General features: G+C 72.2%; 66 protein-coding genes, 1 other RNA gene and 1 pseudogene (1 of these 68 only partly in view). 26 read left to right on the top strand and 42 right to left on the bottom strand.

What is annotated here, in order from left to right; all coding sequences use genetic code 11:
- From ACFY30_RS35525 to ACFY30_RS35555, 7 genes and pseudogenes are all read right to left on the bottom strand, one after another.
- On the bottom strand, window positions 1–2,216 hold the 5' portion of the coding sequence (locus tag ACFY30_RS35525; protein WP_390849258.1) for a xanthine dehydrogenase family protein molybdopterin-binding subunit. The gene continues 94 nt to the left of window position 1, outside the view; only the first 2,216 of its 2,310 coding nucleotides appear in the window; the start codon lies at window positions 2,214–2,216; its stop codon lies off the left edge, out of view.
- Window positions 2,213–4,123, bottom strand: coding sequence for a 2Fe-2S iron-sulfur cluster-binding protein (locus ACFY30_RS35530; protein WP_390849259.1), 1,911 nt, complete (start codon window positions 4,121–4,123; stop codon window positions 2,213–2,215). The genes ACFY30_RS35525 and ACFY30_RS35530 overlap by 4 nt, the downstream gene beginning before the upstream one ends.
- Window positions 4,120–5,013, bottom strand: coding sequence for an FAD binding domain-containing protein (locus ACFY30_RS35535; RefSeq protein ID WP_390849261.1), 894 nt, complete (start codon window positions 5,011–5,013; stop codon window positions 4,120–4,122). The genes ACFY30_RS35530 and ACFY30_RS35535 overlap by 4 nt, the downstream gene beginning before the upstream one ends.
- Before the next feature lie 310 nt (window positions 5,014–5,323).
- Entirely contained in the window at window positions 5,324–6,955 is a 1,632-nt protein-coding gene (locus ACFY30_RS35540) for a beta-N-acetylhexosaminidase (RefSeq protein WP_390849262.1), read from the bottom strand.
- A gap of 4 nt (window positions 6,956–6,959) precedes the next feature.
- Window positions 6,960–7,468, bottom strand: a pseudogene (locus ACFY30_RS35545) (hypothetical protein).
- Between the two features lie 186 nt (window positions 7,469–7,654).
- Window positions 7,655–7,942, bottom strand: a complete 288-nt coding sequence (locus tag ACFY30_RS35550) for a DUF3039 domain-containing protein (RefSeq protein ID WP_390821655.1) — start codon at window positions 7,940–7,942, stop codon at window positions 7,655–7,657.
- Window positions 7,943–7,971: 29 nt separating this feature from the next.
- Entirely contained in the window at window positions 7,972–8,544 is a 573-nt protein-coding gene (locus tag ACFY30_RS35555) for a YqgE/AlgH family protein (protein ID WP_133914983.1), read from the bottom strand.
- A gap of 287 nt (window positions 8,545–8,831) precedes the next feature.
- On the opposite strand from ACFY30_RS35555, the gene murA reads away from it, so the two are divergent.
- On the top strand, window positions 8,832–10,178 hold the full coding sequence (murA, locus tag ACFY30_RS35560; RefSeq protein ID WP_352343798.1) for a UDP-N-acetylglucosamine 1-carboxyvinyltransferase: 1,347 nt from the start codon (window positions 8,832–8,834) through the stop codon (window positions 10,176–10,178).
- Window positions 10,179–10,342: 164 nt separating this feature from the next.
- On the opposite strand, the gene ACFY30_RS35565 is transcribed toward murA, so the two are convergent.
- The 16 genes from ACFY30_RS35565 to ftsE form a co-directional block, all read right to left on the bottom strand.
- Window positions 10,343–10,624, bottom strand: coding sequence for an HU family DNA-binding protein (locus tag ACFY30_RS35565; protein WP_004000874.1), 282 nt, complete (start codon window positions 10,622–10,624; stop codon window positions 10,343–10,345).
- Between the two features lie 292 nt (window positions 10,625–10,916).
- The gene (locus ACFY30_RS35570; protein ID WP_390849263.1) at window positions 10,917–12,335 is read right to left on the bottom strand and encodes an NAD-dependent malic enzyme; all 1,419 of its coding nucleotides are present in this window, start codon (window positions 12,333–12,335) and stop codon (window positions 10,917–10,919) included.
- Window positions 12,336–12,646: 311 nt separating this feature from the next.
- Window positions 12,647–15,073, bottom strand: a complete 2,427-nt coding sequence (locus ACFY30_RS35575) for a HelD family protein (RefSeq protein ID WP_390849264.1) — start codon at window positions 15,071–15,073, stop codon at window positions 12,647–12,649.
- Between the two features lie 116 nt (window positions 15,074–15,189).
- Window positions 15,190–15,972, bottom strand: coding sequence for an anti-sigma factor family protein (locus ACFY30_RS35580; RefSeq protein ID WP_390849265.1), 783 nt, complete (start codon window positions 15,970–15,972; stop codon window positions 15,190–15,192).
- A gap of 50 nt (window positions 15,973–16,022) precedes the next feature.
- Entirely contained in the window at window positions 16,023–16,544 is a 522-nt protein-coding gene (locus ACFY30_RS35585) for a sigma-70 family RNA polymerase sigma factor (protein ID WP_010039908.1), read from the bottom strand.
- Window positions 16,545–16,870: 326 nt separating this feature from the next.
- Entirely contained in the window at window positions 16,871–17,491 is a 621-nt protein-coding gene (locus ACFY30_RS35590) for a CGNR zinc finger domain-containing protein (protein WP_390849266.1), read from the bottom strand.
- A gap of 107 nt (window positions 17,492–17,598) precedes the next feature.
- Complete coding sequence (locus ACFY30_RS35595) at window positions 17,599–18,774, bottom strand: uroporphyrinogen-III synthase (RefSeq protein WP_390849267.1); 1,176 nt, start codon at window positions 18,772–18,774, stop codon at window positions 17,599–17,601.
- Between the two features lie 185 nt (window positions 18,775–18,959).
- Window positions 18,960–20,354, bottom strand: a complete 1,395-nt coding sequence (locus ACFY30_RS35600) for a nitrate/nitrite transporter (RefSeq protein ID WP_390849268.1) — start codon at window positions 20,352–20,354, stop codon at window positions 18,960–18,962.
- 120 nt (window positions 20,355–20,474) lie between these two features.
- The gene (locus ACFY30_RS35605; protein WP_390849269.1) at window positions 20,475–20,909 is read right to left on the bottom strand and encodes a hypothetical protein; all 435 of its coding nucleotides are present in this window, start codon (window positions 20,907–20,909) and stop codon (window positions 20,475–20,477) included.
- Between the two features lie 76 nt (window positions 20,910–20,985).
- Complete coding sequence (locus tag ACFY30_RS35610; protein ID WP_390849270.1) at window positions 20,986–21,588, bottom strand: contact-dependent growth inhibition system immunity protein; 603 nt, start codon at window positions 21,586–21,588, stop codon at window positions 20,986–20,988.
- 14 nt (window positions 21,589–21,602) lie between these two features.
- Window positions 21,603–26,600: a ricin-type beta-trefoil lectin domain protein gene (locus tag ACFY30_RS35615; RefSeq protein WP_390849271.1), complete on the bottom strand. Its 4,998-nt coding sequence runs from the start codon at window positions 26,598–26,600 to the stop codon at window positions 21,603–21,605.
- 266 nt (window positions 26,601–26,866) lie between these two features.
- Window positions 26,867–27,261: a transfer-messenger RNA gene (ssrA, locus tag ACFY30_RS35620) on the bottom strand.
- Window positions 27,262–27,379: 118 nt separating this feature from the next.
- Window positions 27,380–27,922, bottom strand: a complete 543-nt coding sequence (gene smpB / locus ACFY30_RS35625) for an SsrA-binding protein SmpB (RefSeq protein ID WP_390849315.1) — start codon at window positions 27,920–27,922, stop codon at window positions 27,380–27,382.
- Window positions 27,923–28,001: 79 nt separating this feature from the next.
- On the bottom strand, window positions 28,002–29,168 hold the full coding sequence (locus ACFY30_RS35630) for a S41 family peptidase (protein WP_390849272.1): 1,167 nt from the start codon (window positions 29,166–29,168) through the stop codon (window positions 28,002–28,004).
- 68 nt (window positions 29,169–29,236) lie between these two features.
- Entirely contained in the window at window positions 29,237–30,154 is a 918-nt protein-coding gene (ftsX, locus tag ACFY30_RS35635; protein ID WP_390660233.1) for a permease-like cell division protein FtsX, read from the bottom strand.
- Window positions 30,155–30,194: 40 nt separating this feature from the next.
- Window positions 30,195–30,884 (bottom strand): cell division ATP-binding protein FtsE, encoded by a 690-nt coding sequence (ftsE, locus tag ACFY30_RS35640; protein WP_030943440.1) that lies wholly within the window; start codon window positions 30,882–30,884, stop codon window positions 30,195–30,197.
- Between the two features lie 246 nt (window positions 30,885–31,130).
- On the opposite strand from ftsE, the gene ACFY30_RS35645 reads away from it, so the two are divergent.
- The gene (locus ACFY30_RS35645) at window positions 31,131–31,322 is read left to right on the top strand and encodes a hypothetical protein (protein WP_390849273.1); all 192 of its coding nucleotides are present in this window, start codon (window positions 31,131–31,133) and stop codon (window positions 31,320–31,322) included.
- A 96-nt stretch (window positions 31,323–31,418) separates the two neighbouring features.
- Here ACFY30_RS35645 and ACFY30_RS35650 read toward each other — a convergent pair whose 3' ends face one another.
- The 4 genes from ACFY30_RS35650 to ACFY30_RS35665 form a co-directional block, all read right to left on the bottom strand.
- Window positions 31,419–32,198 carry a hypothetical protein gene (locus tag ACFY30_RS35650; protein WP_390849274.1) on the bottom strand — a complete coding sequence of 260 codons (780 nt, stop codon included), beginning with the start codon at window positions 32,196–32,198 and terminating at the stop codon, window positions 31,419–31,421.
- A gap of 304 nt (window positions 32,199–32,502) precedes the next feature.
- Complete coding sequence (prfB, locus tag ACFY30_RS35655; protein ID WP_390849275.1) at window positions 32,503–33,609, bottom strand: peptide chain release factor 2; 1,107 nt, start codon at window positions 33,607–33,609, stop codon at window positions 32,503–32,505.
- A gap of 186 nt (window positions 33,610–33,795) precedes the next feature.
- Window positions 33,796–35,052, bottom strand: a complete 1,257-nt coding sequence (locus ACFY30_RS35660) for a serine/threonine-protein kinase (RefSeq protein ID WP_390849276.1) — start codon at window positions 35,050–35,052, stop codon at window positions 33,796–33,798.
- Window positions 35,053–35,180: 128 nt separating this feature from the next.
- Entirely contained in the window at window positions 35,181–36,869 is a 1,689-nt protein-coding gene (locus ACFY30_RS35665) for a serine/threonine-protein kinase (protein WP_390849277.1), read from the bottom strand.
- A gap of 399 nt (window positions 36,870–37,268) precedes the next feature.
- Here ACFY30_RS35665 and ACFY30_RS35670 point away from each other — a divergent pair, with 399 nt between their 5' ends.
- The 9 genes from ACFY30_RS35670 to ACFY30_RS35710 all read left to right on the top strand — a co-directional run bounded on the left by ACFY30_RS35670 (window position 37,269) and on the right by ACFY30_RS35710 (window position 54,721).
- Window positions 37,269–40,913 carry an FHA domain-containing protein gene (locus ACFY30_RS35670; protein ID WP_390849316.1) on the top strand — a complete coding sequence of 1,215 codons (3,645 nt, stop codon included), beginning with the start codon at window positions 37,269–37,271 and terminating at the stop codon, window positions 40,911–40,913.
- Between the two features lie 209 nt (window positions 40,914–41,122).
- Window positions 41,123–42,502, top strand: a complete 1,380-nt coding sequence (locus ACFY30_RS35675; RefSeq protein ID WP_390849278.1) for an ABC transporter substrate-binding protein — start codon at window positions 41,123–41,125, stop codon at window positions 42,500–42,502.
- Between the two features lie 7 nt (window positions 42,503–42,509).
- On the top strand, window positions 42,510–43,853 hold the full coding sequence (locus tag ACFY30_RS35680) for a carbohydrate ABC transporter permease (protein ID WP_390849279.1): 1,344 nt from the start codon (window positions 42,510–42,512) through the stop codon (window positions 43,851–43,853).
- Window positions 43,850–44,701 (top strand): carbohydrate ABC transporter permease, encoded by an 852-nt coding sequence (locus tag ACFY30_RS35685; RefSeq protein ID WP_390849280.1) that lies wholly within the window; start codon window positions 43,850–43,852, stop codon window positions 44,699–44,701. The genes ACFY30_RS35680 and ACFY30_RS35685 overlap by 4 nt, the downstream gene beginning before the upstream one ends.
- Window positions 44,702–44,854: 153 nt before the next feature.
- On the top strand, window positions 44,855–47,119 hold the full coding sequence (locus tag ACFY30_RS35690; protein ID WP_390849281.1) for a CDP-glycerol glycerophosphotransferase family protein: 2,265 nt from the start codon (window positions 44,855–44,857) through the stop codon (window positions 47,117–47,119).
- 111 nt (window positions 47,120–47,230) lie between these two features.
- Entirely contained in the window at window positions 47,231–49,435 is a 2,205-nt protein-coding gene (locus tag ACFY30_RS35695) for a CDP-glycerol glycerophosphotransferase family protein (RefSeq protein ID WP_390849282.1), read from the top strand.
- 8 nt (window positions 49,436–49,443) lie between these two features.
- On the top strand, window positions 49,444–51,660 hold the full coding sequence (locus tag ACFY30_RS35700) for a CDP-glycerol glycerophosphotransferase family protein (protein ID WP_390849283.1): 2,217 nt from the start codon (window positions 49,444–49,446) through the stop codon (window positions 51,658–51,660).
- 96 nt (window positions 51,661–51,756) lie between these two features.
- The gene (locus tag ACFY30_RS35705) at window positions 51,757–53,034 is read left to right on the top strand and encodes a hypothetical protein (protein WP_390849317.1); all 1,278 of its coding nucleotides are present in this window, start codon (window positions 51,757–51,759) and stop codon (window positions 53,032–53,034) included.
- A 94-nt stretch (window positions 53,035–53,128) separates the two neighbouring features.
- Window positions 53,129–54,721 carry a hypothetical protein gene (locus ACFY30_RS35710; RefSeq protein WP_390849284.1) on the top strand — a complete coding sequence of 531 codons (1,593 nt, stop codon included), beginning with the start codon at window positions 53,129–53,131 and terminating at the stop codon, window positions 54,719–54,721.
- 29 nt (window positions 54,722–54,750) lie between these two features.
- Here ACFY30_RS35710 and ACFY30_RS35715 read toward each other — a convergent pair whose 3' ends face one another.
- Window positions 54,751–55,164, bottom strand: a complete 414-nt coding sequence (locus ACFY30_RS35715) for an organic hydroperoxide resistance protein (RefSeq protein ID WP_390849285.1) — start codon at window positions 55,162–55,164, stop codon at window positions 54,751–54,753.
- Between the two features lie 141 nt (window positions 55,165–55,305).
- Here ACFY30_RS35715 and ACFY30_RS35720 point away from each other — a divergent pair, with 141 nt between their 5' ends.
- A complete protein-coding gene (locus tag ACFY30_RS35720; RefSeq protein ID WP_390849286.1) occupies window positions 55,306–55,803 on the top strand; it encodes a MarR family winged helix-turn-helix transcriptional regulator in 498 nt (165 codons plus the stop codon).
- On the opposite strand, the gene ACFY30_RS35725 is transcribed toward ACFY30_RS35720, so the two are convergent.
- On the bottom strand, window positions 55,751–57,355 hold the full coding sequence (locus tag ACFY30_RS35725) for a glycosyltransferase family 39 protein (protein ID WP_390849287.1): 1,605 nt from the start codon (window positions 57,353–57,355) through the stop codon (window positions 55,751–55,753). The genes ACFY30_RS35720 and ACFY30_RS35725 overlap by 53 nt on opposite strands.
- 91 nt (window positions 57,356–57,446) lie before the next feature.
- Between ACFY30_RS35725 and ACFY30_RS35730 the strand changes: the two genes are divergently transcribed.
- The 3 genes from ACFY30_RS35730 to ACFY30_RS35740 all read left to right on the top strand — a co-directional run bounded on the left by ACFY30_RS35730 (window position 57,447) and on the right by ACFY30_RS35740 (window position 60,734).
- Window positions 57,447–58,691, top strand: a complete 1,245-nt coding sequence (locus ACFY30_RS35730) for a glycosyltransferase 87 family protein (protein ID WP_390849288.1) — start codon at window positions 57,447–57,449, stop codon at window positions 58,689–58,691.
- Window positions 58,692–58,756: 65 nt separating this feature from the next.
- Window positions 58,757–59,737, top strand: coding sequence for a UDP-glucose 4-epimerase GalE (gene galE / locus ACFY30_RS35735; RefSeq protein ID WP_390849289.1), 981 nt, complete (start codon window positions 58,757–58,759; stop codon window positions 59,735–59,737).
- A 67-nt stretch (window positions 59,738–59,804) separates the two neighbouring features.
- Window positions 59,805–60,734 (top strand): ADP-ribosylglycohydrolase family protein, encoded by a 930-nt coding sequence (locus ACFY30_RS35740; RefSeq protein WP_390849290.1) that lies wholly within the window; start codon window positions 59,805–59,807, stop codon window positions 60,732–60,734.
- Window positions 60,735–60,752: 18 nt separating this feature from the next.
- Here ACFY30_RS35740 and ACFY30_RS35745 read toward each other — a convergent pair whose 3' ends face one another.
- Together ACFY30_RS35745 and ACFY30_RS35750 are read right to left on the bottom strand one after the other, a co-directional pair.
- Window positions 60,753–61,397 carry a LuxR C-terminal-related transcriptional regulator gene (locus tag ACFY30_RS35745; protein ID WP_390849291.1) on the bottom strand — a complete coding sequence of 215 codons (645 nt, stop codon included), beginning with the start codon at window positions 61,395–61,397 and terminating at the stop codon, window positions 60,753–60,755.
- A 48-nt stretch (window positions 61,398–61,445) separates the two neighbouring features.
- The gene (locus tag ACFY30_RS35750) at window positions 61,446–62,093 is read right to left on the bottom strand and encodes a TetR/AcrR family transcriptional regulator (RefSeq protein ID WP_390849292.1); all 648 of its coding nucleotides are present in this window, start codon (window positions 62,091–62,093) and stop codon (window positions 61,446–61,448) included.
- A gap of 177 nt (window positions 62,094–62,270) precedes the next feature.
- Between ACFY30_RS35750 and ACFY30_RS35755 the strand changes: the two genes are divergently transcribed.
- Together ACFY30_RS35755 and ACFY30_RS35760 are read left to right on the top strand one after the other, a co-directional pair.
- Window positions 62,271–63,191 carry an ABC transporter permease gene (locus ACFY30_RS35755; protein WP_390849293.1) on the top strand — a complete coding sequence of 307 codons (921 nt, stop codon included), beginning with the start codon at window positions 62,271–62,273 and terminating at the stop codon, window positions 63,189–63,191.
- Window positions 63,184–64,035, top strand: a complete 852-nt coding sequence (locus ACFY30_RS35760; RefSeq protein WP_390849294.1) for an ABC transporter ATP-binding protein — start codon at window positions 63,184–63,186, stop codon at window positions 64,033–64,035. Before ACFY30_RS35755 ends, ACFY30_RS35760 begins: the two co-directional genes overlap by 8 nt.
- Before the next feature lie 84 nt (window positions 64,036–64,119).
- Here the strand turns inward: ACFY30_RS35760 and ACFY30_RS35765 are convergent, their stop codons facing one another.
- Window positions 64,120–69,069: an NAD-glutamate dehydrogenase gene (locus tag ACFY30_RS35765; RefSeq protein ID WP_390849295.1), complete on the bottom strand. Its 4,950-nt coding sequence runs from the start codon at window positions 69,067–69,069 to the stop codon at window positions 64,120–64,122.
- Between the two features lie 1,161 nt (window positions 69,070–70,230).
- Here ACFY30_RS35765 and ACFY30_RS35770 point away from each other — a divergent pair.
- Window positions 70,231–70,797, top strand: a complete 567-nt coding sequence (locus ACFY30_RS35770) for a DJ-1/PfpI family protein (RefSeq protein ID WP_390849296.1) — start codon at window positions 70,231–70,233, stop codon at window positions 70,795–70,797.
- A gap of 171 nt (window positions 70,798–70,968) precedes the next feature.
- Here ACFY30_RS35770 and ACFY30_RS35775 read toward each other — a convergent pair whose 3' ends face one another.
- Together ACFY30_RS35775 and ACFY30_RS35780 are read right to left on the bottom strand one after the other, a co-directional pair.
- Window positions 70,969–71,637, bottom strand: coding sequence for an HAD family hydrolase (locus ACFY30_RS35775; RefSeq protein WP_390660256.1), 669 nt, complete (start codon window positions 71,635–71,637; stop codon window positions 70,969–70,971).
- 73 nt (window positions 71,638–71,710) lie between these two features.
- On the bottom strand, window positions 71,711–72,226 hold the full coding sequence (locus ACFY30_RS35780; RefSeq protein WP_390849297.1) for a DUF6912 family protein: 516 nt from the start codon (window positions 72,224–72,226) through the stop codon (window positions 71,711–71,713).
- A gap of 327 nt (window positions 72,227–72,553) precedes the next feature.
- On the opposite strand from ACFY30_RS35780, the gene ACFY30_RS35785 reads away from it, so the two are divergent.
- Window positions 72,554–73,222, top strand: coding sequence for an Rv3235 family protein (locus tag ACFY30_RS35785; RefSeq protein ID WP_390849298.1), 669 nt, complete (start codon window positions 72,554–72,556; stop codon window positions 73,220–73,222).
- A gap of 121 nt (window positions 73,223–73,343) precedes the next feature.
- On the opposite strand, the gene secA is transcribed toward ACFY30_RS35785, so the two are convergent.
- Window positions 73,344–76,157, bottom strand: coding sequence for a preprotein translocase subunit SecA (gene secA, locus ACFY30_RS35790; RefSeq protein WP_390849299.1), 2,814 nt, complete (start codon window positions 76,155–76,157; stop codon window positions 73,344–73,346).
- A 280-nt stretch (window positions 76,158–76,437) separates the two neighbouring features.
- On the opposite strand from secA, the gene ACFY30_RS35795 reads away from it, so the two are divergent.
- Both ACFY30_RS35795 and ACFY30_RS35800 read left to right on the top strand, forming a co-directional pair.
- Window positions 76,438–77,022, top strand: coding sequence for a GNAT family N-acetyltransferase (locus ACFY30_RS35795; protein WP_390849300.1), 585 nt, complete (start codon window positions 76,438–76,440; stop codon window positions 77,020–77,022).
- 94 nt (window positions 77,023–77,116) lie between these two features.
- A complete protein-coding gene (locus ACFY30_RS35800; RefSeq protein WP_390849301.1) occupies window positions 77,117–78,328 on the top strand; it encodes a winged helix-turn-helix domain-containing protein in 1,212 nt (403 codons plus the stop codon).
- A 49-nt stretch (window positions 78,329–78,377) separates the two neighbouring features.
- Here ACFY30_RS35800 and ACFY30_RS35805 read toward each other — a convergent pair whose 3' ends face one another.
- From ACFY30_RS35805 to mtnA, 7 genes are all read right to left on the bottom strand, one after another.
- A complete protein-coding gene (locus tag ACFY30_RS35805) occupies window positions 78,378–79,124 on the bottom strand; it encodes a response regulator (RefSeq protein WP_390660262.1) in 747 nt (248 codons plus the stop codon).
- A 206-nt stretch (window positions 79,125–79,330) separates the two neighbouring features.
- On the bottom strand, window positions 79,331–80,023 hold the full coding sequence (hpf, locus tag ACFY30_RS35810; protein WP_390660263.1) for a ribosome hibernation-promoting factor, HPF/YfiA family: 693 nt from the start codon (window positions 80,021–80,023) through the stop codon (window positions 79,331–79,333).
- Window positions 80,024–80,336: 313 nt separating this feature from the next.
- The gene (locus ACFY30_RS35815; RefSeq protein WP_390849303.1) at window positions 80,337–81,314 is read right to left on the bottom strand and encodes a ComF family protein; all 978 of its coding nucleotides are present in this window, start codon (window positions 81,312–81,314) and stop codon (window positions 80,337–80,339) included.
- A 172-nt stretch (window positions 81,315–81,486) separates the two neighbouring features.
- Window positions 81,487–83,322 (bottom strand): LpqB family beta-propeller domain-containing protein, encoded by a 1,836-nt coding sequence (locus tag ACFY30_RS35820; protein WP_390849304.1) that lies wholly within the window; start codon window positions 83,320–83,322, stop codon window positions 81,487–81,489.
- Window positions 83,312–85,432: an MtrAB system histidine kinase MtrB gene (gene mtrB, locus ACFY30_RS35825; protein WP_390849305.1), complete on the bottom strand. Its 2,121-nt coding sequence runs from the start codon at window positions 85,430–85,432 to the stop codon at window positions 83,312–83,314. The genes ACFY30_RS35820 and mtrB overlap by 11 nt, the downstream gene beginning before the upstream one ends.
- A 1-nt stretch (window position 85,433) precedes the next feature.
- Window positions 85,434–86,123 carry a two-component system response regulator MtrA gene (gene mtrA, locus ACFY30_RS35830; RefSeq protein ID WP_187283109.1) on the bottom strand — a complete coding sequence of 230 codons (690 nt, stop codon included), beginning with the start codon at window positions 86,121–86,123 and terminating at the stop codon, window positions 85,434–85,436.
- Window positions 86,124–86,237: 114 nt separating this feature from the next.
- Complete coding sequence (gene mtnA, locus ACFY30_RS35835; RefSeq protein WP_390849306.1) at window positions 86,238–87,380, bottom strand: S-methyl-5-thioribose-1-phosphate isomerase; 1,143 nt, start codon at window positions 87,378–87,380, stop codon at window positions 86,238–86,240.
- Between the two features lie 140 nt (window positions 87,381–87,520).
- On the opposite strand from mtnA, the gene ACFY30_RS35840 reads away from it, so the two are divergent.
- The 5 genes from ACFY30_RS35840 (at window position 87,521) to ACFY30_RS35860 (ending at window position 93,284) form a co-directional block, all read left to right on the top strand.
- Window positions 87,521–88,912, top strand: coding sequence for a glycerophosphoryl diester phosphodiesterase membrane domain-containing protein (locus tag ACFY30_RS35840; RefSeq protein ID WP_390849307.1), 1,392 nt, complete (start codon window positions 87,521–87,523; stop codon window positions 88,910–88,912).
- A 94-nt stretch (window positions 88,913–89,006) separates the two neighbouring features.
- Window positions 89,007–89,792, top strand: coding sequence for a DUF4129 domain-containing protein (locus ACFY30_RS35845; RefSeq protein ID WP_390849308.1), 786 nt, complete (start codon window positions 89,007–89,009; stop codon window positions 89,790–89,792).
- Complete coding sequence (locus tag ACFY30_RS35850; protein WP_390849309.1) at window positions 89,789–90,985, top strand: DUF4350 domain-containing protein; 1,197 nt, start codon at window positions 89,789–89,791, stop codon at window positions 90,983–90,985. The genes ACFY30_RS35845 and ACFY30_RS35850 overlap by 4 nt, the downstream gene beginning before the upstream one ends.
- Window positions 90,985–91,974: an AAA family ATPase gene (locus ACFY30_RS35855; protein WP_390849318.1), complete on the top strand. Its 990-nt coding sequence runs from the start codon at window positions 90,985–90,987 to the stop codon at window positions 91,972–91,974. Before ACFY30_RS35850 ends, ACFY30_RS35855 begins: the two co-directional genes overlap by 1 nt.
- Window positions 91,974–93,284, top strand: coding sequence for a DUF58 domain-containing protein (locus ACFY30_RS35860; protein ID WP_390849310.1), 1,311 nt, complete (start codon window positions 91,974–91,976; stop codon window positions 93,282–93,284). The genes ACFY30_RS35855 and ACFY30_RS35860 overlap by 1 nt, the downstream gene beginning before the upstream one ends.
- Window positions 93,285–93,414: the final 130 nt, after the last annotated feature.

The following is a 93,414-nucleotide window of genomic DNA, read 5'->3' on the forward strand; positions in this document are numbered from 1 at the left end:
GGGGACGTCACCACCGGGACCGCGCTGGCCGCCTTCGCCCCGAAGGGGGCGACCACGTCGCGTTCCTCGACCAGTTTGACGATCCGGATGTCCGGGGCGTCGAGGGCCGTGGGGAGGGCGTAGCCGGTGAGGTCGGGGTGGCGGATCAGGCCGCGCGGGGTGCGCAGGTTCTCGGTGAGCGCGATGCCCACGCCCTGCGTCACGCCCGCCTCGATACGGGCGGCGAGCTGCGCCGGGTTGAGGACGCGGCCGACGTCCTGGGCGACCGCCAGCTCCACGACCCGCACCGAACCGATCTCGATGTCGACGTCCACGACCGCGCGGACCGCGCAGAAGGCGAGACCGACGAACGCGTCGCCCTGGCCGGAGCCGTCCAGCGGTTCGGTGGGGTGCGGGCGGCACTGGGCCGTCGCCCACAGCTCCTTGCCGTGCAGCTCCTCGGTGACCGTGGTCGACAGGACGCCGTCGTACGAGGTGATCTTGCCGTCGGTGATCTGGAGCAGCTCGGTGGACATGCCGAACTTGTGCGCGAGGGGCTGCAGCAGCTGGGTGCGGACCATCTTCGCCGCGCGTTCCACCGCGCCGCCCGAGACCCAGGTGTGGCGGCCGCGGCAGCCCGCGCCGGCCGGGGGCTGGTCGGTGTCCACGGGGGCCACGTGCACCTCGTCGACGCCCAGGGTCTCCTGGACGATCTGGCGGGCCAGCGTGGTGAAGCCCTGGCCGGTCTCCACCGCCGCGCACAGGACGGTCGCGACGCCGTCCTGGACCTTCACGGTCGCCGTGGAGACCTCGTCGGCACCCTCCGCGCCGAGCATGTGCACCATGCCGAGGCCGTAGCCGACGCCCCGGCGCACCGCGCCCGGTTCGCCGGCGCCCTCGGGTCCGCCGGGGAGGAGCCACTCCTCCTCGGGGGTGTCCTTGGGCAGCGGGGGCAGGGGGAACTCCTGGACGGCCTGGAGGAGTTCGGCGACCGGCGCCGGGCAGGTCACGCTCTGGCCGGTGGGCAGGACGTCGCCGGTGGCCATGACGTTGCGCATGCGCAGTTCGGCCGGGTCCAGGCCGAGCTTCTTGGCGAGCTTGTCCATCTGCGCCTCGTAGGCGGCGCAGACCTGCATGGCGCCCTCGCCGCGCACATGGCCGGACGGGGGGTTGTTGGTGCGTACGGCCCAGCCCTCGATGAAGGCGTTGGGGACGACGTAGGGGCCGCAGGCGAAGGAGACGGCGGCGGCGAGGGCCTCGGAGGAGGTGTCGGCGTACGCGCCCGCGTCCAGCAGGATCTGGGCCTCGACCTTGACCAGCCGGCCCTCGGCGTCGGCGTGGTGGCGGTAGCGCAGCAGGGTCGGGTGGCGGTGGGCGTGGCCGAGGAAGGACTCCTCGCGGGTCGCCGTGAGCTTCACCGGGCAGCCGGTCTTCAGGGCGAGCAGGCCGAGCGGGAGCTGGAAGCCCTGGTCCTCGCGGTCGGCCGTCGCGCCGGGCACACCGGTGACGACGATCTTCACCCGATCGGGGGACAGGCCGTAGACGGCGGCGGCCGTGTCGCGGTCGGCGTGCGGGTCGGTGGAGGCCAGGTAGAGCTCCACGCCGCCGTCGGGCCGGGGCACGGCGAGCCCGGCCTCGGCGCCGATGGGGGCCGGGTCGGCGCGGCCGATGCGGTACTGGCCCTCGACGACGATCTCGCCGGCGGCCGACGGGTCGCCGTGGTGCAGCGGGATGTGCCGGATCAGGTTGCCGTCGGGGTGCAGGGCGTTCGCCTCGAACGCCTGCTCGGGGTCGATCACCGGGTCGAGCACCTCGTACTCGACGATCACCGCCGCGGCGGCCATCCGCGCGGTGTCGGGGTGGTCGGCGGCGACGGCCGCGATGGGCTCGCCGTGGTGGCGGACCACCTCGGAGGCGAAGACGGGGCGGTCGGCCTTGCCGCGGCCGTGCACCGGGCTGCCGGGGACGTCCTCGTGGGTGACGACGGCGCGGACGCCGGGCATGTCGCGCGCGTGGGACGTGTCGATCGACACGATGCGCGCGTGCGGGTGCGGTGAGCGCAGCACGGCCGCCCACAGCAGGCCCTCGGCCCACAGGTCGGCCGCGTACGGGAAGGTGCCCTCGGTCTTCGCGCGGGCGTCGGCGGGCTGCAGCGAGGCGCCGAGGCCGTGCGGGATCGGCTCGGGGGCCGGGGCGGCCTCCGCGGTGGTCGTCGCGGTGGCTGCTTCGTTGGTCACGCCTGGCCTCCGTCCTGGCCCTGTCCGTACACCGGGTCGTGCGGGTGGGGCTGTGCCGGGTTCTCGAACGCCGACGGGTGGACGCCGCCGGCGCCCGGGCCCGCCTGGTGCGGGATACGTGCTTCGTCCCCGTCCGTCTCGGCCTCGGCGGCGGCCTGGGCCTCGCGCTCGGCCACGACGTCCTCGACGGCCCGCAGGACGCCCCGGTAGCCGGAGCAGCGGCACAGGTTGCCGCACAGGGCCTGACGGGCCTCCAGCTCGGTGGGCGCGGGGTTGCCCTCCAGCAGGTCGTGCAGGGTCATCGCCATGCCGGGCACGCAGAAGCCGCACTGCACCGCGCCGCACCGGGCGAGCGCCCGCTGCACGTCCGAGGGCTGTCCGTCGACGGCCAGGCCCTCGACGGTGCGGATCTCGCTGCCGGCGGTGGTGACGGAGGGGACCAGGCAGGAGGCGACGAGCCGCCCGTCGACCTGGACGTTGCAGGCCCCGCACTCACCCTGCGAGCAGCCGTCCTTGGCGCCGGCGAGGCCGAGGCGCTCGCGCAGGACGTAGAGCAGCGACTCGCCGATCCAGGCGTCGGTGACGGGCCGGTCGGAGCCGTTGACGCGCAGGACGTAGGAGGCGAGGGGGTGTTCCTCCGCGGGGGGCGGGGGGATCTCCTCGGGAGCCTGTGCGGTTCCCTCGGTGGCCGCCTCGGACTCCGCGCGTGCGGCGGCCGGGTCGTCGCCGTCCGCCTGCGCGGCGTCCGGCTCGTGTCCGGCAGGGGGCTCGGCGGGCCCGTGGGCGGCCTCAGCGGGCCCGTGGGCGTCTCCGGCTTCCCCGAGGGCCTCGACGGCCCCCACGGCCTCAGAGGCGTCTCCCACGGCCTCCGGGACGTCCGACGCCCCGGGCGGCGGGCCGGAGTGGTCGGAGGGGCCGGAGCGGTCTGAGGGGTCGGAGTGGTCCGACGGATCGTGCAGGTTCCCGGGGCGGGTCTCGGCGGGCGCCCCGCCGTGCGCGGGCGCGTGGCCGGTGCCGTGCGCCGAGGTGTGATCGACGCCGTACGGGGGCGTGTGGTCGTCACCGTGCCGGAGCGTGTGGTCGACGCCGTGCGGGGGCGTGTGGTCGACCCCGTGCCGGGGCGTGTGGCCGACGCCGTGCGCCGTCTCGTTCGCCATCCCGTACGCGGTCTCGTGCGCCGTGTCGTGCGCCGCGCCGGGCTCCGGCCGGTGCCCGAACGCGGGCCCCTCCGGCGCCGGCCGTCCGGCCGTGGGTGCGGGGTCCGCCGGGTGGCCGGTCTCCTGGACACCGGCGTGCGCGGCCTCGGCCGCGCCGGACTGCTCCGCCGACTGCGCCCAGGGCCGGCCCGCGCCGTTCGTGGCGCCGGGCGCCCAGGGCGCGGGCGCGCCGCCCGGCAGGGTGGCCGGCGGGGTGCCGCCCCACTGCTCGACCAGTGCCGACGTGGTGAACTCCCCGGACTCGTCGGGCAGGTCGCCGCCGGCGACCGGGATCGACCACTGGCCGGTCACGTCATGGCCCGGGGCGGGGGCGGACGGGCCGGCCGGATGGACCGTGCCGTCCGCGTTGTCGGTGAAGGCCCACTGGCCGGTCGAGCCCGGGTTGTACGTGAACCGGTCACCGCCGGAGGTCTCCGGCGGCAGCTGCGGGGCGGGCCACTCGGTGCCGCCCGCCGGAGCCGCCCAGGTGCCGGTGCCGTCCGCCGCGGGGGGCACCGCCGTTATCTGCGGCGGCACATAGCCGTGGCCCGGCGCGGCGAGCGGGGTGTCACCGGCCAGGAGGGCGTCGATGCCGCCCTCGGGGAGCTTGACGAAGGCGGTGGCGCCGTCGTCGTAGTCGCCCTGGGGCAGCGGGTCCCAGCGGCCGCCGCTCTGCGGCGGCGTGCCCTCTCCGTGCTGGTCGTCGGTCACGACAGCGCCCTCCCCAGTGCTCGTCGGGCCAGCGCGGCGACGGTGCGCCGCAGGTGCAGTACGGCGGGCGGAAGCTCGGGTACGGAACCGTCCACGCCCGGCGTCGGGTCCGGGATGCAGGCCGCGGCGACGTACTCGCCGAACGCGTTCAGCGCCTCGGGGACGATCGTACGGTTGTTGTCCCAGTCGATGAGCCGCGCGACCCACTGCTCGGCGTCGAGGGGCCGCAGCGGCATCGGCGCTATGGCGCCGACGGCGCACCGGACCCCGCGCCGGGCCGGGTCCAGGACCAGCGCGACCGAGGCGACGGCGCGGCCGGGTCCGGTGCGTCCGGTCGCCTTCAGGAAGACCTGCGGGGCGTGCAGCAGCGGCACGCGCACGTACCCGATGAGTTCACCGCCGCGCAGCATCTCCATGCCCGCCAGCAGGTGCGACACCGGGACCTCGCGGCGGGCTCCGCCCGGGCCCGCGACGATCAGGGTCGCCTCCAGCGCGGCCAGCACGGGCAGCGCGTCACCGGTGGGGGCCGCCGTGGCGATGTTGCCGCCCAGGGTGCCCGCGTTGCGGATGTGCGGCGGACCGGCGGCGCGCGAGGCGGCGGCGAGCGCCGGGATCAGGGCGGCGAAGTCGGGGCGGCCCATGCGCGCGTGCGTGAGCCCGGCGCCGAGCAGGGCGTGACCGTCCTGGTACTGCCAGCCGCGGATCTCACTGATCCGGCCGAGGCCGACCAGTCCGGCGGGCCGCAGCTGTCCCGAGTTGACGGCGGCCATCAGATCGGTGCCGCCGGCCACGGGCACGGCGGCGGGCATGGCCGCCAGGGCCGCCACCGCCTCGTCCAGCGTCGTGGGCAGCGTGACGGCCTGCGCCGCCTGCGGTGCGTGCGTGCTCAAAACCGGCTGCCCCTTCCCGCTGCCCCACCTGGTCCCACCTGTGTTGCCGTACGGTACGTGCTGACAGGGCGGACGTGGCAACTCTGGCACATGTTCGCCGCACCCGAAGACGGGGGTCCGACAGGAGGCATTCGCCCACCTCACCGAAGAGATGGTCCGTTTTCGTACGGCATCACCTGTGCGTGCGAATTGCCACTCTTCGGTGACGCTGCCGGGGTTTTCCCTGACGCGCCGCAGCCGTGACCCGCGACACCCGTGACGTGACCCGCGACACCCGTGACGTGCCGCGCGGCACACCGCGCCGGGACGCCTACCGGCTCGGGGGCGGGCCGTCGACCGGGCGCCCGAGGACACCGGGCCGCCGCTGCCACGGACGGGGTCCCCCCGGCGGGCGGTAGCCGACACCCAGGGCGTCGAGCCGCCCGTAGTGGGCCTCCATCCGCCGCTCGAAGCCGGCGAAGTCCCGCTCCGCGGGGACGGGCAGCGCACTCCAGGCGACCTCGGCGAAGGCGGCGAGCCGGGGGAAGGCCTGGTAGTCCACGCGCGCCTGGTCCTCCGTCACCTCGGTCCACAGGTTGGCCTGCGTGCCGAGCACGTGTGCCGTCTCCCCGGGCGTGAACTCCGCCGGAACGGGCTCGAACCGGTAGACGTCCTCCAGGGTGCGCACATAGCCGATGGGCACCGGCTCGTCGGGGCCGTCGTGCTGCCGGTGGTCGAGGTACACCTGCTGCTCGGGGCACATGACGACGTCGTGCCCCGCGCGCGCGGCGGCGATCCCGCCCGCGTAACCGCGCCAGGACGACACGGCCGCGCCCTCGGCGAGCCCGCCCTCCAGGATCTCGTCCCAGCCGATCAGCCGGCGCCCGCGCGCGGAGAGCCAGGTGTCGAAGTGCCGGACGAACCAGGACTGCAGGGCGTCCTCGTCCGCGAGCCCGAGTTCCCTGATCCGGGCCTGCGCGGCGGGCGACCGCCGCCACTGGTCCTTGGGACATTCGTCACCCCCGACGTGAATGAACGCCGAGAACTGAGCGGCGTCCGCGGGGAACAGGCCGAGGACTTCCTCGAACACCCCCTCGTAGAAGCGCAGGGTGTCGTCAGTGGGGGCGAGTACGTTCGGGTTGACGCCCCAGGTGTCCCAGACGGAGAGGCGGGTGGTGTCGACGACGTCGGTGTTGCCGAGTTCCGGATACGCGGCGATCGCGGCCTGCGAGTGGCCCGGTACGTCGATTTCGGGGACGACGGTGATATGCCGCTCGGCGGCGTACGCCACGATCTCCCGGATGTCGTCCTGGGTGTAGTGGCCACCGTGCGGCTTCTCGTCCCACAGCGGTGAGGTGCGATGGCCGAATTTCGTGCGGGCCCGCCAGGAGCCGACCTCGGTCAGCCGGGGGTGCCTCTTGATCTCGATCCGCCAGCCCTGGTCGTCCGTCAGATGAAAGTGGAAGACGTTCAGTTTGTGCGCGGCCATCAGGTCCAGATGGCGCAGGACCCCGTCCTTGGGCGTGAAGTGCCGGGCGACGTCGAGCATGAGGCCGCGCCAGCGGAACCGGGGACGGTCCTCGACGGTGACCTCCGGGAGGTCCCAGACGCGGCCGGGGCGCAGCGGGGCCCGCCGGAAGGCGTCCGGGCCGAGCAGTTGCCGGAAGGTCTGGGCGCCCCAGAAGACGCCGGCCGCGCTGCCGCCCTCGATCAGGCGGCCGGGGCCGTGGAGGGACAGGCGGTAGCCCTCCGGGGGCAGGCCGGGGTCGACGGCCAGCCGGAGGGGCCCCTCGCTGTCGCCGTGCTCCGGGAAGGGGAGGCCGGTCGCCGCGCCGACGGTGGTGCGCAGCCAGCGCGCGACGCCCTCGGTGCCGGGCCCCGCCTCCAGCCGGGTCCGGTCGTCCAGGCGGACCCGGCCGCCTTCGTTCCCGCCGATGCGCCATGGCGCCGGGATGAGATCCATCACGTCAGTCCTTCACCGCTCCGCCGAGGCCGACGGAGTCAAGTCGTCGCTGTGGGAGTACGAAGAACACGAGCACCGGAATCGTCGTCACCGTGGAGCGGGCGAGGTGTCGCTGAATGAGGAACGGCTCGGCGAACAGGAAGCCGTTGGGGGAGACGAAGGAAATGCACGCTCATGGTCACGAGACCCGGCAGGCCGAGCGGGAAAGGCTCCCCAAGGCCTCGGGACGCCTTTCCCGAAGGGGATCGTCAGTGCCTCCACGGGGACCGTCCGGGCCGCCGGGAACATGATCGGCAAAGGGGTCCGGAAGCGGAACCGGAATCGGGTCACGGCGGTCGCGGCGGGAAACGCGAACAGTTCTGAGGCGATCACCACCGCGCCCGCGACGACAAGGCCGTCGAGGAAGTGACGGCCGAATTCCTGCCGCCCGGACACGCGCCGTCGCCGGTCGCCGCACCGAGGCCGTACCGCGGGACGGGGAGCTTCATGGGCGAGCCTCCACCGGCGCGTCATTGCACCATGCGCAATGACGGTTTCGCTGTGCACAACACGGGGAGGAGGCTAGGGACTTCATGGACACGGCCACAAGAGGTCTCCACCACTTCGTGACCCCGGGACGCACTCCGGGCGACGCCGGGACACGGCAAAGGCCCCCGGGCGCGTGACACCGCGCGCCGGGGGCCTCGGAAGGCCTGCGGGCTACTTGCCGCCCTTGCCGCCCTTGTCGTCTCCGCCGCCCACGCCCATCGACTCGAAGATCTCCTTGCACATCGGGCACACGGGATACTTCTTCGGGTCGCGGCCGGGCACCCACACCTTGCCGCACAGCGCCACGACGGGCGTCCCGTCGAGGGCGCTCGCCATGATCTTGTCCTTCTGGACGTAGTGCGCGAAGCGCTCGTGGTCGCCGTCGCCGTGCGACACCTGCGGTGTCGGCTCTACGAGGGTCCCCGTACCGGTGCCGCGCTCGGGCTCAAGAGTGCTCATGCGCACAAGGGTACTGAAACGCACACGGATCAGTTGAGCGATGGGTCGTCCGGGTACGTCGCCACCATCGCGAGCTCGTTGCGCTGGCGGCGCAGCACCTCGCGCCAGAGTCTTTCCGGGGACGGGGACGACACGTCACCGGGTTCGGACTCCACGACGTACCAGGCGCCCTCCACCAGTTCGTCCTCCAGCTGGCCGGGGCCCCAGCCGGCGTATCCGGCGAAGATGCGCAGCGAGCCGAGGGCCGAGGCCAGCAGTTCCGGCGGCGCCTCGAGGTCCACCAGGCCGATCGCGCCGTGCACCCGGCGCCAGCCGAGCGGGCCGCGGTCGCCGGAGGAGTCGCCGGGGATCACCGCGACGCCCAGCGCGGAGTCGAGGGACACGGGACCGCCCTGGAAGACCACGCCCGGCTCCCCGGTGAGGTCGGCCCAGCCCTCCAGGATGTCGCCCACGCCGACGGGCGTCGGACGGTTGAGGACGACACCGAGGGAACCCTCCTCGTCGTGGTCGAGAAGGAGCACCACCGCGCGGTCGAAGTTCGGGTCCGCCAGGGCGGGAGTGGCCACGAGCAGCCGCCCTGTGAGCGAGGACACCTCGGTCATGCCAGACATGATCCCGCATCTTCCCGTGAAGTGGGGAGGCAATGCGGGCACCTGGGCGAGGGGCAGGTCGGGCGCACGGATGCGGTCCGGGCGCACGAACGGGGAAGCCGCCGCACGGTGACCCCATGTGCCCGCCGGGGAACCGTTCGTGTTGTGACACAGCTATGACCTTCCTGGGCGGCCCTCGGGCTTACGGGAGGGGCCCCGGTGGCGATTACCCTGTCTCCTCTGGCCCTTGCACCGATTGAGGCCCTGCCCCAGTCCACCACCCATGGAACGCGAGATACATGACCGTCAACGGCTCTGACGACGTACTGCTTGTCCACGGCGGAACCCCGCTCGAGGGCGAGATCCGTGTCCGCGGCGCGAAGAACCTCGTACCGAAGGCCATGGTCGCCGCCCTGCTGGGCAGTGAGCCGAGCCGGCTGCGCAACGTTCCGGACATCCGTGACGTGCGGGTCGTACGCGGTCTGCTGCAACTGCACGGGGTGACGGTCCGTCCGGGTGAGGAGCCGGGCGAGCTGGTGCTCGACCCGACCTACGTCGAAAGCGCGAACGTCGCCGACATCGACGCCCACGCGGGCTCCAGCCGTATCCCGATCCTGTTCTGCGGTCCGCTGCTGCACCGGCTCGGGCACGCGTTCATCCCGGGACTGGGCGGCTGCGACATCGGCGGCCGGCCGATCGACTTCCACTTCGACGTGCTGCGGCAGTTCGGCGCGAAGATCGAGAAGCGGGCGGACGGCCAGTACCTGGAGGCGCCGCAGCGGCTGCGCGGCACCAAGATCCGGCTGCCGTACCCGTCGGTCGGCGCGACCGAGCAGGTGCTGCTGACGGCCGTCCTCGCCGAGGGCGTCACCGAGCTGTCCAACGCGGCCGTCGAGCCGGAGATCGAGGACCTCATCTGCGTTCTGCAGAAGATGGGCGCGATCATCGCCATGGACACCGACCGCACCATCCGGATCACCGGTGTGGACAAGCTCGGCGGCTACAACCACCGCGCCCTGGCGGACCGTCTGGAGGCCGCCTCCTGGGCGTCCGCGGCGCTGGCGACCGAGGGCAACATCTACGTCCACGGCGCCCAGCAGCGGTCGATGATGACGTTCCTGAACACCTACCGGAAGGTGGGCGGTGCCTTCGAGATCGACGACGAGGGCATACGTTTCTGGCACCCCGGCGGCCAGCTGAAGTCCATCGCGCTGGAGACGGACGTGCACCCCGGCTTCCAGACCGACTGGCAGCAGCCGCTCGTGGTGGCGCTGACGCAGGCCACGGGCCTGTCCATCGTCCACGAGACGGTCTACGAGTCCCGGCTGGGCTTCACCTCGGCGCTGAACCAGATGGGCGCCCACATCCAGCTCTACCGCGAGTGCCTGGGCGGCTCCGACTGCCGCTTCGGCCAGCGCAACTTCCTGCACTCCGCGGTCGTCTCCGGCCCCACCAAGCTCCAGGGCGCCGACCTGGTCATCCCCGACCTGCGCGGCGGCTTCTCGTACCTGATCGCGGCTCTCGCGGCCCAGGGCACGTCCCGGGTCCACGGCATCGACCTGATCAACCGCGGCTACGAGAACTTCATGGAGAAGCTGATGGAGCTGGGCGCGAAGGTCGAGCTGCCGGGCAAGGCGCTCGGCTAGGACGCGTCGATCCGCCGGGCCGGTGAGCACCGGCCCGGCGGGCGGGCGGGCGAGGCCGTTCGCACCCCGCGACCACGAGGGGGCGGCACCCGGAAAGACCGGGTGCCGCCCCCTTCGCACTGCCCGAGCGTCCTACACCCTCGCACGAGGTGTGGACGGCGGGGTCACTTGCCCTTGGCCGCTTCCTTGAGCTTCGAGCCCGCGGAGACCTTCACGCTGTAGCCGGCCGGGATCTGGATCGGGTCGCCGGTCTGCGGGTTGCGCGCGGTGCGAGCGGCACGGTGGGTGCGCTCGAAGGTCAGGAAGCCGGGGATGGTGACCTTCTCGTCGCCCTTGGAGACGATGTCGCCGACGACCTCGGCGAACGCGGCCAGCACGGCGTCGGCGTCCTTGCGAGTCACCTCGGCGCGGTCGGCCAGCGCGGCCACCAGCTCACTGCGGTTCATGTTGTTACTCCCGTGTTCTTCTTGCCGTTGCGGCGTGCCACGCGGCGGAGCCGCATGTTCGGCACAGCGAAAAAGTCGATGTGCACGCGCCCAGAGACGCATCCTGCCCCCACCTGCGGCGGGAAAGCCAATCCGGCACCCGCAGGAGTCGTGAGAACACCCTTGGGAGTCACACGAAGAGAGCCTGAGCCCGGCGGACACGATAGGACGCACCACTGACAGCGGGTTTCGCGACGCGCCGATACGGGAACCGTGGCGGTTCTCACAGTCCCCGCACAGTGCGCCTCACAGGTTACGACGCCGACGCGCCGGCCGCCTTCGCCGCGTCCCGCACCGCGCCCGCCACGGCGCCGGCGACCTTGTCGTTGAAGACGCTCGGGATGATGTAGTTCGCGTTCAGCTCGTCCTCGCTCACGACGTCCGCCAGCGCCTTCGCGGCCGCGAGCATCATGTCGGTGTTGACCGTGCGGGACTGGGCGTCCAGCAGGCCGCGGAAGACACCCGGGAAGACCAGCACGTTGTTGATCTGGTTCGGGAAGTCGGAGCGGCCGGTGGCCACCACGGCGGCCGTCTGGCGGGCGACCGCCGGGTCCACCTCGGGGTCCGGGTTCGCGAGCGCGAACACGATCGCGCCCTCGGCCATGGCGGCCACGTCGTCGCCGTCGAGGACGTTCGGGGCGGAGACGCCGATGAAGACGTCCGCGCCGCGCACGGCCTCCTTCAGGGTGCCGGTGAGGCCCTCGGGGTTGGTGTTGTCGGCGATCCAGCGCAGCGCGGAGTCGGGAGCGGCGTCGACCAGGTCCTCGCGGCCGGCGTGCACGACGCCGTGGATGTCGGCGACGACGGCGTTCTTCACGCCCGCCGCGAGCAGCAGCTTGAGGATGGCCGTACCGGCGGCGCCGGCGCCGGACATGACCACGCGGACGTTCTCCATGCCCTTGCCGACGACGCGCAGCGCGTTGGTCAGGGAGGCCAGCACCACGATGGCGGTGCCGTGCTGGTCGTCGTGGAAGACGGGGATGTCGAGGGCCTCGCGCAGCCGCGCCTCGATCTCGAAGCAGCGCGGGGCGGAGATGTCCTCGAGGTTGATGCCGGCGAAGCCCGGGGCGATGGCCTTGACGATCTCGACGATCGCGTCGGTGTCCTGGGTGTCCAGGCAGATCGGCCAGGCGTCGATGCCGGCGAACCGCTTGAAGAGGGCCGCCTTGCCCTCCATGACCGGCAGGGCGGCCTTGGGGCCGATGTTGCCGAGGCCCAGCACGGCGGAGCCGTCCGTCACGACCGCAACGGAGTTGCGCTTGATGGTGAGGCGGCGGGCGTCCTCGGGGTTCTCGGCGATCGCCATGCAGACCCGGGCCACGCCGGGCGTGTAGACCATGGAGAGGTCGTCACGGTTGCGGATGGGGTGCTTGGACTGCATCTCGATCTTGCCGCCGAGGTGCATCAGGAACGTACGGTCGGAGACCTTGCCGAGCGTGACGCCCTCGATCTGGCGGAGCTGCTCGACGATCTCGTCGGCGTGCGCGGTCGAGGTGGCCGCGATGGTGACGTCGATGCGGAGCTTCTCGTGGCCCGAGGCGGTGACGTCGAGGCCGGTCACCGAGCCTCCGTGGGACTCGACGGCCGTGGTGAGCTGGGAGACCGCGGTTCCGCTCGCGGGCACCTCCAGCCGGACCGTCATCGAGTAGGAGACGCTGGGCGCCGTTGCCATGGCCGACTTCCTCTGCACTGCTGGGTCGCGGGTTTGCCGTCCGATCGTCGCACCTACCGACGAGTACGTGAAAGCCGCACCGGATTGCGATCGTTTTGTTCTCCGGGACCGCGAACGCGAAGAGACCCACGTCACAACGGACGTGGGTCTCTTCGTACGTTCATGACACCGGCCCGCCATGCTCGCCTCGCGGCAAGTGGTCGCTCGTAGCGACGAAGGTTGGGCCCGGGGGCTTGGATCGAGCCGGTGTCACACCCAGGCTAACAAACGGAAGCCCGAAGACCATTCCCGTCCGGAACAGTTCACAGGAATCAGTCCCGCAGCAGGTCCGGAACCCCGTGCGCGTCCGGCTCGTCCCGGTCCCCCGAGACCACCGTGAGCTGCTGCGTGGCCCGGGTCAGGGCCACGTACAGCACGCGCAGACCGGCCGGGGACTCGTCGGCGATCTCCGCGGGCGAGACGACGACCGTGGCGTCGTACTCCAGGCCCTTGGCCTCCAGGCTGCCGAGCGCGACGACACGGTCGCCCAGCCCGGCGAGCCAGCGGCGGGCCTCCTCGCGGCGCTGCATCGCGACGACGACGCCGACGGTGCCGTCGACCCGCTCCAGGAGGCGGTCGGCCTCGGCGCGGACGGTGGCGGCCAGGCCGTCCTCCGCGGCCGCGCCGCGTCTGGTGTCCGCCGCCACGAAACGCGGTACGACCCCGGTGGAGCGGACCGCCGAGGGGGACTCGGCGCCGGGCATGGCGAGGGCCAGCACCTTGGCCGCCAGCTCCGCGATCTCGGCCGGGTTGCGGTAGTTCACGGTGAGCTGGAAGCGGCGGCGCGGGCGGGTGCCGAGGGCCTCGTCGCGGGCCTCGGCCGCCTCGTCGGGGTCGGACCAGGAGGACTGGGCCGGGTCGCCGACGACCGTCCAGGTGGCGTGCCGGCCGCGGCGGCCGACCATGCGCCACTGCATCGGCGTGAGGTCCTGGGCCTCGTCGACGATGACGTGCGCGTACTCGACCCGTTCGGCGGCCAGCCGCTCGGCGCGCTCGCGCTGCGACTCCTCGCGCACCGGCATCAGCTCCTCCAGGCCGGTGAGCTGGTCCAGCGGGTCGAGTTCGCGCTTCTTCCGGGGGCGGGCCGGGGTGCCGAGGATCGCCTGGAGCTCGTCGAGCAGGGCGATGTCGTGCACCGAGTGGCCGTCCCGCTTCAGTGAGCGGGCGACCTTGCGGACCTCGCCGGGGTTCAGGATCCGGCGGGCCCAGCGGCCCAGCCGCCGCTCGTCGGCCATCGCCGCGAGGACGGCCCGCGGTGTCAGCTCGGGCCACCAGGCGTCGAGGAACGCGATGAAGCTGTCCTCGCCGGTGACGTCCTCGTCGAAGGAGGAGCGCAGTTCGGCGGCGAGCTCGGGGTCGGTGTGCCGGCCCGCGGCGCCGGAGCGCTCCCACAGGGCGTCCAGCAGCAGCTTGCGGGCGCGGGGGCGCAGCAGGTTGACGGGGGCGGTGCCGCCGAGGGCGCTCTGGCGGATCCGCTCCAGGTCCGGGGGCTCCAGCTCCAGGCGCCGCCCGAAGGCGACGACCCGCAGCCGGCCGGGCGGTCCGGCGGGGGCGGTCTCCCCGGTGTCGGTGTCCTCGTCGCCGAGGGTGAGCTGTCCGGCAGGGGCGGCGCGGCGCCGCCCGGCGGTGTCCCGGGCCGCGCCGCCCGGTCCCAGCTCAAGGGCCCCGCGAGCGGCCTTGCGCAGCACCTTCAGCATCCGGTACGACCCCTTGGCGCGGGCCACCGACGGGGAGTCGTAGAGGGTGGCCTCCACGCCGTCGACGAGGGAGCCGATGGCGCGGATGGCGACCTGGCCCTCCTCGCCGAGGGAGGGGAGCACGCCCTCGGTGTACGCGACCAGCAGCGGGGTGGGCGAGACGATGAGGATGCCGCCCGCGTAGCGCCGCCGGTCCTGGTAGAGGAGGTAGGCGGCCCGGTGCAGGGCGACGGCGGTCTTGCCGGTGCCGGGTCCGCCCTCGACGTACGTCACGGAGGCGGCGGGAGCGCGGATGACCAGGTCCTGCTCGGCCTGGATGGAGGCGACGATGTCCCGCATGGTGTGGCTGCGGGCCTGGCCGAGTGCGGCCATCAGGGCGCCGTCGCCGATGACGGGCAGCTTTTCGCCGTCCAGGTACGCCTTCAGCTCGGGACGCATCAGGTCGTCCTCGACGCCGAGGACGCGCCGTCCCTTGGAGCGGATGACCCGGCGCCGGACGACCCGGCCGGGGTCGACCGGGGTCGAGCGGTAGAACGGAGCGGCGGCGGGCGCCCGCCAGTCGATGACCAGCGGCGCGTAGTCGGAGTCCAGCACGCCGATCCGGCCGATGTGGAGGGTCTCGGCGATGTCGGCCGTGTTGTCCCCGCGCACGGCGCCCTCGGCGGGCTCGACGGCGGTGTAGGCGCCGTCGGGGCCCTTCTTGCCGTCCTTGCCGAGCAGCAGGTCGATGCGGCCGAACAGGAAGTCCTCGAACTCGTTGTTGAGCCGGTTGAGGTGGACGCCGGCCCGGAAGACCTGGGCGTCTCGCTCGGCGAGGGCGCCGGGTGTGCCGACCTGGCCTCGCTTGGCGGCGTCGTTCATGAGGAACTCCGCCTCGTGGATCTTCTCCTCCAGGCGCCGGTAGACCCGGTCGAGGTGTTCCTGTTCGACGCTGATCTCGCGGTCCCGGACCGAGTCCGTTGCGGCGCTGACCGCGGATTCCTGCTGAGCCTGAGCGGCCACCGGGCCCCCTTCTGACGTGCTGGGCAGCCGTCAACCGTACGCGAAGGGGACCCCGGGAAGCGAGGGGCCTGCCCGGACGAGCCGGGCAGGCCCTGAGCGAGTGCGCGGGAGGGTGCCTACGCGTCGACCTGGACGAGCTTCTTGCCGTCGAAGGTCATGACCTCGAAGTGGTCGATCTCGTTCGGCTTGAAGGCCGCGCCGCCCACCACGTAGAGGGGGTTCTTGGCCTGCTCGGTCTTGGCGTCGGGGAGGCCGTAGCCCCACTCGGGGACGGACCAGGAGGAGACCGTCTCGCGCTTGCCGTCCTTGCCGACGGCGATGAGCGAGCACTTCTCCGGACCGGCCACGTTCTTCAGCTCGACGCCGACCTCGGTGCCCCACGCCTTCTCGCCCATGGCGACGGTCGCGGTGACCTTGCTCGAGGAGTCGGTGGCGGAGACCTTGTCGGAGAGCGTCTCGAAGGTGCTCTTGGCGGGGTTGGTGGTGCTGGTGCTGCTCGCCACCGGTGCCTTGCCGCCGTCGTCGCCGCCGGTCGCGGCCATGACGCCCACGGGGCCGCCGATGATCAGCGCCGCCGCGGCCGCCACGAGGTAGAAGGAGCGGCGGCGCTTCTGGGCGCGGCGCTCGGACACCTCGTCGACCAGCCGTTCCACGAGGCGCGGGCTGGGACGGGCGGAGAGGGAGTCGCCGATCGCGGGTGTCCCGGAGCCCGGCAGGTCCGCGAGCGCGGCCAGCATCGGCTCCATCCCGGCGAGTTCGTCGAGTTGCTGGGCGCACCACTCGCACCCGGCGAGGTGCGCCTCGAAGGCGGTCGCCTCGGCGTCGTCGAGGATGCCGAGGGCGTAGGCGCCGACGGTCTCGTGTTCGCTCGGGCTCGGAGATCCCACAGATCCCTGCATGGGGCCAGACATACCCGGCCCACCCGCTCCGAACCCCCCGTAAATGCTCATCACGCCGTCACCCCCCGCTCCTCCAGAGCCAGCTTCATCGACCGCAGGGCATAGAAGACCCGTGAGCGGACGGTGCCGCTGGGTATACCCAGCGTCTCGGCCGCCTCATTGACGGTACGCCCCTTGAAGTACGTCTCGACGAGCACCTCCCGGTGGGCCGGGGTCAGGTCGTCGAGCGCATCGGACAGCGTCATCAGCCACAGCGCCTTGTCGATCTCGTCCTCCGCGGGGATGACCTCCAGCGGCGACGGGTCGACCTCCTGCGGCCGGGCCTGCCGGCTGCGGTGGCCGTCGATGACGATGCGACGCGCGACCGTCACCAGCCAGGGGCGTACCGAACCGGTCGCTCGATTGAGCTGGCCGGCGTTCTTCCAGGCACGGATGAGTGTCTCCTGCACTACGTCCTCGGCACGCTGCCGGTCTCCGGCAACCAGGCGCAGGACATACGCAAGCAGGGGTCCGGCATGCTCCCGATACAGAGCACGCATCAGCTCCTCGTCAGGTTCCGAGGGCTGGGACATGCGATGTCGGGCCCTCGATCCACGTTCATTGGCCACGGCCGCATCCTTGCGCACGCCCACCTCCGGTGTCCGGGGGTTCCCCCAGTCGGTCGCTCGACGAGGGGTACGGACCACGGGTGTTGCGTGTTCAAACCGGGGAGACAGATTTCTTCGGGGTGTCATGACGAGGGGGACATGGCGGCACATTCCCACCGCTTCTTCTTCACATTTTCGCCACACTGACAAGAAGGCGCGGGCTGCCCTTGCTCAGGCATGAGCAAACATGATGTTGTCGAAATCACTTCGACAATTTCCCGACGGGCCGCTGTGCAATTCCTGTCAGCTCATCAGAGATGACGTATACCGGGCAGTTGGGCCCGGGCGAGCGCGGCGCGCCGGCGGTGCCGTGCGACCCGTTCCCGGTTCCCGCAGACCTCGCTCGAACACCAACGCCTGCGCCGGCCCCGGGAGGTGTCGACGTACACGATCGGGCAGTTGTCCCCCTCACACTGCCTCAGCCCCGACCGCGCCCCGGGATCCGTGAGCAGCTCCACGGCGTCCCGCGCGACGACGGCCAGCAGCGCGGCGCACTCCGGCGGACCGTCCAACTCCCTTACGAGGGTGCCGTCCTCCTCGCGTCCGGCGCGGGGGACGGGCGGCGCGGCGCGCGCGGCCTCGTTGAGCCGGGCGAGGTCGACGTCGTACGGACCGGGGTGGCTGCGGGCCAGCCAGCCCCGCACCAACCGGTCGACGACGGACCGCAGTTCGCGGAAGGCCGCCGGCCACGAGGGGTCGGCGTGGGTCAGCGCGGTGCCCGGCGGGACGAGTCCGGCACCGCGGATCCACGCGCACAACGGCGCGACACCGACGAGGTGTTCGTGGGGATGACTGGTCGCGAGGAGGTCGAGACAACTGCGTCCGGCGTCGAACCGCAGCTCGTAGGGGTCCGTGGCCGTGCCCAGTGCCATGCGCCACCGCCTGCGTCGGAGCGTTCCTGAGGAAACCGTCGCTCTCACAGTGCCCCGGGAGCCGCCCCGACCGGAACCCCTCCTTCGTCAGGCGGCCCCGGCCCGGCTCACGCGTCCGCGTACTTGGTGTCGGCGGCGGGGTCCAGCGCCAGCCGGTAACCGCGCTTGACCACCGTCTGGATCAGTTTCGGGGCGCCCAGGGCGGTGCGCAGACGGGCCATCGCCGTCTCGACGGCGTGCTCGTCGCGGCCCGAACCGGGAAGCGCGCGCAGCAGGTCGGCCCGGGGGACGACCCAGCCCGGCCGCCGCGACAGCGCCCGCAGCAGCGACATCCCCGCCGGCGGAACCGGCTTCAGACACCCGTCCACCAGCACCGCGTGCCCCCGGATCTCCACCCGGTGCCCCGCGATCGGCAGCGCCCGCGCCCGCCCCGGCAGCTCCTGGCACAGCAACTGCACCAGCGGCCCGAGCCGGAAGCGCTCCGGCTGGACGGTGTCCACGCCCCGCGCCTGCAGGGGCAGCGCGGTGACCGGGCCGACACAGGCCGGCAGCACGTCGTGGTGGAGCGCGGCGAGCAGCTCGGGCAGCAGGCCCCGCTCCTCCGCGCGGGAGAACAGCGACGCGGCGGCCGGCGCGCTGGTGAAGGTGATCGCGTCGAGGCCGCGTGAGACGGCCGCGTCGAGGAGCCGGTCGAGCGGCGCGATGTCCTCGGGCGGCATCCACCGGTACACCGGCACGCCCACGACCTCCGCTCCCGCGGCCCGCAGCGCCTCCACGAACCCGGGCAGCGGCTCACCGTGCAGCTGGACGGCGATCCGGCGCCCGTCGACACCCTCCTCCAGGAGCCGGTCGAGCACCTCGGCCATGGACTCGGACGACGGCGACCAGTCCTCCGTCAGACCGGCGGCACGGATGGAGCCCTTGACCTTGGGGCCGCGGGCGAGCAGTTCCACCTCACCGAGCCGGGCGAGCAGCGTCTCGCCGAGCCCCCACCCCTCGGCCGCCTCGACCCAGCCCCGGAAACCGATCGCGGTCGTCGCGACGACCACGTCCGGGGCCCGGTCGATGAGGTCCTCGGTCGCGGCGAGCAGTTCGCCGTCGTCGGCGAGCGGCACGATCCGCAGGGCGGGCGCGTGCAGCACCGTCGCGCCGCGCCGCTGGAGCAGCGCGCCGAGCTCCTCGGCCCGGCGCGCGGCCGTCACGCCCACGGTGAAGCCCGCCAGGGGCCCGTGTTCCACGGAACCCGGGCTGGTGGCGTCCGGTCGCTGCTGTTCCTCGTACATAACTCTCGTCCCGCACTCGAGTCGCCCTGCTCTTACATGCCGCCGAGCCTGTCAACGGTGCGTGACAGGCTCGGTTCGGCTTCATGTCCGTGGTGTTACCGATGGCCGGGTCCTGGCCGGGCGCCGGGGGCGACCAGCGGTTTCCGGCCGAGGGTCCGGGGGTCGCCCCCCGGATCGGCACAGCGTCACACCTCGGCGTAGCTGAGCTGCGGCTTCGCCTCGGAGGACGGGCTGGACGCGGTGACCCGGCCCGCCGGGCGGCGAAGGTATACGGCCCAGGTGACCGCGAAGCAGACCGCGTAGAAGGCGAGGAAGGCGACGAACGCGCCGGTGCCGGAGCCGTAGGAGAGGAAGGACTGACGGAAGGCCAGGTTGATGCCGACGCCGCCGAGCGCGCCGACCGCGCCGATGAGTCCCATGGAGGCACCGGACAGGCGGCGGCCGTAGGCGGCGGCCTCCTCGCCCTGAAGACCCTTCGCGACGGCCTTGGCCTGGAAGATGCCGGGGATCATCTTGTACGTCGACCCGTTGCCGAGGCCGGTGAGGACGAACAGCACCACGAAGACGGCGACGAAGAGCGGCAGCGACTTCTGCATGCTGGCGAAGACCAGGACGGCGGTGGCGGCGGCCATGCCCACGTAGTTGTAGAGGGTGATCCGCGCGCCGCCGTACTTGTCGGCCAGCCAGCCGCCCAGCGGACGGATCAGCGAGCCGAGCAGCGGGCCGATGAAGGTGAGGTAGGCCGCCTGCAGGGGCGTACGGCCGAACTGGTTCGTCAGCACCTGGCCGAAGGCGAAGCTGTAGCCGATGAACGAGCCGAAGGTGCCGACGTAGAGGAAGGACATGATCCAGGTGTGGGCGTCCTTCGCGGAGTCGATCGCGGCGCCGGTGTCGTTCTTCACGGACGACAGGTTGTCCATGTACAGGGCGGCGAGGGTCGCGGCGATCACGATCAGCGGGATGTAGATCCCGAGCAGGACGCGCGGGCCGCCGCTGGCGCCGATGACGGCGAGGCCGACCAGCTGCAGGACCGGCACACCGATGTTGCCGCCGCCCGCGTTCAGACCGAGCGCCCACCCCTTCTTGCGGAGCGGGAAGAAGGCGTTGATGTTGGTCATGGAGGAGGCGAAGTTGCCGCCGCCGATGCCCGCGATCAGGCCGACGAGCAGGAAGGTGCCGAAGGAGGTCCCCGGCTCCATCACCATGAACGCGGCGACCGTGGGGATCAGCAGCAGGCCGGCGGAGACGATCGTCCAGTTCCGGCCGCCGAAGATCGCGACGGCGAAGGTGTACGGCACCCGGACGACCGCGCCGACCAGCGTCACCATGGACGTCAGCAGGAACTTGTCGGCCGGGGTGAGGCCGTACTCCGGGCCCATGAAGAGCACCAGCACGGACCACATCGTCCAGATCGAGAAGCCGATGTGCTCGGAGAGGACGGAGAAGAGGAGGTTCCGGCGGGCGATCTTCTCGCCCTTCTCGTTCCAGAACGTCTCGTTCTCCGGGTCCCACTCCTCGATCCAGCGGCTCCCCTTCTTCGCGGGGGACGGGGGTGCGGGGGCTGTACTCGGGGCTGTCATGACGCCTCCACGTGCTCCGGGCTCGGGTGGTTCGGGGTGATGAGCGGTGATGAGTCCCGAAGGTAGGGAGGGCGCGTTTCCGGTCCTGTGGCTGTCGGTGACCGGAAGGGAACGTTGCTCTCACCTCCGGCGGAGGCCGGGTGAGAGGTTTTGGGCAGAGGTGTGCGGGCCGTCCGGCCGGCCCGAGGGGTCCGGCCGGGGCGTTGCGGCCCGGGGGCCGCCGGTCCGTCCGTCCGGCCACAGCCGGGGCCGGCGCCCGGCGGCCAGGTCCTCCGCCCAGCCGAGACACAGGACGCAGAGCGCGGTGAGGAGCCAGACGCCGGGCAGCTGCGGCCAGGGGCTCTCCAGCAGCCAGGGGGCGTTCTCCTCCAGCCACACGAGATTCCACAGGTGGTCCCACAGCGCCTCCACCAACGCGATGCACACGTTGTGCCAGAGGTAGACCGTCACGGCACGGGAGTTGAGGAGGGTGACCACCCGGTCCCAGCGGCGCAGCGGGCGGGGCCATGCGGACCAGGACGGTGGAGGCGACGCTGCTGCGGCCGGGGCTGACACGGCGGGCGAGTACGGCGCCGAGGACGGCCGTATGAGAAAGGGCCCGCACCCGGGTGGGTGCGGGCCCTTCTCGCGGTCAGGGCTGTTCGACCAGGTACCGGACCCTGTCCACGACGAACTCGCCGTAGTGCAGGGCCGCTCCGATGGCTTCCATCCTCTGGTACCGGCCAGGAGACAGCGTCGCGCCCGGGGCGTTCTCCACGGCCCTCAGCAGCACCCGGAACGCCAGGTCCGGGGTGCCGCCGCGGGCGCAGTCGACGAGTGCCTCGCGCACCTCGGCGGCCAGGAACTCCGCCCGCTCGATCTCGGAGACGACCGCGTCCCGCTGGGACCAGCCGTCCTCCGTGTCGGCGCCGGTGAGCGGGCGGACGTCCGCCCGCGCGGACAGCCTGGCGTCACACAGCCCGACGACCGTGCGGGTCCACTCGGCTCCCGTGGTCTCGGTGAAACCCGGCATGTACTGCGCTCCGGCGGTCCACAGCACCTCGAGCGTCTCCGAGGGCAGTTGGCCGGCGAGGGTCCGGGCGTCCCGGAGGACCGCCAGGACCTCCTCGTCGCTCTCCTCCGCCAGGTGTTTCGCCACGACGTCGGCGGCCGTGGGCCCGTCGTGGGTCCAGTCCTGGTGGAAGAACCCCATCACCCACGGGACTCCGAAACCGAACTCGGTGAATCGCCGCACCGCGCGTCTCCTCCTTACTTCGGGTAGCAGGTCTGCACGTAGTAGCCCCGGGGGTGCTTCGGTATCCCCGGCCCCTTCGGTGCCCTGACCAGCTTGATGTAGAAGCCGTTGCCCGCGGCCGTGGGCGCCCGGTTCAGCCTGGTCCCGTCGGCGTAGTACACCGTGCCGAGGGACTGGTCCTTCGGCCCGTAGTACCCCGTCCAGTCCAGCTCGTTCTTGTTGCCCCTGAGCCACCTGCTGATCATGCCCGCCTTGTCGGCCAGGGCGGCGTCGACGACGGCCTGGGCCGTGGCCTGGTCCTTGAACACGCTGTTCGGGGTGTCCCGGCCGTTGTTCTTGCGTGTCTTGTCGACGGCCTTGGCCTCGGCCGCCGCCCGGTCGGGCCGCACATGGTCCTCGAGGGTGTGCGCCTGGCCGGGGAACTTGGCCTCGTCGAACACGATGTCGTTGCAGTTGTGGACCAGGACCGGAGTGCTCCCCGCCACCGCGTAGAACGTGTGGAGGCCGGACACCGTCAGGTCGTACACCGTCCGGGGCGCCCGGGCGTCTCGGTCGAGCACCGCCGCCACCGTACGGACCGTTCCGTCGGAGGTGCGCAGGCTGTCACCGGCGCGCAGGTCGGACGCGAGGGTCCAGTCCCGGCCGGTGACGTAGAAGCGGTGGCCCGGTGTGCTCGTCAGACGCCCGCCGTCGGCCAGGGTGATGTCCAGCAGATCCTCGGTCGGGTGCGAGAACGTGCGGGTGACCGGCTCGGCCTGGGTGCGGCCGGTGAGCGGGTCGGTGGCCAGGAGCAGGTCGCCGAGGCGCACCTCGCGGATCGTCTTGCGGCTGCCGTCGGCCAGGACCACTTCGGTCGTGCCGGGGAAGCTGTTGATCCTGCACGCCGTACGCGCGTCCTCGTACGCCTTCACGCTGCGTTCGATCTGGGCCAGCGTCTGCGGGTCCACGTCCAGGGCCTTCAGGGCCTTGAAGGCGTCGGCCACGCCGACCCCGGTCTTCATGGCGGCGTCCAGGGCACGGATCGCCTCGGCGGCCTTTTCGAACACCTTGCCCGGGATGAAGTTGGACGCGAACCAGGCGCAGCCGACCTTGTCGCCGTGGTAGCAGCGGACGGCGTCGCCCAGCACGATCTCGTACAGGACCGCGCCGACGGTGTCGCCGAAGAGGGCCTGCCAGCCGATCCGGGTGATGTCACCGGCGCTGAAGTGGTGGGTCCACTCGCTCTTCTGGTTCTTGAGGACCTCCGTCTTGAGGAAGACCGTGTCCTCCGCCGGGCAGCCGGAGGCCGTTGCGGGGACATCCGGGTTGGAGCAGAAGTAGTAGCTGACCGTGATGTCGACGTGCAGCTCGTACGTCACCGTGCAGCCCTGCAGCGTGTAGTCGCACTTGTTGAGCTGCTTGGCCGGGGCGGCGTCGGTCATCTTCTCGATGACGTAGAAGACACCGCCGACACCGGTTCCGGCGCCCGCCTGGACCTGCCCGTTCGCCTCCTTGCGCTCGGCCGAGTCGGCCGCCTGCTGTGCGGAGTCCGCGTACTTCTGCGCGTCCTTCGCGGCCTGCTCGGCCAGGGTGGCCTCGGCGTCGGCGCGGTCGGCCGCCGCGCGGGCGTCCTTGGCCGCCTGCTCGGCCTCGGAGGCCGCGGTACGGGCGGCTTCCGCGTCCAGGGCTGCCTGGTCGGCGGAGGAACGGGCCTCGGCCGCGTAGCCCTCGGCCCGGCCGGCCGCCTGGTCGGCCGCCGCCGCGTCGGCGGTGGCCTGCCGGTCGTAGTCGATGGTGCGGGCCAGTGAGGCCTGTGCGTCCGCCGCGTACTTGGCCGCCTCGGCGGCGTAACCCAGGGCCTCCTTGGCCGACTTGCGGGCGTTCGCCGCGAACCCGGCGGCCTCCGCGGCCAGCGTGTAGGCAGCCTTCGCGTCGCCGGTCGCGGCCGCGGCGAGGCTCGCCGCCTGGTCGGCGTTCTTCTGCGCGTTGGCGGCGTGCGCCTCGGCAACGGCCTGCTGCTGTTCGGCGATCGACTTCGCCGACTGGCCCGTCAGGACGACGAGACCCGCGGCGGCGTCGGTGTCGACGTACGGCGAACCGAGCTGGACCGCGTCGTTGGCCGGCGCGGCGACCTGCTGCGCCGAGGCGCCGGCGTCCGCCGCGGCCTGCGCGGTGGTGTAGGCGTGCCCGGCCGCGTCGGCCGCTCCCGCGACCGCCTTGGCGGCCTCGGCCTTCGCCGCGTCGGCGTGGGCCTTGGCGTTCGCCGCGTCCTTCTCCGCGTCGTCGGCCAGCTTGACCGCGGTACGCGCGGCGGTGGCGGCGGTCTGGGACGCCTTGATGGCGTCCGCCGCCGCGCTGGTCGCCGTGCGCACCGCCGCGTCCGCCTTCAGCTTGGCGGCCTGCGCCTCGTCCGCGGCGGACCGGGCCCGCTTGGCGGCGGCCTCCGCCCGGGTGGCGGCGGCGTCCGCGTCGGCCGCGGCCTGGGTCGCCGCGTTCGCCTCGGCGCGCGCCGACGTGGCCGCCGACTCCGCGTCGTCGGCCGCCTGGTCCGCCTGGTCCGCCGCGGCGCGGGACTCCTTGGCGTCGGAGTCCGAGTCGTGCGCCTCGGCGTAGGCGTCCTTGGCGTCGGCCTTGGCGCGGGCGGCCTCGGCCTTGCTCTCGGCGTCCCACGCGTCGTCGCGCTTGCCCTTGGCCCGGTCCCGGGCGGCCTCGGCGTCCTGGCGCTTGGCACGGGCGGTGGACTCGGCGGTCTCCGCCCGGCCCTTGGCCTCGGTGGCGGCCGTCGCGTAGCCCTGGGCGTTCTTCTTGTGCTGGGCTGCCTCGGCCTGCTTGGCGGCGGCGGTCTCCTTCTCCGCCTTCGCGGTGGCCTCCTCGGCCTCCGCCGCGAGCCGCTTGGCGTGCGCGGTGGCGGCCGCGGCCTTCGCGTCGGCCTCCGCCTTCTGCGTCTCGAGGAGCTTGGACTTCGCCAGGTCGCGGGCGGCCTTGGCGTTCTGCGCCTGGACGGCGGCGGCGTCGGCGGCGGCCTTCGCCTGGGCGCGGGCCTCGTTGGCGGCGGCCGTGCGGAACGCCGCCTTCGACTGGGCGGCCTGCGTCAGGGCGCGGGCGGCGATGGTCTCACTGTCACCGGCGGCGGCCTTGGTCGCGGCGTACGCCGTGTCACCGGCCTTGGCCAGCGCCTCCAGCGCGGCGGACGACGCCTTGGTGACCTGCGCCTTCTGCTGTCCGACGAGCAGGCCGCGGCCGCGCGGAGCGCCCGCCTTGTCGGCCGTGGCGTAGGCGGCCTGGGTCGCGGTGTCCGTGTCGGCCGCGGCCTTCTTCGCCACGGCGGCCTGGGCCTTGATCAGGTCGAGCTGCTTCTTCGAGGCGGCCTGGGCGTCCGTGACGCCCTTCTTCGCCTTGTCGAACTGGGCCTTCGTCGGGTAGTCGAGGTCGTCGGTGCCGTTGTGACCGGAGGGGACGACGTCGAACTTCTGCGGGTCCTTGCCGGTGCAGTCCCACATCCGGCCGTCCCGGCTGTTGGTGTAGTCCGCCAGGTCGAGGCAGTTGCCGGTCGCCGGGTGGTACAGCCGGGTGGTCCCGTGCGTGCCGTACTCCCAGTTCTGGGACGTGCTGCTGCCGCAGGTGGAGATCTGCACGGCCGTGCCGTTGGCGTTCGCGCCGCCCTTGACGGTCAGGCACTTGCCCGAGTTGGGGTTGACCAGGTGGTCGCCGGAGATCTGCCACTTCTGCCCGGCGCTGCCGTTGCAGGTGTAGATCTGCACGGGCGTGCCGTTGTCCTTCTTGCCGCCCGCCACGTCCAGGCACTTGTCGGTCGCGCCGTGGGCGTGCACCACGAACGGGCTGTCGCCGATCCAGCCGGGACCTCCCGCGGACCAGTAGTCCTGCCAGCGCGTCAGATGGTCGGCGATCCAGGACTGGCCGAGCATCTCGCCCAGCGCGGAGGCGCCGGCGGCCAGGGACTTGGTGGCGTCACGGCTCGCGTCGAGTATCTGGTTGCGCTGGGTCGCCTGGGCGGCGATCTCCTGCTGCCACTCGGCGGAAGCGGCCGCGACCTCCTTGCCGAGGACCTTGTTCGGGTCGGCCGGGCTGTGCCAGTCGCAGGACGCGAACCGGGTCTTCAGGTCCTCCACCGCGACGCGGTACTCCACGCTGCCCGGTTCGGGCGCGGTACGCGGGAAGCCGCCGGAGGAGAGGAAGATACGGGCGTCGTCGGCCCACTGCTTGTGCATGAAGACGCGGTCTTCCCACGCCCGCTGCTCGGCCAGCGCCCGGTTCCACTCGTCACGCGGCAGGCTCGGGTCCGGGTCCTTGCCGTAGAGCGGGGTGCCGAGGTCGGTGACCGCCTTGGCCGTCACCTCGTCCGCCTCGGGCGTCGGGTCCTCGTAGTAGTCGCCCTCGCTCTTCCACCACTGGGCTCCGAGCCAGGGAGTGATGCCGACCTGCTCGAAGTAGTCCTTGCCGCCTCCGGGCAGGCCCGGAGGGTCCGTGAAGTCGGCGACGCTCTTGAAACCGCCGGGGTAGGAGAGCCCGGACAGGGGCTTCTTCCATTCCTGGAGGCGTCCGTAGAGGTTGATCTTGTCGATGTCGTCGCGGTCCTTCTGGAACGCGCCGCTCAGCGGAGTGGAGTTCCAGTACTGCCGGTCCGCCGCGGTGTGCAGCCTGTCCGGCGTCTGGTTCAGCCCGTCCTGGGCGATCGCGTACATGGCCGGGCCGCCCATCCGCAGTACCTCGGTCATGAGGCACTGATCCTGGCGCAGCTGCTCGGCGGCCTTGGCGTCGAAGCCGTCGTAACTGTCTCCCCCGTCGGCGACGGTGGCCATGTCGTCGGCCGCGTACCGGCCCAGCAGGTCCGGCTGGACGGCGAGACCGCCGATCAGGGCCACGGCCACGGCCGAGGTCACGGCCGTCGTCAGGGCGGAGGCGAGTGGTCCGGATCGTGCTGATCCGGGCCTGATGAACCCTCGTCTGGGGCGCAAGGAAGCATCCCTTTCATCGCATGTGGGCAACCGGGGGTCGCCCGTGCGGCAGGGCATGCGTGAAGAGCCGGCTCGCGGCATGACGAACGGTCTGTCTCTCCCCGTGGCGACGGTGTCCCCCCGGTCGCCTGTCGTCGCGCACGATGACGGAGTGGTCGGCTCCGCCGGGCGCGGCGATCACCATAGGCAGATGTGACGGGTTCCGGACAAGAGTGTTCGGCGAGATGTGCGGAAAACGTGATGAGGGAACGGGGTCCGGGCGGCCCCGAGCAGCACGAAGGCCCCGCCGCTGTACGCGACGGGGCCTTCGCCCACATGGGATGTCGTGGAGATGGCGGGAATCGAACCCGCGTCCAACGGTGCGGAACCAGGGCTTCTCCGTGTGCAGTTCGCTGTGATTTTCTCGGCCCCGGCGATCACGCGAACAAGTCGCCGACGGGCCCAGTCACTGTTTGATTTCCCTCTTCACCCCGTGACCGGGATCAAGGTTTAGTCCCCTAGCTGATGCCAGGATCCGGGTCGGGAACGAGCCCGGGCTGACACTCCCATGAAGGAGCTAAACGATCACTACCTGATCAGGCAGCGAGAGCGTAGAGCTCGGGAGAATCGCTCTTGGAATTGGCGATTATTTTTTTCGGCCTGTGGTTTACGAGATCATGGCCGCTTTCTCGACACGCTTCCCCTGCTTCGACAGCCGCTGTCGAAACCGATCATCCCCATGTTGATTTTTCAATCGCTGCACCCTCGGTGGGGTGCGATCCCATCGTACGTGACCAACGCACGCGGATGCCACCGTATTCCCGCCGACCGTGCGACAGGGAGGAGGCGGGCGGCGGCTACCCGTCCCGCTGCTGCCGCTTAGCCGCCGCGATCGCCCGGTCCGTCTCCCGGCGGTCCTGCTTCTCCCGCAGGGTCTGCCGCTTGTCGTACTCCTTCTTGCCTCGCGCCAGCGCGATCTCGGCCTTCGCCCGGCCGTCCTTGAAGTAGAGGGCGAGGGGCACGATCGTGTGACCCGTCTCCTCCGACTTGACCGCCAGCTTGTCGATCTCCTCGCGGTGCAGCAGCAGCTTGCGCTTGCGGCGCGCGGAGTGGTTCGTCCAGCTGCCCTGGCTGTACTCGGGGATGTGGGCGTTGAACAGCCACGCCTCGCCGTCGTCGATCTGGACGAAGCCGTCGGTCAGCGAGGTCCGGCCCTGACGCAGCGACTTCACCTCGGTGCCCGTGAGCACGAGCCCGGCCTCGTAGGTGTCGATGATCGCGTAGTCGTGCCGGGCCTTCTTGTTCTGGGCGACGATCTTGCGCTTGCCGCCCTTCTCGCCGTCCTTGGACTTGCCGGCCGCCCCGCCCTGCTTGGGCTGGGACTCCTTCGGTACGTACATTCCCTTGCTCATAGTGCCGCCATTTTCGCACCCCGAGGGGGTCGGAGGGAAAGCCGATTACGCGAGGTCCGGGACGGGCTCAGGACGGGTCCCCGAGACCGCCGAGCACGGTCTCGGCCCGCTCCAGCGCCCCGTCCGTCACGTCCAGGTCGGGTGTGATGCCCGTACCGTCGACGGCACGGCCGGAGGGAGTGCGGTAGTGGCCGACGGTGAGCTCGGCGACCGAGCCGTCGGGGAGTCTGCTCGGCATCTGCACCGAGCCCTTGCCGAAGGTGCGCGAGCCCACGACGACCGCCCGGCCCCGGTCCTGGAGGGCACCGGTGAGCAGCTCGGCCGCGCTCATGGTGCCGCCGTCGACGAGCGCGACGAGGGGGCGGTCGGTGTCGCCGCCGGGCGCGGCGTGCAGGGCGCGCTGGTCGCCGTCCACGTCGTACGTGGCGACCAGGCCGCCGTCGAGGAAGGCGGAGGCGGTGGCGGTGGCCTCGGAGACCAGGCCGCCGGAGTTGCCGCGCAGGTCCAGGACGATCCCGGTGCCGGCGGGGGCCCGCCGCACGGCGCTGCGGACGGCGTTGCCGACCCCCCTGGTGAACGCGGAGATCTTGATGACGCTCGCGCCGTCGGAGAGCCTGCGGACGGTGACGGAGTCCGTGGACAGCAGGGCCCGGCGCAGGGTCTCGGTCCACGCGCGGGTGCCGCGCTCCAGGCCGAGGGTGACGGTCGTCCCCGCGGGCGCCTCCATGGCGTCACCGCGCAGTAAGGAGACGACCTCGGTGACGGGACGGCCGTCGACCCGGTGGCCGTCGATGCTGCGCAGCCGGTCGCCGGCGCGGATCCCGGCCCCCGCCGCGGGCGAACCGGGCCGCACCTCGGTCACCTCGATGCGCCCGTCCCGCTCGCGCCGCGCCCACAGGCCCACGCCGGTGTAACGGCCGTCGAGGGAGTCCTCGAACTCCTCGTACTCACCGGCGGAGTAGACGGCGGCCCAGCGGTCCCCGCTGCGGCTCACCGCGCGTTCCGCCGCGTCAAGGGGGGACTTGCCGACCGCGGCGGCCTCCTCGGCCGCCCGTGTCACGTCCGAGGAGCGCCCGGTGGACGCCTCCCGCGTCTCACCGGAGGCGGCGCGGCGGCCGTCCCCCGGCAGCGAGCCGGTCGCCGCACCGGCAACGAGCACACTCGCGAACACCAAGGTCAGGGCGGCCCCGCGGCCGAAACGGCGGGGCTGACAGAACAGGTCACGGCCTGACATGGCGGTGAGTCTAGGGGAACGGGGAGGGGCCGCACGGTCGCTCGACCGTACGGCCCGGGGGGTGTGCGTCACACCTTCAGGTACTTGCGCAGCGCGAAGAACGCCGCCAGGGCCGGCATCAGCAGGCTGGTGGCCAGGATCAGCGGAAGCTTCGTCAGGACCGCGTCCCAGCCGATGAAGTTGATCAGGTTGAGCTTCTCGGAGAGCGCCAGGCCGTTGTCGATGATGAAGTAGCGGGCGAGCACCAGGAAGCCGCAGGCGACCGTGCCGCCGATGAGCCCGGCGACGGCGGCCTCCGCGATGAACGGCGCCTGGATGTAGAAGCCGGAGGCGCCGACCAGCCGCATGATCCCGGTCTCACGCCGACGGCTGAACGCCGAGACGCGCACGGTGTTGACGATCAGCATCAGCGCGACGACGAGCATCAGCGCCATCACCGCCCGCGCCGCCCAGTTCATGCCGTTGAGCAGCCCGAACAGGTTGTCCAGAATGCCCTTCTGGTCCTGCACCGACTGCACCCCGTCCCGCCCGTCGAAGGCGGTCGCGATGACCTGGTACTTCTCCGGGTCCTTCAGCTTGATCCGGTACGACTCCTGCATCTGGTCCGGGGTGAGCGAGGCGGCCAGCGGCGAGTCGCCGAACTGCTCCTTGTAGTGCTTGTACGCGTCGTCCTGCGACTCGTACGTCACCGTCTGGACCACCGACATCTTGCCGAGGTCGGACTTGATCTGCTTCTTCTGGTCGTCGGTGACCGCACCCTTGGCGCAGTTGGGGTCCGACTCGGCGTCGCTCTTGTTGCAGAGGAAGATCGAGACGTTGACCTTGTCGTACCAGTAGCCCTTCATGGTGCTGACCTGGTCGCTCATCAGGAGCGAGCCACCGAAGAGCGCCAGCGACAGGGCGACGGAGACGATGACGGCGAAGGTCATCGTGAGGTTGCGGCGGAGACCGACACCGATCTCGGAGAGTACGAACTGGGCACGCATGGCGTGTACTTGAGGCCTTTCCGGGAACGTCTGCGGGCGGTCAGTGCTGGTAGCCGTAGACGCCGCGCGCCTGGTCGCGGACGAGGCGGCCCTTCTCCAGCTCGATGACGCGCTTGCGCATCTGGTCCACGATGTTCTGGTCGTGCGTGGCCATCACGACGGTCGTGCCGGTCCGGTTGATCCGGTCGAGCAGCTTCATGATGCCGACGGAGGTCTGCGGGTCGAGGTTGCCGGTGGGCTCGTCGGCGATGAGCAGCTTGGGCCGGTTGACGAAGGCGCGCGCGATGGCGACGCGCTGCTGCTCACCACCGGACAGCTCGCCCGGCATCCGGTCCTCCTTGCCGCCCAGCCCGACGAGGTCGAGCACCTGCGGCACGGACTTGCGGATCTCGCCCTTCGACTTGCCGATGACCTCCTGCGCGAAGGCGACGTTCTCCGCCACCGTCTTGTTGGGCAGCAGCCGGAAGTCCTGGAAGACGGTCCCCAGCTGGCGGCGCATCTGCGGCACCTTCCAGTTGGAGAGGCGCGCGAGGTCCTTGCCCAGCACGTGCACCTGACCGTGGCTGCACCGCTCCTCGCGGAGGATCAGCCGCAGGAAGGTGGACTTGCCGGAGCCGGAGGACCCCACGAGGAACACGAACTCGCCCTTCTCCACCTCGAGGGAGACATCCCTGAGTGCGGGGCGGGTCTGCTTGGGGTAGACCTTGGAGACGTTGTCGAATCGGATCACGGGTGCACCACGGGTCGCCGGGGGTAGATGAGCGTGACCATACGCGAACCGGGTGTGCGAGCGCAGGCGCCGGGAGCCGTTGCGGGAGGCTTGTGCCTTTTTGTACGGGACTTTGTACGGGAGTTTGTGCGGGCCCCTCTTCGAACGGGCCGCGCGGGCTTGCCGCGAACCTGGCAGAGTGGAGGGGGAACGTTCTCGGCTTCGTGAGCGTTGTGTACGTGGAACCGGCGCAAGGAGGGCGAGCGCATGACGTACGACCGGCTGGTGTGCGCTAACTGCGCGGCGCCCGTGAGCGAGGGCCGGTGCCCTGTGTGCCGTGCGAACCGCGAGCGGCTGCAGCAGGAGAGCTTCTTCGCGGGGCTGAACCCGATGGCGCTGATCGCGCTGCTGGCGGTCCTGGTGGCGGCGGTGGCGCTGCTGGCCCACCAGACCGCGTAGACCGCGGGCCTACGACGCCGAAGGGGCCCGGAGCCGATGAGCTCCGGGCCCCTTCGCGTTCACGTCATGTGACGTCCCGCACGGGAGTGGCTACCGTCAGGCAGCGGCCCCGCCGCGGCCCGCGACGAGACGCGGCAGCACACGGAAGCCGACGCCGCCGGCGATCATCGTGGCAGCGCCGATGATGAGGATCGTGGTCTCGCCGGCACCCGTCTCGGCGAGCTCCCCGCCGCCGCCCTGGGCGGTGGTGTCGGAGGCGGTGTCCGAGGTGTCGGTCAGCGCGGAGCTGCCCTCCTCCTGAGTGGAGGTGCCGTCGGTGTCGGTGCCACCGGTGGCGGAACCACCCGTGGTGGAGCTGCCGCCGTTGTCACCGGAACCGCCGTTGTCGCCCGAGCCACCGTTGTCACCGGAGCCACCGTTGTCGCCCGAGCCACCGTTGTCACCGGAGCCACCGTTGTCACCGGAGCCACCGTTGTCGCCCGAGCCACCGTTGTCGCCCGAGCCACCGTTGTCGCCCGAGCCACCGTTGTCACCGGAGCCACCGTTGTCGCCCGAGCCACCGTTGTCGCCCGAGCCACCGTTGTCACCGGAGCCACCGTTGTCGCCCGAGCCACCGTTGTCACCGGAGCCACCGTTGTCACCGGTACCACCGTTGTCACCAGTGCCGCCGTTGTCACCGGGGCAGACAGCGATCGGGCACGGGTCGTCGCCGTCCTGCGTGGTGACTTCGATGTCGCCGGACGTCGAGACAAGCCCGCTGAGGCCACCCTCTTCACCGGCGGCCGAAGCGACGCCGGCGACCGTCAGCGAGGCACCCGCGGCGATCACGGCGCCGGCGGCGATGCGCGCGACCCGGATCCGCGTCTTCTTGGTCATATGGTTGCTACCCCCAGTAGCTGATCGTCGATGAGGCCGCGCTCGGGACAGTGATCGACGGAGGTAGCAAAGATGTAGCTGAAGCCCCCCGGTTCACATGCGCCCCAGAGATACGCATGCCACACTGCACCTTCCCGATTTTTCAAAGCAACGTCAAGGCCGTTGCGCACGCAATGTCCAAGTCAGGGCGCTTTGCGTGATGTCAGAGCTGTGAGTGTGATGTAAAACCCAGACATCGGGGGGAGTTGGGCCACGCAAAAAGGCAACCGCCCCTGACGCAGGGGCGGTTGCCTTATCGACAAACCTACTTCTCTTGCTGCTTGCGCCAGCGAATTCCGGCTTCCAGGAATCCGTCGAGCTCACCGTTGAACACGGCCTCGGGGTTGCCGACCTCGAACTCCGTACGGAGGTCCTTGACCATCTGGTACGGGTGCAGGACGTAGGACCGCATCTGGTTGCCCCAGGAGTTGCCGCCTTCGCCCTTGAGCGCGTCCATCTTGGCCTGCTCCTCCTGCCGGCGGCGCTCGAGGAGCTTCGCCTGGAGGACGTTCATCGCGGTCGCCTTGTTCTGGATCTGCGAGCGCTCGTTCTGGCAGGAGACGACGATGCCGGTCGGGAGGTGAGTGAGCCGCACCGCGGAGTCGGTGGTGTTCACGCCCTGGCCGCCGGGCCCGGACGACCGGTAGACGTCCACCCGCAGCTCGGACTCGTCGATCTCGATGTGGTCGGTCTGCTCGACCACGGGAAGCACCTCGACCCCCGCGAAGGACGTCTGGCGGCGTCCCTGGTTGTCGAAGGGCGAGATGCGCACGAGACGGTGCGTGCCCTGCTCGACGGAGAGGGTGCCGTAGGCGTAGGGCACCTGCACGGCGAAGGTGGTGGACTTGATGCCCGCCTCTTCGGCGTACGACGTCTCGTAGATCTCGGTCTTGTAGCCGTGCTGCTCGGCCCACCGCAGGTACATGCGCTGGAGCTTCTCGGCGAAGTCGGCGGCGTCGACGCCACCGGCCTCCGCGCGGATGTTCACGAGCGCTTCCCGGGAGTCGTACTCCCCGCTGAGAAGCGTGCGGACCTCCATCTCGTCCAGCGCCTTCTTGACGGCGGCGAGTTCGGTCTCGGCCTCGGCCCGGGTGTCCGGGTCGTCCTCCTCCTCGGCCATCTCGAACAGCACCGAGAGGTCGTCGATCCGGCCGCGCAGAGCGTCGGCCTTCCTGACCTCGGCCTGGAGGTGGGAGAGCTTGCTGGTGATTTTCTGCGCCTCGTCCGGGTTGTCCCACAGGGACGGCGCGGCCGCCTGCTCCTCGAGCACGGCGATGTCTGCCCTCAGCTTGTCGAGGTCCAGAACGGCCTCGATCGACTCCATGGTCGAGGAGAGGGACTTGAGCTCTTCGGATACATCGACGACTGCCACGCCTCCAGCGTAACGGACCCTCCCTCCCGGCCCGCCCGCGCGCACGGTCAGGTACCGGCCCAGGTGATCCAGTGGGTGATCCGGCCCGTCCGCCGTGCGCGGACGAGGCCCGTTCCGGGCCCGAGCGGGGGACCGGGGGCGGCAGCCCCCCTCGGGGCGAAGGGGCGGAGCCTCCGGCCGGCCCCCTCACGGCGATGCCGGCGCCGAGCTCCCCTTGTCCTGCGGCGAAGCCCCCGCGTCGTCTCCCGAGGTCGCCGCCCACGTCCCGACCCCCACCGCCGCGGCCAGGACCACCGCGGCCGCGCCCAGCGTGATCCGCCGGCGCCGGGTGGCGGCCCGGTTGCGTGCGGAGCCCGGACGGGGCGCGCCCGCCGCCCGCGGAACCCGCGCCGTTCCGTGCGCGCCGCCCGCCAGCTCGTCCGGCGCCGGCACCCGCATCGACGTGTGCGTGTCCCGGTTGGAGTCCGGCTTCGCCCCGGGGACCAGGGGCACCGCGCCCCGCCGTACCCGCCCCCCGGAGGGCGCGGGAGGGGACGCCGCCGATCCCGTCTCCGCGGTCTCCGCGCCCCCTTCCTGCGCCGCCTCCGTGTCCGGCTCGTCCACGTCCAGCGGCGGCATCCCGGCCAGTGTCGGCAACTGCTCCCGCAGCCGCGACGCCAGCTCGGACGCCCGCAGCCGCGAGGCCGGCCCCTTCGCCAGGCACTGCACGATCAGCTGCCACAGCTCGTCGGGGATGCCGGGCAGCGGGGCGACCGTCTCCGTGACGTGCCGGCGCAGCACCGCGCCGGGGTGACCACCGCCGAACGGGGTGAAGCCGGCCAGCAGCTCGTACAGCACGGTCGCCAGCGCGTAGATGTCGACCGAGGCCCGCGGCGGCAGCCCCTCCACGATCTCCGGGGCGAGGTAGTCCGGGGTCCCGATGATCTTCGTGGCGCGGGTCCGCTTGGGGGTGTCGATGAGTTTCGCGACCCCGAAGTCGGTCAGCAGCGCCCGGTGCGAGCCGCCGGGGCCGAGCGGTCCCTGCATGTCCAGCAGCACGTTCTCCGGCTTGACGTCCCGGTGGACGACCCCGGCCGCGTGCGCCGCGGCCAGCCCCTCCGCGACGTCGGCGACGATCGCCACCGCGGCCTCGGGCGCGAGCCTGCGGTCCCGGTCGAGCCGGGTGCGCAGGTCGGTGCCCCGGACCAGGTCCATGACCAGTGCCAGGTCGTTGCCGTCGACCACCAGGTCCCGTACGGAGACCACGTGGGGGTGCTCCAGCCCGAGCAGGGCGGTGCGCTCCTGCACGAAGCGGCCCACGAGCTCCTCGTCGGAGGCGAGGTCCTCGCGCAGCAGCTTGATGGCGACCGGCCCGTCCGGTCCCTCGCCCAGCCACACCGTGCCGGCGCTGCCCCGTCCCAGGATCTGGTGGGCGGTGTACCGGCTGCCGATCTTCCGTGCCAAGACTGCTCCTACCGACGCGTGTTGCCGACAAAAGTACGCGTCCGAAGAGCCAACCTTCACCGCGGAGACGGAAATCACCCGCCAGAAGTCGACAAGTCCACAGACTCACGGCCGGGGACCGGCGGCGGTCAGGATTTGCTGCCGCCCGCTCCGTCCACGGCACTGGCCAGGTCGCCCACCCAGCTCGTGAACTCGCCGAACCAGTGGCTGAGCTCCCCCCACCAGCTGCGGCCCGTGCCGATCCAGCCCTGCAGCGGGCTGAACTCCCAGATCAGCCAGCCGGCCACGAAGAAGATGACGATCGTGAACAGACAGCCCTTGAGGCAGCCGAGCCCGGGGATCTTCATCGGGTTGGCGCTGCGCTGCCTCGGCTCGCGCGGCTCCCGGGGCTGCCGCGGCTCCGGAGCGGGCCGCTGCGGCTGGGGCTGGTGGCGCTGGGGCTGCTGCCGCTGGGGCTGCGGCGGGGCGTACTGCTGGGGCTGCTGCTGCGGGGGCGCGTACTGCTGCTGCGGCTGCTGCTGATAGCCGTATCCGCCCTGCTGCGGGCGCTGCGGCGGCTGCTGCGGCCGGGCGACCTGCCGCTGGGGGCGGCGGCGCAGCGGGTCCTCCCCGGGGTCGAGGTACTGCTGGACCTGCGTCTGCTCGTTGCGGTCGCGGGCCGCCCGCAGCTGGGTCTGCCAGGGATGCGGCTGCTCGGGCTGCTGCTGTCCGGGCTGGTGCGGCGGCACGGGCGGCATCACGGCCGTCGGGTCGGCCGCGCCCGCCGGGGCGCCGGTGTGCGGCAGGACCGCGGTGGGGTCGGCCGCGCCCGCGGGTGCGCCGGTGTGCGGAAGCACGCTGGTCGCCGCGTTCGGGTCGTACGCCCCCGCGGGCGCCCCCGATCCGGCGCCCGGCACCTGCGCGGGCGCCGGGTCCGGGGCGAGCAGGTGGACGACGCCCTCGGCGGCGGCGATCTGCATCGAGTTGGCGTGCACGCCGATGCCCTCGGCGACGATCCGCAGACCGCGCGCGAGGTTCTCGGCGCCGGGCCGGTGCTCGGGGTTCTTGCTCAGGCAGCGCTCGATGACCGTCCACAGCGGGTCGGGGACGGTGGAGGGGCGGCGCGGCTCGGCGCTGAGGTGCTGGTGGAGCACTTCGAGGGCGGAGCCGCCGGAGAACGGCGGACGGCCGGTGACCAGCTCGTACAGCAGGATGCCGGCGCCGTAGATGTCGACGGCGGAGGTCTGCGGGCGGCCCTCGGCGGACTCCGGCGCCACGTACGCGGGCGTGCCGACGAACTCGCTGGTCCGGGTCAGGCCCGGGGAGTCGGCCAGTCGGGCGATGCCGAAGTCGGTGAGCATCGGGTGCATCTGGCCGCCCTCCTGCTTGAGCAGGACGTTGGCCGGCTTCAGGTCGCGGTGCACCACGCCGTCGGCGTGGCTCGCGGCGAGCGCGTCGGCGACCTGGGCGGTGAGCAGGGCGGCGGCGACGGGCGTCAGGGGCCCGCTCTCGCGCAGGTAGCGGTGCAGGTCGGGGCCGTCGACGAGGTCCATCACGAGGGCCAGCAGATCGCCCTCGACGACCAGGTCGCGGACCCGGACGATGTTGGGGTGGGTCAGGCGCAGCAGCACGGACCGCTCGCGCAGGAACCGCATCACGACGTCGGGGTCGCTCGCGAGCTCCTCCTTGAGGACCTTGATCGCGACGGTCTCCCCGGGCTGGCCGGGCACGGCTGCCTCGGCGCCCGCTGTCTCGCGCTGGCGGGCTCGCCAGACGGTGCCCGTGGCGCCGCGTCCGAGCGGCTCCTCGAGCAGGTACTTGCTGCCGACTGGCCGCACGTCACGCGCTCCCTGCTGCTTGCTTGGCTGCTTGCTTGCCTGTTCTGGCTGTGTTCCGACCCACTGTAGTGCCGTGCTCCCCGTACTGGGCTGTCCTCTTCCTATGGGCCTTACGTACGGTTACGTGCCCTCTCCCTCGCCTGTTCGAAGGAAAGACGCGCACCCCGGTCCGCGGGTTGCCGGAGCCGGGCGTGACCGATCTCAACTGATCGTCGGATGATCGCCGACGGTGCCATGGTCAGGCACTTTTGCGGGCAGAGCCGACCAATCAAGATCACTTGTCCTCGGGTGGTGGGCGGATTGTCAGTGACAGGTGCGAGGATGCCTGCAGTACTGGCCGATGTGCTCGTGTGGGGTGGGGGGTTGTCCGCGCCCGCGCAGAAGGGACCGCTGACGGCGATGCAGATCCGGCTGACCGTCGTAGACCCGCTGGGCCCGCATGCGGACGCACGCGGCCGCGCCGCGAGCTGCGACGTACTGGTCACGGCGCCCGCCGGCACGGCCCTGGCCGCGGTGGCGTCCGCCCTGGCCGCGGCGGTCTCCGGCGAGGGCGCCGGGGGCGCCTCCGTCGTCCTGTACGCGGGCGCGGAGCGGCTCGACACCCAGCGCTGCACGCTGGGTGAGCCCCCGCTGATCGACGGCGCCGTGCTGTCCGTGGGCGCCCCGGCCGATCCCGAGCCGCATCCCGAGGTCGACGACGCCCCGGCCCGGCTGCACGTGGTCGCGGGCCCGGACGCGGGCGGGGTCCATCTGCTGCACGGCGGCCAGGTCCGCGTGGGCCGCTCCGCCGACGCCGAGGTCCCGCTCGACGACCCGGACGTCTCCCGCCTCCACTGCGCGGTGACGCTCTCGCCCGACGGCCGCGCCACGGTCACCGACCTCGGCTCCACCAACGGCACCACCCTGGACGGCATCCGCGTCCAGACCCGCCCCGTCCGCCTCGTCCCGGGCGCGCTGCTGCGGATCGGCGAGTCGGCCCTGCGGCTCGCTCCCCCCGGCGGCCCGGGGGCGCGGGTGGCGACGACCCCGGACGGCGAGGGGCACGTACGGGTGCCGTGCGGCGGCACGGCGACCGAGGGCGCGGTGCCCCCGGGTCCCGCCGCCGCGGGCGGCGAGCACACACGCGAAGCGGGTCCCGGCCTCAGGGGGACGGGCACCCCGGGCGCGTCCCCCGCGCGCGAGGCGGACGCCCGGCCGGGCACGAACACCGGCGGGACGGACCCGCGGGACGCCGTCCGCCCGCGCGTGACCGGCACCGGCCCGGACGCGGGCGCCGGCGGCGCGGCCGTCCGGGGCTCCGCCCGCGTGCCGGGCGCCCGCGCCGCCGACGCGCGCGAGAGCGGCGACGGGAGCGGCACCGGCGATCCCGCCCCGCCCCACGGCCGGACCGGCCACGCCTACGGCACCGCGGACTGGAGCGGCTCCACGGCCGCCCGGTCCGAGCGCGCCCACACCGTTGGCGAGGGCCCCCTGGTCCCCGGCCAGGCGGGCGCACCGCACATCGAGAGCCACCGGGACACCGGCGGGACGCGGCCGTCGGCGGACCGCCGCACCCCGCCGCCGTCGCCCCCCTCCGGCAGCACCTCCGCACCGGGCACCGGCCCCTCCCAGGACACCCACGCCGCCCTGGGTCCCTTCGCACCGCCGTACGCCGACGGGCCGTACGACGACGTGCGGGGCCCGCACACCCCGGACGCCGGCCCCGACGCGGTGTTCCCCGCCGCCTCCCGCCGCAAGGGCACCCCGCTGCGCGGCACCGACGTCCCGCCCGGTGTGCGCCGGCGCGGCGGTCTCTCCGCGTGGGCGCGGCGGCTGGCGGGCGGGCGCGGCGGCGCGCAGGACGACCCCGGCGCCGACGCCTACGACGACGACCTGCCCGGAACGCGGGCGCAGCCCTCGGCGCTGCCCGCGCCGGCGCCGGAGACCTGGCCGGACCCCGCGGCGCTGCTGCTGACGGCCCTGGCCCCGGGCCCCCGGCTCTGGGAGCGCGGCCCGGGTCACCCCGAGGCGCTCACGGTCCGGCTCGGCACGGCGGACCGGGCGGCGCCCGACGGCTCGGGCCTGCTGCCCGCCGTACCGGTGACCGCGGGCCTGCGCGAGGCGGGGGCGCTGGGCCTGGCCGGTCCGCGCCCGCGCCTGTCGGGGCTGGCCCGCGCCGTGCTGGCCCAGCTCGCCGCGCTGCACTCCCCGGACGCCCTGGAGATCGTCCTGATCAGCACGGACCGCGCGCGGGGGGAGCAGGAGCGGGCCGCCGAGTGGTCCTGGCTCGGCTGGCTGCCCCATCTGCGCCCGGGCCACGGCCAGGACTGCCGCCTGCTGCTCGCCTACGACCACGACCAGGCCGCCGCCCGCACCGACGAGCTGCTGCGCCGCCTGGAGGACCACCCGCCGGCCGGCGGCCCGGCGCCCCGCACGGCCCACCGCCCGTCCTGGGCCCGGGCCGACGACGCGGGTGCCGGCTTCCCGGGCCCCTTCACGGTGGTCGTCGTGGACGGCGATCCGGGCGGCGCCGATCTGCGGGAGGCGGTCACCCGGCTGGCGGTGGCGGGACCACGGGCCGGCATCCATGTGCTGTGCCTGGCCGAGACGCCCGCCGCGTCCCCGGCCTCGCCGGTGACCGAGACGTACGAGGCGGCCTGCGCGTCGGCGCCCGCGTTCCGCGCGTGCGGGGCGGTCGCGCTGCTCAGCGGGGACGTGGCGACGGCGCTGCGGCTCTTCCGGGTCGCGCCGGAGGGCGACGGCAGGTCCGGTCCGGTGGGAGCGGGCACGCTCGCCGCCGTGGACGCGGTCTCGCTCGCCTGGGCCGAGCGCTTCGCACGCGCCCTGGCGCCGCTGCGCCCCGACGGCGGCGGCGAGCGGCACACGCGGGTGTCGGCGCCGCTGCCCCCCTCGGCCCGTCTCCTCGACGAGCTGGGCCTCGCCCGTGCCACGCCCGCGTCCCTGATGGCCCGCTGGGCGGACGCGGCCGACGATCCCGAGGCGCTCGGCGGCCGGGCCTGGGCCGTGCTGGGCGCCGGACCGCGCGGCCCGGTCGCCGTGGACCTCGCCGCCGAGGGCCCCCATCTGCTGATCGAGGGCCCGTCCGGCAGCGGCCGTACGGAGCTGCTGCGGGCGGTCGTCGCCTCGCTGGCCGCCGCCGAGCGGCCGGACCGGCTCAGCGTGCTCCTGCTGGACGGCCGCGACACCGTCGGCAAGGGCACCGGCGGCCACGGCGACGGTCTGCGCGTCTGTACGGACGTACCGCATGTCACCGGCCATCTGACCGCCAACGACCCGGTCCGGATGCGGGAGTTCGCCCAGTCGCTGAGCGCCGAGCTGAAGCGGCGGGCCGAACTGCTGGGCCTCTCCGACTTCGCCGAGTGGCACACGCACCGCGCGGTCTCCGGCCGGATCGTCCCGCAGCGGACCCCGAAGATCCCGCCGTCCCCGGGGGCCGGCGCCGCCGACCTCGACACCCCGCCCAGCTCCACCCTCCGGCTGCGGCCCTCGGCCGCCGCCCGCCGGGAGACCGAGGTGCCGCCTCCGCTGCCCCGTCTCGTGGTGGTCGTCGACGACCTCGACGCGCTCGTCTCCCCCGCCCTCGGCTCCCCCGGCCGGCCCGCCGCGGGGTCCGTCATGCGCGCGCTGGAGGCGGTGGCCCGGGAGGGTGACCGGCTCGGTGTGCACCTGGTGGCGGCGACCGGGCCCTGCGGCCGTACGGCGGAGTCGGAACCGGCCCGCCGTTCCACCGTTCGGATCAGTCTCGACGCGCCGGGTCCGGGCGCCGACGAACCGGCGCCCGGCCGGGGCCGCCTCAAGGGCGCGGACGGCCGCCTCACCCCGTTCCAGGGCGGCCGCGTCACGGGCCGTATCCCCCGGACGGCGACCCTGCGCCCCACGGTGGTGCCCCTGGAGTGGCAGCGCATGGGCGACCCGCCCACGCGCAGGCCGGTCCGCGAACTGGGCAACGGCCCGACGGACTTGGCCCTGCTGGCCAGCGCGTTGGAACGCGCGGCGGCCACCGGCAGGCCCCGGTCGGGGCAGCCCAGCGCGTCCGGCGCCTGAGGAGCGGGGCCCGTTGCGGGCCGAAGGGGTCCGGGGCGGCGCTCCCCGGACCACGCCCGCGCGAGGAAACCCCCGCCCCGCAGTCACGACGCGGTCACGATCCCCCGCTTGACACGCTTCGCGCCCTTGCCGACCTCTGGCACCCGGCGTAGACCAGTGCCACGGGACAGCGCTCGAACGTTCGACGAGGAACGAAGAACGGGGCAGTGATGCGCAGGACGAGCAGCACCATCCGGACACGCAGGACCGTGAAAGCCGCCGCCACGCTGCTGGCGGGAGCCCTGGCGCTCTCGCTCACCGCGTGCGGCGACGACGACAAGAGCAGCGGCAACGGGAGCGCGACCGGAACAGAGGACTCCGGAAGCACCGTCACCCTCCCTGAACTGAACGGCACCACACTCGAGGTCGCCGCCGTATGGACCGGCACCGAGCAGGCCAACTTCAAGAAGGTCCTGGCGGAGTTCGAGAAGCGCACCGGCGCGAAGGTCACCTTCGTGCCCGCGCAGGACCCCATCATCAACTTCCTGGGCTCGAAGATCGCGGGCGGCGCACCGCCGGACGTGGCGATGCTGCCCCAGCCCGGCGCGATCAAGCAGGCCGTGGACAAGGGCTGGGCGAAGCCGCTGGGCGGGGACGCCACCAAGGAGCTCCAGAAGAACTACGCGCAGGGCTGGCAGGACATCGGCAAGGTGGACGGCAAGCAGTACGGCGTCTACTACAAGGCCGCCAACAAGTCGCTGATCTGGTACAACGCGCAGGTCTTCGAGAACGCGGGCGCGAGTGAGCCGAAGACGTGGGACGAACTGCTGGACACCGCGCAGACGGTGTCCGACTCCGGCGTCACGCCGTTCTCGGTCGGCGGGGCCGACGGCTGGACGCTCACCGACTGGTTCGAGAACGTCTATCTGTCCCAGGCGGGCCCGGAGAAGTACGACCAGCTCGCCCAGCACGAGATCAAGTGGACGGACCCCTCGGTCAAGGAGGCGCTGACCACGCTCGCCCAGATCTGGGGCAAGACGGACTGGATCGCGGGGGGCGCGAACGGCGCCCTGCAGACGGAGTTCCCGGCGTCGGTCACCCAGACCTTCACCGGCGGCGACCAGCCGAAGGCGGGCATGGTCTACGAGGGCGACTTCGTCCAGGTCAACATCGCGGACACCAAGGCGAAGGTCGGCACGGACGCCAAGGTGTTCCCGTTCCCGAAGGCCGGCGACACCGCGCCGGTGGTCTCCGGCGGTGACGCGGCCGTCATCCTGAAGGACTCCAAGGGCGCGCAGGCGCTGGCGACCTTCCTGGCCTCGCCGGACGCCGCGGAGATCCAGGCCGAGCTCGGCGGCTACCTCTCGCCGAACAAGAACGTGGACATCTCCGCGTACCCGAACGAGGTCCAGCGGAGGATCGCCAAGGCGCTGATCGCGGCGGGCGACGACTTCCGCTTCGACATGTCCGACCAGGCCCCGCAGGCCTTCGGCGGCACGCCGGGCAAGGGCGAGTGGAAGGATCTGCAGGACTTCCTGAAGAACCCGTCGGACGTGGCCGGCATCCAGAAGAAGCTGGAGTCGGACGCGTCGGCGGCGTACGGGAACTGACCCGGCGATGAAGTCGGCAGCGGTGGCGGGGGCTCCCGGAGCCCCCGCCCCTCCTCGCCCGCGCAAGAGCGTCACCGGCACCCGCAAGGCCGTGGCGGCGCTGTTCCTGCTGCCCGCCCTGCTGCTGCTCGGCGCGCTCGTGGTCTACCCCATCGGGTACTCGGTCGTGCGCAGTCTCTACGACCAGTCCGGCGACGGGTTCGCCGGCGTCGACAACTACAAGGCCCTCTTCACGGACGACGGCATCCGCGCGGCCCTGAAGAACAACGTGATCTGGGTGGTGTTCGCGCCGACGGTCGCGACCGCGCTCGGGCTGATCTTCGCGGTGCTGACCGAACGGGTGCGCTGGGGCACGGCGTTCAAGCTGGTCGTCTTCATGCCGATGGCGATCTCGATGCTCGCCGCCGGCATCATCTTCCGGCTGGTCTACGACCAGGACCCGGACAAGGGCGTCGCGAACGCGGTCTGGGTGGGCGTGCACGACACGTTCGCGCAGGCGTCCGCGTTCCCGAAGGCCCACCCGGGCCGCGACTCGCCGCTGCGCGCCGGCGAGGGCGGCTTCCTGACCGAGGCCACCGTCCGCACCGGCGGCACCGTCACCCTGCCCCTGGTGGGCGTGGCCCCCGACCAGATGCCCGACGGCGCGAAGACGGCCGTGGCGCCGAAGGCGGAGCCGGGGAAGATCACCGGGACCACCTGGCAGGACTTCACCCGGGGCAAGGGCGTCGGCACCCTCGGCGCCCCGGACCCCACCGAGCTGGGCTACGCCGGCATGAGGATCGAGGCGGTGAAGGACGGCAAGGTGGTGGCGTCCGCGAAGGCCGCCGACGACGGCACCTTCACCCTCCCCGCCGAGGCCGACGGCGCCCGGCTCCGGCTGCCCGCGAGCAACTTCAAGGAGCCGTACAACGGCCTGGACTGGCTGGGCCCGTCCCTGGTGACCCCGGCGATCATCGGGTCGTACATCTGGATGTGGGCGGGTTTCGCGATGGTGCTGATCGCGGCCGGCCTGGCGGGCGTCCCGCGGGAACTCCTCGAGGCCGCCCGGGTCGACGGGGCGAACGAGTGGCAGGTGTTCCGCAGGGTCACCGTCCCGCTGCTCGCGCCGGTCCTCGCGGTCGTCACCGTCACCCTGATGATCAATGTGCTCAAGGTGTTCGACCTGGTGTTCATCATCGCGCCGGGATCCTCGCAGGACGACGCGAACGTGCTGGCGCTGGAGCTGTACCGCAAGGGCTTCTCCGAGGACCAGCCGGGCATCGCGAGCGCCATCGCGGTGTTCCTGCTGCTGCTGGTGATCCCGATGATGTGGTTCAACGTGCGACGGCTGAGGCGGGAGGTGCGGCGATGACGACGACGGGCAAGTGGCTGGTCGAGAAGCTCAACGGCGGACTGGTCCGGGCGTTTCTCCTCGTCGTCGGCCTGTTCTGGCTGGTGCCGACCATCGGTCTGCTCGTCTCCTCCCTCCGCGCACCGGAGGACATGAGCGCGAGCGGCTGGTGGAAGGTGTTCAGCGAGCCCTCCCGGCTCACCTTCACCAGCTACCGCAAGCTCCTCGAGAACAGCGACATCACCGACTCCCTCGTCAACACGGTGCTGATCACCGTCCCGGCGACGATCCTCGTCGTCTTCATCGGCTCGCTCGCCGGATACGCCTTCGCGTGGATGGAGTTCCCGGGCCGCGACTGGTGGTTCCTCGCCGTGGTGGGCCTGCTGGTGGTGCCCGTGCAGGTGGCGCTGATCCCGATCGCCGAACTGTTCGGCAGGATCGGCCTGTTCGGCACCGTCCTCGGGGTGATCCTGTTCCACGTCGGCTTCGGCCTGCCGTTCTCGGTGTTCCTGCTGCGGAACTTCTTCGCGGAGATCCCGCGCGAACTGCTGGAGGCGGCCCGGCTGGACGGGGCGGGCGAACTGCGCCTGTTCTTCCGGGTCGTGATGCCGCTGGGCGCTCCGGCGATCGCGAGCCTGGCCATCTTCCAGTTCCTGTGGGTGTGGAACGACATGCTGGTCGCGCTGGTGTTCACCAACGCCGACAGCCAGCCGATCACGGTCGCCCTGCAGACGCAGGTGCGGCAGTTCGGCAACAACATCGACGTGCTGGCGCCGGGCGCGTTCATCTCGATGGTGATCCCGCTGGCCGTGTTCTTCGCGTTCCAGCGGCAGTTCGTGTCCGGTGTGATGGCGGGCGCGGTCAAATAGCCCGGAGGACAACGACGGGAGGGGGGCGGGACGTCACGGTCCCGTCCTCTTTCGTTCACCCGCAATCCCCCGAATGCCGTACGAACCGTAACCGGATCACTCCATCGGCCGTTTCCGGGCAAGGCCCTGCCCGCGCCGACCCATGGATGTCCCTTGCCCAGGTTCAGTGTCATCGTCCCCGCGTACAAGGTTCAGGCGTACCTGCACGAGTGCCTCGAGTCGGTGCTGTCCCAGTCGTGGACCGACTTCGAACTGATCGCCGTGGACGACCATTCGCCGGACGCCTGCGGTGAGATCATCGACGAGTTCGCCGCCCGCGATCCGCGGGTGCGCGCGGTGCATCTGGCGGAGAACGTGGGTCTGGGCCGGGCCCGCAACGCGGGCATGCGGGTGGCGAGCGGCGACTACCTGCTGTTCCTGGACTCCGACGACACCCTCACCCCGGAGGCGCTGCGGGCGATCGCCGACCGGCTGAAGGAGACCGGCGAACCGGACGTCCTGGTCTACGACTACGCGCGCACCTACTGGGACGGCCGGGCGGAGCGCAACCAGCGGGCGGCCCTGCTGACCGAGCAGGGTCCGGCGCCGTTCCGGCTGGCGGACCGGCCGGGCCTGTTCCGGGTGCTGATGGTGGCCTGGAACAAGGCGTGCAAGCGGGAGTTCGTCCAGCGTGTGGGTCTGACCTTCCCGCCGGGCTACTACGAGGACACGCCGTGGACGTACCCGGCGCTGATGGCGGCGGAGTCGATCGCGACGCTCGACCGGGTGTGCGTGCACTACCGCCAGCGCCGCCGGGGCAACATCCTGTCCACCACCAGCCGCAGGCACTTCGACGTCTTCGAGCAGTACGACCGGGTCTTCGCGTTCGTCGAGGAGCACCCCGAACTCGCCCCGTGGCGGCCGGTGCTGTTCCGCCGCATGGTCGACCACTTCACGACCGTCTTCACCAAGCAGGACCGGCTGCCGCGCGGCTCGCACGCCGAGTTCCTGCGCAGGGCCCGCGCCCACTGCCGCCGGCACCGCAGCCCGGGCAGCCCGCTCCCGCTGCGCTCCCGTCTGCGCCACGCCCTGGTCCACCTGGGCCTGCACCGCACCTACCGGGCGCTCCAGGCGGGCATGACCCTGCGGCGCCGCACCCTGAAGCTCGGCGTGAAGCTGGCCCGCGCGCTGCGGGCCGCCCTGCTCCAGGCGCACTACCACATCCAGCTGCGGCTGCCGCTGCGCGCCGACCGCGCGGTGTTCGGCGCGTACTGGGGGCGCGGGCACGGCTGCAACCCGGGCGCGCTGGAGGCCGCGTTCCGCACGTTCGCGCCGCAGGTGCGCACCGCCTGGATCGCCCGCCCCGAGCACCAGCGGTCGGTCCCGCCGGGCCCGCAGCCGCTCGCCCCCGGCACGGCCGCCTACTGGACGGCGCTGGCCCGCTCCAAGTACCTCGTCAACAACGTCAACTTCGACCGCAGGCTGGTCAAACGGCCCGGCCAGGTCTTCGTCCAGACGCAGCACGGCACCCCCCTCAAACACATGGGCCTCGACCTCCGGGAACGCCCGGCGGCCGCGCGGGACATGGACTTCGACGAGCTGCTGCGCGGCGTCGACAAATGGGACTACGTCCTGTCCGCCAACCGCCACACCACGCTGACCTGGGAGCGCGTCTACCCCGGCGGCTATCTGACCCTCGAATACGGCTATCCGCGCAACGACGTCTTCCAGCAGGCGACCGCGGCGGACGTGGCCCGGCTGCGCGAGTCCCTCGGCATCCCCCGCGACACGGTCGCCCTCCTGTACGCCCCCACCCACCGCGACCACCGCCGCACCCAGTGCGCCGCCCTCGACCTGGAGCGCGTCGTGCGCGGTCTGGGCCCGCGCTTCGTGATCCTGGCCCGCGCCCACTACTGGCAGGGCTCCCTCCTCGCGCGCCGGACGCCCGGTGTCATCGACGTCGGCGAGCACCCCAGCGTCGAATCCCTCTGCCTGGCCTCGGACGCGCTGGTCACCGACTACTCGTCGATCATGTTCGACTACGCCAACCTGGACCGCCCGATCGTCGTGCACGCCCCCGACGACGACTGGGCCGCGTACCAGGCGGCCCGCGGCACCTACTTCGACGTGCGCGCCTTCCCGCCGGGCGCGGTCGCCCGCAGCGAGGACGAGCTGATCGACATCTTCACCACCGGCCGATGGCGCGGCTCCCGCTCGGCCCAGCGGCGCGCCGCGTTCCGTGAGCGGTTCTGCCCGTACGACGACGGACGTGCCGCCGAGCGGGTCGTCCGCCGGGTCGTGCTGGGCGAGACGCAGCTTCCGCCGGTGGTGCCGCCGGCCGAGCGCCGGCCCGCGCCGTCGGCGGCCGCCACGGCGCACTCCCCGGTCGCCGCCGTGCCGCAGCCTTCCGGCTCGCACCCCGTCACCGACGGCCGCTGACCGCCGTTGAACACCGCTGTAGAGCGGCACACGGCGGTACCGGGCGGCACCGATGGCCGACGGCACAGAGCGCGGCCGCAGAGCGGCACAGATCACCACAGAGAGAGCAGTATGCCCCGCTTCAGCATCATCGTCCCGTCCCACGGGGTGGCCGGCCGGCTGTCGCTGGCGCTGGACTCCGTCCTCGCCCAGTCCTTCGGCGACTTCGAGCTGATCCCGGTCTGCGACGCGCCCGACACCCCGGCCGCCGCCGTCGCCGCCGGGTACGCGGAACGGGACGCGCGGGTGACACCGGTGCACTCGCCGCCGTCGGCGGGCCTGGCCGGGGCGCGCAACACCGGGATGCGGGCGGCGACGGGCGGGTACCTGCTGTTCCTCGACGGCGACGACACCCTCGCCCCGGGCGCCCTGACGGCGCTGGACACCCGCCTCACCGCGACCGGTGACGTGGACGTCCTGTACTTCGAGCACGAGCGCACACCGTGGTGGGAGGGCGAGCCGACGAACCCGGCGGCCCCGCTGCTGGCGAGGGCCCCGAAGGGCGCCTGCCCCCCCGCCGAGGCCCCCCTGGTGACCGGTGTGCAGCTGCCTGCCTGGAGCGCCGCCTACCGCCGCTCCTTCCTCGGCGAACAGCGGCTCGCCTTCCCCGAGGGCCACTTCACCGACGTCGGCTTCGGCGGCCTGGTCACCCTGAGCGCCGGCCGGATCGCGGTCCTGCGCCATGTCGTCGTACGGCATCTGCTGCGCCGGCAGGGCAGCCGGCTCAACCTGCCGGGCGAGCACCACACCGAACTGCTGGACCGCGCCGAGCTGGTGCTGACGCGGGCCGCTGAACTCGGCCTGCCCACGGACCGGCTGGGTCCGCTGTTCGAGCAGCTCTTCACCCTCGTCCTCAAGACGGCCGCGCACCCCGCCCGGCTGCCGGGCCGCTGCCGCCGGGCCTTCTTCCGCCGTGCGGGCAGGCTGTACCGCCTTCACCGGCCGGCGGGTTTCCGCAGGCCGGGCGGGAGTCTGGGAGTACAGCACCGGCTCCTCGCGGCGGGGGCGTACACCGCGTTCCGCGCGCTGCGCGGCGCCAACCAGAAGGCATCGGCGGCCGCCCAGCGCGTGCCGCGCCCCCGGGGTCTGCGCACGCGCCTGTTCTACGGGCGCCGGCTGCGCCGCCGTATCGACCCCGGCCTGGCGGTGTACTGCGCCTACTGGGGCCGGGGTTACGCCTGCAACCCGGCCGCGATCCACGCCAAGGCCGCCGAACTCGCCCCGCACATCCGCTCGGTGTTCCTCGTCGAACCCGATCAGGCGCACGCGATGCCGGAGGGGATCGACCACGCCGTCATCGGCAGCCGCCGCTACTGGGACGTCCTGGCCCGCGCCAAGTACCTCGTCAACAACGCCAACTTCGCGGAGGGCGTCGTCAAGCGGGAGGGCAGTGTCCATGTGCAGACGCAGCACGGCACCCCGCTGAAGAAGATGGGCGTCGACCAGTCGACGTACCCGGTGACGGCGGCGGCGACCGGCTCCTTCACCAAGCTGCTCGGGCGCGTGGACCGCTGGGACTACAACCTCTCCTCCAACACCCATTCCACGCAGATGTGGGAGCGCGCCTTCCCGGGCCGGTACGAGCACCTGGAGTACGGCTATCCGCGCAACGACGTCTTCTACACGGCGACGGCCCGGGACGTGGCCCGGGTGCGGCGGGAGCTGGGCGTCCCGGAGGGGAAGACGGCCGTCCTGTACGCGCCCACCCACCGCGACCACCAGACCGGCTTCGAGACGGGCCTGGACCTGGAGGCCTTCTGCGAGGCGGCCGGCGAGGACCTCGTCGTCCTGCTGCGCGCCCACTACTTCTACGACCGCGGCCCCTCCCGGGGAACCGGCCGGATCATCGACGTCACCGGCCACCGCTCCTCCGAGGACGTCTGCCTGGCCGCCGACGTGCTGGTCACCGACTATTCGTCGATCATGTTCGACTACGCCAACCTGGACCGCCCGATCGTCGTGTACGCCGACGACTGGGACGTCTACACCGAGACGCGCGGCGTGTACTTCGACCTGATGGCGGCCCCGCCCGGACCGGTGGCCCGCACCCCGCAGGAGCTGGCGCGGGTGTTCCGCGACGGCGCGTACGCCTCCGCCGGGTCCCAGGCGCTGAGGGCCGCGTTCCGTGCCCGTTTCTGCCAGTTCGACGACGGCCGCGCCGCCGAGCGCGTGGTGCGCAGGGTGCTGCTCGGCGAGCCCCCGGAGGCGATCCCGCCCGTGCGGCCGCTCGCCGAGCGCGTCCCGGCCCCGGCCGCCTCCCCCCTCGTAAGGAGCTGACCCCCGCAGTGCCCCGCTTCAGCATCATCGTCCCCTGTTTCAAGGTGCAGGGCTTCCTGCGCGAGTGTCTCGACTCGCTGCTAGACCAGTCGTACCGGGACTTCGAGGTGATCGCCGTCGACGACCGCTCGCCCGACGGCTGCGGTGCGATCCTCGACGAGTTCGCGGCCCGCGACGACCGCGTCCGGGTGCTGCACCTGCCGGAGAACGTCGGCCTGGGCCGCGCCCGCAACGCGGGGATGCCCCTGGCCACCGGCGACTACCTGTTCTTCCTCGACAGCGACGACACCCTCACCCCAGGCGCCCTGCGCGCGATGGCCGACCGGCTGGCCGAGTCCGCGGACCCGGACGTGCTGGTCTTCGACTACGCGCGCACCTACTGGTGGGGCGGCACGCGCCGCAACGCCCTCGCGCACCTCCTCGCCGAGACCGGCGACGGCACCTTCACGGCCGCCGAACGCCCGGAGATCCTGGACCTGTTGATGGTCGTGTGGAACAAGGTCTACCGGCGCGCCTTCGTCGAGGCGAACGGCTTCGCCTTCCCGCCCGGCTACTACGAGGACACCCCCTGGACGTTCCCGGTCATGCTCAGCGCGGAGCGGATCGCCACGCTGGACCGGATCTGCCTGAACTACCGCCAGCGCCGCCAGGGCAACATCCTGTCCACCACCAGCCGCAAGCACTTCGACATCCACGACCAGTACGAGCGGGTCTTCGCCTTCGTCGACTCCCGCCCCGCGCTGGCGGACTGGCGGCCGTTTCTGCACCGCAAGATGGGCGAGCACTGCCTGGACATCCTCGCCAAGCCGGACCGGCTGCCGCCCTCGGACAAGGGCGAGTTCTTCCGCCGGACGGCCGAGATGTTCCGCGCCCACAAGCCCGCCGGTGCGCCCGTCCCGGCGGGACTGCGGGTGCTGGAGGGCGGGTACGCCGCCTACCGGGTGCGGCGGCAGGCCGAGCGGGCCGCGCGGGAACTGGCGCGGCGCGGCGGGCTGGTCCGCCGGGCGGCCGCGGGCGGGGTGCGGCGCGGGCTGGACGGGGCGCGGCCGCGCCGGGCGCCCGATCCGCGGCTCGTGGTGTACTCGGCGTTCTCGCACCGGGGCGTGCTCGGCGACCCGGGCGCGGTCTACCGCAAGGCGCTGGAGATCGCCCCGCAGTTGCGCGGGGTGTGGGTGGTGCGCGACGAGGAGACGGCCGCGCGGCTCCCCGAGGGGGTCGAGCACGTGCTCCTGGACTCCCCCGAGTACCGCCGGGTGACCGCGCGGGCCGGCTTCTTCGTCAACAACGTCAACTGGCCGGGCACGCTGGCCAAACGCCCGGGCAGCGTCCACATCCACACCCACCAGGGCACCCCGCTGAAGTACATGGCCGCCGATCTGCTGGCCAAGCCCGGCGCCCGGTACGGGGTGGACGTGCCGCAGATGCTGCGCCGCGCCGACCGCTGGGACCACAGCCTGGTCGCCAACCGGCACTCGGAACTGGTGTGGGAGCGGGCGTACCCGTGCCACTTCGCGTCGGCGCGGACCGGCAGCCCGCGCAACGACGTGCTGGTCGGCGCGGGCGCGGAGGCGGGCGCGGCGGTGCGTGCCCGGCTGGGCGTCCCGGCCGGGCACACGGTCGTGCTGTACGCGCCGACCCGGCGGGAGTACGTGCGCGGCGGGCATGTCGACCGGATCGACCTGGCCCGGTTCGCCGCCGACCTCGGTGAGGGCCACACCCTGGTCGTACGGCTGCACCCGTCCCTGGCGACCGGGCACGCGCGCGGGATGGGCCTGTCGGACCTGCACCGGCGCGGTGTGCTCGTCGACGCGACCGACGAGCCGCACGTCGAGGACGTCATGCTCGCCTCGGACGTCCTGGTCACCGACTACTCGGCCCTGATGTTCGACTACGCCAACCTGGACCGCCCGATCGTGGTGCACGCCGACGACTGGAACGCGTACGCGGCCAGCAGGGGCGTCTACTTCGACATCACCGCGCAGGCTCCCGGCCATGTCTCGCGCACCTACCGCGAGCTGGTCCGGCTGCTGGCCTCCGGCAGCTGGCGGGATGAGGACTCCGCCCGGCTGCGGGCGGACTTCCGGGCGCGGTTCTGCGAGTACGACGACGGGCGCGCCGCCGAGCGGGTCGTACGGCGGCTGCTGCTGGGCGAGGAGTTCCCGGACGGGGTGCCGGTGAAGGTGCCCGGTCCGAGCGCGGCGCACGAGCAGCTCGCGTCGACCTGAACACGCGGCGGGCGTGATAGTCCAGATGCCGTGAAATCCCCTTATGTCACTGAATCCACAGAAGTCGTCGGAGTCACATGGCGGCCCCGCACCTGGGTGCTGGTCCTGGCCGCCGTGTTCGCGGTGCTCCAGCTCGCGAACGTCACCGGCCGGGACACCCCGGACTCCAAGAACTACCTGTCGTACGCGCTGAGCCTGCGCGGGGAGGGCAAGCGGGAGGCGGCGGAAGCGACCATCGACTACGCCTGCCTGAGCGGCGCCTCGATCGCGGCCCGGCGGCAGAGCGTGGACGTGGTCCGCTTCCACGGGCCCGACCCCACCCGCCGGGTGCAGTCCGAGTGCCGGGAGCGGGAGTGGCGCAACGTCGGGGCGCGGCTGAGGGCGGGGCAGACCGGCGGCCACACCGTGCCGTTCATGCCGGAGCGCTTCATGCGGATCTTCGAGGCGCGGCCCGGGTATCCGGTGTTCCTGCTGCCGTTCCTCACCCTGTTCGGGGTGACGTGGGGGCTGTGGCTGGCGGGTGTCGCGGTGACGGTGGCGGGCGGGGTGCTGGCCTTCCTGGTGCTGCGCGCCCTGCGCGCGCCCGCCCTGGTGTGTCTGACCGGACAGGCGCTGTACTACGTCCTGCCCTGCGGCACGACCGCGATGCGCCCGATGACCGAGGGGCTGATGCTGGCGCTGACGCTGGCCGCGGTGTGGGGGTGCGTGCTGGCCCTGGACGAGGGCGGGCGGCGGGTGCGGGCGGCGGCGTGGCTCGTCGGGGGGTCGCTGGCGGCGCTGTTCACGGTCAAGCACTCGCAGGCGCTGTTCCTCGGGCTGTGCCTGGCGTCCGCAGGCGGCCTGCTGGCCGTACGGCGGCGGCGGGCGGGGCGGGCGCCGGGGCGCGGCGTGGTCGTGGTGACCGCGGCGGGCTGCTGCGGGGTGCTGGGGACCATGCTGCTGGCCCGGCTGCTGCACTATCCGGCGGAGTCGGAGAGCCTCCAGGATCTGCTGACCCCTCACTTCTCCCGGCCCGACCGCGCCCGGGTGTGGCCGGAGTTCTTGCACCTTCAGTTGAACTTCTGGGTGGAGTGGTCGCGCCGGCAGTTGTGGGAGCCGCTGTTCGTGGCGGCGCTGGCGGCCGGGGCGTGGGGTGTGCTGCGGGCGCGGCGGGCGGCCGGGGTGTTCGTCGTGGCCGCGGCGTTCACCGGGGTCCTGACCCAGGCGGGGCATCCGGACATCAACATCTGGGGTGACCGGCTGATCGTGCTGGCGTGGCTGCTGCCGGTGCTGGGGATGCCGCTGCTGCTGGAGTCGGTGCTGGTGCGGGAGCGGGTCGCGCTGCCGGCGCAGGAGCGGTCAGGGCCCTCCGATCGGACTCACTCGATGGGATGACATCCGGCAAGGCCGTTGACGCAGACGGGAAGATACGACCAATGCCCCTGATGCGCAACTTTGCCCCTGTCTGCCGCTTTCTGGTTTCCGTCCGGTGAGCGCCGGTGTCCTGACCCGGCGGCCCGTGCGCGGCGCCAGGGCGCTGCGCGGCGGGCGGGTGTGGCGTCCGAGTCCGTACCAGGTCTTCGGCTTCCTGTTCTGGCTGGTGATGTCGCTGGCGTTCTGGCGGGTGCCGCTGTGCTGCGACGCGGGTGTGCACGCGGCGGTCGTCGAACGCCTCAAGGCGGATCTGCTCCGGCCCCGGCATCCGATGGCCGACCTGCCGGGCGCGGGCAGCCCCTACTACTCGCCGTACGCGGTGGCCGAGGGCGCGTTCGCCCGCCTGACCGGGCTGACCGGCTGGGAGGTGCTGCGGGTCGCCGGGCCGCTGAACCTGCTGGTGCTGCTGACCGGCATCGGCCGTTTCGTGCGCGCGCTGACGCCGCGACCGTGGGCGCCCGTTCTCGCCCTGACGGCGATGACCCTGCTGTGGGGTACGGAACGGGCCTGGTGGAGCGGCTATCTGGGCCTGATGTCGATGACCGGCAACCTGGGCTATCCGTCCACCTTCGCCATCGGGGCCGCCTTCTGGGCATGGGCCCTGACGGCGGCACGCGCGCGTGACGGCCGCCTGGTCCGCTACGTCGGCCCGAGCGGTCTGCGCGGCTTCACCGGGTACGCCGGGCTGGGCGCGCTGTACGGGGTGATCCTGCTGGTGCATCCGATCACGGCGGTGGCTGCCGTGACCGGCGGCGTCGCCGTGGTCCTGGGGTGGCAGCGCGAGTGGCGGCCGGCGGTGGCGGCCCGCTGGGCGGCGACGGGCGCGGTGGCGCTGCTGGTCACGGCCGGCTGGCCGTACTTCGACGTGTTCGCGCTGGCCGGGGACGGCAGCGTGGACGCGATGCACCGGCGGCTGTACGACGGGATGACCGGCCACTTCTGGCTGGCGCTGCTGGGCCTGCCCGCGCTGTGGGCGCGGGGGCGGCGCTCGCCGCGCGACCCGCTGGTGCTGATGTTCGCCCTGGACTGCCTGGTGGTGACGTACGGATTCGCCAGCGGCCACTACACCTACGGGCGGATCCTCGGCCTGACCCTGGTGCCGGCGCAGTTCGCGCTGGCGGTGGAGCTGGCCGCGCCCCGGCCGTGGGCGGTGTGGCGGCGGACGCTGGGGGCGGTCGCGGTCTGCGGGGCCGGTCTGGGGCTGCTGACCGTGCAGGCGGGGGCGGTCGTGCCGCGCGCGCTGGACCCGGTGGGCTTCGACCAGCCGCCGCACTGGCCGGCGTACGACTGGGCGGCCCGGCACATCGGGCCCGGGGAGGTGGTGGTCACCGACGGGTACTACGCCGTCCACGCGATCGCCGGGTACGGCCCCAACCTCGCGGCGCCCGCCTGGCCGGACGCGTCGCTGGACGAGCGGGTGCGGCTGCGCCGGCTGGCGGACGTCCGCGCCTATCTCGACCACGACTCCACCCGCGCCGAGCGGGTGGTGATCGCCCGCCGCTACCGCATCCGCTGGCTGCTGCTGACGCGCTGGCACCCGGTGCCCGAGGAGGCCGTGGTGGTGGCGTGGAGCCGGCGGACGGGGGAGGTCCTGGCACGGGTGTCGCCCGGGACACAGAACCCCCGGGAGCAGCTTTCCGGGGAATAGCCGCTTCCGGGGGTGGTCGTCCGGGGTGCTTACTCGATGACGAGGTCGACGTCGATGTTGCCGCGGGTGGCGTTGGAGTACGGGCAGACCTGGTGGGCGGCCTCGACCAGCTTGCGGCCGGTCGCCTCGTCCAGCGTGTCGGGCAGCTCGACGCGCAGCGTCACCTTCAGGCCGAAGCCCTCACCCTGCTTGCCTATGCCGACCTCGGCGGTCACGGCGGCGTCGCTCACGTCCACCTTCGCCTGACGGCCGACGAGACCGAGCGCGCTGCCGAAACAGGCCGCGTAGCCGGCGGCGAACAGCTGCTCCGGGTTGGTGCCCTGACCGTTGCCGCCCAGCTCCACCGGCATGGCGAGCGCGAGGTCGATCCTGCCGTCGTTGGTGACGGCGCGGCCCTCGCGGCCGTGGGTGGCGGTGGCGACTGCGGTGTAGAGCGCGTCCATGGATGAACCATCCCTCTCGGAAGTCTGTGACGGGGGTGGCCGGCCCGGGCGCTGCTCGCACCCGGGCCGCTCACGGAGACAAGTAGAGCACACAATTCAATTGCACACAACTAAATGGCTCGCCGGGGCTATCCTGGAGGCATGAGCAACAGCCCGACCCCGACCCCCTCCCCCGCCCCGCCGGAGAACTGGCTGCTCCTGGACCGCCAGATCTGCTTCTCCCTGCACGCCGCCTCGCGCGCCTTCAACGGCGTCTACCGCGTGATCCTCAAGGAACTCGGGCTGACCTACCCCCAGTACCTGGTGATGCTGGTCCTGTGGGAGCACGGCGAGCTGCCCGTGAAGAAGCTCGGCGAACACCTGCGCCTGGACTCCGGCACGCTCTCCCCGCTGCTGAAGCGGCTGGAGTCGGCGGGCCTGGTGCGCCGGGAGCGCAGCGCGCGCGACGAGCGCTCGGTGGAGATCCGACTGACCGACGAGGGCGCCGCGCTGCGGGAGCGGGCGCTGGAGGTCCCCCGCCGGATCGTTTCGGCGACCGGGTTCCGGCTGGACGAGATCAGCGAGCTGCGGGAGCGCCTCGACCAGCTCACCGGCGCGCTGGACGCGGCCGCGCTGGAGGAGGAGCCGGGGAACAGGTGACGGCCGGGGAGCAGGCGGGGGCCGGCGGGCGGCGGGTGTACAACCGCAGCGTGACCCCGTCCCGCACGAACTCGCGCCTCGGCTCGCCCGGCACGAAGTCCTCCGTCACGACGGTCAGCTTGACCCGCTCGACCGGATTGCGCGGGTACCACGGGGAACGCAGGGCGTACGGCTCGGCGAACACCCAGAGCCGGTCCAGGGCGAGCAGCCGGCGCCGCAGCTCGGCGGCGCCCCGCTCACGGCCGTAGAGCGTCCCCGAGACGGGCCCGGGAGCGGCGAGCGCCACGTCCCGCACCCCCCGGAAGCCCTCCGGGTACGCCGCCTTCGCCCGCCGCCCGATGGCCGGCAGGAACACCACGGCGTCCCCCGCCCGCAGCTCCCGCGCGGCCAGCGCGGAAACAGCGGCCTGCGTGTCGGGACGCACCCGCAGCGCACGGTCCTGGCGGTGCAGCGGCAGATGATGGGCGAACGCCAGGACGACGGCGAGAGCGCCCGCCAGGGGGGCGAGGACGCGGAGGGCCGGGCGGCGGGTGGCCCCGGGCCGGGCTTTCGGCGACGGGGTCCGTGAGGACGCCGCACCGAGCAGCCGGCTCGCGCCCGCCGCCACCAGCAGCGGCGCGCCCGCGAGGGCGTACAGGACATAGCGGTCGTCGTACATCGGGCGGAACTGGGAGACGGCGAGCAGGGTCAGCGGGGGCACGGCGGTCCACGGCAGGGCGACCGCGGCGAGCGTGAGGCGGCGGGGGCCCGGCAGGGCGAGGAGCGCGAGGAACAGGCAGGTCCAGAAGACCGGCCCGCCCGGCCCGAGAAACGCGTGCAGCAGCCGCTGCGCGCTGCCCGGCCCCGGCCGGGGCAGCCACGCCACCTGACCGGACTGGCCGCTCGACACCAGGGCGAGCGGCAGCAGGACGAGGCCGGTGGCGCCGCACGCGGCACCCCATCGCACCCAGACCCTCCTCCCCACGCGCGCGTACAGCAGCGTCACCGCGTGGGCCGGCACCAGCAGCACCGCCAGCTCGTGCAGCAGACAGGTCAGGGCGAGGGTGACGCCGTACGCCCACCAGGAGCGTCCCTGGAGCGCCCGGACGAGCAGCAGGGTCGCCGCGGCCGCGCCCGCGGCGACGAGGGCGTACGAGCGGCCCTCCTGCGCGTAGTGGCCCACCAGCGGGGTCGTCGCGTACAGCAGGCCCGCCCACAGGCCGACGCGCGGCCGGGCCAGCCGTACGCCGAGCGCCGCGACCAGTCCCGCCGTGGCGACCGCCGCGCCCACGGACGGCAGCCGCAGGACGACCTCGCCGGGACGGACGGCGAGGACGGCGTGCAGGAGGAGGTAGTACAGGCCGTGCACCGCGTCCACCCCGTGCAGCAGCCGCCAGATCTGCGGCACCGAGCGCCGTGCGACCTGGAAGGTGACCGCCTCGTCGCGCCACATGCCCCCGCGGTCGAGCCCCCACAGGCCGAGCGCGAGCATGACTCCGGCGGGGGCGGTGACCGCCACGGCCGCGCGCCACGGCCTCCCGCCCTCCGCACTCCCCGTGTTCCTCGAGACCACGGGACCATTTTGTGCGATTTAGTACCGCTTATTGGCTATTGACGGAGTATCTGAACTAAAGAGGCATTCAAGCGGCTTACGATCCGCCGTCATGGAACGTCGTCGTCTTCTTCTCGCCCTCGCCGCCGCCTGGCTGGCCACCCGAGCCCTGATGCTGTGGCTGCTCGCCCACGACTCCCTCGGGATCCTGGGCGGCCGGGTGAGCCGGGAGGTGTGGCGCACGTACCACCACTGGTACGGCGTCCTGTCGCACGGCGCCTTCCCCGCGCACGACACGCTGTGGCAGTACCCGCCGGGCGCCGGAGTCGTGCTGCTGTCGCCGGGGCTGCTGCCGTGGTGGACGTACTTCCAGGCGTTCGTCGCCCTCACGGTCCTCTCGGACGCGGCGGTCGCGTGCGCGCTGGCCCGCGCGGGCACCCGGCCGGGCCGCACCCTGGCCGGGGCGGCGGTATGGGTGGGTGGGCTGCCCCTGCTGGTCCGCGTCCCGTTCGCCCGCTACGACGTGCAGGTCACCGCCCTCGCCGTGATCTCCCTGCTGGCGCTGTCCCGCTCCACGCGCGTGGGCGGGGCGTTCGCCGCCCTGGGGGCGCTGGTGAAGGTGTGGCCGGTGCTCGTGCTGGTCGGCGTGCGGCGGGGACGCGAGACCCGGTCGGTGTGGGCGTCGGTGGCGCTGACCGGGGCCGCGGTGTTCCTGCTCCTGGTGTTCGCGTTCCGCAACCCGCTCGCCTTCCTGCTCCAGCAGGGCGGCAGGGGCGTGCAGATCGAGTCCCTGGGCGGCACGCTGCTCTCGCTCGCGACCCACGCCGACTGGCCGGGCAAGGTCCACTACCGGTACGGCGCGATGGAGTTCACCGGACCGTACGTCTCCAGCGTGGCGCACGCCTCGCTCGCCCTCACCGCCGTCGCCTTCGGCCTGCTGCTGTGGTGGCGGATCCGCGCCCGCCACTGGACCGAGGCCGTGCCGTACGACGCGGCACTCAGCGCGGTACTGCTGTTCACCGTGACCAGCCGGGTGATCAGCCCGCAGTACATGATCTGGCTGGTGGGCCTGGCCGCCGTCTGCCTGACCTCCCGGCACACCACCCAGCGGCCCGTGGCCGCGCTGATCCTGGCCTCGACCGCGCTCAGCGCCGTGATCTTCCCGGTCAAGTACGGCGAGGTCATCGAGTGCACCTGGACCGGCACCGGGCTGATGGTCCTGCGCAACGGCCTGCTGCTCGCGGCGGCCGCGCTCTCGTACGTGCGCCTGTGGCGCGCGAGCACGGCGCGCGCCGCGGAACGCGCCGTCAGTTGTCCACAGGCCCTGCACGGGAGCCGCACGCCTGCTTCACTGTGAGACGACTCCATTGCGGCAATTGTCCGCGGATCGACCGAGTGAGTGACGAGGGGGAAGGTCGCGACATGACCTGGCTGATCACGGGTGGCGCCGGCTACATCGGGGCGCACGTCGTACGGGCGATGACCCGGGCGGGCGAGCGGGCGGTGGTCTACGACGACCTGTCCACCGGCATCGCCGCGCGCGTACCCGCCGGGGTGCCCCTGGTGGTGGGTTCGACGCTGGACGCCGAGCGGGTCGCCCGCGTCCTCGCCGAGCACGCGGTCACCGGCGTCGTCCACCTCGCGGCGAAGAAGCAGGTCGGCGAGTCGGTGGAGCGGCCGCTGCACTACTACCGGGAGAACGTGGAGGGGCTCAGAGTCCTGCTGGAGGCGGTGACCGCGGCCCGGGTCCCGTCCTTCGTGTTCTCCTCCTCGGCCGCCGTGTACGGCATGCCGGACGTCGACCTGGTCACCGAGGACACCCCCTGCGTGCCGATGTCGCCGTACGGCGAGACGAAGCTGGCCGGCGAGTGGCTGGTCCGCGCCACGGGCCGGGCCACGGGACTGGCCACGGCCTCCCTGCGGTACTTCAACGTGGCGGGGGCGGCCGCCCCGGAACTGGCGGACACCGGAGTGTTCAACCTCATCCCGATGGTCTTCGAGAAGCTCACCGAGAACGCCCCACCGCGCATCTTCGGCGACGACTACCCGACCCCGGACGGCACGTGCGTGCGGGACTACATCCACGTCGTCGACCTGGCCGAGGCCCATGTGGCCGCCGCCCACGCCCTGCGCTCCTCGCCCGGCCGCGACCTCACCCTCAACATCGGCCGGGGCGAGGGCGTCTCGGTCCGCGAGATGATCGACCGCGTCAACGCCGTCACCGGGCATCACCGGCCGCCCACCATCGCGCCCCGCCGCCCCGGCGACCCGGCCAGGGTGGTCGCCTCGGCCGACCGCATCGCCACGGAACTCACCTGGAAGGCCGGACACGACGTCCAGGACATGATCACCTCAGCCTGGCAGGGCTGGCTGCGCCTCCATCCGGAGGCAGCACGGCGCTGACCGGCCGCCGGGAGCCGGGGCCCTGGGCCCGCAGCCGCCCGGTCCGTCGGACTCGTACGCTGGCGTGATGATCGATATCGCGCGGGCCGTCGGATGTGTGGTCGGCTCGGCTGTGGGTGACGCGCTCGGGGCGCCCTTCGAGTTCGGGCCGGAGGGCGCCTTCTCTGCCCGGTTCCCGGTCCCGGGGCATGGCGGCGAGATGTGCGGGGGCGGCGGCTGGGAGCCGGGCGAGGCGACCGACGACACGCAGATGGCGGTACTCGTCGGCGAGTCCCTGGTGGAGTGCGGCGGGCTGGATCCGGCCGACGTCTTCGCCCGGTTCCGGCGCTGGGCCGCCGCCGGCCCCAAGGACATCGGCCTGCAGACCGAGGCGGTGCTGAACAGCGGCGACCCCTGGGACACGGCCGCCGAACGCCACTTCCGGTCCGGCCAACGGGCTGCGGGGAACGGCGCGTTGATGCGGGCGGCGACCTCCGCCGTGCACTTCGCGCCCCGGGGCCGCGCCGCCACCCTGGACGCGGGCCGGCGGCTGTCCGCCCTCACCCACGGGGACCCCGCGGCCTGGGAGGGCACGGCGATCTTCCACGACCTGGTCCGCGTCGCCCTGACCGGCGCCGACCCGCTGGCCGCGCTCCCGGACACGCTGGCCGCGGTGCACCCCGCCCACCGGCGGCGCTACGCCACCGTCCTCGCCCCCGACTGGCACCCGGACCTCGCCACCGAGTTCAACGGCGCGGTGTGGCCCTGCCTCGGCTCCGCCGTCTGGGCCCTGCGCACCACCTCCTCGTACGAGGACGCCGTCCGCGCCGCCGTCGACGTCGGAGGAGACACGGACACCGTCGCGGCGGTCACGGGCGGGCTCGCCGGGGCGGTGTACGGCATCGACGGCGTCCCGGAGCGCTGGACGGCCGCCGTGCACGTACCGCTGCCCGGATGGGACGGCCGGGTGCTGCGGCCGGCGGAACTCGCCGGGCTCACGCGGCGACTGGCTGCTTGAGAGGGTCGGCGCGCGGGATCAGGTGTTGTTGAGACAGGCCAGTACGGCCAGCACGCGGCGGTGGCCGGTGTCGCTCGGCGGCAGGCCCAGCTTCAGGAACACGTTGCCGATGTGCTTGCTGACCGACCGCTCGGTGATGACGAGCGTGGTGGCGATGGTCGTGTTGTCGTGGCCCTCGGCCATGAGCGCGAGCACCTCGCGCTCGCGCGGGGTGAGCCGGTCCAGCGGGGAGTCCTTGCGGCGTGTCATGAGTTCGGTGACGACCTCGGGGTCCAGGGCCGTGCCGCCGCCCGCGACCCGTTCCAGCGCGTCCAGGAACTCGTCGACCCGGCCGACGCGGTCCTTCAGCAGGTAGCCGACGCCGCTCGCGCCGCCGCCGAGCAGTTCGGCCGCGTAGGACTCCTCGACGTACTGGGAGAGCACCAGCACCGGCAGGCCGGGGATCCTCTCGCGGGCCTCCAGGGCGGCCCGCAGCCCCTCGTCACGGAAGCCGGGCGGCATGCGCACATCGAGGACCGCCACATCGGGCCGGTGCTCCAGCAGCGCGGGCAGGATCTCGGGGCCGGAGCCGGCGACGGCCGCCACCTCGTGCCCGGCCGATGTCAGCAACAGGACAAGACCCTCTCTGAGCAGGGTGTTGTCCTCGGCCATCACGACTCTCATGCCACCTCGATTCCTGTCGCTCCCGTCCGGGCGACCGGAGCCGCCCGTTCACAGCGCCTTGATCGCCTCGGCGGTCGCCCGCGCCAGCGCGCCCAGATAGCCCTTGGGCAGCTTCGGGCTGCGGATCACCACCGAACGCCAGTAAAGCGGACCCGAGATCAGATCGAGCGCCAGCTCGTCGTCCAGCCCCGTCCGGACCTCGCCGCGCCGCTCCGCCGCCGCCACGATCTTCAGCGCGACGCCCTCCTGGCCCTCCCGCAGCGCCTTCTGCAGCGCCTCGGCGATCTCGGGGTTGCGGGCCGCCTCGGCCTGCAGATCCGGGATGATCTGCGAGGCCACGGGATGCCGGAGCGCCCGCGCGGTGACCTCGTACAGCATCCGCAGATCGCTCTCCAGGCCGCCCGTCTCCGGGGCGGGCAGGCCCTGCACGGCGAGCGCCGAGACGAGGTCGAGGACCAGGTGCAGCTTGGAGCGCCAGCGCCGGTACACCGCGGTCTTGCCCACGCCGGCGCGCCGGGCGATGCCCTCGATGGACATCCGCGCGTAGCCGACGGTCGCGAGCTCCTCGAACACGGCCGCCCGGATGGCTTCCGTCACATCCTCGCGGAGCACGGCCGCGCCCGCGGGAGCCCGGCGGCGCGGCTTCGCCTGCGGTTCGTCGGCGTTCGTCGCGTTCGTCGTCATGCCGACCAGCATAGGGCGTTACGACGAAACGGTTGCGTTCCGACGTGAAGAAGGCCTACGCTCACGTTGCGACGATACGGTCCCGTCCCGACGTAAGAAAACGTGAAGAGAAACGTAAGAGAACGCCGGGCGACGGCCGTGCGGCCGGACGACCGCACGCACCCCCACCCCCGAGTGAAAGCAGCGGATGTGAGCCAGGTCCTCCACACACCGCCCACCACCCAGGCGGCCGCACCCCACGACGACCTGGCGGCCCTCGCCGCCCGGCACGGCCTCGCGGTCAGCGGTGCCCGCCCCTCCCTGCCCCGGTACATCCGTCAGCTGTGGGCGCGCCGCCACTTCATCACCGCCTTCGCCACCGCCAAGCTCACCTCGCAGTACAGCGCCGCGAAGCTGGGCCAGATCTGGCAGGTGATGACCCCGCTGCTGAACGCGGCCGTCTACTACTTCATCTTCGGCATGCTGCTGCAGACCAAGAAGGACGTGCCGGACTTCATCCCCTTCCTGGTCACGGGCGTGTTCGTGTGGACGTTCACCCAGAGCTCGATCATGTCGGGCACCCGGTCCATCTCCGGCAACATCGGCCTGGTGCGGGCCCTGCACTTCCCGCGGGCCGCGCTGCCGATCTCGTACTGTCTTCAGCAGCTGCAGCAGCTGCTGTTCTCGATGGCCGCGCTGCTGATCATCCTGTTCGCGGTCGGCGTGCCGCCGGCCCTCTCCTGGGTGCTCGTCCTGCCGGTCCTCACCCTGCAGTTCGTCTTCAACGCGGGCATCTCGATGATCCTGGCCCGGCTGGGCGCGAAGACCCCGGACATCGCCCAGCTGATGCCGTTCGTGCTGCGCACCTGGATGTACGTGTCCGGCGTGATGTGGAGCATCGACAACCTGCTCAGCAAGCACACCGACTGGCCGTCCTGGGTCAGGGACGTGCTGCGCGCCAACCCCGCCGCCGTGTACATCGACCTGATGCGCTTCGCGCTGATCGACAGCTTCCACGCCGATCAGCTGCCGCCCCACGTGTGGGCGCTCGCGTCCGGCTGGGCGCTGCTCGCCGGCGTCGGCGGCTTCATCTACTTCTGGAAGGCTGAGGAGACGTACGGCCGTGGCTGACACCGCACACCCCATCCAGCCCCTCGACGAGCGGGCCCCCACCGTCGTCGTCGACGGCGTCGACATCGTCTACCGGGTCAACGGCACCGGCGGCGGCCGCGGCAGCGCCACCGCGGCCCTCAACCGGATCCTGCGCCGCAAGCAGGCCGAGAAGGCGGCGGGCACCCGACTGGTGCACGCGGTCAAGAACGTCTCCTTCGTCGCCTGCAAGGGCGAGGCGATCGGCCTGATCGGCACCAACGGCTCCGGCAAGTCGACCCTGCTCAAGGCGATCGCCGGCCTCCTGCCGGTGGAGAACGGCCGTATCTACACCGACGGCCAGCCCTCCCTCCTCGGCGTCAACGCGGCCCTGATGGGCGACCTGACCGGCGAGCGCAACGTCTACCTCGGCGGCCTCGCCATGGGCATGTCCCGCGAGCAGATCAAGGAGCGCTACCAGCAGATCGTCGACTTCTCCGGCATCAACGACAAGGGCGACTTCATCTCCCTGCCCATGCGCACGTACTCCTCCGGCATGGGCTCCCGACTGCGCTTCTCCATCGCCGCCGCGAAGGACCACGACGTCCTCCTCATCGACGAGGCCCTGGCCACCGGTGACGCGCAGTTCCGCAAGCGCTCGGCGGACCGCATCCGCGAGATGCGCGAGCACGCCGGCACCGTCTTCCTGGTCAGCCACAGCAACAGCTCGATCCGCGAGACCTGCGAACGGGTGCTGTGGCTGGAGCGCGGCGAACTGCGCATGGACGGCCCCACCGAGCAGGTCATGGACGCGTACGAGGCGTTCAGCGGCGACCACAAGGCCAAGAAGAAGCCCCGCCCCAAGCCGGTCGCGGCGACCGTCTGAGCCGGCGGGCAGGCGAAGGGCGCCCCCCGATGACCGGGGGGCGCCCTTCGTCACGCCGTACGCGATGTGCCCGGACGGGCGGCGTTACGAGTGCGTCCGCAGCAGCGTCCGCATCGTGCGCATCGCGACCGACAGGTTCGCCAGGTCGAACGTCTCCGAACTCTGGATCTCCTCCAGCGTCGTGCGCGCCCGGCCCAGGATCGCCGCGTTCCGCTCCTGCCACGCCTTGAACCGCTGCTCGGGCGTCGAGCTGCCGTTGCCGACGGCCAGGACGTCCGCAGTCAGCGCCGCGTGCGCCGCGTACAGGTCCTCGCGGATGGAGGCGCGGGCCATGGACTGCCAGCGGTCGGCACGCGGCAGCTCGATGATGCGGTCCATGAGCTGGGTGATGTGCAGCCGGTCGGCGAGGTCGTAGTAGACCTCGGCCACGTCCAGCGGGTCCTTGCCCATGCGGTCGGCGACCGACACGATGTCCAGCGCCGGGAAGGCGGAGGAGAACCCGGCCACCCGGGTGGCGAGCTCGTCCGGCACACCCGCGCCGGTCAGCTCGTCGTAGATCTTCTGCCACCACTCCAGGTCCGCGCCGCGCAGCAGCTTCGTCAGCTGCGACCAGACCTGCTCGACGCGCTCGGCGAAGAACTCCACGGTCTCGGCGAGCTGCAGCGGCTGCGGCCGGTTGTTGAGCAGCCAGCGGGTACCGCGCTCGACGAGCCGGCGCGAGTGCAGCCGGATCCGGGTCTGCACGGCCGCCTCGACGGTGTTGTCGAGCTCCTCGACCGCGTCCCACACCGGCGCCGACTTGAAGATCGCCCGGGCCGCGGTCTGCGCCCGCACGATCTCCTCCAGCGAGGCGCCGGTCTCCTCGCGCAGCCGGTGCAGATACGTCGTACCGCCGGTGTTGACCGTGTCGTTGACCAGCACGGTCGTGGTGATCTCACGGCGCAGCGGGTGGCTGTCGATGTGCTCGGGGAACTGCTCGCGCAACGCGGTCGGGAAGTACGCGTACAGCAGACCGCGCAGATACGGGTCGTCGGGCAGCGACGTCTGCAGCAGCTCGTCCGAGACCGTGATCTTCGTGTACGCCAGCAGGACGGCGGTCTCCGGACCGGTCAGGCCGTGGCCGGACCCGAGGCGCTCACGGATCTGCCGGTCGGTCGGCAGGAACTCCAGCGCCCGGTCCAGGTGGCCCTCGCGGACCAGGTGGCGGAGGTAGCGCTGCTGGGCGTGGAGCATGTCCTTGGACTGGGCGAGGGCGTTGGCGATCGCCGTGTTCTGCGCGTAGTTGTTGCGCAGGACCAGCGCGCCGACCTCGTCGGTCATCTCCGCGAGCAGCTTGTTGCGCTGCTTGACGGTCATGTCGCCGTCCGTGACCAGACCGTTCAGCAGGATCTTGATGTTCACCTCGTGGTCGGAGGTGTCCACGCCGGCGCTGTTGTCGATGGCGTCGGTGTTGATCCGGCCGCCGCTGCGGGCGAACTCGATCCGGCCGAGCTGGGTCAGGCCCAGGTTGCCGCCCTCGCCGACGACCTTGACCCGCAGGTCCTGGCCGTCGACGCGGATCGGGTCGTTCGCCTTGTCGCCGACGTCGGCGTTCGACTCGGTGCTCGCCTTGACGTACGTGCCGATGCCGCCGTTCCACAGCAGGTCCACCGGCGCCGAGAGGATCGCCTTCATCAGGTCGGCCGGGGTCAGCTTGGTGACGCCCGCCTCGATGCCGAGGGCCTCCCGGATGTGCGCGTTGACCGGGATCGCCTTCGCCGTACGGGGGAAGACACCGCCGCCGGAGGAGATCAGGTCACTGTTGTAGTCGGCCCAGGAACTGCGCGGCAGCTCGAACAGGCGGCGGCGCTCGGCGTAGGAGGTCGCGGCGTCCGGGCGGGGGTCGATGAAGATGTGCCGGTGGTCGAACGCGGCGACCAGGCGGATGTGCTCGGAGAGCAGCATGCCGTTGCCGAACACGTCACCGGACATGTCACCGATGCCGACGACCGTGAAGTCCTCGACCTGCGTGTCGACGCCCATGTCACGGAAGTGCCGCTTGACGGACTCCCAGGCGCCGCGCGCGGTGATGCCCATCGCCTTGTGGTCGTACCCGGCGCTGCCGCCGGAGGCGAAGGCGTCCCCGAGCCAGAAGTCGTAGGACTGGGCGACCTCGTTGGCGATGTCGGAGAACGTCGCCGTGCCCTTGTCGGCCGCGACCACCAGGTAGGTGTCGTCCCCGTCGTGCCGTACGACGTCGGCCGGCGGCACGACCTCCCCGGCCACCATGTTGTCGGTGATGTCGAGGAGCGCCGAGATGAACGTGCGGTAGCTGGCGATGCCCTCGGCCAGCCACGCGTCACGGTCCACGGACGGGTCGGGCAGCTGCTTGGCGACGAAGCCGCCCTTGGCGCCGACCGGCACGATGACGGTGTTCTTCACCATCTGCGCCTTGACCAGCCCGAGGATCTCGGTCCGGAAGTCCTCCCTGCGGTCCGACCACCTGAGGCCACCGCGCGCGACCTTCCCGAACCGCAGGTGCACACCCTCCACCCGGGGCGAGTACACCCAGATCTCGAACGCCGGGCGGGGCGCCGGCAGGTCCGGGATCGCCTGCGGGTCGAACTTCATCGACACGTACGCGTGCGGCGTGCCGTCCGCGGTGTTCTGGAAGAAGTTGGTCCGCAGGGTCGCCTTGATGACGGTGAGGAAGGACCGCAGGATCCGGTCCTCGTCGAGCGAGGCCACCTGGTCGAGAGCGGCGTCGAGCTCCTCCAGCAGCGCGTCGACGATCTCCAGCCCGGCACGCTGCCGGCCGGGCGACATCCGCGCCTCGAACAGGGAGACGAGCAGCCGGGTGGTATGGACGTTCGTACGGAGGGTGTCCTCCATGTAGTCCTGGCTGAACGTGGAACCGGCCTGGCGCAGGTACTTGGCGTAGGCGCGCAGCACCATCGCCTGCCGCCAGTTCAGCCCGGCCCCCAGCACCAGCGCGTTGAACCCGTCGTTCTCCGCCTCGCCGGTCCAGGTCGCGGCGAACGCCTCCTGGAACCGCTCACGCCCGTCGTCCCCGAGCAGATCGGTGGTCCCGCCGCCCAGCGCCTTGGGGATGCGCAGCCCGAAGTCGTAGATCCAGGCCACCGACCGGTCCGTGCAGCGCATCTCGTACGGCCGCTCGTCGATCACCTCGACACCCAGCCGGTTCAGCACCGGCAGCACGGCCGACAGGGAGATCGCGGCACCCTTGCGGTAGATCTTGAAGCGGCGCTCGTCGGGCGCGGCGCCCACCGGCTCGTACAGGCTGAGCGAGAAGCTCTGGTCCTCGGTGAGCCGTTCGAGGTGGACGAGGTCGGCGACCGCGGCGCGCGGGGTGTGGTCGGCCTTGTAGCCCTCGGTGAAGGCGTTGTTGTAGCGGCGCAGCAGCTCGGCGGCCCGCTCCTCGCCCAGTTCGGCGTTGAGCGCCTCGGCGAACGCGTCGGCCCAGGACCGCGCCGCCTCCACGAGCCGCGCCTCGATGCGTTCCTTGTCGGCCTCCGACAGCTCGGGCAGCTCGGTGCCCTGCGGGACCCGCACCACGAAGTGCAGCCGGGACAGGATCGACTCCGTGTTCCAGGCGGTGAAGTCGACGCTGGTGCCGCCCAGCTCCTCCTTGAGGATGTCGATGATCCGCAGCCGGACACCGGTGGTGTAGCGGTCGCGGGGCAGGTAGACCAGCGCGGAGTAGTAGCGCCCGTACTCGTCCTGCCGCAGGTAGAGCCGCAGCCTCCGCCGCTCCTGCAGGTACAGCACGCTGGTCACGATGGACCGCAGCTCGTCGACCGGCGTCTGGAAGAGCTCGTCGCGCGGATACGTCTCCATGATCTGGAGCAGGTCGCGCCCGTCGTGGCTGTTGGGCGAGAACCCCGCGCCCGTGAGGACGGCGTCGACCTTGCGCCGGACGACGGGGACCCGGACCACGGACTCGGTGTAGGCCGCGGAGGAGAAGAGCCCGAGGAACCGCCGCTCCCCGACCACGTTCCCCTCGGCGTCGAACTTCTTGACCCCGACATAGTCGAGATACGAGGGCCGGTGCACGGTGGCCCGGCTGTTGGCCTTGGTCAGGACGAGCAGCTTGTGCTCACGGGCCTTGGCGCGCGCGTCGGCGGGGAGCCGCTCGAAGGACGGGCTGACGGGGTGCGCGTCACCGCCGGCGTGATGCGGATCGGCCCGCAGTATCCCGAGCCCGGTCCCCGGCACGGCCGCGAGGGAGTCGTCTTCCCGCAGCTGGTACTCCCGGTACCCCAGGAAGGTGAAGTGATCGGCGGCGAGCCAGCGCAGCAGCTCACGGGCCTCCTCGACCTCGGGCGAGGGAAGATCACCGGGCGTGGGCTCGTCGGGCAGGGCGTCGGCGATCCGCAGGGCCGAGTCCCGCATCTTCTCCCAGTCCTCGACGGCCTCGCGGACGTCGGAGAGCACCCTCAGCAGATCGGCGGTGACCTGCTTCAGGTCGGCGCGGTCGGTCTCCCGGTCCATCTCCACATGGATCCAGGACTCGACGTGCGCGTCGTGCGGAAGGTCACCGGCGGCGGCGCGCGGGGATCCCAGCACCTCGATGAGCTTTCCGGTCACGTCCCGCCGCACCACGAACTGCGGATGCACGACGAGGTGGATGCCCCGCCCCTGACGGGTCAGCTCGTTGGTGACGGAGTCGACGAGGAAGGGCATGTCGTCGGTGACGACTTCGACCACGGAGTGACTGCAGGTCCAGCCGTTCTCCTCGACCGTCGGCGTGTGGACCCGGACGTTGGCCGTCCCCTGCGGCCGGTTCTCGGCGAGCCGGTAGTGGGAGAGCGCGGCTCCGAAGACGTCGACCGGGTCGCGGTCGGTGAGGTCCTCCGGGGCGGTGTGCAGGTAGTAGCGCTGGAGGAACGCGAGGAGGGCGTCGTGGTCCGGGGTGCCCGCAGTGCCCTCGCCCGTCGTCCCAGTCGGTAGGTGCCCCCCGACCGGGCTGTTCTCAGCGACCCGCGCCGCCCTCTCGAGCAGCTCGGCCTTGGCTTCGTCCAGCTTGGTCTGCATTGTCCTCTGACTCCTGTCGCGCGCCGTTGCGTGACGTAGAAGGAAGTACGGTCTCTTCCCCAGCGGCTCGACGCCACAGCCCGGGGTCTCCGGTCTGCTCCGACGCTATGCCGCAAGGTGAGATGAGCGGGGGGTAATCGGCCATTCTCGACACCACTCCGAGGTGTGACGCTGCTCTCCGCGCCACGCGCTTCTCGAACGTACGCGCCGTCCTGAGGCTCCTGGTGCCCCGGCCCCGCCCGCAAGAACCAGCGTCCGCCGCCCGGCCGCGGAGATGGTCCGCACACGCCGGGCGCAGGGCAGGGGCCACAGCACCCCCGCGAGCTATCGCGCTGATCACGCCACCAAGGCTATCGCTCCTCACCGGGGACCCGTCATGAGCCGTATGTGTACAAAACAGGGGGGAGAACTTTGACGTTCTGCACAGGGGTGGGAGGGGGCGGGGGGTGCAGGTGGGGTGTTACTGGGGCAGGAGGCTGGTGGGGGCTGGTGGGGGCCGAGGGGCGGAGGTCTGCGAGGGGTGCGGGGGGGCGCGGTGCCCGCTGGGGTGCAGGGGGCGCGGTCCCCGCGGTCCCCGCCAGGTGCAGGGGCGGAGCCCCGGACCAGGGTTCCTTCTCCGCGAACCGAGTCGGGCGGGCGATGCCCCGCCAGGGGCACGGGGGGCGGAGCCGCGTGAGGGGTGCACGGGCGAAGACCCGCCAGGGGCACGAGGGGCGGAGCCGCATGAGGGGTGCACGGGCGAAGACCCGCCAGGGGCACGAGGGGCGGAGCCGCATGAGGGGTGCAGGGGCGAAGCCTCGCCAGGGGCACAGGGGCGGAGCCGCGTGAGGGTGCAGGGGCCGAGCCCGCCAGGGGCACAGGGGCGAAGCCCCGGTGAGGGGTGCAGGGGACGCAGTCCCCGCCGGGGCCGGGGCGGAGCCCCGAGGAGGGTCACTTCTCCACCGACCGAGTCGGGTGGGCGGGAGGGCGAAGACCCGCCAGGGGCACGAGGGGCGACAGGGGCGGAGCCCCCGGGATGGGACGGGTAAGGGCGGCGGGGGCGAGACAAGTCGACGCCGCATCCCTCGGCGAGAGACCCTGAAAGCGCCCCACCTCTTGGCAAGGCCACCCCCGAGAGGCACGTTGCCAAGGAGAGCGCCCGCCCGAGAGGAGCCGCCCACCATGCCCGCGAAAATCCTCATCGTCACCGGCGACGCAGCCGAATCCCTGGAAGTCCTCTACCCCTACCAACGCCTGCGCGAGGAGGGCTACGAGGTCCACATCGCCGCCCCCACCCGCAAAAAGCTCCAGTTCGTCGTCCACGACTTCGAACCCGGCTTCGACACCTACACCGAGAAGCCCGGCTACACCTGGCCCGCCGACCTCGCCTTCTCCGAGGTCGACCCCGGCCAGTACGCCGCCATCGTCATCCCCGGCGGCCGCGCCCCCGAATACCTGCGCAACGACCCCGAACTCCGCAAGATCCTCAAGTCGTTCTTCGACGCGGACAAACCCGTCGCCCAGATCTGCCACGGCCCCCTGCTCACCGCCGCCGCAGACGCCCTCCGCGGCCGCCGCGTCACGGCGTACCCCGCCCTGGAGATCGACATGCAGGCGGCCGGCGCCACCTACCAGGACAGCGAGGCGGTGGTCGACGGCACCCTCGTCTCCTCCCGCGCCTGGCCCGACCACCCGGCCTGGATGCGCGAGTTCCTGACGGTCCTGCGCGCGAAGGCCCCGGCGATCTGATCCCACGGCCCCACAGGTGCGGCGCCTCGAGGACGCCGCACCCCAGGCCCGCGGCCCCACGTCACTTCACCTCGGACCCCCGGTCCCCGCGGCCCCGACCCCGACGCCACGCCACACCACACCACTGCACGGCACACCACGGCACGGCACGGCGCGGCACACCACGGCACCTCAGGCCGCCAGCCGCCCCGCGACCTCCACCGCCTCAGCCAGCGAATCCACCACCGGCACCCCCACCCCTTCGAGGCTGGCCCGGCTGTGCGACCCACCGGTGTACAGCACCGCCTGCACCCCGGCATGCAGCGCGGCCACCGCGTCATCGGCCGCGTCCCCGATCACCACCGTCCGCGACGGCTCCACCTCGGCCAGCGCGGCGAGATGCCGCACCATGTGCTCGGCCTTGCTCCCCCCGGACGGCCCGACCCGCCCGTCCACCCGCACGAAGTGCGGCTCGATCCCGAACCCCCGCACGACGGGGACCAGCTCCTCATGCACGTACATGCTCAACAGGGACTGGCTGTGGCCCGCCGACCGCCACCCCGCGAGCAGCTCCACCACCCCTTCGGTCAGCCCGCACCGCACCCGGTGCTCCGCGTAGTACCGGTGGAAGATCTCGTCCATGAGCTCCCACTCGGCGTCCGTCGGCAGCCTGCCGATCAGCCGCTCGTAGAACTTCGGCACCGGCACGCAGTACAGCGCCCGGTACTGCTCCAGCGTCAGCGGTTCCAGTCCCAGTTCCGCGAACGCCGCGTTGGTCGCCCCGATGATCGCGTCGTTGTCATTGAGCAGCGTCCCGTTCCAGTCCCAGACGATGTGCGCCGCCACCTGCTGCTTCCCCATGCCAGAAAACGTACCCGCCTCCACCGACAATCAAGAGCCGAAGCGATTCCGCACCCTCACCGGGCCCGGTCCCTCAGCCGCCGGCCCCCACCAGGTTCGGGATCTCCTGCGTGGCGAACCACAGCAGTTCGTGGTCCTCCGCCCCGTCCACCACGAACTGCGCGTCGTCGTCCCCGCCGTCCGCCGCCCCGAGCGCCTCCGCCGCCGCGGCCACGTCCGCCTCCGCGTCCCCCGCGTCGACGTGCACCGAGGCCGCCTTGGCGAGCAGCACGGCACCCGACACCCGCACCTCGCCGAGCGCCGCGGGATCCAGTCCCCGGTCGGGGTCGACCGCGGCCGCCCGGTCGGGCACGTCGACGGCGACCACGACCCGCCGGCGCGGCGCACCCGGGTCCGCCGCGAGCAGCCGCAGCGAGGCCAGCGCGGCCCGGCTCAGCGCCGCGTACTCCAGCTCCTCGATGTCGTCGGACAGGTACCACTCGCGCAACGCGGGCGTGACGGCGTACGCGACGAGCGGCCCGGACCCCAGTTCCCCCGTCTTGTGCGCCTCGGCGAGGCCGGGGAGGGTCAGGGGGACGTAGACGCGCATGGCGGGCCGCTCTTTCGTCGTCGGTTCTCGGGCCGGACGCTCCGCCCGGATGACCCTCAGGATACGTGCGGGCGTCCCCTTTCGTGGCCCTCCCCGCGCCTCGGAAAGCGTCCACCCCACGCCCCGGAATTCACCCCCCGCACCCCGCCGGCCGGGGCTTTTCCCTCCCCCGACCACCCTGATAGGTGAACTTCCCCGCACCTCGCCACACACTCTCCGCTCACTTGCCATCACGCACCGCAACCGCGTACAAGATCGACGACGGCAAGTTACCGACCGGTAGAAGGTCGCGTCGTCGCCCCATCCAGCCGATCGAACGGGGACACGATGAACAAGGTCATGACCAGGCTGCAGCACTCCCCGGGCACCCGCCCTCCGGGCCGCCGAGACCCCCGCCGCCCCGCAGGCACCCCACCCCGCACCCGCCAGACCCGCACCAGCCAGCCCTCCACCACCCAGCCCGCGTCCCCCCGGCCCTCCACCACCCAGCCCTCGACGACACAGCCCTCCAGGGCCCCGCGCCGCCCCGGCCAGGCCCCAGCGCCCCACCCGCACCCGGCCGCCCCACCCGCCACGGCACAGCCCCGGCCCCACACCCCCGCGCCGCCCACGGCCCCGGCCCCCGCCCGAAGCCCGCAGCGCCCACCGGCCCAGCCCCGCCCCACCGACCTCTTCGCCGACCGCCTGCTCGCGGTCCTCAGCGGCCGGCGCCCCGTCCACTCGATGCTCCGCCACACCCGGGGCCGCGCCTACGACGACCTCGCCGACCTCGCCGAACACGGCCCCCTGCGCGCCGCCCACGGCGTCAGCCCGACCGTCCGCGACATCGGCTACTACGTCCCCCGCCCCGGCGCGATCGAGGCCTTCGCCCGCATCGGCACCGGCGACCGGCTGCGCGCCATGGCCTTCCGCCTGGAACTCGGCACCGACCGCCGCTGGCGCTGCACGGCCGTGGAACTGGGCGGCCCCCGCAGGCCACACCCCCAGGACGACTGAAGCCCCGCACCGGCAGGCACGCGAAAGGGCCGGGCCACCCCAGGTGACCCGGCCCCTCGATCCGCCACGCGCCCCACGACACCGTCACCTCCGGCAACGGCCCCGCGGGCCCGCACAGCCGCTACTTCTTGCGGCGCCGCCCGGCCTTCGCCTGCTTGCGGCGCTCCGCGCGCGTGAGACCGTCGGCCTCGGAACGCACCGGCTCGTCGTCGGCGTCGAAGTCGCCCTCGATGGTGCCGCCCTCGCCGTCCACCGTCGGCGCGGAGAAGTGCAGGTTCCGCCGCTGCGGAGCGTCCAGCCCCTTGGCGCGGATCTCCGGACGCGCGCCCGCCTGCGCCGGCACCACGTCCTGCTTCTCCATGTCGACGGGCGTGACGTCCTCGACCGGAACCTCCTCGACCTGCTGCTCGACCTGGACCTCCAGGTTGAACAGGTAGCCGACGGACTCCTCCTTGATGCCGTCCATCATCGCGGCGAACATGTCGAAGCCCTCGCGCTGGTACTCGACCAGCGGGTCCTTCTGCGCCATCGCGCGCAGGCCGATGCCCTCCTGGAGGTAGTCCATCTCGTAGAGGTGCTCACGCCACTTGCGGTCCAGGACCGACAGCACGACCCGGCGCTCCAGCTCACGCATGATCTCCGAGCCGAGCTGCGTCTCCCGCGCCTCGTACTGCTCGTGGATGTCGTCCTTGATGGACTCGGAGATGAACTCGGCGGTCAGACCGGCCCGGTCACCGGCCGCCTCCTCCAGCTCGTCCACCGTGATCTTCACCGGGTACAGCTGCTTGAACGCGCCCCACAGCCGGTCCAGGTCCCAGTCCTCCGGGAAGCCCTCGGCGGTCTCCGCGGAGACGTACGCGTCGATCGTGTCGTCCATGAAGTGCTGGATCTGCTCGTGCAGGTCCTCGCCCTCCAGGACGCGGCGCCGCTCGCCGTAGATGACCTCACGCTGACGGTTGAGGACCTCGTCGTACTTCAGGACGTTCTTACGGGTCTCGAAGTTCTGCTGCTCGACCTGCGACTGCGCGGACGCGATCGCACGCGTGACCATCTTGTTCTCGATCGGCACGTCGTCCGGGACGTTCGCCATCGACATCACGCGCTCGACCATCTGCGCCTTGAACAGACGCATCAGGTCGTCACCCAGGGAGAGGTAGAAACGCGACTCGCCCGGGTCGCCCTGACGGCCGGAACGACCACGCAACTGGTTGTCGATACGACGCGACTCGTGCCGCTCGGTGCCCAGCACGTACAGGCCGCCGAGCTCCTCGACCTCGTCCTTCTCCGCCTTGACGGCCTGCTCGGCCTTCTCCAGAGCGGCCGGAAGCGCCGCGGCCCACTCCTCGATGTGCTCCTCAGGGTCCAGGCCGCGCTGGCGCAGCTCCGCCTCCGCGAGGTCCTCGGGGTTGCCGCCGAGCTTGATGTCCGTACCACGGCCGGCCATGTTCGTGGCCACCGTCACCGCACCCTTGCGGCCCGCCTGGGCCACGATCTGCGCCTCACGCTCGTGGTGCTTGGCGTTGAGCACCTCGTGCTGGATGCCGCGCTTGGACAGCTGCTGCGAGAGGTACTCCGACTTCTCGACGGACGTCGTGCCGACGAGGATCGGCTGGCCCTTCTCGTGCTTCTCGGCGATGTCGTCGACAACGGCCTCGAACTTGGCGACCTCGGTGCGGTAGATGAGGTCCGACTGGTCCTTGCGGATCATCGGCTTGTTCGTCGGGATCGGGACCACGCCGAGCTTGTAGATCTGGTGGAACTCGGCGGCCTCCGTCATCGCCGTACCGGTCATGCCGGACAGCTTGCCGTAGAGGCGGAAGAAGTTCTGCAGGGTGATCGTGGCGAGCGTCTGGTTCTCGTCCTTGATGTCCACCCCTTCCTTCGCCTCGATCGCCTGGTGCATGCCCTCGTTGTAGCGGCGGCCGGCGAGGATACGGCCCGTGTGCTCGTCGACGATCATGACCTCGCCGTCGATGACGACGTAGTCCTTGTCCTTCTTGAACAGTTCCTTCGCCTTGATGGCGTTGTTCAGGTAACCGACGAGCGGCGTGTTCACCGACTCGTAGAGGTTGTCGATGCCCAGCCAGTCCTCGACCTTGGAGACACCGGCCTCGTGGATCGCGACCGTGCGCTTCTTCTCGTCGACGTCGTAGTCGCCGGTCTCCTCGAGGCCCTTCAGCGGGTTGCCCGCCTCGCCCTTCTTCAGGCGCGTCACCAGCTTGGCGAAGTCGCCGTACCACTTGGTGGCCTGGTCGGCCGGACCGGAGATGATCAGCGGCGTACGGGCCTCGTCGACCAGGATGGAGTCGACCTCGTCGACGATGGCGAAGTTGTGGCCGCGCTGGACGAGCTCGTCCTTGGACCACGCCATGTTGTCGCGCAGATAGTCGAAACCGAACTCGTTGTTCGTGCCGTACGTGATGTCGCACAGGTACTGCTCGCGGCGCTGGGCCGGCGTCATGTTCGCCAGGATGCAGCCCACGCTCAGACCCAGGAACCGGTGGACGCGGCCCATCATCTCCGAGTCACGCTCGGCCAGATAGTCGTTCACCGTGATCAGGTGCACGCCGTCACCGGAAAGGGCGTTGAGATACGCGGGCAGCGTGCCGACGAGCGTCTTGCCCTCACCGGTCTTCATCTCGGCGACATAGCCGAGGTGCAGGGCGGCACCACCCATGAGCTGCACGTCGTAGTGACGCTGGCCCAGGACGCGCTTCGCGGCCTCGCGCACCGTCGCGAACGCCTCGGGCAGCAGGTCGTCCAGGCTCTCCCCATCGGCATACCGCTGCTTGTACTCATCGGTGAGAGCCCGCAGCTCGGCGTCGGAGAGGTCGACGAAGTCCTCTTCGATGGAGTTGACCTGGTCCGCGATGCGGTGCAGCTTGCGCAGGATTTTGCCTTCGCCTGCACGCATGATCTTCGAGAGGACGGACACGGGGGTTGGTCTCCTTGCCGGTCGGGCCTGGGACGGTCGGTTTCCATTTGACTTACTGAGCAACGGCCATCGTATGCGAGGACCCCGCCACGCCGGGAGGCCTGCCGTGACGAGGACCGCACACTGTCGCGCACACGCTTCAAAATCTTCCTCAAACAGGACAACGCCCGGCGCCCGCCGATAGTGCCGCCCGAGGCCACGAATTGCGCGAATCGTGATCACTCGCTCACGCCCCGCAAACCGATGGCGTCCACCCGCCGCGCCCCACCACAATCTCCCGATGGAACCCGTCACCCTCACCACCGACCGCCTGGTCCTGCGCCCCGTCGGCCCCCAGGACACCGATGCCGTCCTCGCCGCCGCCCAGGACCCCGACATCCAGCGCTGGACCACCCTCCCCTCCCCCTACCTCCCCGAACACGCCCGCGGCTTCACCGAGCAGATCGCCCCCGAAGGCTGGGCGGACGCCTCGATGTTCACCTTCGGCGTGTTCCTCCCCGACCACACCCTGACCGGCATGCTCGGCCTCACCATGCGCACCCTCGGCACCGCCGAGATCGGCTTCTGGGCCGCAAAGGAACACCGCGGCCGCGGCTACATCACCGAGGCCACCCTCACCGCCGCCCGCTGGGCCTTCACCCACCTCGCCGTCGACCGCGTCGAATGGCGCGCCGAAGTGGGCAACACCGCCTCCCGCGCGGTCGCCCAACACGCCGGCTTCACCCTCGAAGGCACCCTCCGCTCCGCCCTCAACAACAAGGGCGTACGCCGGGACTGCTGGGTCGCCTCCCTGCTCCCCTCCGACCTGGGCCTGCCCTCGGCAGCCCCCTACCTGCCGTCCCCCACCGTCCCCGCCGACGACTGACGTCACACCGCCACCGTCGGACACCCGCCGAGCCCTCCACGGGAAAACCCCAGCTCACCGCGGACTGTCAGTCCCACGCCCTATCGTGCGAGCCATGACGACCCCGCGCCCCGCCACCGAGCTCTCCGCAGACGAAGCCCGCCGGATCGCCCTGCGCGCCCAGGGCTTCCTCGGCACCCCCGACCGCAAGGCCGGCGTCCGCGGAATCCTCCGCCACCTCGGCGCGGTCCAGCTCGACACCATCTCCGTCCTCGCCCGCTCCCACGAACTGATCCCCTACGCCCGCCTGGGCGCCGTGGGCCGCAGGACGGTGGAGGACGCCTACTGGACGCCCGGCTCCGCCGACACGCCTGCGGCACGACCCCACGCCTTCGAGTACTGGTCCCACGCCGCCTGCATCCTCCCCATCGAGGAATGGCCCCACTTCGCCTTCCGCCGCCGCGCCTACCGCAACCGCCCCCACTGGAACCACGACCTCCCCGAGGGCACCTACGACCAGGTCGTCAAACAGCTGCGCGCCGAAGGCCCCCTCACCGCCACCGAATTGGGCGGCGCGAAGAAGACCAGCGAATGGTGGGACTGGTCCGGCACCAAGGTCGCCGTGGAACGCGCCCTCATGTACGGCGAAGTGGTCTGCGTACAGCGCCGCGGCTGGAAGCGCGTCTACGACCTCGCCGAACGCGCCGTCCCCGCCGACCTGCTGCACGACGAGCTGGACGACACCGAATGCCTGCGCCGCCTGGTCCGCCTGGCCGGCCAGTCCCTCGGCGTCGGCACCCGCGCGGACATCGCCGACTACCACCGCATCAAGGGCGACCAGGTGGACGCGGTGATCGCCGACTCGGGCCTGGTCCCGGTCACGGTCGAGGGCTGGTCCAAGCCCGCCTGGGCCGACCCGGAGGCGCTCAGCACACCCCCGCGCGGCCGCCACCGCACCACACTCCTGTCCCCCTTCGACTCCCTGATCTGGGAGCGGGCGCGCACCGAACGGATCTTCGGCTTCACCCACCGCCTGGAGGCCTACGTCCCCAAGCCCAAGCGGATCTACGGGTACTTCGCCATGCCGGTCCTGGCCGGCGGCCGGCTCGTCGGCCGCGTGGACCCCGCCAGGGAAGGCCGCACCCTGGTGGCCCGACAGGTCACCCTGGGCAGCGCCAAGGCCGTCCCCGCGGTGGCGGAGGCACTGGTCGAGGCGGCGAGCTGGGTGGACTGCACGGACGTACGGGTGGAACGGGTGGACGCCCCGGAGCTGCGCGATCCCCTCATCCAGGAGATCACCCGCGCCCTGGTCACCGCCCTGCGCTGACCCGGCTGACCGGCATCACCCGCCTCACCTGCCACCGGGCGCGCCGGGTTCACCGGATCTCGAGGATCTTCTCCCGCATCGCGTAGACCACCGCCTCCATCCTGGAGTGCAGCTGCAGCTTCTCCAGGATGTTGCGCACATGGTTCTTCACGGTGTTCTCGGAGATGAACAACTCCTTGGCGATGTCCCGGTTGTTCATCCCCGTGGCGACCAGCTTGAGGACCTCCAGCTCACGGTCCGTCAGCCGCGGCGCGGGCACCAGCCGGCGCTCGTCGGTCCGCTGGATCATCGACTTGAACTCGGTGAGCAGCTTCGACGCCATCGACGGGCTGATCTGCGACTGCCCGTCGGCGACCGCCCGGATCGCGGTGGCGACCTCGTCCGTCGAGATCTCCTTGAGGAGGTAGCCGGTCGCGCCCGCCTTGATCGCGTCGTAGAGGTCGGCCTCCTCGTCGCTGATCGTCAGCATGATGATCTTCGCGCTGGGGGCGACCTCCTTGATGGAGGTGCACGCCTCGATACCGCCGCGCTTGGGCATCCGCACGTCCATCAGCACGATGTCCGGCAGCAGATCGGCCGCCTTGTCCACGGCCTCCGCGCCGTCCCCGGCCTCACCGACGACCTGGATGTCCTCCTCGGCCGCGAGCACGATCTCCAGTCCCCGGCGGAACAGGGCGTGGTCGTCCACGACAAGGACTCTGATCGGCTCCTTGCGTGAGGTGCCCGCGTCCGGGCCCATGCCGACGACGCCGCCGTCGGCATCCTCGTCCCGCATCGGTCCGAAGCTGTCCGCCATCGTTCCTCCCCCTGCAGGCTGTGGCCGTGGTCCTGAGCCATCGCCAACCCAAGGCAACGGCCCACCGATTGGGCCGCCCTGGCCATGATTCCATGCTTGGACGACAACACGGTGACAGAGCGACGCCCCGGGGGGTCGCACACGGGTGCCCCTGGGGGCGCACACCGCGCTCCAGGGGCACACCGCTCAGCTGTCACCGGGCCGGGTCACCCACCCAGCGCGCCACCCGCCTCGGGGGAGTGCGCCTGGGCGACCATCGGGTCCGTGTCGAGATGGATCACGCCGTAGTCGTAGGCGTGGCGCCGGTACACGACGCTCGGCTGCTTGGTCTCGGAGTCGACGAACAGATAGAAGTCGTGGCCGACCAGTTCCATCTCGTAGAGGGCCTGGTCGAGAGTCATCGGAGCGGCGACGTGGGTCTTCTCGCGGACCACGAGGGGGCCGTCACCCTGCACCTCCAGCGAACCGATCTTCTTGGTCGGCACGCTGTCCGACGCTTCGGCGGAAACGGGGTGTCCGTTGCCGTTGAGCGTCGCCACGCCCGGGACGTGGTCGGGAACCTCCGCCGCGCTGAGCCGGCGCGCGCCGCGGCGCGTGTAACGCTTGTCGTGCTGCTTGCGCAGCTGGGCGTCCAGCTTCTCCGCCGCCAGATCGAGTGCCGCATACGGGTCGCTGGCCGCTGCCTCCGCCCGGATCACAGGGCCACGGGAGCGGAGCGTGATCTCCACCCGGTCGCACCGGTCGGCCTGTCGGGGGTTGGGCTCCTTGGACACCTCGACGTCGAGGCTGATCACCTTGCCGTCGAGCTTCTGGATCTTCTCCAGCTTCAGCTTCTCGGCCACGTGCTTGCGGAACCGCTCGGGCACCTCGGTCTTGCGGCCCTTGACGACGATGTCCACGCAGAACTCCGTTCCCGGATCACTCCGCCTCAGTGCGGAGCGTCTCCCTCTTGCACCAGGTTCCGGTGAGCACCGGAACCTCGGACTTGGTGACTTCCACCTCCTCCTCCCCCATCGGCGAGATCTACACCCCAGGTGCCGCGGATGATTACCGAAACCGCAGCACGGCATTCGGATATGAGAGGTGTGGCCTGCGGCTTTCCCTCACAACCGAACATATCTCGCCCGGACGGATGTCGTCACCCTCTACTGCGGCGTACCTCCGTTCAGGTGAATTGGCCCTCTCATTACCTGCAACGACCCAAGTTCTCAGTCAGTTCCGGTTTATTACGAAGGAATCCGGAGGCGCCGCGACCACGGCCGCGCAGAGCACCTCCCCGCCACGACCCACGCCCGCACCTCCCTTCCTCGCCCGGGACGGCCGTACCTCTCTGCCTTCCCGACTGAGACCCTCGTACACGGCCGACACGCCGGAACCCTCCCCGGCCGCCCCCTCCACCCACCCGGGCTCCCCCGCCGCGCCGACGCGCCGGCACGCGCGCCCCGGGCGCCCCGCACGCCCCGCCCGTTCCACCGCCGTAGCCGCCCGCACCGCACGCGCCGCCTCCGCGAGCGAGGCACCCGTCGTCACCAGGTCGTCGACGAGCACCACCGGACCACGGCACAACAAGCGGCCGGCGCCGGGCACCACCGCCAGCGCCCCCACCAGGTTGTCCAGCCGCTCACGCGAGGTGAGCCCCGCCTGATCGGCCACCGCCCGCCGCTGCCGCAGCACCGCCGCCACCCGCACCCGCACCCCGGCCCGCCGCAGCTCACCGGCGGCAGCGAACGCGATGCGCCGCGCGGGATCGTGGCCACGAGCGCGGGTGGCGGCGGGGGCGGAGGGGACGGGGACGAGCAGGATGTCGGGCGGGGGCGGGGACAGGGACGGGGACGGTGGTGGTGGTAGTGCGTTTCCGGGGGGTGGGGGGCCCTCCCCCTCCCCCACCCTCCCCAACCCCACCCACACCGCCCCCGCCAACGCCGCCCCCAACGGTCGCGTCAGCGCCAGCCCGCCGCGTTCCTTGTGTGCCAGCAGCACGGCCCGTACCTCGTCCGCGTACCGTGCCGCCGCGTGAACGGCGGGCAGCCCGGCCGGCTCGGGCACCGGGCGGACCCGGCGCGGCGGGTGTCCGTCGAGTGCGGCACGGCACCGCGGGCAGAGCACCGTGCGGGCCCGTCCGCAGCCCGCGCACTCGGTCGGCAGTACCAGGCCGGCGAGTTCCTGCCACCAGTCGCGAACGCCTTCCACGTGCACCACTGTGCCGGGAGGCGAACGGGTCGGCCACCCCTGTGGAAAACCATGCGGACCGGCCTGTGGAAAACCCGTCGGTAAGTTCTGGCGAGGGGTGAGTCGGGGCGGGAAAGGAAGCAGCCCGGCCGGATAAATCAGTTGAGCGCCCCGGTCTGGGCCATTGGAAGGATCACCCCGGATAAAAGGCGGCCGAGGCGGTTTCCTTCAGGGTTCGCCAGCCGCTCCCGCCGGGCAGCCACAGCAGCCCCTCCTTGGAGGTCGCGAAGAGGGGCGCCTCGCTGTCCTCGGAGGCGGCGATGCTGGTGACCTCCGTGAGGCCGGGCAGGGTCCCGGACTCTGGAATCGAGCCGTCGCACTGCACGTACTGCACCTGTTCGACTCCGCCGGACTCCTGCCCGACCACCACGAGCCGGCTGTCCCCGGCCCAGGACACGGCCGTGACCTGCTCCAACTCGGGTGTCGCGGAGCGCAGTTCCTGCACGGACACGGCCGGCTGGTCCCCGCTGCCCGCGGAGCGTTCGATCCGCCCGATGAGCAGGGACTGCTTGTCGTCCTTGTCCACGACGAGCGCGATCCGCACCCCGTCGGCGGCCACCCGTACGGCGTTGATACGGCCGTCGAGTCGCGGTGTGAGCACCTCGACGGGCTGTCCCCCGCCCTTCTGCAGCAGGAGCAGCCGGGGGTCGGCGGTGTTGCGGTCGGCCACCCACAGGTCGCCCTGGGCGTCCCAGGTGGGGGTGGTGAGCCGGTCGTCCTCGGTCTTGCCCGCGCTGGTCAGGACGGGTTCGCCGAGGGAGCCGCTGGGCACGGTGGAGGCGACGTAGAGGGCCTTGCCGTCTAGGGAGACTCCGGCGGCGCTGTGCTCGTCGCGGGCCACGGCCACCGAGCGGACGGGTTTGGTGCCGTCGCCGAACGCGCCGGGGACGGGGTCGGCCTTGGCGTTGCCGCCCACGCTGCCGGCCATGCGGACGAGCTGGTGGTGGCCGTCGATGAAGTAGAGGTAGTCGGGGTGGGTCTCGCTGCCGCGCGCGGCGACGGCCGCGGCTTTCTCCTCGCTGAGGGAGCACAGCTGTCGGCCGCCCGCCCGCAGGGCGATCTCGTCGACGGTGGGGTTGAGGCTCTGCAGGGTGAACAGCAGCTGGGCGGCCATCTCGTCGCACTTGCTCTGCCCGATGCGGGCCGCCTTGTCGTTGAGCGGCACGGTGAGCTTGTTCTGGTCGTCGGGCGTGAGCGCGGTGGTGCCCTTCTTCAGCGCCGTGCCGGTGGGGAAGCTGGAGCGGACGACGGGGCGCAGCCAGCTGGTGGGTCCGTTGAGGAGGGAGCGGACCATCTGGGTCATGGCGTCGACGCGTTCGCGTACGTAGACGGGGTCGGCGACCGCCATGGGCTGTCCGGAGGTGGCGGAGGTGGTGTGGGAGGCGAAGTAGTACTTGTTGACGGACATGAAGTTGCGCTGGAAGTCCGACTTGCCCATGACGACGCCCTGGGGGAGCGCGTCGATGCGCCACTGTTCGGTCTTCTTGTCGCGTGTGAGGTGGACCGTCTGGTGGTAGCCGCCGGAGGCGGGGGCGTACGACTGCTGGGCGTCGACGGCGGCGACCTTGGTGCCGGTCAGGGTGAACGAGTAGTCGTCGCTCTCCTCCCGGCCGCCCGACCGGTCTGCTTCGGTGCCGGGGCCGTCGGCCAGGACGGTGGTGGACCGTTCCGGTTCCCAGTTCTGGGCGGCCCTGGTGGTCAGGTACTGCCGTGCCGTGGAGTAGCTGGGGTCGTCGCTGGTCAGTGCTTCGAGGAAGCCCTGGACGATTTCGGAGGGCGGTGCGTCGTCGCGGGGCGGCATGGCGAAGACCCGTACCTGGGTGTCCTGGCGGGGTGTGGACTCGACGCCGCGCAGGTCGCCGCTGTCGGGCATGGAGGCGCATCCGGCCAGCAGTACGGCGCCACAGGCGGCGTACGCCACCGCGCGCGCCGGCGTGCGCCGGGCGCCCCCCTCGCGGTCAGCGGCCACGGAATGCCTCCCCTTGTTCGTCCGGGCCCTGCGGTCCGGCGTCCGGCCGGTCCGGGGCGTCCCTGTGTGCCGTGTCGCGGTGTCCGGTGTCTCGGTGTCCGGTGTCGGTGCGTTCCGCGGTGGTGTCACGGGCCGGTTCGTCCGGGCGCCGGGGGCCCGAGGCGGGCCGGGGCACCACACGGGCGCCGTTGCCGGGCAGTGCGGTCGGGTCGGCCGTGGGGGCCACGCTGGCCATGCGGGGGGTGAGCGGGGCTCGTGCGGGCGAGAGCTGCTCTCCGGGCGTCTGTACGGGCACGGTGGCGCTCTTCTCGCCGTTCCGGCCGGCCTGGGCGGGGTCGTCGAGTCCGCGGTTGCGCCGGGAGTCCTTGGGTTCCAGGGGGATCGGCGAGCCTCGCAGCGGTTCGTCGGCGGTGCGGGGCAGGGTGAGGCGGAACTGTGAGCCGCCGCCGGGTTCGCCCCAGGCCTGCAGCCAGCCGCCGTGCAGCCGTGCGTCCTCCAGGGCGATGGACAGGCCGAGGCCGGTACCGCCGGTGGTACGCGCGCGTGCCGGGTCGGCGCGCCAGAAGCGGCTGAAGACGCGGGTGGCCTCGCCGGGCTTGAGTCCGACGCCGTAGTCGCGCACGGCGACCGCGACGGCGCCGCCGGCGGCGGCCAGTTTGACGACGACGTCCTTGCCCTCGCCGTGTTCCACGGCGTTGACGACGAGGTTGCGCAGGACGCGCTCGACGCGCCGGGCGTCGGCTTCGGCGACGACGGGCTGCTGGTCGCCGAGCACGCGTATGGTCGTGCTCTTGCGGTCGGCGAGGGGCGCGGCCCCGCTGACGACACGCCGTACGACCTCGCGCAGGTCGATGGGCTCGGCCTCCAGTGCGGCGGCGCCGGCGTCGAAGCGGCTGATCTCCAGCAGGTCGGCGAGCAGCGACTCGAACCGGTCGAGCTGGTCGGCGAGGAGTTCCGCGGACCGGGCGGTGACGGGGTCGAAGTCCTCGCGTGCCTCGTGGATGACGTCGGCGGCCATCCGCACGGTGGTCAACGGCGTCCGCAGCTCGTGCGAGACGTCGGAGACGAACCGTCGCTGCATCCGTGACAGGTCCTCCAGTTGCTGGATCTTCAGCTGGAGGTTCTGGGCCATCTTGTTGAAGGCCTCGCCGAGTCGGGCGATGTCGTCCTCGCCGGTGACCTTCATCCGTTCCTGCAGCCGCCCCGCGGACAGCCGCTCGGCGATTCCGGCGGCCATCCGTACGGGGGTGACGACCTGCCGTACGACGAGCCAGGCGATCGCGCCGAGGAGTACGACGACGAAGAGCCCCGCGGTCGCGAGGGTGCCCTTGACGAGGCTGAGCGACTTCTCCTCCTGGGTGAGCGGGAAGAGGTAGTACAGCTCGTAGGGGTCGCCGTTGGGGTCGTTGAGCTGTTTGCCGATGACGAGGGCCGGCTGGGACTCCTTGTCGTTGCTGTACAGGATGCGGGAGTAGCTCTGGGCGGCTGTGGGGTTGGTGTTGACCCGTGCGCGCAGGGCCTCGGGGACGCTCTTGTTGGGGTCGACGTAGCCGGATGCGCGGGGTCCGCGTCCGCCGCCGCTGTCGTCGCCCGGGGGCAGGGTGACCACGTCGAAGGCGCCCTGGCCGCCGCTGGACAGCGACGACACGAGTTCGCTCATCCATTCGATGACGTTCTGGGAGGAGCGGCCGTCGACCGCGGTCCCGGCGTCGGCTCCGGCGCCCGCGGCTTCGTCGGCCTTCTGTTTGGCGACGGCGAATCCGCCGGTGGCCTGGCTCTGGGAGGCCTTGACCTTGGCGTCGAGCAGCCCGTTGCGCACCTGCCCGATGACGACGAAGCCCAGCAGCAGGACGACGCCCAGCGACATCAGCAGGGTGGTGACGACGACCTTGAGCTGGATGTTGCGCCGCCACAGCCGCATGACGGGCAGCAGCGGCCGGCGCACCCAGCGCAGCAGCAGCCGCAGGACGGGGCTGCCCTGCATGCCGCCCTGCAGCAGTCCGCCCTCGAGGAGGCGTCCGAAGCGTGAACCCGTCGTCCTGCGGCCGACAGGCCGCTCCGACCGGGCCCCGGACCGGCCGGGGGCCGAAGCGGCACTGTGCCCGAACATGTCAGCTCGGCCCGGCCTTGTAACCGACGCCACGGACGGTCACCACGATCTCCGGCCGCTCCGGGTCCTTCTCGACCTTGGAGCGCAGCCGCTGGACGTGCACGTTGACCAGGCGGGTGTCGGCGGCGTGCCGGTAGCCCCACACCTGTTCGAGCAACACCTCGCGCGTGAACACCTGCCACGGCTTGCGCGCCAGCGCGACCAGCAGGTCGAACTCCAGCGGCGTCAGCGCGATGGACTGCCCGTCCCGCTTCACGGAGTGCCCGGCCACGTCGATGACGAGGTCGCCGATGGCCAGCTGCTCCGGCGCCGGCTCCTCCGACCTGCGCAGCCGCGCCCGGATGCGGGCGACGAGCTCCTTCGGCTTGAACGGCTTCACGATGTAGTCGTCGGCGCCGGACTCCAGCCCGACGACCACGTCGACGGTGTCGCTCTTCGCCGTGAGCATCACGATCGGCACCCCGGACTCCGCCCGGATCAGACGGCACACCTCGATGCCGTCCCGCCCGGGCAGCATCAGGTCCAGCAGCACCAGGTCGGGTTTCGCCTCCCGGAAAGCGGCCAGCGCCTTGTCGCCGTCGGCTACGAAAGACGGCTCAAAACCTTCACCACGCAGCACAATGCCGAGCATCTCGGCCAGTGCGGTGTCGTCGTCGACGACAAGGACTCGTCCCTTCATAAACGACATCATCCCATTCTCATAACAGTGAAGGTGGCGCAGGTGAGCAGGGTCACCGGCCAGTGACCATAGCCGCAGGGGACCGTCACTGTCTGCCCTCACCGGCAGACGGTGATCTCGAGGGGCTCAGGCACTCGCCCCGGAGCGCGCCCGCGCGCAGAGTTCGGCCAGTCCCTCGGCCGTCACCGGCGACACGACGCCCTCCTCGGTCACGATCGCCGTCACCAGTTCCGGCGGGGTCACGTCGAACGCCGGGTTGTACGCCGTGGTCCCCAGGGGCGCCACCGGAATCCCGCCACCCGCTCCCGTCACCGGCGCGTGCGGTGCGGCCACCTCGGTCACCTCGAACCCGGCGCGCTGCTCGACCTCGATCGACGCCCCGTTCGGTGTGTCCGGATCCACCGTCGTCACCGGCGCCACCACGATGAACGGCACATGGTGGTACCGCGCCAGCACCGCGAGCGGATAGCTCCCCACCTTGTTCGCCACCGAACCGTCGGCCGCGATGCGGTCCGCCCCGATCAGCACGGCGTCCACCTCTCCCGCCGAGAACAGCGAGCCCGCCGCGTTGTCCGTCAGCAGGGTGTACGCCATGCCGCTGCGGGCCGCCTCGTACGCCGTCAGGCGGGCGCCCTGCAGCAGCGGACGCGTCTCGTCCACCCACAGCCGCCGAAGCCGCCCCACCCGGTGCGCGGCCAGCGCCACGGCGAACGCCGTGCCCTCCCCGCCGGACACCAGCGAGCCGGTGTTGCAGTGGGTGAGGATCCGGTGCCCGCCGCCGGGCAGCAGCTCGTCGAGGAGCGCCAGCCCGTGCCCGGCCATCCGGGCGCTGGCCTCGGCGTCCTCCCGGTGCAGCCGCCGCGCCGCGGCCAGCGCCGCCAGCGCGCTCTGCGCCGGATCACCTCCTCTGGCCAGCTCCGCCCGGTACGCGGAGCGAGCCCGCCCCACACCGACGGACAGGTTCACCGCGGTGGGCCGTGCCCCGGCCAGCGCGGTGGCCGCCTCGTCCACGTCGAACCCCCGCGCGGCGGCGAGGGCGACGCCGTACGCCCCGGCGATGCCGAGCAGCGGCGCTCCGCGCACCGCGAGCGAACGGATCGCCTCCACCAGCGCCGACGCGTCCGTACAGACCAGTTCGACCTCCTCGGCCGGAAGCCTCGTCTGGTCCAGAAGCACCAGCACAGGGCCTTCGGGTGGCTCCTCCCAACGGATCACCGGTATCTCGGCCGGTCGCTTGTCCTCACCGGATTGCGCGTACTGATCAGCCATGCGGTCAGTCTGCCCGCTGTCCGGCCGACAATTGAAGGTGTACAGCGCCTACCGCGGCCGGTCTCCCCAAGACCGCCCCATGGCACGATGGCTGCCAACCTGCCGCCGCGACCGCGGACGGGCACCGTGAAGGAGCGACGATGAAAGACACTCCGGGCTGGGCCTCGCCCGGATCCGCCCCGTCCGACGGACAGGAGCCCGGCGCGTCCGACCCCGCCGACCGGCCCGCCGAGCCGCAGCCCGCGAACCAGCCGGACGCGCATCCGCCGAGCCCCGGCCCGAAGTGGTCCGAGGAGCAGCCGCCACCCGGCCAGTGGTCCGCGCCCGCAGGCCCCCGGAACCCGGCCCAGACCCCGCCGCCCCCGCCGCCCGGCCCGGGCTGGGGCGGCCCTCCGGCGCCCGGCGCCGGACACGGCGGCGCTCCCCCCGTCCACCCCGGCTACGGCGGCCATCCGGGACAGGGCGCCTACCCGGGCCCGGGCGGCCACCCCGGCTATGGCGGGTATCCCGGCTGGGGCAACGGCTGGGGCGGCCCCCCGCCCGCCGCGAAGCCCGGTGTGATCCCGCTGCGCCCGCTCGGCGTGGGCGAGATCCTCGACGGCGCGGTCGCCACCATGCGCACCTACTGGCGCACGGTCCTGGGCATCTCGCTGACCGTCGCGATCGTCACCGAGATCGTCGTCGTCCTGCTGCAGGGCCTGGTCCTGGACAACACCACGGACACCTCCGCCCTCGGCGACCCGAGCGCCACCGTCGACGAACAGACCCGCGCCATGGGCGACCTCCTGCTCGACTCCGGCGTCGTCGTCCTGATCACCCTGATCGGCACCATCTTCGCGACCGCCCTGCTCACGGCCGTCACCAGCCGCGCCGTCCTCGGCAAGCCGGTCAGCCTCCGGGACGCCTGGCGCGACGCCCGTCCCCGGGTGCCCAGGCTGTTCGGCCTGATCTTCCTGCTGCTGTTCATCGCGGGGGCCGTGGGCGCCGCGGGCGCGCTGCCGGGCGTCCTCGTGAGCGTGGCCGGGGCCGGAGCGGCGGGGACCGCGCTCTCCGTGCTGGGCAGCCTCGGCGCCGCCTTCGTCGCCCTGTGGCTGCTGGTCCGCTTCTCCCTCGCATCGCCCGCACTGATGCTGGAGAAGCAGGGCATCACCAAGGCGATGCGCCGTTCCGTGAAGCTCGTCCGCGGCTCCTGGTGGCGGGTCTTCGGCATCCAGCTGCTCGCCATGATCATCGCCAACCTCGTCGCGACGATCATCGTCGTCCCCTTCGCCCTCGCGGGCGCGGCGTTCAGTGACAGCGGCCTCAGCGGTCTCGCCGACGGCACCGGCGGCACCGGCTGGACCTACCTGATCGTCACCGGCATCGGCTCGGTGATCGGCTCCATGATCACGTTCCCCATCACGGCCGGAGTCGTCGCACTCCTCTACATCGACCAGCGCATCCGCCGCGAGGCCCTCGACCTCGATCTGGCCCGCGCCGCAGGCGTGCAGGGCTACGGCGCCCCCGAACCCGGCACCACCCCGGGGAGCTGATGCGGTGAGCCTGACGGGGGGAGTCCTCACCGCACTACCACTCCCGGGCGGCACCACCCCACCTGTGCCGCCCGGCTCGGCCGACCCGGCCCCCATGGCACTGTCCCGTGCCGCCGGGCCGGCCCTGGACGTCTGGTCGCGGATCAGCCACGCCGCCGTCCACGCCCTGCGGCGGGCCACCGACGGCTCCCTGCCCTCGACGGTCCGCGCCGACGACCTGCCACCGCTGACCGTCCCCCGCGACCCCGCGCGGGAGGCCGCCCGGCGCGAACTGTCCAAACGCCTGTACCACGAGAACGACCCCAGCCTCCTCCAGCGCGCCCTGGACACCCTCTGGGGCTGGATCGGCGACCTGTTCGACAGCGCGTCCGCCGCGACGCCCGGCGGCACACTCGGCGTGCTGGTGGTCATCGCGGCCGTCGTGGCCGTCGTGGGCGCCCTGTGGTGGCGCCTGGGCACCCCCCACCGCCACACCGCCTCCGCCGCCACCCTGTTCGACGACCGGCCCCGCAACGCCGCCGAACACCGCGCGGCCGCCGCGGCACACGCCGCCCAGGGCCACTGGACCCAGGCCGTCCAGGAACGCATGCGCGCCATCGTCCGCTCCCTCGAGGAACGCGCCCTCCTCGACACCCGCCCCGGCCGCACCGCCGACGAGGCAGCCGCGGCAGCCGGCCGCACCCTGCCCTCCCACGCCGACCGGCTGCGCGCCGCCGCCCGCGAGTTCGACGACCTGACATACGGCGGCCGCAGCGCGACCGAGCAGGCGTACCACCGCATCGCCGACCTCGACCTGGACCTGGAACGCACCAAGCCCCGCCTCACCGCGACCAGCACACCCGAACCGGCCCCCACCAGCCGCCGGGGAGCCGCCGAATGACCACCGAGGCCACCCTCCCGTCCACCTCGGCCTCGCCCACCGCCCGCCACTTGTGGACCCGCGCGCGAGGACTCGCGCTCGCCTTCACGCTCCTCCTGGCAGGTGCCGTCGCGCTCGCCACACTCCAGTCCGGCACCCGGCACGGCACCCTCGACCCACGCTCCGCCGACCCCCACGGCAGCCGAGCCGTCGCCGAACTCCTCGCCGACCGCGGTGTATCCACCCACGTCGTCACCACCCTCGCCGAGGCCCGCACCGCCACCGGCCCCGACACCACCCTCCTGGTCGCCTCCCCCGACCTCCTGACGGCACGACAGCAGAAGGAACTGCACTCCGCCACCGCCGACTCCGGCGGCCGCACCGTCCTCGTCGCCCCCGGTATCTGGTCCGTGAGCACCCTCGCCCCCGGCGTCACCGCACACCCGGCCACCAGCGAAGGCGCCGCCCTCGCCCCCGACTGCGACCTGCCCGCCGCCCGACGCGCCGGCACCGCGGAAACCGGCGGCGTCCGCTACAGCACCAGCCACCCCGACGCCGACGAGTGCTACCCCAGCCGGCGCCTGGCCACCCTGCTGCGCATCCCGGACACCTCCGGAAACGGCGACACCGTCATCCTCGGCACGCCCAACCTCCTCTACAACACCCGGCTCGACCGGCAGGGCAACGCCTCGCTCGCCCTCCAACTCCTCGGCTCCCGCCCCCATCTGACCTGGTACCTCCCCTCGCTCTCCGACACCACCGCCACCGACCCGGACGACCAGCAGGGCCTCTTCGACCTGCTGCCCTCCGGCTGGCTCTGGGGCACACTGCAGCTCTTCGTCGCGGCAGCCCTCGCCGCCCTCTGGCGGGCACGCCGACTCGGCCCGCTCGTCCCCGAAAAACTCCCCGTGGCGATCCGCGCCTCCGAAACCGTCGAAGGCCGCGCCCGCCTCTACCGCAAGGCCGACGCCCGCGACCGCGCGGCCGCCGCTCTTCGCTCCACCACCCGCACCCGCCTCGCCCCTCTCGTAGGCGTCCCCGTCGCCCAGGCACACGCGCCCGAAGCACTCGTCCCCGCCCTGTCCGCACACCTCCGCGGCGACGGACAGCCCCTGCACTCCCTTCTCTTCGGCCCGCCGCCCGGCGACGACACCGCCCTGATCGCACTCGCCGACCAACTCGACACCCTCGAAAGAGAGGTACGCCGTCCATGATGGACCCGACCACCGACAACGCCGGGAACACCGGGGAGCCGGGCCGCGCCCGCGCCTCCCTGGAGGCTCTGCGCGCCGAGATCTCCAAGGCCGTGGTCGGCCAGGACCCCGCCGTGACCGGCCTCGTCGTCGCCCTCCTCTGCCGCGGACACGTTCTCCTTGAAGGAGTCCCCGGAGTGGCCAAAACGTTGCTCGTCCGCGCCCTCGCCTCCGCCCTCGAACTCGACACCAAACGCGTCCAGTTCACCCCCGACCTCATGCCGAGCGACGTCACCGGCTCCCTCGTCTACGACGCCCGCACCGCCGAGTTCTCCTTCCAGCCGGGCCCGGTCTTCACCAACCTCCTCCTCGCCGACGAGATCAACCGCACCCCGCCCAAGACCCAGTCCTCCCTCCTCGAAGCGATGGAGGAGCGCCAGGTCACCGTCGACGGCACGCCACGCCCGCTCCCCGACCCGTTCCTCGTCGCCGCGACCCAGAACCCCGTCGAGTACGAGGGCACCTACCCCCTCCCCGAAGCCCAACTGGACCGCTTCCTCCTCAAACTGACGATCCCTCTGCCCACCCGCCAGGAGGAGATCGACGTCCTCACCCGCCACGCCGAGGGCTTCGACCCACGCGACCTCCACGCCGCCGGTGTCCGCCCCGTAGCGGGCCCCGCCGACCTCGAGGCAGCCCGCGCAGCCGTCGCCAAGACCACCATCTCCCCCGAGATCACGGCCTACGTCGTCGACATCTGCCGCGCCACCCGCGAATCCCCCTCCCTCACCCTGGGCGTCTCCCCCCGCGGCGCGACGGCGCTCCTCGCCACCTCCCGCGCCTGGGCATGGCTCACCGGCCGCGACTACGTCATCCCCGACGACGTCAAAGCCCTCGCCCTGCCCACCCTCCGCCACCGCGTCCAACTCCGCCCGGAGGCCGAAATGGAAGGCGTGACGGCCGACTCCGTCATCAACGCGATCCTGACCCACGTCCCCGTCCCCCGCTGATGGCACTCACCGGACGCGCCGCCCTCCTCGCGGCCCTCGGCGCCCTCCCCGTCGGCATCTGGGAACCCGGCTGGACGGGCATCCTCGCCGTCAACGCCCCCCTGGCCCTGGCCTGCGCCTGCGACTACGCCCTGGCAGCCCCCGTACGCCGCCTGCGCCTGACCCGCTCCGGCGACACCACCGCCCGCCTCGGCGAAACCGCAGACGTCACCCTCACCCTCACCAACCCCTCCCGTCGCCCCCTGCGCGCCCAGCTCCGCGACGCATGGCCCCCCAGCAGCTGGCAGGCCGGCACGGAAACCGAGGCCTCCCGCCACCGCCTGACCGTCCCCGCCGGCGAACGCCGTCGCGTCACGACCCGTCTGCGCCCCACCCGTCGCGGCGACCGCCAGGCCGACCGCGTCACCATCCGCTCCTACGGCCCCCTCGGCCTCCTCTCCCGCCAAGGCACCCACCGGGTCCCCTGGACGGTACGCGTCCTGCCCCCCTTCACCAGCCGCAAGCACCTCCCCGCCAAACTGGCCCGCCTCCGCGAACTCGACGGCCGCACCAGCGTCCTGACCCGCGGCGAAGGCACCGAATTCGACAGCCTGCGCGCATACGTCCCCGGCGACGACACCCGCTCCATCGACTGGCGCGCAACCGCCCGCCACTCCACGGTCGCAGTCCGCACCTGGCGCCCCGAACGCGACCGCCACATCCTCCTGGTCCTCGACACCGGCCGCACCTCCGCGGGCCGTGTCGGCGACGCCCCCCGCCTCGACGCCGCCATGGACGCGGCCCTGCTCCTGGCCGCCCTCGCATCCCGCGCCGGCGACCGCGTCGACCTCCTCGCATACGACCGCCGGGTACGCGCCCTCGTGCAGGGCCGCACGGCCCGCGACGTCCTGCCCGCCCTGGTCAACGCCATGGCCACCCTCGAACCCGAACTGGTCGAGACGGACGCCCGCACCCTCGCCGCGACGGCGCTGCGCACGGCCCCCCGCCACTGTCTGATCGTCCTGCTGACCACCCTCGACACGGCCCCGATGGAGGAAGGCCTCCTCCCCGTCCTGCCGCAGCTCACCCAGCGCCACAGCGTCCTGGTGGCCTCGGTCGCCGACCCCCACATCGCCGGCATGGCCATCTCCCGCGGCACCACCGAAGCCGTCTACGACGCCGCAGCCGCCGCCCAGGCCCAGGCGGAACGCCATCGCACCGCCGACAAACTCCGCCGGCACGGAGTCATGGTGGTGGACGCGATCCCCGACGAACTCGCCCCCGCACTCGCGGATGCCTACCTGGCTCTGAAAGCAGCGGGGCGTCTGTGACCATGCGAAAAATACAGGGCCTTATACAGGTCCTGAACGCAGAAAACCCCCGCACCATACGGTGCGGGGGTCTCCCGGAATGATTGTTCGGCGGTGTCCTACTCTCCCACAGGGTCCCCCCTGCAGTACC

The organism is Streptomyces sp. NPDC000345 (assembly GCF_042898825.1).
Classification (GTDB): Bacteria; Actinomycetota; Actinomycetes; order Streptomycetales; family Streptomycetaceae; genus Streptomyces.

Bases quoted from the DNA above. Each gene is read 5' to 3' on its own strand.
- ACFY30_RS35540 (WP_390849262.1), bottom strand. From the start codon at position 6,955: ATGGATCTCATCCCGGCGCCATGGCGCATCGGCGGGAACGAAGGCGGC.
- ACFY30_RS35550 (WP_390821655.1), bottom strand. From the start codon at position 7,942: ATGAGCACTCTTGAGCCCGAGCGCGGCACCGGTACGGGGACCCTCGTA.
- ACFY30_RS35555 (WP_133914983.1), bottom strand. From the start codon at position 8,544: ATGACCGAGGTGTCCTCGCTCACAGGGCGGCTGCTCGTGGCCACTCCC.
- murA (WP_352343798.1), top strand. From the start codon at position 8,832: ATGACCGTCAACGGCTCTGACGACGTACTGCTTGTCCACGGCGGAACC.
- ACFY30_RS35565 (WP_004000874.1), bottom strand. From the start codon at position 10,624: ATGAACCGCAGTGAGCTGGTGGCCGCGCTGGCCGACCGCGCCGAGGTG.
- ACFY30_RS35570 (WP_390849263.1), bottom strand. From the start codon at position 12,335: ATGGCAACGGCGCCCAGCGTCTCCTACTCGATGACGGTCCGGCTGGAG.
- ACFY30_RS35580 (WP_390849265.1), bottom strand. From the start codon at position 15,972: ATGCAGGGATCTGTGGGATCTCCGAGCCCGAGCGAACACGAGACCGTC.
- ACFY30_RS35585 (WP_010039908.1), bottom strand. From the start codon at position 16,544: ATGTCCCAGCCCTCGGAACCTGACGAGGAGCTGATGCGTGCTCTGTAT.
- ACFY30_RS35590 (WP_390849266.1), bottom strand. From the start codon at position 17,491: ATGGCACTGGGCACGGCCACGGACCCCTACGAGCTGCGGTTCGACGCC.
- ACFY30_RS35595 (WP_390849267.1), bottom strand. From the start codon at position 18,774: ATGTACGAGGAACAGCAGCGACCGGACGCCACCAGCCCGGGTTCCGTG.
- ACFY30_RS35600 (WP_390849268.1), bottom strand. From the start codon at position 20,354: ATGACAGCCCCGAGTACAGCCCCCGCACCCCCGTCCCCCGCGAAGAAG.
- ACFY30_RS35615 (WP_390849271.1), bottom strand. From the start codon at position 26,600: ATGCCCTGCCGCACGGGCGACCCCCGGTTGCCCACATGCGATGAAAGG.
- smpB (WP_390849315.1), bottom strand. From the start codon at position 27,922: ATGTACGTACCGAAGGAGTCCCAGCCCAAGCAGGGCGGGGCGGCCGGC.
- ACFY30_RS35630 (WP_390849272.1), bottom strand. From the start codon at position 29,168: ATGTCAGGCCGTGACCTGTTCTGTCAGCCCCGCCGTTTCGGCCGCGGG.
- ftsX (WP_390660233.1), bottom strand. From the start codon at position 30,154: ATGCGTGCCCAGTTCGTACTCTCCGAGATCGGTGTCGGTCTCCGCCGC.
- ACFY30_RS35645 (WP_390849273.1), top strand. From the start codon at position 31,131: ATGACGTACGACCGGCTGGTGTGCGCTAACTGCGCGGCGCCCGTGAGC.
- ACFY30_RS35650 (WP_390849274.1), bottom strand. From the start codon at position 32,198: ATGACCAAGAAGACGCGGATCCGGGTCGCGCGCATCGCCGCCGGCGCC.
- ACFY30_RS35670 (WP_390849316.1), top strand. From the start codon at position 37,269: ATGCAGATCCGGCTGACCGTCGTAGACCCGCTGGGCCCGCATGCGGAC.
- ACFY30_RS35675 (WP_390849278.1), top strand. From the start codon at position 41,123: ATGCGCAGGACGAGCAGCACCATCCGGACACGCAGGACCGTGAAAGCC.
- ACFY30_RS35680 (WP_390849279.1), top strand. From the start codon at position 42,510: ATGAAGTCGGCAGCGGTGGCGGGGGCTCCCGGAGCCCCCGCCCCTCCT.
- ACFY30_RS35685 (WP_390849280.1), top strand. From the start codon at position 43,850: ATGACGACGACGGGCAAGTGGCTGGTCGAGAAGCTCAACGGCGGACTG.
- ACFY30_RS35695 (WP_390849282.1), top strand. From the start codon at position 47,231: ATGCCCCGCTTCAGCATCATCGTCCCGTCCCACGGGGTGGCCGGCCGG.
- ACFY30_RS35715 (WP_390849285.1), bottom strand. From the start codon at position 55,164: ATGGACGCGCTCTACACCGCAGTCGCCACCGCCACCCACGGCCGCGAG.
- ACFY30_RS35720 (WP_390849286.1), top strand. From the start codon at position 55,306: ATGAGCAACAGCCCGACCCCGACCCCCTCCCCCGCCCCGCCGGAGAAC.
- ACFY30_RS35730 (WP_390849288.1), top strand. From the start codon at position 57,447: ATGGAACGTCGTCGTCTTCTTCTCGCCCTCGCCGCCGCCTGGCTGGCC.
- galE (WP_390849289.1), top strand. From the start codon at position 58,757: ATGACCTGGCTGATCACGGGTGGCGCCGGCTACATCGGGGCGCACGTC.
- ACFY30_RS35740 (WP_390849290.1), top strand. From the start codon at position 59,805: ATGATCGATATCGCGCGGGCCGTCGGATGTGTGGTCGGCTCGGCTGTG.
- ACFY30_RS35745 (WP_390849291.1), bottom strand. From the start codon at position 61,397: ATGAGAGTCGTGATGGCCGAGGACAACACCCTGCTCAGAGAGGGTCTT.
- ACFY30_RS35750 (WP_390849292.1), bottom strand. From the start codon at position 62,093: ATGCTGGTCGGCATGACGACGAACGCGACGAACGCCGACGAACCGCAG.
- ACFY30_RS35765 (WP_390849295.1), bottom strand. From the start codon at position 69,069: ATGCAGACCAAGCTGGACGAAGCCAAGGCCGAGCTGCTCGAGAGGGCG.
- ACFY30_RS35770 (WP_390849296.1), top strand. From the start codon at position 70,231: ATGCCCGCGAAAATCCTCATCGTCACCGGCGACGCAGCCGAATCCCTG.
- ACFY30_RS35775 (WP_390660256.1), bottom strand. From the start codon at position 71,637: ATGGGGAAGCAGCAGGTGGCGGCGCACATCGTCTGGGACTGGAACGGG.
- ACFY30_RS35780 (WP_390849297.1), bottom strand. From the start codon at position 72,226: ATGCGCGTCTACGTCCCCCTGACCCTCCCCGGCCTCGCCGAGGCGCAC.
- ACFY30_RS35785 (WP_390849298.1), top strand. From the start codon at position 72,554: ATGAACAAGGTCATGACCAGGCTGCAGCACTCCCCGGGCACCCGCCCT.
- ACFY30_RS35795 (WP_390849300.1), top strand. From the start codon at position 76,438: ATGGAACCCGTCACCCTCACCACCGACCGCCTGGTCCTGCGCCCCGTC.
- ACFY30_RS35800 (WP_390849301.1), top strand. From the start codon at position 77,117: ATGACGACCCCGCGCCCCGCCACCGAGCTCTCCGCAGACGAAGCCCGC.
- ACFY30_RS35805 (WP_390660262.1), bottom strand. From the start codon at position 79,124: ATGGCGGACAGCTTCGGACCGATGCGGGACGAGGATGCCGACGGCGGC.
- mtrB (WP_390849305.1), bottom strand. From the start codon at position 85,432: ATGTTCGGGCACAGTGCCGCTTCGGCCCCCGGCCGGTCCGGGGCCCGG.
- mtrA (WP_187283109.1), bottom strand. From the start codon at position 86,123: ATGATGTCGTTTATGAAGGGACGAGTCCTTGTCGTCGACGACGACACC.
- mtnA (WP_390849306.1), bottom strand. From the start codon at position 87,380: ATGGCTGATCAGTACGCGCAATCCGGTGAGGACAAGCGACCGGCCGAG.
- ACFY30_RS35840 (WP_390849307.1), top strand. From the start codon at position 87,521: ATGAAAGACACTCCGGGCTGGGCCTCGCCCGGATCCGCCCCGTCCGAC.
- ACFY30_RS35845 (WP_390849308.1), top strand. From the start codon at position 89,007: ATGGCACTGTCCCGTGCCGCCGGGCCGGCCCTGGACGTCTGGTCGCGG.
- ACFY30_RS35850 (WP_390849309.1), top strand. From the start codon at position 89,789: ATGACCACCGAGGCCACCCTCCCGTCCACCTCGGCCTCGCCCACCGCC.
- ACFY30_RS35855 (WP_390849318.1), top strand. From the start codon at position 90,985: ATGGACCCGACCACCGACAACGCCGGGAACACCGGGGAGCCGGGCCGC.
- ACFY30_RS35860 (WP_390849310.1), top strand. From the start codon at position 91,974: ATGGCACTCACCGGACGCGCCGCCCTCCTCGCGGCCCTCGGCGCCCTC.